General features: G+C 64.7%; 106 protein-coding genes, 1 tRNA gene and 1 pseudogene (1 of these 108 only partly in view). 50 read left to right on the top strand and 58 right to left on the bottom strand.

What is annotated here, in order from left to right:
• The 3 genes from gyrB to dnaA all read right to left on the bottom strand — a co-directional run.
• On the bottom strand, positions 1-1,123 hold the beginning of the coding sequence (gene gyrB / locus ACS13N_RS08340) for a DNA topoisomerase (ATP-hydrolyzing) subunit B (protein ID WP_438931218.1). Its footprint begins 1,406 nt before the window's first position; 1,123 of the gene's 2,529 nt are visible here — the first part of the coding sequence; the start codon lies at positions 1,121-1,123; its stop codon lies beyond the left edge, outside the window.
• 140 nt (positions 1,124-1,263) lie between these two features.
• The gene (dnaN, locus tag ACS13N_RS08335) at positions 1,264-2,379 is read right to left on the bottom strand and encodes a DNA polymerase III subunit beta (RefSeq protein WP_438931217.1); all 1,116 of its coding nucleotides are present in this window, start codon (positions 2,377-2,379) and stop codon (positions 1,264-1,266) included.
• Between the two features lie 288 nt (positions 2,380-2,667).
• The gene (dnaA, locus tag ACS13N_RS08330) at positions 2,668-4,269 is read right to left on the bottom strand and encodes a chromosomal replication initiator protein DnaA (protein ID WP_438931216.1); all 1,602 of its coding nucleotides are present in this window, start codon (positions 4,267-4,269) and stop codon (positions 2,668-2,670) included.
• Positions 4,270-4,879: 610 nt separating this feature from the next.
• On the opposite strand from dnaA, the gene rpmH reads away from it, so the two are divergent.
• The 4 genes from rpmH (at position 4,880) to yidC (ending at position 7,498) form a co-directional block, all read left to right on the top strand.
• The gene (gene rpmH, locus ACS13N_RS08325; RefSeq protein ID WP_003262958.1) at positions 4,880-5,014 is read left to right on the top strand and encodes a 50S ribosomal protein L34; all 135 of its coding nucleotides are present in this window, start codon (positions 4,880-4,882) and stop codon (positions 5,012-5,014) included.
• Between the two features lie 73 nt (positions 5,015-5,087).
• The gene (gene rnpA / locus ACS13N_RS08320; RefSeq protein WP_438931215.1) at positions 5,088-5,513 is read left to right on the top strand and encodes a ribonuclease P protein component; all 426 of its coding nucleotides are present in this window, start codon (positions 5,088-5,090) and stop codon (positions 5,511-5,513) included.
• Positions 5,510-5,824, top strand: coding sequence for a membrane protein insertion efficiency factor YidD (yidD, locus tag ACS13N_RS08315; RefSeq protein WP_438931214.1), 315 nt, complete (start codon positions 5,510-5,512; stop codon positions 5,822-5,824). The genes rnpA and yidD overlap by 4 nt, the downstream gene beginning before the upstream one ends.
• 6 nt (positions 5,825-5,830) lie before the next feature.
• The gene (yidC, locus tag ACS13N_RS08310; RefSeq protein ID WP_438931213.1) at positions 5,831-7,498 is read left to right on the top strand and encodes a membrane protein insertase YidC; all 1,668 of its coding nucleotides are present in this window, start codon (positions 5,831-5,833) and stop codon (positions 7,496-7,498) included.
• A 67-nt stretch (positions 7,499-7,565) separates the two neighbouring features.
• Here the strand turns inward: yidC and ACS13N_RS08305 are convergent, their stop codons facing one another.
• Positions 7,566-7,964: a VOC family protein gene (locus ACS13N_RS08305; protein WP_438931212.1), complete on the bottom strand. Its 399-nt coding sequence runs from the start codon at positions 7,962-7,964 to the stop codon at positions 7,566-7,568.
• 59 nt (positions 7,965-8,023) lie between these two features.
• On the opposite strand from ACS13N_RS08305, the gene mnmE reads away from it, so the two are divergent.
• Positions 8,024-9,469, top strand: a complete 1,446-nt coding sequence (gene mnmE / locus ACS13N_RS08300) for a tRNA uridine-5-carboxymethylaminomethyl(34) synthesis GTPase MnmE (protein ID WP_438931211.1) — start codon at positions 8,024-8,026, stop codon at positions 9,467-9,469.
• 127 nt (positions 9,470-9,596) lie between these two features.
• Here mnmE and ACS13N_RS08295 read toward each other — a convergent pair whose 3' ends face one another.
• Together ACS13N_RS08295 and ACS13N_RS08290 are read right to left on the bottom strand one after the other, a co-directional pair.
• On the bottom strand, positions 9,597-9,848 hold the full coding sequence (locus tag ACS13N_RS08295; protein ID WP_438931210.1) for a hypothetical protein: 252 nt from the start codon (positions 9,846-9,848) through the stop codon (positions 9,597-9,599).
• 130 nt (positions 9,849-9,978) lie between these two features.
• The gene (locus ACS13N_RS08290) at positions 9,979-10,443 is read right to left on the bottom strand and encodes a hypothetical protein (RefSeq protein WP_438931209.1); all 465 of its coding nucleotides are present in this window, start codon (positions 10,441-10,443) and stop codon (positions 9,979-9,981) included.
• Positions 10,444-10,571: 128 nt separating this feature from the next.
• Here ACS13N_RS08290 and ACS13N_RS08285 point away from each other — a divergent pair.
• Positions 10,572-10,775: pseudogene (locus tag ACS13N_RS08285) on the top strand (transposase domain-containing protein); the annotation flags it as partial.
• Between the two features lie 88 nt (positions 10,776-10,863).
• Here the strand turns inward: ACS13N_RS08285 and ACS13N_RS08280 are convergent.
• Complete coding sequence (locus tag ACS13N_RS08280; protein ID WP_438931208.1) at positions 10,864-11,487, bottom strand: hypothetical protein; 624 nt, start codon at positions 11,485-11,487, stop codon at positions 10,864-10,866.
• 107 nt (positions 11,488-11,594) lie between these two features.
• Between ACS13N_RS08280 and ACS13N_RS08275 the strand changes: the two genes are divergently transcribed.
• Positions 11,595-12,905: a hypothetical protein gene (locus tag ACS13N_RS08275; RefSeq protein ID WP_438931207.1), complete on the top strand. Its 1,311-nt coding sequence runs from the start codon at positions 11,595-11,597 to the stop codon at positions 12,903-12,905.
• Between the two features lie 84 nt (positions 12,906-12,989).
• The gene (locus ACS13N_RS08270) at positions 12,990-13,448 is read left to right on the top strand and encodes a hypothetical protein (RefSeq protein WP_438931206.1); all 459 of its coding nucleotides are present in this window, start codon (positions 12,990-12,992) and stop codon (positions 13,446-13,448) included.
• Between the two features lie 267 nt (positions 13,449-13,715).
• On the opposite strand, the gene ACS13N_RS08265 is transcribed toward ACS13N_RS08270, so the two are convergent.
• On the bottom strand, positions 13,716-14,735 hold the full coding sequence (locus ACS13N_RS08265) for a zinc-dependent alcohol dehydrogenase family protein (protein WP_438931205.1): 1,020 nt from the start codon (positions 14,733-14,735) through the stop codon (positions 13,716-13,718).
• 125 nt (positions 14,736-14,860) lie between these two features.
• Here ACS13N_RS08265 and ACS13N_RS08260 point away from each other — a divergent pair, with 125 nt between their 5' ends.
• Genes ACS13N_RS08260 through ACS13N_RS08245 form a run of 4 tightly spaced genes read left to right on the top strand, consistent with a single transcriptional unit; the run spans position 14,861 to position 17,714 of the window.
• A complete protein-coding gene (locus ACS13N_RS08260; protein ID WP_438931204.1) occupies positions 14,861-15,769 on the top strand; it encodes a LysR family transcriptional regulator in 909 nt (302 codons plus the stop codon).
• A 35-nt stretch (positions 15,770-15,804) separates the two neighbouring features.
• Entirely contained in the window at positions 15,805-16,428 is a 624-nt protein-coding gene (locus tag ACS13N_RS08255; RefSeq protein ID WP_438931203.1) for a hypothetical protein, read from the top strand.
• A 27-nt stretch (positions 16,429-16,455) separates the two neighbouring features.
• Positions 16,456-16,854: an NUDIX hydrolase gene (locus ACS13N_RS08250; RefSeq protein ID WP_438931202.1), complete on the top strand. Its 399-nt coding sequence runs from the start codon at positions 16,456-16,458 to the stop codon at positions 16,852-16,854.
• 5 nt (positions 16,855-16,859) lie between these two features.
• Positions 16,860-17,714, top strand: coding sequence for a metallophosphoesterase (locus ACS13N_RS08245; RefSeq protein ID WP_438931201.1), 855 nt, complete (start codon positions 16,860-16,862; stop codon positions 17,712-17,714).
• A gap of 19 nt (positions 17,715-17,733) precedes the next feature.
• On the opposite strand, the gene ACS13N_RS08240 is transcribed toward ACS13N_RS08245, so the two are convergent.
• The 6 genes from ACS13N_RS08240 to ACS13N_RS08215 all read right to left on the bottom strand — a co-directional run bounded on the left by ACS13N_RS08240 (position 17,734) and on the right by ACS13N_RS08215 (position 24,967).
• Positions 17,734-17,985: a hypothetical protein gene (locus tag ACS13N_RS08240; RefSeq protein WP_438931200.1), complete on the bottom strand. Its 252-nt coding sequence runs from the start codon at positions 17,983-17,985 to the stop codon at positions 17,734-17,736.
• A gap of 21 nt (positions 17,986-18,006) precedes the next feature.
• Positions 18,007-18,183, bottom strand: coding sequence for a hypothetical protein (locus ACS13N_RS08235; RefSeq protein WP_438931199.1), 177 nt, complete (start codon positions 18,181-18,183; stop codon positions 18,007-18,009).
• A 406-nt stretch (positions 18,184-18,589) separates the two neighbouring features.
• Positions 18,590-18,802, bottom strand: coding sequence for a 30S ribosomal protein S21 (rpsU, locus tag ACS13N_RS08230; RefSeq protein ID WP_003262970.1), 213 nt, complete (start codon positions 18,800-18,802; stop codon positions 18,590-18,592).
• Positions 18,803-18,992: 190 nt separating this feature from the next.
• Complete coding sequence (locus ACS13N_RS08225; protein ID WP_438931198.1) at positions 18,993-20,543, bottom strand: efflux transporter outer membrane subunit; 1,551 nt, start codon at positions 20,541-20,543, stop codon at positions 18,993-18,995.
• A gap of 2 nt (positions 20,544-20,545) precedes the next feature.
• A complete protein-coding gene (locus ACS13N_RS08220) occupies positions 20,546-23,698 on the bottom strand; it encodes an efflux RND transporter permease subunit (RefSeq protein WP_438931197.1) in 3,153 nt (1,050 codons plus the stop codon).
• Positions 23,699-23,713: 15 nt separating this feature from the next.
• Complete coding sequence (locus ACS13N_RS08215) at positions 23,714-24,967, bottom strand: efflux RND transporter periplasmic adaptor subunit (protein WP_438931196.1); 1,254 nt, start codon at positions 24,965-24,967, stop codon at positions 23,714-23,716.
• A 574-nt stretch (positions 24,968-25,541) separates the two neighbouring features.
• Between ACS13N_RS08215 and ACS13N_RS08210 the strand changes: the two genes are divergently transcribed.
• The 4 genes from ACS13N_RS08210 (at position 25,542) to ACS13N_RS08195 (ending at position 29,675) form a co-directional block, all read left to right on the top strand.
• A complete protein-coding gene (locus ACS13N_RS08210; RefSeq protein ID WP_438931195.1) occupies positions 25,542-26,213 on the top strand; it encodes a TetR family transcriptional regulator in 672 nt (223 codons plus the stop codon).
• The gene (locus ACS13N_RS08205; RefSeq protein WP_438931194.1) at positions 26,210-27,103 is read left to right on the top strand and encodes a patatin-like phospholipase family protein; all 894 of its coding nucleotides are present in this window, start codon (positions 26,210-26,212) and stop codon (positions 27,101-27,103) included. Before ACS13N_RS08210 ends, ACS13N_RS08205 begins: the two co-directional genes overlap by 4 nt.
• 105 nt (positions 27,104-27,208) lie before the next feature.
• A complete protein-coding gene (locus ACS13N_RS08200) occupies positions 27,209-28,639 on the top strand; it encodes a dihydrolipoyl dehydrogenase family protein (protein ID WP_438931193.1) in 1,431 nt (476 codons plus the stop codon).
• A 133-nt stretch (positions 28,640-28,772) separates the two neighbouring features.
• Positions 28,773-29,675 (top strand): DODA-type extradiol aromatic ring-opening family dioxygenase, encoded by a 903-nt coding sequence (locus tag ACS13N_RS08195; protein ID WP_438931192.1) that lies wholly within the window; start codon positions 28,773-28,775, stop codon positions 29,673-29,675.
• Between the two features lie 19 nt (positions 29,676-29,694).
• On the opposite strand, the gene ACS13N_RS08190 is transcribed toward ACS13N_RS08195, so the two are convergent.
• Positions 29,695-30,723 carry a D-2-hydroxyacid dehydrogenase family protein gene (locus ACS13N_RS08190; RefSeq protein WP_438931191.1) on the bottom strand — a complete coding sequence of 343 codons (1,029 nt, stop codon included), beginning with the start codon at positions 30,721-30,723 and terminating at the stop codon, positions 29,695-29,697.
• Between the two features lie 448 nt (positions 30,724-31,171).
• Between ACS13N_RS08190 and ACS13N_RS08185 the strand changes: the two genes are divergently transcribed.
• Complete coding sequence (locus ACS13N_RS08185; RefSeq protein ID WP_438931190.1) at positions 31,172-33,040, top strand: phosphoenolpyruvate carboxykinase (GTP); 1,869 nt, start codon at positions 31,172-31,174, stop codon at positions 33,038-33,040.
• An 864-nt stretch (positions 33,041-33,904) separates the two neighbouring features.
• The gene (locus ACS13N_RS08180) at positions 33,905-34,735 is read left to right on the top strand and encodes a winged helix-turn-helix domain-containing protein (protein WP_438931189.1); all 831 of its coding nucleotides are present in this window, start codon (positions 33,905-33,907) and stop codon (positions 34,733-34,735) included.
• 85 nt (positions 34,736-34,820) lie between these two features.
• Here ACS13N_RS08180 and ACS13N_RS08175 read toward each other — a convergent pair whose 3' ends face one another.
• The gene (locus tag ACS13N_RS08175; RefSeq protein WP_438931188.1) at positions 34,821-35,174 is read right to left on the bottom strand and encodes a hypothetical protein; all 354 of its coding nucleotides are present in this window, start codon (positions 35,172-35,174) and stop codon (positions 34,821-34,823) included.
• A 179-nt stretch (positions 35,175-35,353) separates the two neighbouring features.
• Here ACS13N_RS08175 and ACS13N_RS08170 point away from each other — a divergent pair, with 179 nt between their 5' ends.
• Positions 35,354-35,818: a DUF3617 domain-containing protein gene (locus ACS13N_RS08170; RefSeq protein WP_438931187.1), complete on the top strand. Its 465-nt coding sequence runs from the start codon at positions 35,354-35,356 to the stop codon at positions 35,816-35,818.
• Between the two features lie 72 nt (positions 35,819-35,890).
• Here the strand turns inward: ACS13N_RS08170 and otnI are convergent, their stop codons facing one another.
• From otnI to ACS13N_RS08140, 6 genes are all read right to left on the bottom strand, one after another.
• Positions 35,891-36,679 carry a 2-oxo-tetronate isomerase gene (gene otnI / locus ACS13N_RS08165; protein ID WP_438931186.1) on the bottom strand — a complete coding sequence of 263 codons (789 nt, stop codon included), beginning with the start codon at positions 36,677-36,679 and terminating at the stop codon, positions 35,891-35,893.
• 23 nt (positions 36,680-36,702) lie between these two features.
• A complete protein-coding gene (locus ACS13N_RS08160) occupies positions 36,703-38,019 on the bottom strand; it encodes an MFS transporter (protein WP_438931185.1) in 1,317 nt (438 codons plus the stop codon).
• A gap of 162 nt (positions 38,020-38,181) precedes the next feature.
• Positions 38,182-38,826, bottom strand: coding sequence for a 3-oxo-tetronate 4-phosphate decarboxylase (otnC, locus tag ACS13N_RS08155; RefSeq protein ID WP_438931184.1), 645 nt, complete (start codon positions 38,824-38,826; stop codon positions 38,182-38,184).
• The gene (gene otnK, locus ACS13N_RS08150; RefSeq protein ID WP_438931183.1) at positions 38,823-40,136 is read right to left on the bottom strand and encodes a 3-oxo-tetronate kinase; all 1,314 of its coding nucleotides are present in this window, start codon (positions 40,134-40,136) and stop codon (positions 38,823-38,825) included. The genes otnC and otnK overlap by 4 nt, the downstream gene beginning before the upstream one ends.
• Complete coding sequence (ltnD, locus tag ACS13N_RS08145; RefSeq protein WP_438931182.1) at positions 40,133-41,044, bottom strand: L-threonate dehydrogenase; 912 nt, start codon at positions 41,042-41,044, stop codon at positions 40,133-40,135. The genes otnK and ltnD overlap by 4 nt, the downstream gene beginning before the upstream one ends.
• Before the next feature lie 14 nt (positions 41,045-41,058).
• Entirely contained in the window at positions 41,059-41,775 is a 717-nt protein-coding gene (locus ACS13N_RS08140; protein ID WP_438931181.1) for a FadR/GntR family transcriptional regulator, read from the bottom strand.
• Between the two features lie 133 nt (positions 41,776-41,908).
• Between ACS13N_RS08140 and denD the strand changes: the two genes are divergently transcribed.
• Entirely contained in the window at positions 41,909-42,889 is a 981-nt protein-coding gene (denD, locus tag ACS13N_RS08135; protein ID WP_438931180.1) for a D-erythronate dehydrogenase, read from the top strand.
• On the opposite strand, the gene ACS13N_RS08130 is transcribed toward denD, so the two are convergent.
• Positions 42,886-43,518, bottom strand: a complete 633-nt coding sequence (locus ACS13N_RS08130; RefSeq protein WP_438931179.1) for a response regulator — start codon at positions 43,516-43,518, stop codon at positions 42,886-42,888. The two genes, denD and ACS13N_RS08130, sit on opposite strands and share 4 nt — an antisense overlap.
• Positions 43,515-44,957, bottom strand: a complete 1,443-nt coding sequence (locus ACS13N_RS08125) for a cache domain-containing protein (protein WP_438931178.1) — start codon at positions 44,955-44,957, stop codon at positions 43,515-43,517. Before ACS13N_RS08125 ends, ACS13N_RS08130 begins: the two co-directional genes overlap by 4 nt.
• A gap of 280 nt (positions 44,958-45,237) precedes the next feature.
• Between ACS13N_RS08125 and ACS13N_RS08120 the strand changes: the two genes are divergently transcribed.
• Positions 45,238-47,295 (top strand): carbon starvation CstA family protein, encoded by a 2,058-nt coding sequence (locus tag ACS13N_RS08120; RefSeq protein ID WP_438931177.1) that lies wholly within the window; start codon positions 45,238-45,240, stop codon positions 47,293-47,295.
• 67 nt (positions 47,296-47,362) lie between these two features.
• A complete protein-coding gene (locus ACS13N_RS08115; RefSeq protein ID WP_438931176.1) occupies positions 47,363-47,557 on the top strand; it encodes a YbdD/YjiX family protein in 195 nt (64 codons plus the stop codon).
• A 74-nt stretch (positions 47,558-47,631) separates the two neighbouring features.
• Here the strand turns inward: ACS13N_RS08115 and ACS13N_RS08110 are convergent, their stop codons facing one another.
• The 4 genes from ACS13N_RS08110 to ACS13N_RS08095 all read right to left on the bottom strand — a co-directional run bounded on the left by ACS13N_RS08110 (position 47,632) and on the right by ACS13N_RS08095 (position 50,944).
• Positions 47,632-48,378 (bottom strand): tetratricopeptide repeat protein, encoded by a 747-nt coding sequence (locus ACS13N_RS08110; RefSeq protein ID WP_438931175.1) that lies wholly within the window; start codon positions 48,376-48,378, stop codon positions 47,632-47,634.
• A gap of 103 nt (positions 48,379-48,481) precedes the next feature.
• Positions 48,482-49,120 carry a methionine biosynthesis protein MetW gene (gene metW / locus ACS13N_RS08105; protein ID WP_438931174.1) on the bottom strand — a complete coding sequence of 213 codons (639 nt, stop codon included), beginning with the start codon at positions 49,118-49,120 and terminating at the stop codon, positions 48,482-48,484.
• Positions 49,117-50,322 (bottom strand): homoserine O-succinyltransferase MetX, encoded by a 1,206-nt coding sequence (gene metX / locus ACS13N_RS08100; protein WP_438931173.1) that lies wholly within the window; start codon positions 50,320-50,322, stop codon positions 49,117-49,119. Before metX ends, metW begins: the two co-directional genes overlap by 4 nt.
• Positions 50,323-50,605: 283 nt before the next feature.
• Positions 50,606-50,944, bottom strand: a complete 339-nt coding sequence (locus ACS13N_RS08095; protein ID WP_438931172.1) for a winged helix-turn-helix transcriptional regulator — start codon at positions 50,942-50,944, stop codon at positions 50,606-50,608.
• A gap of 61 nt (positions 50,945-51,005) precedes the next feature.
• On the opposite strand from ACS13N_RS08095, the gene ACS13N_RS08090 reads away from it, so the two are divergent.
• The gene (locus ACS13N_RS08090; RefSeq protein WP_438931171.1) at positions 51,006-51,569 is read left to right on the top strand and encodes a carboxymuconolactone decarboxylase family protein; all 564 of its coding nucleotides are present in this window, start codon (positions 51,006-51,008) and stop codon (positions 51,567-51,569) included.
• 59 nt (positions 51,570-51,628) lie between these two features.
• Here ACS13N_RS08090 and ACS13N_RS08085 read toward each other — a convergent pair whose 3' ends face one another.
• Positions 51,629-53,128: an NAD-dependent succinate-semialdehyde dehydrogenase gene (locus ACS13N_RS08085; protein WP_438931170.1), complete on the bottom strand. Its 1,500-nt coding sequence runs from the start codon at positions 53,126-53,128 to the stop codon at positions 51,629-51,631.
• A 4-nt stretch (positions 53,129-53,132) separates the two neighbouring features.
• Complete coding sequence (gabT, locus tag ACS13N_RS08080; protein ID WP_438931169.1) at positions 53,133-54,425, bottom strand: 4-aminobutyrate--2-oxoglutarate transaminase; 1,293 nt, start codon at positions 54,423-54,425, stop codon at positions 53,133-53,135.
• Positions 54,426-54,579: 154 nt separating this feature from the next.
• Between gabT and ACS13N_RS08075 the strand changes: the two genes are divergently transcribed.
• Positions 54,580-56,079 (top strand): PLP-dependent aminotransferase family protein, encoded by a 1,500-nt coding sequence (locus ACS13N_RS08075; RefSeq protein WP_438932813.1) that lies wholly within the window; start codon positions 54,580-54,582, stop codon positions 56,077-56,079.
• A 48-nt stretch (positions 56,080-56,127) separates the two neighbouring features.
• On the opposite strand, the gene slmA is transcribed toward ACS13N_RS08075, so the two are convergent.
• Genes slmA through argB form a run of 3 tightly spaced genes read right to left on the bottom strand, consistent with a single transcriptional unit; the run spans position 56,128 to position 58,631 of the window.
• A complete protein-coding gene (gene slmA, locus ACS13N_RS08070; RefSeq protein ID WP_438931168.1) occupies positions 56,128-56,778 on the bottom strand; it encodes a nucleoid occlusion factor SlmA in 651 nt (216 codons plus the stop codon).
• A 48-nt stretch (positions 56,779-56,826) separates the two neighbouring features.
• A complete protein-coding gene (locus tag ACS13N_RS08065) occupies positions 56,827-57,702 on the bottom strand; it encodes a pyrimidine 5'-nucleotidase (protein ID WP_438931167.1) in 876 nt (291 codons plus the stop codon).
• Positions 57,702-58,631: an acetylglutamate kinase gene (gene argB / locus ACS13N_RS08060; RefSeq protein WP_438931166.1), complete on the bottom strand. Its 930-nt coding sequence runs from the start codon at positions 58,629-58,631 to the stop codon at positions 57,702-57,704. The genes ACS13N_RS08065 and argB overlap by 1 nt, the downstream gene beginning before the upstream one ends.
• A 198-nt stretch (positions 58,632-58,829) precedes the next feature.
• Between argB and ACS13N_RS08055 the strand changes: the two genes are divergently transcribed.
• From ACS13N_RS08055 to ACS13N_RS08045, 3 genes are read left to right on the top strand one after another with little or no spacing between them, the layout of a single operon-like run.
• Positions 58,830-59,423: a sigma-70 family RNA polymerase sigma factor gene (locus tag ACS13N_RS08055; protein ID WP_438931165.1), complete on the top strand. Its 594-nt coding sequence runs from the start codon at positions 58,830-58,832 to the stop codon at positions 59,421-59,423.
• A 27-nt stretch (positions 59,424-59,450) separates the two neighbouring features.
• The gene (locus ACS13N_RS08050) at positions 59,451-59,663 is read left to right on the top strand and encodes a zf-HC2 domain-containing protein (RefSeq protein ID WP_438931164.1); all 213 of its coding nucleotides are present in this window, start codon (positions 59,451-59,453) and stop codon (positions 59,661-59,663) included.
• Positions 59,660-59,875: a cysteine-rich CWC family protein gene (locus tag ACS13N_RS08045; RefSeq protein ID WP_438931163.1), complete on the top strand. Its 216-nt coding sequence runs from the start codon at positions 59,660-59,662 to the stop codon at positions 59,873-59,875. Before ACS13N_RS08050 ends, ACS13N_RS08045 begins: the two co-directional genes overlap by 4 nt.
• Here ACS13N_RS08045 and ACS13N_RS08040 read toward each other — a convergent pair.
• Positions 59,872-60,090, bottom strand: coding sequence for a hypothetical protein (locus ACS13N_RS08040; protein ID WP_438931162.1), 219 nt, complete (start codon positions 60,088-60,090; stop codon positions 59,872-59,874). The two genes, ACS13N_RS08045 and ACS13N_RS08040, sit on opposite strands and share 4 nt — an antisense overlap.
• Positions 60,091-60,138: 48 nt before the next feature.
• Positions 60,139-60,633, bottom strand: a complete 495-nt coding sequence (locus ACS13N_RS08035; RefSeq protein WP_438932812.1) for a copper chaperone PCu(A)C — start codon at positions 60,631-60,633, stop codon at positions 60,139-60,141.
• Positions 60,634-60,777: 144 nt separating this feature from the next.
• On the opposite strand from ACS13N_RS08035, the gene ACS13N_RS08030 reads away from it, so the two are divergent.
• From ACS13N_RS08030 to ACS13N_RS08020, 3 genes are all read left to right on the top strand, one after another.
• Entirely contained in the window at positions 60,778-62,124 is a 1,347-nt protein-coding gene (locus ACS13N_RS08030; RefSeq protein ID WP_438931161.1) for an ATP-binding protein, read from the top strand.
• A gap of 42 nt (positions 62,125-62,166) precedes the next feature.
• Positions 62,167-62,745 carry a response regulator transcription factor gene (locus ACS13N_RS08025; RefSeq protein WP_048934372.1) on the top strand — a complete coding sequence of 193 codons (579 nt, stop codon included), beginning with the start codon at positions 62,167-62,169 and terminating at the stop codon, positions 62,743-62,745.
• A 173-nt stretch (positions 62,746-62,918) separates the two neighbouring features.
• Complete coding sequence (locus ACS13N_RS08020; protein WP_438931160.1) at positions 62,919-63,065, top strand: hypothetical protein; 147 nt, start codon at positions 62,919-62,921, stop codon at positions 63,063-63,065.
• Between the two features lie 243 nt (positions 63,066-63,308).
• Here ACS13N_RS08020 and hslU read toward each other — a convergent pair whose 3' ends face one another.
• The 18 genes from hslU to gatC form a co-directional block, all read right to left on the bottom strand.
• Positions 63,309-64,640 carry an ATP-dependent protease ATPase subunit HslU gene (gene hslU / locus ACS13N_RS08015; RefSeq protein WP_438931159.1) on the bottom strand — a complete coding sequence of 444 codons (1,332 nt, stop codon included), beginning with the start codon at positions 64,638-64,640 and terminating at the stop codon, positions 63,309-63,311.
• Between the two features lie 26 nt (positions 64,641-64,666).
• Positions 64,667-65,203, bottom strand: a complete 537-nt coding sequence (hslV, locus tag ACS13N_RS08010; RefSeq protein WP_064806025.1) for an ATP-dependent protease subunit HslV — start codon at positions 65,201-65,203, stop codon at positions 64,667-64,669.
• Between the two features lie 145 nt (positions 65,204-65,348).
• Positions 65,349-66,938 carry an ABC transporter substrate-binding protein gene (locus tag ACS13N_RS08005; protein WP_438931158.1) on the bottom strand — a complete coding sequence of 530 codons (1,590 nt, stop codon included), beginning with the start codon at positions 66,936-66,938 and terminating at the stop codon, positions 65,349-65,351.
• Between the two features lie 100 nt (positions 66,939-67,038).
• A complete protein-coding gene (gene zigA, locus ACS13N_RS08000) occupies positions 67,039-68,346 on the bottom strand; it encodes a zinc metallochaperone GTPase ZigA (protein WP_438931157.1) in 1,308 nt (435 codons plus the stop codon).
• An 86-nt stretch (positions 68,347-68,432) separates the two neighbouring features.
• Positions 68,433-69,104: an RNA polymerase-binding protein DksA gene (gene dksA, locus ACS13N_RS07995; RefSeq protein ID WP_438931156.1), complete on the bottom strand. Its 672-nt coding sequence runs from the start codon at positions 69,102-69,104 to the stop codon at positions 68,433-68,435.
• 177 nt (positions 69,105-69,281) lie between these two features.
• Positions 69,282-70,352, bottom strand: coding sequence for a CobW family GTP-binding protein (locus tag ACS13N_RS07990; protein WP_438931155.1), 1,071 nt, complete (start codon positions 70,350-70,352; stop codon positions 69,282-69,284).
• Between the two features lie 17 nt (positions 70,353-70,369).
• Positions 70,370-70,873, bottom strand: a complete 504-nt coding sequence (locus ACS13N_RS07985) for a Fur family transcriptional regulator (RefSeq protein WP_438931154.1) — start codon at positions 70,871-70,873, stop codon at positions 70,370-70,372.
• 84 nt (positions 70,874-70,957) lie between these two features.
• Positions 70,958-72,214 carry a lactonase family protein gene (locus tag ACS13N_RS07980; protein ID WP_438931153.1) on the bottom strand — a complete coding sequence of 419 codons (1,257 nt, stop codon included), beginning with the start codon at positions 72,212-72,214 and terminating at the stop codon, positions 70,958-70,960.
• Positions 72,215-72,228: 14 nt separating this feature from the next.
• Positions 72,229-73,755: an FAD-dependent oxidoreductase gene (locus tag ACS13N_RS07975; RefSeq protein ID WP_438931152.1), complete on the bottom strand. Its 1,527-nt coding sequence runs from the start codon at positions 73,753-73,755 to the stop codon at positions 72,229-72,231.
• A 155-nt stretch (positions 73,756-73,910) separates the two neighbouring features.
• On the bottom strand, positions 73,911-74,429 hold the full coding sequence (locus tag ACS13N_RS07970) for a metal-dependent hydrolase (protein ID WP_438932811.1): 519 nt from the start codon (positions 74,427-74,429) through the stop codon (positions 73,911-73,913).
• Positions 74,430-74,507: 78 nt separating this feature from the next.
• Positions 74,508-75,704, bottom strand: a complete 1,197-nt coding sequence (locus tag ACS13N_RS07965; RefSeq protein ID WP_438931151.1) for a class I SAM-dependent rRNA methyltransferase — start codon at positions 75,702-75,704, stop codon at positions 74,508-74,510.
• Positions 75,705-75,751: 47 nt separating this feature from the next.
• Complete coding sequence (gene xerC, locus ACS13N_RS07960) at positions 75,752-76,741, bottom strand: tyrosine recombinase XerC (RefSeq protein ID WP_438931150.1); 990 nt, start codon at positions 76,739-76,741, stop codon at positions 75,752-75,754.
• A gap of 11 nt (positions 76,742-76,752) precedes the next feature.
• A complete protein-coding gene (locus tag ACS13N_RS07955; protein WP_438931149.1) occupies positions 76,753-77,451 on the bottom strand; it encodes a DUF484 family protein in 699 nt (232 codons plus the stop codon).
• Entirely contained in the window at positions 77,451-78,917 is a 1,467-nt protein-coding gene (gatB, locus tag ACS13N_RS07950; protein WP_438931148.1) for an Asp-tRNA(Asn)/Glu-tRNA(Gln) amidotransferase subunit GatB, read from the bottom strand. Before gatB ends, ACS13N_RS07955 begins: the two co-directional genes overlap by 1 nt.
• Before the next feature lie 71 nt (positions 78,918-78,988).
• A complete protein-coding gene (locus tag ACS13N_RS07945) occupies positions 78,989-79,954 on the bottom strand; it encodes a dienelactone hydrolase family protein (RefSeq protein ID WP_438931147.1) in 966 nt (321 codons plus the stop codon).
• Positions 79,954-80,445, bottom strand: a complete 492-nt coding sequence (locus tag ACS13N_RS07940) for a hypothetical protein (RefSeq protein ID WP_438931146.1) — start codon at positions 80,443-80,445, stop codon at positions 79,954-79,956. Before ACS13N_RS07940 ends, ACS13N_RS07945 begins: the two co-directional genes overlap by 1 nt.
• Before the next feature lie 47 nt (positions 80,446-80,492).
• Entirely contained in the window at positions 80,493-81,980 is a 1,488-nt protein-coding gene (gene gatA / locus ACS13N_RS07935) for an Asp-tRNA(Asn)/Glu-tRNA(Gln) amidotransferase subunit GatA (protein WP_438931145.1), read from the bottom strand.
• 79 nt (positions 81,981-82,059) lie between these two features.
• The gene (gene gatC / locus ACS13N_RS07930; RefSeq protein ID WP_438931144.1) at positions 82,060-82,359 is read right to left on the bottom strand and encodes an Asp-tRNA(Asn)/Glu-tRNA(Gln) amidotransferase subunit GatC; all 300 of its coding nucleotides are present in this window, start codon (positions 82,357-82,359) and stop codon (positions 82,060-82,062) included.
• Between the two features lie 485 nt (positions 82,360-82,844).
• On the opposite strand from gatC, the gene ACS13N_RS07925 reads away from it, so the two are divergent.
• The 5 genes from ACS13N_RS07925 (at position 82,845) to rodA (ending at position 89,310) form a co-directional block, all read left to right on the top strand.
• Positions 82,845-83,888, top strand: a complete 1,044-nt coding sequence (locus ACS13N_RS07925) for a rod shape-determining protein (protein WP_004628293.1) — start codon at positions 82,845-82,847, stop codon at positions 83,886-83,888.
• A 209-nt stretch (positions 83,889-84,097) separates the two neighbouring features.
• Entirely contained in the window at positions 84,098-85,141 is a 1,044-nt protein-coding gene (gene mreC / locus ACS13N_RS07920; RefSeq protein ID WP_438931143.1) for a rod shape-determining protein MreC, read from the top strand.
• A 12-nt stretch (positions 85,142-85,153) separates the two neighbouring features.
• Positions 85,154-85,666 carry a rod shape-determining protein MreD gene (mreD, locus tag ACS13N_RS07915; RefSeq protein WP_438931142.1) on the top strand — a complete coding sequence of 171 codons (513 nt, stop codon included), beginning with the start codon at positions 85,154-85,156 and terminating at the stop codon, positions 85,664-85,666.
• Between the two features lie 42 nt (positions 85,667-85,708).
• Positions 85,709-88,135 (top strand): penicillin-binding protein 2, encoded by a 2,427-nt coding sequence (gene mrdA, locus ACS13N_RS07910; RefSeq protein WP_438931141.1) that lies wholly within the window; start codon positions 85,709-85,711, stop codon positions 88,133-88,135.
• Positions 88,136-88,158: 23 nt separating this feature from the next.
• Positions 88,159-89,310, top strand: coding sequence for a rod shape-determining protein RodA (gene rodA / locus ACS13N_RS07905; RefSeq protein ID WP_438931140.1), 1,152 nt, complete (start codon positions 88,159-88,161; stop codon positions 89,308-89,310).
• Positions 89,311-89,360: 50 nt separating this feature from the next.
• On the opposite strand, the gene ACS13N_RS07900 is transcribed toward rodA, so the two are convergent.
• Positions 89,361-91,049 carry an AMP-binding protein gene (locus ACS13N_RS07900; protein WP_438931139.1) on the bottom strand — a complete coding sequence of 563 codons (1,689 nt, stop codon included), beginning with the start codon at positions 91,047-91,049 and terminating at the stop codon, positions 89,361-89,363.
• Between the two features lie 451 nt (positions 91,050-91,500).
• On the opposite strand from ACS13N_RS07900, the gene ACS13N_RS07895 reads away from it, so the two are divergent.
• A complete protein-coding gene (locus ACS13N_RS07895; protein ID WP_438931138.1) occupies positions 91,501-92,439 on the top strand; it encodes a LysR family transcriptional regulator in 939 nt (312 codons plus the stop codon).
• Between the two features lie 74 nt (positions 92,440-92,513).
• Here the strand turns inward: ACS13N_RS07895 and ACS13N_RS07890 are convergent, their stop codons facing one another.
• The 4 genes from ACS13N_RS07890 to ACS13N_RS07875 all read right to left on the bottom strand — a co-directional run bounded on the left by ACS13N_RS07890 (position 92,514) and on the right by ACS13N_RS07875 (position 98,286).
• Entirely contained in the window at positions 92,514-95,156 is a 2,643-nt protein-coding gene (locus ACS13N_RS07890) for a DNA topoisomerase III (protein ID WP_438931137.1), read from the bottom strand.
• A gap of 248 nt (positions 95,157-95,404) precedes the next feature.
• Complete coding sequence (locus tag ACS13N_RS07885) at positions 95,405-95,794, bottom strand: thioredoxin family protein (RefSeq protein ID WP_438931136.1); 390 nt, start codon at positions 95,792-95,794, stop codon at positions 95,405-95,407.
• Between the two features lie 63 nt (positions 95,795-95,857).
• Positions 95,858-97,066: a DNA-processing protein DprA gene (gene dprA / locus ACS13N_RS07880; RefSeq protein ID WP_438931135.1), complete on the bottom strand. Its 1,209-nt coding sequence runs from the start codon at positions 97,064-97,066 to the stop codon at positions 95,858-95,860.
• Between the two features lie 35 nt (positions 97,067-97,101).
• Positions 97,102-98,286, bottom strand: a complete 1,185-nt coding sequence (locus ACS13N_RS07875; protein WP_438931134.1) for a LysM peptidoglycan-binding domain-containing protein — start codon at positions 98,284-98,286, stop codon at positions 97,102-97,104.
• A 252-nt stretch (positions 98,287-98,538) separates the two neighbouring features.
• Between ACS13N_RS07875 and def the strand changes: the two genes are divergently transcribed.
• From def to ACS13N_RS07805, 14 genes are all read left to right on the top strand, one after another.
• Positions 98,539-99,054, top strand: coding sequence for a peptide deformylase (gene def, locus ACS13N_RS07870; RefSeq protein ID WP_438931133.1), 516 nt, complete (start codon positions 98,539-98,541; stop codon positions 99,052-99,054).
• A gap of 10 nt (positions 99,055-99,064) precedes the next feature.
• Positions 99,065-101,086 (top strand): ArnT family glycosyltransferase, encoded by a 2,022-nt coding sequence (locus ACS13N_RS07865; protein WP_438931132.1) that lies wholly within the window; start codon positions 99,065-99,067, stop codon positions 101,084-101,086.
• A gap of 61 nt (positions 101,087-101,147) precedes the next feature.
• The gene (gene fmt / locus ACS13N_RS07860) at positions 101,148-102,134 is read left to right on the top strand and encodes a methionyl-tRNA formyltransferase (RefSeq protein ID WP_438931131.1); all 987 of its coding nucleotides are present in this window, start codon (positions 101,148-101,150) and stop codon (positions 102,132-102,134) included.
• Positions 102,135-102,178: 44 nt separating this feature from the next.
• On the top strand, positions 102,179-102,841 hold the full coding sequence (locus tag ACS13N_RS07855) for a LysE family translocator (protein ID WP_438931130.1): 663 nt from the start codon (positions 102,179-102,181) through the stop codon (positions 102,839-102,841).
• A gap of 133 nt (positions 102,842-102,974) precedes the next feature.
• The gene (gene htpX, locus ACS13N_RS07850; RefSeq protein WP_438931129.1) at positions 102,975-103,835 is read left to right on the top strand and encodes a zinc metalloprotease HtpX; all 861 of its coding nucleotides are present in this window, start codon (positions 102,975-102,977) and stop codon (positions 103,833-103,835) included.
• Between the two features lie 90 nt (positions 103,836-103,925).
• Positions 103,926-105,266 carry a 16S rRNA (cytosine(967)-C(5))-methyltransferase RsmB gene (gene rsmB, locus ACS13N_RS07845; protein ID WP_438931128.1) on the top strand — a complete coding sequence of 447 codons (1,341 nt, stop codon included), beginning with the start codon at positions 103,926-103,928 and terminating at the stop codon, positions 105,264-105,266.
• A 13-nt stretch (positions 105,267-105,279) separates the two neighbouring features.
• A complete protein-coding gene (locus ACS13N_RS07840) occupies positions 105,280-106,062 on the top strand; it encodes a DUF4390 domain-containing protein (RefSeq protein ID WP_438931127.1) in 783 nt (260 codons plus the stop codon).
• On the top strand, positions 106,059-108,506 hold the full coding sequence (locus ACS13N_RS07835; RefSeq protein WP_438931126.1) for a sensor histidine kinase: 2,448 nt from the start codon (positions 106,059-106,061) through the stop codon (positions 108,504-108,506). The genes ACS13N_RS07840 and ACS13N_RS07835 overlap by 4 nt, the downstream gene beginning before the upstream one ends.
• A gap of 36 nt (positions 108,507-108,542) precedes the next feature.
• Positions 108,543-109,256, top strand: a complete 714-nt coding sequence (locus ACS13N_RS07830) for a response regulator (protein ID WP_438931125.1) — start codon at positions 108,543-108,545, stop codon at positions 109,254-109,256.
• A 66-nt stretch (positions 109,257-109,322) separates the two neighbouring features.
• Positions 109,323-109,398 (top strand) — tRNA-Phe (locus ACS13N_RS07825).
• A gap of 285 nt (positions 109,399-109,683) precedes the next feature.
• On the top strand, positions 109,684-109,989 hold the full coding sequence (locus ACS13N_RS07820) for a hypothetical protein (protein WP_438931124.1): 306 nt from the start codon (positions 109,684-109,686) through the stop codon (positions 109,987-109,989).
• A 182-nt stretch (positions 109,990-110,171) separates the two neighbouring features.
• Positions 110,172-111,092: a MurR/RpiR family transcriptional regulator gene (locus ACS13N_RS07815; protein WP_438931123.1), complete on the top strand. Its 921-nt coding sequence runs from the start codon at positions 110,172-110,174 to the stop codon at positions 111,090-111,092.
• A 17-nt stretch (positions 111,093-111,109) separates the two neighbouring features.
• The gene (locus ACS13N_RS07810; RefSeq protein WP_438931122.1) at positions 111,110-112,465 is read left to right on the top strand and encodes an aspartate aminotransferase family protein; all 1,356 of its coding nucleotides are present in this window, start codon (positions 111,110-111,112) and stop codon (positions 112,463-112,465) included.
• The coding region (locus ACS13N_RS07805; protein WP_438932810.1) for a 3-keto-5-aminohexanoate cleavage protein at positions 112,462-112,565 on the top strand (104 nt) is incomplete at its 3' end. The genes ACS13N_RS07810 and ACS13N_RS07805, both read left to right, overlap by 4 nt.

The raw sequence follows: 112,565 nt of genomic DNA, 5'->3' as shown, positions 1-112,565 counted from the left end.
AGGACACGAGCTTGTCCTTGGTCTGCGAGCTGAACTTGGGCTCCGGCACCTTGACCGACAGCACACAGGCCAGGCCTTCGCGCATGTCGTCGCCCGAGGTTTCCACCTTGGCCTTCTTGGCGATCTCGTTGTCGGCGATGTACTTGTTGATGACGCGCGTCATGGCGGCGCGCAGGCCCGTGAGGTGGGTGCCGCCGTCGCGCTGCGGGATGTTGTTGGTGAAGCAAAGCACCTGCTCGTTGTAGGCGTCGTTCCACTGCATCGACACTTCCACGGCCACGCCGTCTTTCTCACCGCTGGCGGTGAACACGGTCGGGTGCAGCACGGTCTTGTTCTTGTTGATGTACTCAACAAAGCCCTTCACGCCGCCCGAGAAGGCGAAGTCTTCTTCCTTGCCGGTGCGCTGATCGGTCAGCTTGATGTGCACGCCGTTGTTCAGGAACGAGAGCTCGCGAATGCGCTTGGAGAGGATCTCGTAGTGGTACTCGACGTTGGTGAAGATCTCTTCGTCGGCCAGGAAGTGCACTTCGGTACCGCGCTTGTCGGTGGTGCCCGACACGTGCAGCGGGGAGACCTCCACCATCGTGCCGTCCGGCGCTTTCACCGTTTCGATCAGGCGGTTTTGCGGAATGCCCTGCGCAAACTCGATGTAATGCACCTTGCCGCCCTGGCGGACGGTCACCTTCATCCACTTCGACAGACCGTTCACGCACGACACACCCACGCCGTGCAGGCCGCCCGACACCTTGTAGCTGTTCTGGTTGAACTTGCCACCGGCGTGCAGCTCGGTCATGGCGATCTCGGTCGCGCTGCGCTTGGGCTCGTGCTTGTCGTCAAACTTGATGCCGGTCGGAATGCCACGGCCGTTGTCGATCACGGAGATGGAGTTGTCCGTGTGGATGGTGACCTGGATCTCAGTGCAATGCCCGGCCAGCGCCTCATCGATGGAGTTGTCCAGCACCTCGAACACGAGGTGGTGCAGGCCGGTGCCGTCCGACGTATCGCCGATGTACATGCCCGGCCGCTTGCGTACCGCCTCCAGGCCTTCCAGGATCTGGATCGAGGCGGCGTCATAGCTGTTGGCCTCGGCGGGGGTGGATTGCGGTTTCTGCTCTTCGGTCATGTCGTTCTGCTCGCTGCCATGGACACGGAAATGGTGGCTTCAGTGCACACAGCGGGGTTGCTTAAAAACGGCGAAGGGGCGGATCTCTCCGATCCAGCCCCTCGTCTTGCTTTCGATGGTGCTTATCTGGCAAATGCGTGTCAGATGCGCATCGGCATGACGACGTACTTGAAGGTGTCGTCGTCGGGCAGGGTGATGAGCGCGCTCGAGTTGGAGTCGCCCAGGCTCACCTGCACCTTTTCGGCCTTGAGGTTGGCCAGCACGTCCAGCAGGTAAGTCACGTTGAAACCGATATCCAGCGCATCGCCCTGGTAGTCGATTTCGAGTTCTTCCTGCGCTTCTTCCTGGTCAGCGTTGGTGGAGCTGATCTTCAGGACGTTGGTGTCGAGCATGCAGCGCACGCCCTTGAACTTGTCGGTCGTCAGGATGGCCGTACGTTGCAGTGCGCTTTGCAGGAACGTACGTTCGATCGTGAAGCTGTTGCGGTAACCCTTGGGGATCACGCGCTGGAAATCCGGGAACTTGCCTTCGACCAGCTTGGAGATCAGCTCGATGTTGCCGAAGGTGAACTTGACCTGGTTCGACGCCAGTTGCACCGAGACGGGATCGTCCACGTCTTCCAGCAGGCGTTGCAGCTCAAGAATGGTCTTGCGCGGGATGATGACTTCGTGGCGGCCGCCGGCGCCTGCCGGTTGCTCGCCCGTTTCCACGCCGCAGTAGGCGAGGCGGTGGCCGTCGGTGGCGACTGCCATGACTTGCTTGCCGTCCACCACCAGCAACATGCCGTTGAGGTAGTAGCGGATGTCCTGCTGGGCCATGGAGAAGTGCACCATCGCCAGCAGGTGCTTGAGCGTCTTCTGCGGCACGGTGATGCGCGCGCCAAAGTCGGTTGCCTCGGCCACGGTCGGGAATTCTTCGGCAGCCAGCGTCTGCAGCGCAAAGCGGCTCTTGCCGGATTGCACCGTCATGCGCTTGTCGTTGAGCGTGAGCGCGACTTCGCCATCAGGCATCGCACGCAGGATGTCGACCAGCTTGCGGGCAGCCACGGTGGTGGCGATGTCGCCGGCGCCGGCACCGCAATCGGCGTGCGTGGTGATCTGGATTTCGATGTCGGTGGACAGGAAGGAAACCCGTTCACCCTTCTTCGTGATGAGCAGATTGGCCAGGATGGGCAGCGTGTGACGGCGTTCCACGATGCCGCTCACGATTTGCAGCGGACGCAGCAGGTTGTCTCGCGAGGTTTTGACCAATTGCATGAAGGCGATCCTTGCAGTTTGAGGTGACACCGCGCGCGCCCCAGCATCAGCCCAGTGGGCATGTGCCTGCAGGAGCATTCGCGATTAACCCCAAAATCGTTGCAAATCAAGGGGTTAATCACAAATTATACCGCAAAGAAGGGGGCGCTGGATAGCGTCGCGCGCGCGGCAAATACGTCTATTGTGCATGAAAAGACGCCCGCGTTCGAGCGGGCGTTTGCATGCGGCAAATTCTGGGCAGATGGCGCTGCCATGCGCTTTGGTGGCACACGGCGACACATCGACACATCAACCCTTGAGCGTTTGCTCCAGCACGTGCAGCTCGTGGTTGAGCTGGGCGTCCTTGGTGCGCTCGTCAGCGATCTTGCGCACGGCGTGCAGCACGGTGGTGTGGTCCCGCCCACCAAACAATTCGCCAATCTCGGGCAGGCTCTTCTGCGTCAGCTCCTTGGCCAGATACATGGCGATCTGGCGCGGGCGCGCGATGTTGGCCGGCCGCTTCTTGGAGTACATATCCGCGACTTTGATGTTGTAAAAATCCGCGCAGGTCTTCTGGATGTTCTCCACCGAGATCTGGCGGTTCTGCACCGTCAACAAGTCCTTGAGCGCCTCGCGCGTAACCTCGATCGTGATCTCTTTGCCGTGGAAGTTCGAGTACGCCAGGATCTTGCGCAGCGCGCCTTCCAGCTCACGCACGTTCGAGCGCAGGTGCTTGGCCACGAAGAAGGCGACCTCTTCGGGCACGGTCACGTTCTCGGCCTGCGCCTTCTTCATCAGAATCGCGACGCGCATTTCCAACTCGGGCGGCTCGATGGCCACCGTCAACCCGGAGTCGAAGCGCGAGATCAGGCGGTCATCAATGCCGGTGATCTCTTTCGGATACGTATCGCTGGTGATGATGACCTGCGCGCGGTTGGCGATCAGCGCCTCGAACGCGTAGAAGAATTCTTCCTGCGTGCGGTTCTTGCCCGAGAAGAACTGGATGTCATCGATCAGCAGCAGATCGAGCGAGTGGTAGTAGCGTTTGAAGTCATCAAACGCCTTGCGCTGGTAAGCCTTCACTACGTCAGAAACGTACTGTTCTGCGTGAATGTAGCGAATGCGTGCGCGCGGGTTCTCCATCAGCATGAAGTTGCCGATGGCATGGATCAAGTGCGTCTTACCCAGGCCCACGCCGCCGTACAGGTACAGCGGGTTGTACGACTTGCCCGGGTTGTTGGCGACCTGGATGGCCGCGGCGCGCGCCAACTGGTTGGCCTTACCGGTGACGAAGTTGTCGAACGTGAGGATCTGGTTCAGGCGCGAGCGCTCGTGCACGGTGTCATCGACCGGTGCCTGCGGCGGCACAGCCAGCGTCGCGACCACCGCGGGTGCGGCCGGCGGCATGCGGTACGACTGCGCGCTGACTTCGGCGGCGTCCATCACGGGCACGTCGATATCGGCCGCCGCGCGACCCACCCCATGGCTGGCCGTGGCGAGCGCGGTTTCGCGGTACATCGCTGGCGCCGGGCGCACAGCGGCCGGGTTGTGCGCGATGCCGCTTGCCACCGGCATCGCTTGCACGGGCTGCGCCGCCTGGCCAGCCATCGACGGCATCGGTGCAGGCGCAAATGCCGGCTGCTGGAGTGCCTGGCGCTGGCCGGCGGTCGGGTCGAGCACGAACTGCACGTCGACCTGCATCTCCCAGTAGTCACACGCGAGCGACTGGATGCGGCCCGAGAACTGGCTCTTGACCCAGTCGAGCTTGAAACGGTTGGGCGCGGCAATCCGCAGCGTGCACGCCTGCTCGTCAAACGACAGCGGCGTGAGCGGCTTGATCCACGTCTTGAATTGTTGCGGCGTCAGCTCACTCTCGAGTTGAGCGGATGCCGCATGCCAGAAATCCTGCATCGTTATCGTTTGGTGTTTGACCGGCGCCACACACACGTCATCGACGACGTCCCCGGGTGGGCCGGCCGCCGGGCCTCTGGCGCGGGCCAGAAACCGGGTGGCATTCGTTATTGGAACGGGATTGTACCCCCGGCCGAAAGTTATCCACAAAGGATAAGTCTGTGGATAACCTGTGGACCTGCTGTGAGTAGCAGTGGACAACCCATTTTGCTACCCTCCCACAAACCCAATACTGGCAAGGGTTTCATCGAAATGCCCCAAGCCGCACAAGGCGCTGGGGACAACTCACAAGGGGGTGGATTTCTGACGCCGGACGCACGTTATCCCCAATCCGTCAGGCTTGACAGATTCGGCAAACATCGTTTAAATGGCGGGTTCTGCGATGCGCGGCAGGGGAGCGCACGCTTGTTCGTGTCAGACGCGGCGCCGGATTCGTCCAGCGCGCCTGATCCGGCTAAGGCCCGATACCGTCGGCGCCCATGAACAACACAGCGCACGGCGGTCTGCGTGGGCGATTTCTCCTAATGAATCGACACCAGGCTTTGCGGGGCGACCCTAGGCCCGGCGCGTGCGGCAGCGTCCGCACCACCAATTAACAAGAGAGTGCATCATGAAGCGTACCTACCAACCTTCCGTTACCCGTCGCAAGCGCACCCACGGTTTCCGTGTCCGCATGAAGACCCGTGGTGGCCGTGCCGTGCTGAACGCACGCCGCGCCAAGGGCCGTAAGCGCCTGGCCATCTAAGACTGCCGCGCCCCGGGTGGCGGCTCCTGGCCGTTGCCCATGGCTTTTGCCGCAGTCTTACCCCCAGCCGGCGATGGGCCTGCACGCCTACCCCAAAGCCGCAAGGCTGACGAAAACGGATGAGTTCTCATCCGTTTTTGCTTTGCGGCCCGTCCGGCGTAGTCGTCACTTTGTGCTGTATGTGCGCGCCAACGGACACCCGCAGGCGCGCCTGGGCGTGGTGATCGGCAAGAAATTTGCCAAGCGCGCCGTCGAGCGCAATCTCATCAAGCGCCAATGCCGCGAGTTGTTCCGCCTGCGGCAACCGTCTCTGGGCGGCCGCGACGTGCTGATCCGCCTGCACGCCAAGTTTCCGCGGCAGGACGTGCCCACCGTGGCCGCCTTCAAGCGCATCTGCCGCGAAGAGCTGTCGCATCTCTTTGAGATTGCGACACGGCCGCTGCCTGCACCGCCCGCCCCACCCGCTGCCTCCCAGCCTGCCGCCGGGAGCACGTCATGACGCGCGTGCTGTTGTTTCTGCTGCGCATCTATAAAGTGGCGTTCAGCCCCTTCGTGGGTGCGCAATGCCGCTTCCTGCCGACCTGTTCCGACTACGCGCGCGATGCCGTCATCACGCATGGGCCGGGCTACGGCAGTTATCTTGCGGCAAAACGCCTATGCCGCTGCCATCCGTTCGCACAAGGCGGGTATGATCCTGTGCCGCCCGCCGCTGGCGACGCTGTGCCCCGCTCCACCGATTCCGCATCGACCGACGCGACCGCAGCCGACTCTCAGGCTGCGCGGCCGTCGATTCACCTTCCCAGACCGTAATCCGACATGGATATCAAACGCACCATTCTCTGGGTGATCTTCTCGCTGGCGGTTGTCCTGCTGTTTGACAACTGGCAACGCGCGAATGGCCACCAGTCGATGTTCTTCCCGACGCCGCAGACGGCGACGACTGCCGCGCCGGGCAGCACGCCCGCAGGCGACGTGCCGAAGAGCACCGCCGCAACGGCAGCCGCAGGTTCGCAGGCCGTTCCCGCAACGGGCGCCCCCGCGACCAACGCACAGACACCGGCTTCGGAAAAGATCGTCATCACGACCGATGTGGTGCGTGCCACCATCGATACGGCTGGCGCCATCGTGACCAAGCTTGAGGTCCTGGACCAGAAGGATCACGACGGCAACCCGATGGTGCTGTTCGACCGCAGCATTGAGCGCACCTACCTGGCGCGCTCGGGCATCATCGGCGGCGACTTCCCGAACCACACGACGGTGTTTGCGGCATCGGCCGGCCCGCGTGAGCTGGGCACGGGCAACGATGTCTCCATCACGCTGACGGCCGACAAGGGCGGCGCCAAGCTGGTCAAGACGTACGTCTTCAAGCGCGGCAGCTACGTGATCGACACGCGTTTCGACGTGACCAACGACGGCACCGCGCCGATCAACCCGACGCTGTATCTGGAACTGGCCCGCGACGGCGGCGCGATTGAGCAATCGCGCTTCTACAGCACGTTCACCGGCCCGGCGGTCTACACCGACGGCGACAAGTTCCACAAGATCACCTTCTCCGACATCGACAAGGGCAAGGCACACGTGCCGGCCCCGACCGATAGCGGCTGGGTGGCGATGGTGCAGCACTACTTTGCCTCGGCCTGGATTCCGGCTGACAACGTCAAGCGTGAGTACTACGTCGACCGCGTCGATACCAACTTCTACCGCATCGGCATTCAGGAGCCGCTGGGCACGGTGGCGCCGGGCGCCAGCGTGTCGGCCACGGCACGCCTGTTCGCCGGCCCGCAAGAAGCGCGCATGCTCGAAGCCATCACCCCGGGCCTGGATCTGGTCAAGGACTATGGCTGGCTGACCATCGTCGCCAAGCCGCTGTTCTGGCTGCTCGAGAAGATTCACGCGCTGCTGGGCAACTGGGGCTGGTCGATCATCGCGCTCACGGTGCTGATCAAGCTGGTGTTCTTCCCGCTGTCGGCCACGAGCTACCGTTCGATGGCCAAGATGAAGGACCTGCAGCCGCGCATGACAGCCATCCGCGAACGCCACAAGGGCGATCCGCAAAAGATGAACCAGGAGATGATGACGCTGTACCGCACCGAGAAGGTCAATCCGCTCGGCGGCTGCCTGCCGATCGTGATCCAGATTCCGGTGTTCATGGCGCTGTACTGGGCGCTGCTGTCGTCGGTGGAAATGCGCGGCGCGCCGTGGCTCGGCTGGGTGCACGATCTGTCGGCACCGGACCCGTTCTACATCCTGCCAGTGCTGATGGCCGTGTCGATGTTCGTGCAGACCAAGCTGAACCCGACCCCGCCGGACCCGGTGCAGGCCAAGGTGATGATGTTCATGCCGATCGCGTTCTCGGTGATGTTCTTCTTCTTCCCGGCGGGCCTGGTGCTGTACTGGGTGGTGAACAACTGCCTGTCGATCGCGCAGCAATGGTCGATCAACCGCATGCTGGGCACCAACAAGGGCGCCGCGCCTGCCAAGTAAGGCGAACGCGCTTCAGCAAAAAGGGCACCTTCGGGTGCCCTTTTTTCATGCTGCTCAATTGCGAACCCTATGCGGGCGCGTGGCAGACCGCCTCGATGTTGTGGCCGTCCGGGTCGCGTACGAACGCACCGTAGTAGTTCGGGTGATAGTGCGCACGCACGCCGGGGCCGCCATTGTCGGTGCCGCCGGCAGCCATCGCCGCAGCGTAGAACGCCTCCACCTCGGCACGCGACTCCACGCGGAACGCCACATGCAGCGGCGGGTTGTTCGGCCCCTGTCCAGCCATCGCCGCAGAGATCCAGAACTCCGCCTTGCCCGGCGGGCCGAAGCCAGCCACATCGGTGTGCCCCGTCACGGCGGCAGGAAACTCCAGCAGCTTGGCAAAGCCGATGGCACCCAGTGCTTGCTCGTAGAACCGCTTGCTGGCCTCGAAGTCGCTAACGACGACGCCGGTGTGATCGATCATCCGAATCTCCCTGGTTGGAAACTGGCGCGCAACTGCGCGGCTGCCGCACAATACCGCCCATGACTGCTGCTGACCATCCCACGACCTTGCCAAACGCTTCCAACGCGCCGCGTGCGCCCATCCGTACGATCCCCATCGCGGCGATTGCCACTGCGCCCGGGCGGGGCGGCATCGGCGTGGTGCGTGTGTCGGGGCCGGACGTGCGCGCCGTCATGCAGGCCGTCTGCGGCCGGCTGCTGACACCGCGCCAGGCAACCTACCTGCCGTTCCTCGACACCGACGGCAGCGCCATCGACCGTGGCATCGCGCTGTGGTTTCCGGCGCCGCACTCGTATACGGGCGAAGACGTGCTCGAACTGCAAGGCCATGGCGGCCCGGTCGTGATGCAACTGCTGCTGCAGCGCTGCTTGGCGGCGGGCCGCGAGATTGGCCTGCGCGTGGCGGAGCCTGGCGAGTTCACGCGCCGCGCCTTCCTCAACGACAAGATGGACCTGGCGCAGGCCGAGGCGGTGGCCGATCTGATCGAAGCGAGCACCGAAGCCGCTGCACGCTCAGCCGCGCGTTCGCTCGATGGCGCGTTCTCGCAGGCGGTGCATGCGCTGGTCGAGCGCGTGATCCATCTGCGCATGCTGGTGGAAGCGACGCTGGATTTTCCCGAAGAAGAAATCGACTTTCTCGAAGCCTCGGACGCGCGTGGCCAGCTTGCCGGCATTCGCGCGGCGCTTGACGGTGTTCTGGCGCAAGCGCGTCAGGGTGCGCTGCTGCGCGAAGGCCTGCACGTCGTACTGGCTGGGCAGCCGAATGTCGGTAAATCGTCGCTGCTCAATGCGCTGGCCGGTGCGGAACTGGCCATCGTCACGCCCATCGCCGGCACCACGCGCGACAAGGTGCAGCAGACCATCCAGATTGAAGGCATCCCGCTCAACATCGTCGACACGGCGGGCCTGCGCGATACGGAAGACGAGGTCGAGCGCATCGGTATCGAACGCACCTGGGCGGCCATCGCACGAGCGGATGTGGTGCTGCACCTGCTGGACGCGGCGGACTATCGCGCCAACGGTCTCTCCGCTGAAGACGCCGCGATCGACACCCGCATCGCCGAGCACGTACCGGCCGGCGTGCCGACACTGCGCGTGATCAACAAGATCGACCTGACGGGCGTGGCCGTTGCTGGCCGCGTGGATGCCGAGCCGCCGGAGGTCTGGCTGTCTGCACGTGATGGCGTGGGCGTTGAACTGCTGCGCACGGCGCTACTGGAGATTGCCGGCTGGCAGGGCGGCGGCGAGGGACTGTACCTGGCGCGTGAACGCCATCTCGCCGCCTTGCGCACCGCCCGGGAAAACCTGGCCCTGGCGGCCGAGCATGCCGATCAGCAAGCGCAATCGCTCGATCTGTTTGCCGAAGAGTTGCGGCTCGCGCAGGAGGCGTTGAACAGCATCACGGGGGCGTTCTCCAGTGATGATCTACTGGGGGTGATCTTCAGTCGGTTCTGTATCGGAAAATAGTGGACCGCCCTGGGATGCCTGAGGTTGCCGAGACTTCCAAATCAAGTTGTTGTTTTACGAGGAATACCTGGCCTCGCACCTCAACGGCACGCTATCGAGCAGCGGAACCAGGCAGTCAAGCTGGACGTCAGCCGTTGCCTACTTCGGTTCCCTCGGCAATGACAATGAACTCGCTAGCGGCTTCACGTTGAATGGCGGCCATGATTGCGAACTCAGGCCCGCTGTGAGGCTCGCTGGCGACAATGCCGGTGGCATGCTTAGCCTTCGCGCCTAAGGGGTAGAAGACGAACAGAACGCCGGATGAGACATCCGGCTCGGCACGCAGGCGCTTGTTGAGGATCTTCAGGTATTTCTTCTTGGTGACCTTCTTTGCAGCCATATCGCCCTCCAACTGGTAATGGTGTGGGCCAGCATACCAGCCTGATCTCATGGAGAGCGATCAATGATTGGCTTGGGGGGGAAGAAGCGGTGAGGTTTGGCGCCAGCGAGCTAGCGTGAAACCTAGCAATTCAGCGCCGTTCCGGGACGTGGAATCCCTGTTCATTTTGCGGATAGGGACACGGCATTTGATAGCTACCTCCCACGGCTTCGACCTCCACGATCCCAGACCAAGGTAGCGATCTAGAGACCTGCGTGCCAGACTCCGAGTAGACGAGCGCAGAAGGCACTCCTAGCGCAATCAGTTCTTTGACAACTTCGTCTGCTCGCTTCTTAGCGAGAGCGGCCCCTACAGTTGAATCCGTCGCTTCTGAGGCATCAAAATGAGCGGACGCCACCATGACCTCCAGCGGACACCAATGCGCTTTGATTTTCTCGAGCAGGCGGACAAGCTCCACGCGCTCAGCCGTCGCAAGTTGTGCAGACCCTGGCGCGAATTTCAGGTCGACCCAGTTGGTGGGCTTCTCGAAGGCGAGCACGCTCGTGGGTACGCTCAACGTCGCAATCAGCAGCAGCGATGACAGGTTCTTTTTCATTGTGGTCGATGCTCATGTGCCGAGCAGTGCGCGTGGTGGGGCTGCAGTGTGTCGTTCTGGAGCGCGTTGAGTGCCCCCACGTTGCGGGGCTCTGCATTGAGTGAACACGTGAACACCATCGAAGAGAGCGCGCCGGTCAACGCGCGGTTGCCGTCATGAGCCTGGTCCAATCGGCCAAGCTCAACGGGCACGATCCCCACGGCTATCCGAAAGACGTACTTACCCGACAGCCGACCCACAAAGCGTCCGACATTGCCGAACGACTCCACCGCGTATTGCTTGCGTTTCATCGCCAACCTCCCGTTCTTGGGAAGATTGCTCCGAAACACTAGCACGCATTTTCATCCAGAATTTCTATAGGAGATCAAGCTTATTGGATGGTGCCTGGTTACTGGGCGACCGATCGCATAGCGGGCCACCTTAGGCGCCTTGTAGGACAAACCCCGGCGCCACGACCCCTGGCCAGATTTCGTACAGGCATTCATGTGCGTCCATCCCTCCGTTGCGGGGGCTCGGGTTAATTCCAAGGGCACGGGCTGCGGCGATACTGAGTTCGCCTATTCGGTGTGATGACCCTTTGTCAGCCACGACACAGTCAACAGTGTTGCCGTTGTATGTAACCCTAGCCTTGCAGCCACGCACCACGCCGACGGTTTCATGGACGATCAGGGGATTCACAACGACGTAGGGCACCGTTTCGGCGTCGACATAGGCTGCGGGATTGTCCGGGTCTGTGTCTGGGTACTGGTACCACGTTTTCGAAGCGATTACGCCGTCTTGGAAAACCTGCGGTTCGCCGTCAGCCCCAAGAATAACGATGTCACGTGCATCACTGCTGGCACAGACAACTTTGCCGTCTTGGATTTTCATAGCCGCATTGGCTAGATAGTCACTACCCGAATCGTCAGCCTTATATGCAGCGGGCTTGCCGTATTGTCCATTGGCGCCATCCGCATCTATTGCAGCACCGGCGACGTAGTAGACCCGCCCGTCGTCGTCCTCACTGACCTTCACCCCGGCCACAGTCCCGAGAGTAGATGTCATTTCGAGCCCCCTCGTTTGGGTTAAATACCGACTTCCAGTCTATTGACGCTCCCCTGGACCAACCACACCATTGAGAGCACAAATCAAAATAGACCACGGGAGGAGGTATGCACAGCGCGCCTGAGAGTATCTTCACCGGGCATTGCGGCAGGCTGCTTCTCGTGTCGCTTACTTGCGCCTTGACGGCATGTTCGCCCTACGTCCTCCCAACCATTGATGCGTACTGCCAGGACGGCACACAGGGGAAAGCGCAACATGCCGACAGCAAGGCATGCAAAGAACTGCCAACTATCGCAAAGTCAGTTTCTGATCTGCAAATCTCATCAGACCTTGTTCGGGGCAAGATAGAAGACAGAGTGCGAGCCAGCCAGGCGATCGATCTTGCTACGTTTGCATTTGCCACGGGATTTGCCGCCAAAGCGCTTCATGGAAGTTCACTAGGAACAAACGGGGCCAAGAACCTTGCGCTTGGTGCCGGCGCTTCCTATACCGCGGGAACACTGTTCTTCCCACGGACCACAGAGTCGCTATACCTGAGTGCCGATGCGGCGCTGGTATGCGTAGGCAATCGAGGCAACGGGATGTTGGCCGCGTATGATCAGGCAGCCACGCAGCAGTCGACGGTCGATGCGTCCGTCAAAGGAAGCTTGGTCGCCTGCCAAGTGAAGTTCCAGGATGAAAGAGATGCGATGGCCCAGGCTAGAGCCAAAGCGCGTGCAACGATCGACAAAGCGCGCTCGTCGGATGGTGCCTTGGGCGTTCGACTTAGTACCGCGGGCGCGAATGTTCTGGTCACGCTGAACCAGCAGTTGCTGGCGCAAAGCCCCAGCCCTGAAGCGATCCTCAACGCGGGGAAAAGCGCGACAGCAATCGCTATAGGACTAATCCCAACGGGTAGCGAGTTGCCTGCGGCAACTGGGGGAGCCTCGGGCGCGGGCGTCGGAGCGTTGACGACAAGGAAAAGGCACCGAAAGCCTGAAGAGGACCTCAATTGTGCCCAACCCGATCAACAGCGATTCGTGGCAGCGACGGAAGCCTATGCAGCAATCAGTACGGCGTTGGAGCAACAACTGAATGCGATTGGTGATCTTGAAACCGGATGTGTAGCGACAGCAGCCGTATCGCCCCAACCACTGAGCGTAAGTCAGCAGCAGGTAACCCTGGTCCCAGGGGGCTACGTCAACGTGACGGTCAGTGGCGGAAGGCCACCAATGAGGGCGTATTGGGTTGGCACGGGGCCTGATGAAGCCCGGGTGGGATATACGTGGTTGGTCGCTGATCGCCTGTTGCATCTCAATGAGCCTCACGACACGGGAGCAAAGTCGGCGGCTCCTTACAAGCTGCGCATCGTCGATAGTGCTGTCGCGCAGAGTAGTGTCGAGATCTCGGTAACAACGACAGGTTCCGCCCCCGAATAGATGGCGTCATAGGAGCAGGCGTTGCGTAAGGGACCGATCGCGGTGCGCTATGCTGGGCGCTACATCAACTAGGTCGATGTACATATGCGCACAGCCGTGCCACTCGCACTTCTCGCTTTGCTTGCCGGCTGTCACCAGCCCCAGGAGATCTCGCCTCCAGCGGAGCCGCTGCAATATGGCTATCGGATTTGCGACGATGACTGCGAGCGTTGCACGGGAGATGTTGCGCCCGCAACGGTCCATTTCACACCGAACGGCGTCGGCACGCTTGCCTTCGCGGATCGATTTTCTATGGGCCAGACCGATACATTCTCCCTGAGCGAATGCCGGTTTCTCAGCAATGGGGATTGGGATTGCACGGCCAAAGCCGACATGAACCTTACGGCCGATCCCAAGAATGCGCTGGCTCATTTGCTATACAAGCGCAGAATTGGCTTCAAAGATGGTCAATACTTCATCGAGAATGGGGAGAACATTCCGCAATGGGGACAGCGCACGAGTATTGGGATGCTTCAGACCGCGGTTTGCCTCACTCGCAAGTAGCCTCTATTGACAAAGAACCTTCGCCGATGCTGCAGAGAATGGCACCCGCTTGCGCGAGTCATAAATTGCTCCACCTGACTTAATTGCCGTCGCAGCAGCCGCAAGCATGAAGATAAGCGAGTAAGCCGCCAGCGAAATGCCAATGCCCTGCAGCTCAGGAGCAGGTTGAAGAGACATAGCGTCGCTATTGAAATCATCAATTACCGACCGCGTCTCATCTGAGGATGACGATTTCAAAATCGTGCGCGTCGGCTGACGTAATCCCCCTCACGCTCCAACCCGAATCACCACCTTGCCGAAGTGCCGCCCCGACTGCAGGTAGTCGTACGCAGCCGGCACCTCATCAAAGCTGAAGACACGATCGACCACCGGGCGAATCTGCTGCACGTCGACCAGCCGGGCCACCTCATCGAGCACCGTCCGGCTGCCGACAATCACGCCGTGCAGATGCTTGGCCACATCGAACAAGCTGCGCAGCCCGAAATCCACGCCTGCGAAACCGCTCAGCAAGCCTGTGATGGAGACAACACCACCCAGCCGGGTAGCCGCAATCGAGCGTGCCATCGTGTCGTATCCACCCACCTCGACCACCACGTCAGCGCCGGCTCCGCCGGTCAGCCGCAATACCTCGTGCTGCCACTCGGGCACGGTGCGGTAGTTGATGGTTGCATCCGCGCCGAGTTGCCGCGCACGCGCAAGTTTGTCGTCGCTCGATGAGGTGATGATGGCGCGCAGCCCCGCAGCCTTTGCCAATTGCAGTGCCCAGATCGAGACCCCGCCTGTGCCCAGCAGCAGCGCGGTCGCGCCCGGCTTGACTACGGCATTTGCAAACAGCGCGTTCCAGGCCGTGATGCCTGCGCAGGAGATCGTGGACGCCTCCTCGAAAGTCAGGTGCGCCGGGATTGCCGTCAGCGTGGATTCCTCGGCGACAAACTGCTCGGCCAGCACACCATCGAACGTCGCGCCGGGCGATTCGGCAATCTTCCCATGAGAGATCTCGCCGTCGATCCAGTTCGGGAAATAGGTGTTGATCACACGATCCCCCGGCTGGAATCGCGTGACGCGCTGCCCCACCGCGATCACCTCGCCCGCACCGTCGCTCAGCGGAACGCGCGGTGTGCCATCGATGCCTGGGTAGTCGCCACGCGCGGCCATCCAGTCACGGTAGTTCAACGACGCTGCCCGCATGCGCACGAGCACCTCGGTGGGCCCCGGTTCGCGCGTATCCAGGTTGATTTGCTGCAGCCCTTCAATGCCGTGTCCCGGCCTGACTTGCCATGCTTTCATGTGAATTCCCCGTTGCAATGAAGCACCGATCTTATTGTTTCCACGTAAGACACATTGACTCCATTTGGTAGACTCACCGTCTCCCATCAGGCGACATTTGATCAACCGAAACGGAGCAGGTTTGGATGGACGATCGGCTCAGCGGCGTGGCTGAATTTGTGAACGTGGTCGAGTCGGGCAGCTTTGCGGCGGCGGCGGCGCAGTTGGGCGTCACGCGCTCGGCGGTGGCCAAGGTCATCGCGCGACTGGAGCAGCGCCTGAACACGCGACTGCTGCAGCGGACGACCCGCAGCCTGAACCTGACCGGCGAAGGCACGCTCTACTACGAGCAATGCAAACGCGTGCTGACCGAGTTGAGTGAAACCGAAGCTGCCTTGCTCGCCAGCCGGCGTGAGCCGACCGGACGGCTGCGGATGACCGTGCCGGTGCTGTTCGGCAGGCACTGCGTTGCGCCAGTCATGCGCCGTTTGATCGAGCGCTACCCGCTGCTGGAAGTCGAGATCGCGTTCACCGACCGCATGGCGGATCTGGTGGACGAGCGCTTTGACATCGCCGTGCGCATGGGCCAACCGCCGAACCATGCCACGCTGGTCAGTCGCCCGTTGGGCTTCAATCGGATGGCGCTCTGCGCGTCGCCCGCCTATCTCGAAAAACATGGCCACCCGGCAACGCTGCGCGATCTGGACACACATACGTGCATCGTCTACGCCCGCGGTGCGTACCACACGCCGTGGCGCCTGACCGGGCCGGATGGCGAGATGCAAATCTATCAGCCCGCATCGCGCCTGCGCCTGGACGACCTGCTCTCCATCGCGGACGCAGCAGCAGCCGGTACCGGCCTGGCATGGCTGCCCAGCTGGCTCATTCCGTCATACTTGAACACTGGCCTCCTCACGATGATCAAGGGCCACGAGAGCGTGCTCGACGCAGAGATCAACGTGCTGTGGCTGAAGACCCGGCACATGCCGCTCAAAGTGCGCGTGGCCATCGACGCCCTCGTCGATGAGGTGCCTGGCCTGCTAGCGCAGGCCTGAAAAAAAAAGCGACCCACTCATCAACGGAGAAACCGGTGCGCAAGGTCCGCCACTACCTGAACAACAGCGTCGTCCTGGGCCTGATGCTGCTCGGCCTCTCGGGCCTTGCCGCTGCCCAAGCGGGCTACACGCTGATACCCATACACAATGGCGTCAACGCGCTCAAGCTGCGCGGCTACGACGCGATCGCGGTGCGCGCGTGGCGCGAGAACTTCAACGCGCATAGCTTCGATGTGGTGACCTTCTTTGTGCGCGATGGCGCGGCAGGCCGCGCGCAACCCTGGAGCCTCGTACCGGTATTCCGTCGTAGCGGCGGCGGTGGCAACGAGCAGGAGCAACTGCACGTGACGACCAGCGGCGGGGCAGACTGCCTGCTTCATGACTTCCGGCTCCTGCTCACGCAGGACGGCAAGCCCGCCGTGCTCATCCTCGCCAACCGCGAAGCCGGCGCCAGCTACGCGGCCGATGCCAACGTGCGCTTCGACTACTACGTGCTGACCGAGAACCTCGACAGCACACCGGGCTATCCAAAGCTCTCGTTCCGCTGGCAGAAGTCTCAGCCCGCACGCGCGCAATACTGCGACGTGAACCGCGCCTTCGATCAGGAACTGCATCTGGGCACATCGAGCGGCACCGCCAACGTGGCGGATGGGCCGTAACCGACACAGCCAACCACCATGCGCGCCATGTCCACCTATCCCATCTCCGTCAAAGGCGTGCTGCGCGCGCCCACCGGTGAGGTCGTCCTGTTGCTCAATGAGCGCGAAGCGTGGGAGTTGCCGGGCGGCCGTATCGAGCTGGGCGAATCATCCACCGAATGCTTGGCACGTGAGATTGCGGAAGAGTTGAACCTGCGCGTGGAAGTCGGCGCGCCGATCGATACGTATCTGTTCGAGGTCGTACCAGGCAAGCATGTGTTCATTGCTACGTATGACTGCACGCTGGTCGGCGCGTTTGCGCCGATGGTGAGCCACGAACACAAGCGGCTTGGGCTGTTTGCGCCGGATGCGTTGCCGGTGAATTTGCCGGATGGGTATCGCGCATCGATTGCGGCAGCGTGCCGCGCGTCGGCACAACCGGGTTAGCGAGCATGGGCCGTGGCCGGTACTACACCTGGTGGCGACGCGCGGGCGAGAGAGCCGAAGCGCTCTTCTACGCCAATGGCTGGGCGGCTCGCACCGCCCACGCTCTCGGCCTTCAAGGCCAGCTGCACGTGGATCGCCGTGATGTAACGATGCCGTTGAATGCACCGCTGGCCGAGCCGCTCAGAGTGGCCTTCGCTTCAGACTTCCATGCGGGGCCGCTGACCGATCCACGTCTGCTGGATGCCATGCAGCAGACGATCGCAGCGTTCACCCCGCATGTGATCCTGCTGGGCGGTGATTTCGTTTCGTTGCATCACCAGCATGTCACCGGGCTAGCCGCGCGCCTGCGCGAACTACCCGCGCCGGCGGGCAAATTCGGTGTGTTCGGCAATCACGATCTTTGGGTGGATGACACGTTCATCCGCGCGCAACTCGAAGCGGCGGACGTGCGGATGCTCGTCAATGAAGCCGCGCGGCTGCCATCGCCCTACGACGAACTCTACGTGTGTGGGCTGGATGAACCCGGCGTCGGACACCCGGACCCGGCCCGCACATTCGCCGGTGCCGGTGCGCGCAGGCTATTGCTGATGCACTCGCCGCTGGGCCTGCGGCACGTGCGCGCCTATCCGTTCGATCTTGCATTCTGCGGCCATACCCACGGTGGTCAAATTGCGCGCCCAGATGGGCGTCCGATCGTCCTGCCTTCAGGCTCCGGTGACCGGCGCTTTGCCAGCGGTTATTTTCAATTGGCCGAAGGTGGGCAGTTGGTGACCAGTCGCGGCATCGGCATGAGTGATGTGCCAATCCGGCTGTTCTCTCCCTCTGAGGTGCATCTCTATACCATTCACGCAGCGGCTTGAACGCTGTCGATCGCGACAATCAATCACCACCCCAACGCCAGCGCGGCGGCTCGCCCTTCCACCAGCACACCAGCAGAAGCAGCAGCGTCACGCCCAGCACGTACAACATGAAGAGGGCCTGCGAGCGGGCAGGCGGCAGCCCGACGATGCCCCCCGCCAGCAGGACGGCGTAGATGGCAAACACCACCCAGCCCTGCCAGCGAGAAGGCAGTCCCCAACCCCAGCCATAACGCTTGGCGGGAAACCAGTAGTCGTTGGAGTCGGTTGGCATCGTTACCTCGAGACATGGTGTTCAGAGAACGGTCGCATCTTTACTCGGGGGCTTGGGCAGGTGTGCTTCGGCCTCGGCGTTGCGGCGCGCCGCGCGTTCCACTCCAATGTACTCGATGGCAAACAGGGCGAGGATGGCCAGCAGGGCGCCCGCGCCGAGCAGCCAATGGCTCATCAGGTTCATGATTGGAAGACGCATTGCGTCTGCAGTCTGGGATACCTGTAGCGTATGGCTGCACCCGTCAAAAAGTCGTAAAGAGGCGAGGGCGCCGCGCAAAATTCGCATCTATGGCGATGCGTGGGATGGGCAAGGCAAATTCGACACGACAAACGCCAACAGCCAGCCGGTCAATCACCGCTGGCGGAGGTCGTTTGCAACAGAGAGGGCGCACATGGGCACGCCGAAGCGGCGGAGAACGGCACGTAGGCCATCAACCGCATCTTGCTAACTTCTGTATCGAGGAGCGGAGCGTTGGCTGCATCCGGAAAGGGCTTCCGGGGTGCGCACGAGGCGCGACAAACCAAGCTCGGCGGAACGGAGGTCGATTGACTTCACACCGCCAACGGCAGCACCCAGTTGGTGCTACCGGCACAACTACGCGATCTTAGTAGAGCTTCTTCGGCAGCATTTGCGAGCGCAGGCGTTTACGCGTACGCGACACAGCAGCAGCCTTCTTGCGCTTGCGCTCGGTCGTCGGCTTTTCGTAAGCGGTGCGGGCGCGCAGTTCCTTGATCAGGCCAGTGCGCTCGATTTCACGGCGGAAGCGGCGCAGTGCAACTTCGACCGGCTCGTTTTCTTTCAGACGGATGGTGGTCATCGGGTCCCTTGCTCAGTATTCGGGTGGACGGCGAAACAGCGGATTATATACCGCCCAGAGGGCGTGCAGTGTAGTTGAATTGGTTTACCGATGCAAGCACAGGTTTCAGGTGCCGCTTAGGTGTCGAATCAACCACTTTCAGGCCGTCCACCGTCGCGTGGAGACGACGGCGGACGGTGTGCGCTATGGATCAGCGGGCCGGCGTCATGTCCGGCGTGGCGGGCGCAACACCCGGCGCCGCCGTCGGCTGCGCCTGCTTTGCAGCCGCAACGGTGCTGCTTTCCTGCAAGCCGCCGCCCAGCGCCGTGTACAGATCAATGGCGTTGGTCAGGCGGGCCAGGCGCGTCTGCACCAGGGTCTGGTCGGCACTGAACAGGTCGCGTTGCGCATCGAGCACATCGAGGAAGCTCGACACGCCGTTGCGGTAGCGCTGATCCGACAGAGTCAGGCGATCGGCCGTCGCATCGCGGAAGCGCTTCTGCGCGGCCACCTGCTCTTCCAGCGTGCCGCGCGCCACGAGGGCGTCGGACACTTCGCGGAACGCGGTCTGGATCGTCTTCTCGTAGTTGGCGACGGCGATCTGCTGGTTGGCCTTGGTGGAGTCCAATTGGAAGACGCGCGTGCCCCAGTCGAAGATCGGCAGCGTGAGGTTCGGCACGAACGACCACAGTCCGGTTCCGGCCTTGAACAGGTTATGCAGCGCGCCGCTGGCCGTGCCCACGTTGGACGTCAACCCGATGCTCGGGAAGAACGCCGCACGCGCGATGCCGATGTTGGCATTGGCGGCAATCAGCTTCTGCTCGGCCTGGCGGATGTCCGGACGTTGCTCCAGCAGCTCCGACGGCAGGCCCGGCGGAATATCGGCCACGATCTTCTCCGACGACACGGTGGTCGGCGGCGGCAGATCGGCCGGCAGCGGCGCACCCACCAGCAGCACCAAGGCGTTGGTCGCCTGGGCGTACTGGCGCGTGAGCTGGGCCACCGACACGCGAGCCGATTCCACCAGCGTCTCGGTCTGGCGCAGGTCCAGCAAGGACGAGGCGCCCACGTCAAAGCGCTGCTTGGCGAGCTTGTAGTAGTCCTCGCGGCCCTTCAGGGTCTGCTGGGCCAGCTCAAGCTGCTCGGCATAGGCACGCTCGTTCAGGTAGGCCTTCGCCACTTGCGAGATCAGGCTGATCTGCACGGCGCGCTGGCCCTCTGCGGTTGCCAGGTAGCTGGCGCGCGCGGAGCGCGTCACGTCGCCCACGCTGAACAGGTTGACCTGGTAGTTGCTGATACCGACACCAAGCTGATACTGCTTGGTGATGATGTCCTGCCCAGTCTGCGAGATCGACTGCGGCGTCAGGCTGCGCGTGTACACCGCAGAGGCATTGACCGGCGGCAGCAGTTCAGCGACTTGCAGACGGTACTGCGCGCGCGCCGCTTCGATGTTGAGCACGGCGATGCGCAAGTCGCGGTTGTTCTCCAGCGACATGCCGATCAGCTTCTGCAGACGCGGATCGGGGAAGAACTCGCGCCAGCCGAGATCGGTGGCGCGCGGAGCGTTTTCACCCGGCTTGGCGCTGTCAGCCGGCACGGCATAGCCGGCCGGCGCCTGCGGATACGCGCTCGTGACCGGCGCATCCGGACGCTCGTAGGTCGGCGCCAGCGAGCAGCCGGACAGCACGCCGGCGGCAAGCAGGAGCGCCGGCAACAGCGCAGGAGCACGTTTCGACAAAGAGAAAGTCATCGTTTTCTGCATGTTCAGATTTCCTCGTCCAACGGACGGTGCGCGGCATCCAGGCGGCGTTGACGCTCGCTGCCCTTGAAGATGCGGCGGACGACCACGAAGAACACGGGCACCAGCACCACGGCCAGCACCGTCGCAGTAATCATCCCGCCCATCACGCCGGTACCGATGGCGCGCTGGCTGGCGGAGCTGGCGCCGGTAGCAATCGCCAGCGGCAGCACGCCCAGGATGAACGCGAACGACGTCATGATGATCGGGCGGAACCGCAGGTGCACGGCTTCGAGCGTGGCCTCGATGAGGCCCTTGCCTTGCGCCTGCAAGTCCTTCGCGAATTCGATGATCAGAATCGCGTTCTTGGCGGACAAGCCCACCACCGCGATCAGGCCGACCTTGAAGTACACGTCATCGGGCATCGCGCGCAGCGTCACGCCCAGCAGTGCGCCGAGCACACCCAGCGGCACCACCAGAATCACCGCCGCCGGGATCGACCAGCTTTCATACAGCGCAGCCAGCACCAAGAACACCGCCAGCAGCGACAGCGCGTACAGCGCAGGCGCTTGCGAGCCCGAAGCCTTTTCCTGCAGCGACTGGCCCGTCCACTCGTAGCCGATACCTGCCGGCAGCTTGGCGGCCAGGCGTTCCATCTCGGCCATGGCGTCACCCGAGCTGGCACCCGGCGCGGCCGCACCCGAAAGGCGAACCGCCGGATAGCCGTTGTAGCGCACGAGCTGCACCGGGCCGACGATCCAGTGGCCCTTGGCGAACGTCGACATCGGCACCATGTTGCCCTGCCCGTTGCGCACGTACAGGTTCATGATGTCTTCGGGCTGCATGCGGTTGATCTTGTCCGCTTGCACGATCACACGCTGCTGACGGCCGTAGTTCGGGAAGTCGTTCGCATACGCCGAACCCAGCGCCGTCGACAGCACGGCGTTGATGTCGGTGAACGACACACCCAGCGCATTGGCCTTCTCGCGGTCGATATCCACCTGGTACTGCGGCGAATCTTCCAGACCTTCCGGGCGCATGCCTGTGATGACCTTGCTCTTCGCCGCCATCCCCATCAGTTGATTGCGGGCTGCCATCAGGGCGTCATGCCCCAGGCCAGCACGATCCTGCAGGCGGAAGGTGAAGCCAGTGGCGTTGCCCAGTTCCGGGATCGGCGGCGGGTTCAGCGGGAACACGATCGCATCGCGAATACCACCGAACAGCGCACCGAAGGCACGGCCGGCCACGGCATCGGCGGTTTGATCCTTGCCCTTACGCTCGCTCCAGTCCTTGAACGGGGTGAACACGATACCGGCGTTCGGCCCGTTGCCCGAGAAGCTGAAGCCCTGCACGGCCACGATGTTCTCGACCGCCTTTTCCTGCTTGTAGTAGTTCTCGACCTGCTTGATCACTTCCAACGTACGGTTGGCCGATGCACCCGGCGGCAACTGGATGTTGGTCACGATGTAGCCCTGGTCTTCGGTCGGCAGGAACGAAGACGGCAGGCGCAGGAACAGGAACACCACCGCAGCGATCAGCACGCCGTAGATGACCATGTAGCGGAAGGTCTTCTTCAGCATGCGCTCCACGAAGCTCTGGTAGCGGTTCGTGGTGCTCGAGAACATGCGGTTGAACCAGCCGAAGAAGCCCTTCTTCTCGTGGTGCGAGCCCTTCTCGATCGGCTTGAGCAGCGTCGAGCACAGTGCCGGCGTGAGCGTCAGCGCCATGAGTGCCGAGAAGAAGATCGACGACACCATCGACAGCGAGAACTGGCGATAGATCGCGCCCACCGAGCCCGAGAAGAACGCCATCGGGATGAACACGGCCATCAGCACCAGCGTAATACCGATGATGGCGCCCGTGATCTGGCCCATGGCCTTGCGGGTGGCTTCGCGCGGGGGCAGGCCTTCTTCGGCCATGATCCGCTCGACGTTTTCCACCACCACGATGGCATCGTCAACGAGAATACCGATCGCCAGCACGAGGCCGAACATCGTCAGCACGTTGATCGAGAAGCCCATCGCGTTCATGACGGCAAACGCGCCCAACAGCGAGATCGGCACCACGATCGACGGCACCAGCGTGTAGCGGATGTTCTGCAGGAACAGCAGCATCACCAGGAACACCAGCACCATGGCCTCGAACAGCGTCTTGACCACTTCTTCGATCGAGATCTGAACGAACTTCGAGGTGTCGTACGGCACCTTGTATTCCACACCGGCCGGGAAGTACTTCGACAACTCTTCCAGCTTGGCCTTCACGGCCTTGGCCGTACCCAGCGCGTTACCGGTGGGCGAGAGCTGCACACCAATGGCCGAGATCGGCTGGCCGTTGATCCGCGCAGACGTCGAGTAGGTCTGGCCGCCGAGCTCCAGGCGCGCCACATCCTTCACGCGGACCAGCGAACCGTCCGGCTTGGCCACCAGCACGATGTTGCCGAATTGCTCAGTGGTCGTGAGCTGGCCCTCCACCACGACCGTTGCCGCGAGCGGCTGGTCGGAGACGGACGGCAGATCGCCGATCGTACCGGCCGAGACCAGCGCGTTCTGGTTGCGAATGGCGTTGTAGACGTCCGTCGGGGTCAGCTTGTAGCCGACCAGCTTGGCCGGGTCGATCCAGACGCGCATGGCGCGTTCCGTACCGAACAGGATGGCCTGACCGACACCCGGCACGCGCTTGATTTCATTAAGCACGTTGCGCGAGATGTAGTCACCTAGCGCCACCGGATCCATCTTGCCGTCGGTGGATGCCAGCGTCGCGAACAGCAGGAAGTTCGAGCGGGCCTTGTCGACCTGCACGCCTTGCTGCGTCACCGCAGACGGCAAACGCGCTTCCACGCGCTTGAGGCGGTTCTGCACGTCCACCTGCGCGAGCGCCGGGTCGGTACCGGCCTTGAACGTCACGGTGATCTGCGCCTGGCCGTTACCGCCCTGGCTGACCGACTCCATATAGAGCAGGCCGTCCGCACCGTTCATTTCCTGCTCGATGATGCTGGTGACGGATTCGTCCAGCGTCTTCGCGTTCGCACCCGGATACGTTGCCGTAATGATGACGGACGGCGGTGCGATGGTCGGGTACTGCGAGATCGGTAGCTGGGTGATCGAGATCGCCCCAGCCAGGATGATGAACAGCGCGAGCACCCAGGCAAAGACTGGGCGATCGATAAAAAACTTTGCCATGCGATGGCTCCTTGTTTACTGCTTGGCTGCCGGTGCGCTGGCAGCGGGAGTGCTTGCAGCAGGGGCGCTGGCCGCGGGTGCTGCGCCTGCCGGAGCGCCCTGACCGGGCTTCTGGCCTGCCGGCGTGGGCTGCCACGGCACGGCCTTGACCGGCGCACCCGGGTGGGCCTTCTGCAGACCATCGACGATCACCTTGTCACCAGCCTTCAGGCCGCTGGAGACGATCCATTCCGTACCGGTCGAGCGATCGGCCTGGACTTGGCGCACGGCTGCCATGCCCTTCTCGTCAACAACCATCACGGAGGCGCCATCCGGGCTGCGCGTCACGGCCTGTTGTGGCACCGTGATGGCCTGCTCGTCCACGGCCTGCTCCAGGCGTGCGCGTACGTACATGCCGGGCAACAGCGTGCGGTCGGCGTTCGGAACGATCGCGCGCAGCGTGATCGTGCCCGTGGCCGGGTCCACCGTCAGATCCGAGAAATACAGCTTGCCGGGTTGCGCATAGGCGCGACCATCTTCCGTGACGAGCGTGACCTTGGCAGCGTTGTCGCCCGACTTGGCCAGCTTGCCGGCCTTGAGCGCTTCCTGCAGGCGCAGCACTTCGGTGCTCGACTGCGTGAAGGTCAGGTAGATCGGGTCGATCTGCTGCACGGTGGCAAGCAGCGTCGCTTCACCCTGGCCCACCAGTGCACCTTCAGTGATCTGCGCCAGACCGGCACGACCGGCGATCGGGGAAGTGACGCTGGCGTAACCGAGGTTCAGCTTGGCGGTTTCCACGGCAGCGCGCGCGGCGGCAACGTCAGCGGTGGCCTGCTTGGCAGCGGCCGTCGCGTCGTCGTAGTCCTGCTTGCTGATGGCGTTGGTGGCGACCAGCGGCTTGTAGCGCTCAGCCTTGTTCTGCGCCTGCGTTTGCGTGGCTTCGGAGCGTGCCAGTTGCGCTTTCGCGCTGTCGAGCGAGGCCTGGTACTGCGCCGGATCGATCTGGAACAGCTGCTGGCCAGCCTTGACGTCGCTGCCTTCAGCGTACGAACGCTTGAGCACGATGCCCGCGACCCGTGCGCGCACCTGGGCCACACGCGTGGCTTCCAGACGGCCCGGCAACTCGCTGGTCAGGCCAACGGTATGCGGCTGCACGATCACAATGCCGACTTCGGTCGGAGGCATGCCGGCGCCGCCCGGCCCTTGTGCCTGCTTGTTGCCGCAGGCTGCAAGCGCCACCACCATGAATGCGGCAGCAGCGAGTTGGTGATAACGGCGGGTGTTCGTCATAGATGACCCCATGTGGCGATAAGCGGAATGCCGGGCGCCGCGCCGCCACCACGCAAACGAATGCGAGTGCAGCGCCAGCAAACCGTCAGCGAAACCAAAAAACACAATTGAAACGCACGATCCTAGCCGTATCCGATGGCACGCGATACGGCTTTTGCGACGAAGTCGCAACAAAACGGACTCAATGACGTGAGAACGAGCGCGATTTGCTGCAGTGCTTCACCCAGTCACGAGACACCGGGGCTGTGGAACTGACCAAGCCGATGTGGCGAATGCTGCGATGTGCAAGAGGCGAAGTGCGCGCTATTATAGATACGTTCACGCATGTATGTAAGCAGGACCCATCGGCAAAACAGGGCTATTGTTGCAACTTTTGCTGAACTCGTTGCAATGGCGGAACAGCGCGGGATCGCGGCAGCACACAGCCCACCAAGGCCCATCGCAGATCATGTCACCCGAAGTGCAGGGTGCAGCGTTGTGCAGTATGAAATAATGCGTTGTGGAATTTTGTGCGGCGCACAAAAGCGAATCGAAAGAACGTTGGCAGGGTGAGCCGGCGTTCCTCTGGAAGATCATGGTCAGACGAACCAAGGAAGAAGCACTGGAAACACGCAACCGCATCCTGGATGCGGCAGAAGACGTGTTTTATGCACGTGGCGTGGCGCGCACGTCGCTATCGGACATCGCACAGGCCGCGGGCGTGACGCGCGGCGCCATCTACTGGCATTTTCGCAACAAGGCCGATGTGTTCGCCGCCATGTGCGAGCGCGTGAAACTGCCCATGGAAACGATGTGCTCGCCGCCGGGCGTGGAGGCCGACGACCCGCTGGGCGAGTTACGTACGGTGGGCAACTTCCTGCTGCGCCAACTGGTGGAAGACGCCCACTGGCGCAAGGTCTTCGAGATCATGTTCAACAAGTGCGAGTTTGTGGAAGACACGAGCCCGATCCTCAAGCGCCAGCAGGAATCCTTTGAGGAAGGCATGGCGCGGCTGTCCAGCATCATCGAGCAGGCAACGCGGCGCGGGCAGCTGCCGGCCGACCTCGACATCCCCCTGGCAGTGGCGCAGTTCCATGCGTCGTTCAACGGGATCATGGGCGACTTCCTGTTCTACCCGGATGCCTCCGCCCTCGCCAGCAAGCGCGAGCGCCTCATGGACGCCTGCATCGACACCCTGAAATACTCGCCCGCGCTGCGCCTGACGCGGCCGGCCGCTGCCTCTGCCCGTACCGAGGCCCCCGCATGAGCACGCCCGCCTTCGACCAAATGGTGTTTGCCGGCGGCGGCAACCGCTGCTGGTGGCAAGCTGGCTGGTGGGATGCCGTCCAGCCCGAGCTGGGCCTGGCGCCACGCGTGATCACCGGCATCTCGGCCGGCGCATCGACGGCATGCATGCTGCACGCCTGGAATTCCGCCGAGCTGATGGATTACTACGGCGAAGCCCTGCGCCACAACAAGCGCAACGCCCACTGGGGCAACCTGCTGCGCGGCGAGCGCGTATTCCCGCACTACGGCATGTACCGCACAGCGCTGCTGACGGTGTTCGGCGAAGGCCGTTTCGCGCGGCTCGCGCAGGCGCCCGAGATCCGCATCGGCGTGGCACATATCCCACGCTGGATGGGCGCACGCACCGCCGTGGCAGCGGGGCTGATCGCCTACAACATCGAAAAGCACGTCCGCAAGACGCTGCATCCGACGCTGGGCCGGCGCCTGGGCTTCACCCCCGAATTCGTGCGCGCGCAGGATTGCGCCTCGCCAGAAGAGCTGGCTGACCTGCTGCTGCAGTCGGCGTCGACCCCGCCGTTCACGCCCGTGTTGCGGCGCGCGGGGCGGCCGGTGCTCGACGGCGGCATGGTCGACAACGTGCCGGTGCACGCGCTGGACCCAACGCCGGGCGATGCACTGGTGCTGGTCACGCGCCTGTACCCGCGCCCGACGTTTTTCCGCATGGATATGCCGGTGGCCGGCGGCGTGCAGCGCCGCTTCTACGTGCAGCCCTCGCGCAAGGTGCCGATCTCGAGCTGGGACTACACCCGCCCGGGCGCCATGCGCGACGCCTATGCGCTCGGCCGTCATGACGGCGAAACCTTCCTGCGCGAACTTCCACGCGGGTTCGCCGAACCGGTGGCTGCGTAGCCATCGCCCTCCGGCAAACGGCGGGCGCGCCGTTTGCTGCACACGGTGCGCCCGCCGGCGTGCCGCCATGGCTGTCCGGCCGATGCTTTTTCGACGGACACCGCCATGCCCGCAAAATCCGCAGCTTCCTTTGACTTGATCGTGATCGGCGCCGGCTCAGCCGGGCTGGCGACCGCGCGCCGTGCCGCGCAGCTGGGTGCACGCACGCTGATCATCGACCGCGCGCAGGTGGGCGGCACCTGCGTCAACCGCGGCTGCGTGCCCAAGAAGCTGCTCGGCTACGGCGCCGCATGGTCGCAGACCGTGGCGCGTTGCCTGCGCGCGACGCATGCCGCCGACGCTTGGGCCCAAGCCATCGCCCGCACCCGCGCCGAAGTGGCACGCCTGAACGAGGTCTACCACGCGCACCTGCTCGACGCCGGTGTGCAGTGGCTGACCGGCGTCGCCTCGCTGCGCGGACGCGGCATCGTCCGGCTGCACAGCGACACCGGCAGGACCACGCTGCGCGCGCGGCAAGTCGTACTGGCCACCGGCGCGCAGCCCGTGCCGCTGCCGGTGCCTGGCGCTGAACTTGCCTGTAGCTCCGACGACGTTTTCGGCTGGGATACGCTGCCCGCCTCGCTCATCATCGTGGGCGGCGGTGTCGTGGCGGTGGAGCTGGCATCGATGCTCGCGCGCTTTGGCGTGCGCGTGACGCTGCTGGTGCGCGAGGCGCGCGTGCTCGCTGAGTTCGATGTCGCCGTGTCGGAAGCCACGGCACAGGCCCTGGCCCGCTGCGGCGTCGACCTGGTGCAGAACGTCGATGTCGTGCGCGTGGAGCGCGATGCCGTCAATGGCGGCGGTGTGGCCGTCTACGTGAGCGGCGCCGCCGGCGACATCCCGCGCGTGCTGCGCGCCCAGCGCGTGCTGGCCGCCATCGGCCGCGCGGCAACCACTGCGGGGCTGGGGCTCGACGCAGCGGGCGTCTCGCTGGATGCGCGCGGAGGCATCGCCGTCGACCGCCACTTCCGCACCCGCGCACGCGGCGTGCATGCCGTGGGCGATGTCAGCGGCGCGCAGCAGCTCACGCCCGTGGCCACGGCACAAGGCCACTATGTAGCCGAGCGGCTGTTCGGCAAGGGCACCAAGCTACCTGACATGACTGCAGTGCCAACGGCGGTGTTCTGCGACCCGGCCATCGCCACCGTGGGCCTGACCGAAGCCGATGCGCGCACGCGCTGGCCCGATTTGGGCAAACGCGGAGCCAAACCCGAAACGGACGGCGACAAACGCGCCGCCGCCGAGCGCATCGACGTGGTCGTGCGCCGCTTCGTTTCGCTCGAACAGCGCTTTGCCGGCACGGGCATGGAATCGCTGATCAAGCTGGTGTGCAACGCGCGCAGCGGGCGTGTGCTTGGCGCGCACATCGTCGACAACGCGGCGCCCGAAATCATCCAGGCGCTGGCCGTGGCGGTACGCATGGGCGTGCGACTCAAGCATCTGCGCACCACGGTGGGCCTGCACCCGACCGTGGCGGAGGAACTGCTGCATTTCTGAGCACATGCGTGGTCGATCGGTTGAGCCGTCAAACGCACTTGTTCAACTTTCCTGACCCCCGTCTCCAAATCCATGCACGTTGCGTGCGTGAGGGAGGCGCAGAATGGTTGTCATATTCTTCAGGAAATTTGACATGCTTCCCGTGCTCTATCTGTCTCATGGGTCGCCGATGCTGGCGGCCGATCCGGGCCCTGTCGGCCAATCCCTGGCTGCGCTAGGGCAAGAGATGGCCGCGCTTGCGCCCCGCGCCATCGTTGTGGTTTCGCCGCACTGGATGACGCGCCGCCCGGCCGTGACCGCCCGCGCCCAGCAAGAGGCGTGGCATGACTTCGGCGGCTTTCCGCCGCAGCTCTATGCGCTGGAATATGCGCCGCCGGGCGCACCCGACCTGGCTGAGCGCATCCGCGCGCTGATCGACGGCAACGTCGTCCCGGGCTTGGAAGAACAGGCGTCAACCGTGCTCGACCCGCGCCAGCCGCTGGACCACGGGGCCTGGGTGCCGCTGATGCTGATGTTTCCCGAGGCGAAAATCCCCGTGGTGCAGGTGTCGTTAATGCCAGGCCTGTCGCCCGCCTGCCAGATGGCGATGGGGCGCACGCTCGCGCCGCTGCGCGACGAGGGCGTGCTGATCGTCGGCTCCGGCAGCTTCACGCACAACCTGCGCGCGCTGATGCGCGGCCCCGGCACGGCACAACATGGCGTGCCGGTGGAACCGTGGGTGAACGCATTCCGCGAGTGGATGATGGAGGCCATGACCGAAGGTATCCGCAGTGGCGACTTCGCCACCTTCTGCGACTACCGCGCGCAAGCCCCGCAAGCCGCCCACGCGCACCCGACCGACGAGCACCTGATGCCGCTGTATGTGGCACTGGGCGCAGCGATGGGCCAACCGGCGCAGGCCACGGCTGGCGGCGTGCAGGCTCAGCACGTCATCGATACCGTGACCTACGGCTCGCTGGCGATGGACAGCTTCCGCTTTGATGGCGCAGGCGCGAACGTGGGCAACCTCGAGCCGCAGCTACGCGCTGCGGCTTGATTGACGGAAACGGCTGGCGTTACGCGCGGATCAACGCCGGCGCCAGCGCCGTCGGGTTGACGACGCTGTCGACGTTGCCCTGCAAAACATCGAGGATGTTCTGGAACGCGACGCGGAAGTACATCTCGTAGCTGTCGCGCTCCACATAGCCGATGTGCGGCGTGCAGATGCAGTTCTCCATGCGCAGCAGGGTGTGGCCCTGCAGGATGGGTTCCGTTTCAAACACGTCGATGGCAGCCATGCCCGGACGCCCGCGATTGAGCGAGGTCACCAAGCCGTTCTCTTCCACCAGCTCGGCACGGCTCGTATTGACGAAGAGGGCGGTTGGCTTCATGCGCGTGAGGTCGGCCACCGTCACGATGCCGCGCGTCTCGTCGTTCAGGCGCAGGTGGACTGACAGCACATCGGACTGTTCGAAGAACGCCTCTTTCGATTCCGCCACGCCAAAGCCGTCGGCACGGGCGCGCTCCTGCGAGCCTTCACGGCCCCACACCAGCACGTTCATGCCGAAGGCGCGGCCATAGCCGGCCACAAGCTGGCCGATCTTGCCGTAACCAAAAATCCCCAGCGTCTGGCCCTTGAGCACGCGGCCGATGCCGAAGTTGGGCGGCATCGTCGTCGACTTGAGTCCCGACTGCTGCCACGCGCCGTGCTTGAGGCTCGCCACATACTGTGGAATGCGCCGCTGCGCGGCCATCACCAGCGCCCAGGTCAGCTCGGCCGGCGCCACCGGCGAGCCCTTGCCCTCAAGCACGACCACGCCCTTGTCGGTACAGGCATCCAGGTCGATATGGCTGCCGGCATCGCGCGACACGCGGCCGGTCTGGCTGATGATCTTGAGTTTGGGCAGGCGGTCGAGCAGCTGACGCGTCACGCGCGTACGCTCCCGGATCAACACGATGGCTTCAACGTCCGCCACGCGTGCGGCCAATTGCCCCACGCCTTTGACGGTGTTGTTGAACACTTTGACTTCGTGGTCCTGCATCAGGCTGAAGCAATCCAGCTTGCGAACAGCGTCTTGGTAGTCGTCCAGTACGGCAATCTTCATCGACATCTCACTTCGAACAATGGTGCGCAGCAAAAAACAGCGATCCCTCGCGGTGGTATTCTTCCCATCCCTCGTCGCACGACCGCTGTTGCCAACAATCCGTGTCGACGTTTGGAATTGCCCGCCGCGGGCACGCAATTTGCGCTGCCCCGCTGGTGACGAGTCCTTGTTCTAGGGTCTGTTGACCTTGGTCCCGCCACTTTAGCGCACGCGGCCCCCGCCGCCCGGAAAAACCCACGTTCCGGCAGCGAACCGCTTTGTAACTGAATGTGAAATCAGCACGGCTCCTGTCCCTCCGCCTGCGTTGCCCCTCCCTCTGGAAATCGCTGATCCGGCCCGCTCACGGTGCGCCGTCGATCGCTTTCCACCCCGCCGCTGGGCGCCTCGACCGGGACTGCCGCGCTGATCTACCGCCGCTTTCTTTTTCACTTCCATTGGAGTTTTGGTCATGAATCAACCCGTGATGCAGGGCGTGCCCGCATTGAACGTGCCTGACTACGTCAAACACGCACGACTGATCGCGTGGGTGGGCGAAATCGCCGCGCTCACCAAACCGGAGCGCATCGTCTGGTGCGATGGTTCGCAAGAAGAGTACGACCGCCTGTGCGCCGAGATGGTGGCCGCCGGCACGATGAAGCAGCTCAACCCGGCCAAGCGCAAGAACTCGTTCCTGGCACTGTCGGACCCGTCGGACGTGGCGCGCGTGGAAGACCGCACCTTCATCTGCTCGCAGAAAAAGGAAGACGCCGGCCCCACCAACAACTGGACGGCCCCGGCCGAGATGCGTCAGACGCTGAACGGCCTGTTTGACGGCAGCATGCGTGGCCGCACGCTGTACGTGGTGCCGTTCTCGATGGGCCCGCTGGGCTCGCCGATCGCACACATTGGTGTGGAGCTGTCGGACAGCCCGTACGTGGCCGTCAACATGCGCATCATGACCCGCATGGGCCGCGCGGTGTATGACGTGCTGGGCACCGACGGTGATTTCGTGCCGTGCGTACACACCGTTGGCAAGCCGCTCGCTGCCGGCGAGAAAGACGTGCCGTGGCCGTGCAACCCGACCAAGTACATCGTGCACTTCCCGGAAACGCGTGAAATCTGGTCGTTTGGCTCCGGCTACGGCGGCAACGCGCTGCTGGGCAAGAAGTGCTTCGCACTGCGGATCGCCTCCACCATGGGCCGTGACCAAGGCTGGCTGGCCGAGCACATGCTGATCCTGGGCGTGACCTCGCCGGAAGGTAAGACGTACCACGTGGCCGCCGCCTTCCCGTCGGCCTGCGGCAAGACCAACTTTGCGATGCTGATTCCGCCGGCCGGCTTCAACGGCTGGAAAGTGACCACCATCGGCGACGACATCGCCTGGATCAAGCCGCGCAAGGACGCCGACGGCCAGACCCGCCTGTACGCCATCAATCCGGAATCGGGCTTCTTTGGCGTGGCACCGGGCACGGGCGAGAAGACCAACCCCAACGCGATGGCGACGCTGAAGGAAAACGTCATCTTCACCAACGTGGCGCTGACGGACGACGGCGACGTGTGGTGGGAAGGCATGACCGACGCCGTGCCCGCGCACCTGACCGACTGGCAGGGCCAAAGCTGGACGCCGGAGATTGGCAAGGAAACCGGCCGCAAGGCCGCGCATCCGAACGCGCGTTTCACAGCCCCGGCCTCGCAGTGCCCGTCGATCGATCCGCAATGGGACAACCCGGCCGGCGTACCCATTGATGCGTTCATCTTCGGCGGTCGCCGCTCGACCACCGTGCCGCTCGTCACCGAAGCGCGCGATTGGACTGAAGGCGTGTACATGGCCGCCACGATGGGCTCGGAAACCACTGCCGCCGCTGCCGGCCAGCAAGGCGTGGTGCGCCGTGACCCGTTCGCCATGCTGCCGTTCTGCGGCTACAACATGGCCGACTACTTCGCGCACTGGCTCAAGCTGGGCGACCAGCTTGCCAACAGCGGCGCCACGCTGCCGAAGATCTTCTGCGTGAACTGGTTCCGCAAGGACGAGGCCGGCAAGTTCGTGTGGCCGGGCTTCGGCGAGAACATGCGCGTGCTGAAGTGGATGATTGATCGCCTCGAAGGCCAGGCGCAGGGCGATGCGCATGCCTTTGGCGTGTCGCCGCGCTATGAAGAACTGCGCTGGGATGGGCTGAACTTCACGGCTGAGCAGTTCGCCAAGGTGATCTCCGTCGACGCTGCCGCGTGGCAGCAGGAACTGGCGCTGCACGATCAGCTGTTCACGCAGTTGGCGCATGGCCTGCCGCAGGCGCTGCCGGAGGCGAAGGCGCGCCTGGAGGGTCGCCTGCAAGGCTGACGCTCGCTCCCGCTCCATAGGAAGCCCGCCTCGCGCGGGCTTTTTTTTCGCCCACCGCCGACACTTGCTCAAGCAGCGAGCAGTAATCCTAAAGGTTTAAATTGCGCGATTTACCCCTTTCGATAAAACAGACCACTTGATTTAAATTTAATTAAATCCTGTTGTAAAAAATACCATCAAGCACAGGTCAATGCGCATTATGCCAATCAAAACATAACCACCATGTATTTATGCTAACCGTGAATCGTCGCAAGCATGATGCGCCCCAAGACCCTTACCCCGCATAGCTTTGTGAAGCGCGCATGTCAATCAACCCTGCACGAAATGTACCGCCCCTAAAAAATTACCGACTTTTAAAAATGGTGCGTGACGAATTCGCACGAGATTCTTATAATCCGGCAAAACGGGAGCCTTTCTCACTGAGTCGGAGGGGGTATCCAAACAAAAGGAATCGGAAAAGGAAGGCAGGTCAATGCCATGTGCGGATGGGCTTACCCCCATCCTCCCGGCGCTCGGGGGGGCGCCGGTTCGGTTCTCGCGTGAGCGATGACGCACGCTGTGCAAACGATTGCACTGTGCGGCGCGCAGCGCGGGGGCCGATGGACTTGTGAATCCTTTCCAAACCACCCTGGAACATCCAGGAGGCTCCGCCACCGATCGTCACCGGGATAGCAGCACACGACGATCGCGCGCCAGGCCCACACACCTAGTGGCCCCCGGCAAATGGTGCCCGACAAGAACGACCTGCAGGCAGACGCGCAACGCATGCATGGGTTTGATAACAACGCGCACCGCAGACAGCAGAGCGCAGCCGCAAGGCTGCTCGCCGGAGTGTGTCGGCTGGTTAGACGGGAGGTTTTACAAGTGGGTACTCAGATCGTGCTGGTCGAACAGGACCAGGCAGAGGGCGAACGTTTGTCATTTTCCCTGCGCGACGGCGGACATCATGTCCTGCGCGTCGACAGCCCGGCGCAGGCGCAAGCCGCAATCCAGGCGTCCACGCCGGATTTGCTCGTGATGGAGTGGGCATGGCCCGAGCGTGAGTCGATCGACATGCTGCTGGCGCTGCGCGCCAACACGCAAACGCGCGGCCTGCCAGTCATCGTGTTGTCGCGTCATGGCGACGCACGCGCCAAGATCGCAGCGCTGGATGCCGGCGCAGACGACTACGTCGTCAAGCCGTGCGACACCGGCGAGCTGCATGCCCGCATCCGTGCCGTGCTACGCCGACGCGCACCGCAGCAAGGCGACGAGATCCTGCAGGTCAACGGCCTGCGCCTCGACCCGCTCACGCTGGGCGTGACGGCACAGACCGAAACCGGACCGCGCGCCATCGCACTCAGCCCGCTGGAATTCCGCTTACTGCACTTCCTGGTCGCGCATCCGCAGCGCGTGCACTCGCGCACGCAACTGCTTGACCGCGTGTGGGGCAACCATGTCTTCGTGGGTGAACGTACCGTCGACGTGCACGTGCGCAAGCTGCGCGTGGCGCTGGCCGGCACGCCTTGCGATGGCCTGATCCAGACCGTGCGTGGCGGCGGGTACCGCCTGGTGGTGGGCGGTGGTGCCGCTCAGGCTGCCGAGTCGATTGGCGATCGCCTGAACATGACGACCTCGCGCAAGCCCGAACCGCTCGTCGAGACACCGTTTGCACGCTCGCCGCTGCGTCCTGCGGCGATGCAGATGACGGCCTGACGAAGGCTGGAACAAAACGGCGCCTCTCGGGGCGCCGTTTTTGTCTCTGCCAAAGCCGGGAGCGGAGTCACGCGTTGGCGCAATCTCATCCGTTTTGAACTTCGCCACTCACCGTCAGCACGCGATACTTACCGCCATCGGTACAACGCACATCGATCCGCTCACCGCCAGCGTCAATCGCGCGCGCCTCCGACACATTGGCACATGCCTTGCCGCGAATCCGGATCGCCGCAGCTACACCGCCATACAAGTCCGCCGTGGTGAAGGTGCGACCGTGCGGATACTTCGGCATCTGATCTGTCTTGTTGACGGCAGCAAAGGCGGTGTAGACAAAGGCGCGCAGACCCAGGTGGGTCGCGTCATTCGGCACATCTTCCTTGGCCTGCGCAATCAACGCTGTGCCCAGCAGGGCCAGCAGAATAACGAGGGGACGCTTCATGCAAGGCCTCCGTTGGGTTACACAAATGCCGCACGGGCCAGCGCCCTGGGGCGCGCGGAGTCTAGCAACTGTTTGTTAAACCAGCATAAAAGCAGGGACACGCTTTCCGAGCGATTGCGAGGCATCACGATTGCCCCTACGATGCCCGCCGACATTCCAACATCGTGGGGAGAACACGCATGAAATCGTGGTTGAGTGGAGCATTGCTGGCCGGCCTGGCCGTCTGCGTCCATGCACAAGAGGTGAAACCGGGGCTGTGGGAAGACAAGGCCAGCTATACCGTCAACGGCAAGCCGGTTGTGCTCCCGGATGAGCATGGCCGCCAGATCTCCACCATCGTCAGCAAGGGGTGTCTGGCGAGCAAGGACGCTGGCGACGTTCGCGCCAAGATGGAGCGCAACATGCTCAAGGAGATGCCCGGCTGCCAGCTGAGCCGCTGGGACTACGCGGGCGGCACGCTCAAGGTCACCGTGTCGTGCAGTGACAGCGCACGCGGCGGCGCAGGTACGCTGGAAGGCAGTGGCCCGCTCACCGCTGAGCGCTATGACATCTCAGGTACGGGGCACGCCCAGCATCCGCAGTACGGGCCAATGACCCTCGGCTTCCGTTATCAGGGACGCTACGTGGGCGCGTGCAAGTCGTAAGCCGACGCGCCAACCAGACAACGGCCGGAGCGCTTGCGCACATCCGGCCGTTTTTCTTTGCAGCGAAACCGATCAGCGCTGGCGCTCGCGCCAACGCTTGAGCCAGCCCAGCCCCTCGCTGGTGCCGGCGCGCGGCCGGTACTCGCAGCCGACCCAACCGTCGTAGCCGAGCGTATCCATCAAGGCGAAGAGGTGCGGGTAGTTCAGCTCACCCTCGTCCGGCTCGTGGCGATCGGGCACGCCAGCAATCTGCACGTGGCCGACATCGGCCACGTACTGCTTGAGCTTGACCGACAGATCGCCTTCCATGATCTGCGCGTGGTACAGGTCGAACTGCACCTTCAGGTTGGGCGCGCCAACCTCCTTGCACACCGCATGCGCCTGCGCCTGGTGCGTCAGGAAAAAGCCGGGCATATCGCGCGTGTTGATCGGCTCCAGCACGATGGTGATGCCCGCGCCTTCGGCCTCGCGCGCGGCATAGGCGACGTTGCTCACGTAGGTGGCTTGATGGCGTGCGCGATCGGCACCAGCAGGCAGCAGACCGGCCATCACGTGCAGGCGCTTGTTGCCGAGCACCTGCGCATACTCCAGCGCCGTCGCAATGCCGCGCTTGAATTCGTCTTCGCGCCCAGGCAGCGAGGCGATGCCGCGTTCGCCGCCCGCCCAGTCGCCCGGGGGCGCATTGAACAGCGCCTGCTGGAGGCCCGCGTCGTGAAGACGGGTGCTGATCTCCGTCTTGTCGAAGTCATAGGGGAAGAGAAACTCCGCACCCTCGAAGCCGTCCTTTGCCGCGGCGGCAAAGCGGTCAAGGAACGCGTGCTCCTGGTACATCATGGACAGGTTGGCGGCAAAGCGTGGCATGACAAACCTCTGAAGACGATTGCTTATTTGTTGACCAACTTGGCTGGCGTACGCAGCACGGCGATACAACCGAGCACCAGCACGCCGGCCAGTGCATACATGCCCGCAGACGTGCTGCCGGTCATGTCCTTGAGGGCACCGATCATATAGGGGCTCACGAAGCCGGCCAAGTTGCCCACCGAGTTGATGGCGGCAATGCCAGCAGCAGCGGCCGTGCCTTGCAGGAAGGCTGTCGGCAGCGACCAGAACAGTGGCGCGCAGGTCAGCACACCGGCTGCTGCCAGCGACAGGAACACGATCGACAGGGCCACGTTGTTGCCTGCCGTCGCCACCACTGCAAAACCGACAGCACCCATCAGCGCAGGCACGACCAGATGCCAGCGGCGCTCGCGGCGCGCATCGGCGCTGCGGCCGATCAGCACCATGGTGATCGCCGCGCAGACGTACGGAATGGCGGAGAGCACGCCCACCATGAAGGTGTCCTTCACACCGGCATTCTTCACCAGTGTCGGCATCCAGAACGTCAGCCCGTACTGGCCCATCACGAAGGCGAAGTAGATCAGGCTCATGCCCCACACGCGCGGGTCGGAGAACACCTTGCCAATGCCGGGGTGTTCCGTCTTGCCCTTGTTGTCGGCGGCGATGTTGGCTTCGAGGATCTGCTTCTCGTCTTCGCTCAGCCACTTGGCTTTGCGGATGCTGTCATCAAACTTCCACAGCACCAGCAGGCCGATCAGCACAGCGGGGATGGCTTCGATCACGAACATCCACTGCCAGCCCTGCCAGCCGCCGTTGTCGTGGAACGCGCTCATGATCCAGCCCGACAGCGGATTGCCGAAGATGCCCGAGATGGGAATGGCCGCCATGAACATCGCCACGATGCGCGCACGGCGGTGCGACGGGTACCAGTACGTCAGGTACAGGATGATGCCGGGGTAGAAGCCGGCTTCCGCCAGGCCCAGCAGGAAACGCATCACGTAGAACTGCGTGGGCGTCTGCACGAAGGCGAATGCGCCCGAGATCAGCCCCCACGTAATCATGATCCGCGCGATCCAGATGCGCGCGCCGATCTTGTTCATCAGCAGGTTGCTCGGTACCTCGAAGAGGAAGTAGCCGAGGAAGAAGATACCGGCACCCAACCCATACACCGTCTCGGAAAAATTCAGCGCCTGCGACATCTGCAGCTTCGCAAAGCCGACGTTCACGCGGTCGAGATACGCGACCACGTAGCACAGCATGATGAGCGGAACGATGCGGCGCGACACGCGTGCGTACACGCTGTCTTCTTTTGAAACGGCGTGCGCAGGCAACGCCGCCGTGGTGGCGGTGGAGGTGTTCATGTGGTCTCCAATCTAGGTTTTATGTGGGCCCGTGGTGCTTAGAACCTGTTCACGATCCGTAGCGAACGGCCCGAGGTTGGCCCGAGAAGCGCAGCCGTACACGGGTACGGCGAGCATCGCAGGGGCAAGATCGGGTCGCGCAGTAGGATCGTGGGCAGGTTCCTACCAGCGGGCCCCGAACGTCTGACGCAGCTCGTCGATCTGCGCATCTGACAGCGGTGCGGGCTTTGGCTCCGTCATCAGCCAAAGCTTGGCGGTTTCTTCCAGTTCTTCCAGCGCATAGGCCGCGTTCGATGCCGAGCTGTGCCACACCACGGGGCCCAGGCGATCGAGCAGCACGGCGCGCACCTCAGTAGCCAGCGCGGCAATCTGCGCGGCCACATCCGGATGCCCGGGGCGTTGGTACGCGATGAGCGGCACGTGGCCAACCTTCATCACGTAGTACGGCGTGATGGGCGGCAGCACGTCGGCCTCGCGCCAGACGCCGGCCAGCGTGAGCGCCACCAGGTGCGTCGAATGCGTGTGCACCACGGCGTGCGCGTCGGTATTGCGGTCGTAGATGCCGCGATGCAGGGCGAGCGTCTTGGAGGGCTTGTCGCCGCTGACCCACTCGCCCGCCGTGCTGACCTTGGCGATGCGCGCCGGGTCCAGCGTGCCGAGGCAGGCGTCGGTGGGCGTGATGAGCCAGCCGTCGGGCAAGCGCGCGCTGATGTTGCCCGCCGTGCCGACGGTGTAGCCGCGCGCATACAGGCTCTGGCCCACGCGCGCGATTTCTTCGCGCAGCGCGCTTTCGTTGGCGGTGCTCACGCTGTCGTCTCCACCGTGACCTGTGCAAGTTGCGCGAGCGCCTTCTCGAAGAAATCGACGGTGCCGAAGTTGCCAGATTTCAACGCCAGCGCGATCGGATCGCTGTCAATGGTGGCAGTCCAGGGCACGCCCGGATCGATCTGCGGGCCGATGCGCAGCGCCCGCACATCCAGCGCCTGCACGACCGCGCCCGAGGTCTCACCGCCGGCCACCACGAAGCGGCGCACGCCATCGGCATGCAGCGCACGGGCGATACGGCCAAGCGCGTCTTCGACCAGCTTGCCGGCGCGCTCCACGCCCAGCGTCTGCTGCACGCGGGCCACTTGCTCCGGGGCACTGGTGGCGTACACCAACACCGTCTGGCCTGCGTGGCGGTGCACAAAGTCGAGCGCCTCGACCACCACCGGCTGACCTTCGGCCAACGCCAGCGGATCGATCTGGAACGCGGGGCGCGCGGCGCGCCAGTGCGCCACCTGCGCGTTCGTCGCACGCGAGCAGCTGCCTGACAGCACGATGGCCGAGTCGACCACGGACGGCAGTTGCGCAGCGTCACCGTGCTCGGTAATGAGGCCGGTGCGGCGGTACTGCGCGGGCAGGCCAAGCGCCAACCCCGAGCCCCCCGTCAGCAGCGGCAGATCGGCAAACGCTTCGCCCAGCACGATCAGGTCGTCATTGGAGATCGCATCGGCAATTGCCAGCTTCACACCGTCGGCGCGCAGTTGTTTGGCCTGGTCGCGCGCCGCTTGGGCACCGCGCATGACCGCGTCGTAACGCAGCAGGCCGACCTTGCCCGCACTCTGGCGCGCGAGCACCGGCACGAGGTTCGGATCGCGCATCGGCGTGAGCGGGTGGTGCTCCATGCCCGACGCGTTGAGCAGCACGTCGCCCACAAACAGATGGCCACGGAAGATCGTGCGGCCGTTCTCCGGAAACGCCGGGCAGGCCAGCGTGAAGTCCGTCCCCAGTTCAGCCATCAACGCCTCGGCCACAGGGCCGATGTTGCCGTCGTCGGTGGAATCGAAGGTCGAGCAGTATTTGAAGAAGAAACGCGAGCAGCCTTGCACACGCAGCCAGCGCAGCGCGGCGAGCGACTGCTGCACGGCATCGGCCGCCGGAATCGTGCGCGACTTGAGCGCGACGACGATGGCATCCGCATCGGCGGCGATGGCCTCATCGCCAGCCTGTGGCACACCAATGGTCTGTACGGTCCGCATGCCCGCGCGCACGAGCATGTTGGCCAGATCGGTCGCACCGGTGAAGTCATCGGCGATGCAACCGAGCACGGGGCGGGAAATCTGCGCAGCGCTCATGCCGACTTGCCCTCCGGCAGCGTGATACCCGGGAAGATCTTGATGACAGCGGAGTCGTCTTCCCGGGCGTAACCGGCGGTAGACGCCTGCATGAACATCTGGTGCGCGGTGGCGGCCAGCGGCAGCGGGAATTTGGTCGCCCGCGCCGTATCGAGTACGAGCCCCAAGTCCTTGACGAAGATGTCGACGGCGGACAGCGGCGTGTAGTCACCGGCCAGCACGTGGGCCATGCGGTTTTCGAACATCCAGCTGTTGCCCGCGCTGTGGGTGATGACCTCGTACAGCGCGTCGGCTTCCACGCCTTCGCGCAGGCCCAGGGCCATCGCTTCGGCAGCTGCGGCAATGTGCACACCGGCAAGGAGTTGATTGATGATCTTGACCTTGCTGCCCGCGCCCGCCTTGTCGCCCAGGCGGTAGACCTTGCCGGCCATGGCGTCGAGCACATGGCCTGCGGCGGCATAGGCGGCGGGCGTGGCCGAGGTCATCATCGTCATCTGGCCCGAGGCGGCCTTGGCGGCACCGCCGGAGATGGGGCCGTCCACGTACAGGATGCCGCCTTGCGCCAAGCGCGCTTCCAGCGCGATCGACCAGTTCGGGTCCACCGTGGAGCACATCACGAACGTGCTGCCCGGCTGCATGGCGGCGGCCGCGCCGTTCTCGCCAAACAGCACCGTTTCGGTTTGCGCAGCATTGACCACCACTGAGACGACCACGTCCACGCTGCCCGCCACCTCGACAGGCGTTGCGCAGGCCACGCCGCCTTCCTTGGCGAACTCGGCTGCGGCGCCGGGGCGCGCGTCGCAGGCATGCACGGTGTAGCCGTTGTGGCGCAGGGTCTTGGCAATGCCCAAGCCCATGGCGCCGAGTCCGATCACGCCGACCGTCCGGTCAGCCGTCGATTGCGTCATGCAGTGCTCCTGAATCAGTCTTGCGCAGCGTCCCGGCCCTCGGCCAGGCGACGTGCGGCGTTGAACATGTGGGTCTGCGCGGCGTTGCGTGCAGCCAGCGCATCTCGGGCGCGGATGGCCTCAACCATCGCGCGGTGCTCGTCGCGCACCTGGCGGGCGAAGTCTTCGCGGCGCGCTTCGTTGCTGCGCGTCACGCCAATCGCTTCTTCCAGGTACTGGCTGAAGAAGCCGAGTGCCTGCACGAGGAATGGATTGCCGCTGGCCGCCGCAATGGCGCGGTGAAAGCGCAGGTCTTCGGCCACGCCATCACCGCCGGTGGCGACGGCGGCGTCGATGCTGTCGAGTGCTGCATCGATCTCGATCATCTGCGCGTCGGTGCGGCGCTGGGCGGCCAGTGCGGCGCCTTCGGCCTCCAGCGCGCGACGCAGTTCGATGATGTGCAGCACGGCGTCGATCGACCCGGCCTGCGCCGCGTCGATGCGCAGCGGCTTGAGCCCGGCCTGCTGTGTGACGTACACGCCACTACCTTGGCGCGCCTCGACCACGCCTTCGTGACGCAGGCGCGAGATCGCCTCGCGGATCACCGTGCGGCTCACGCCGAATTCCTGGCCGAGCACGGTCTCAGACGGCATGCGTTCGCCGCGGCGCAGTTCGCCGGCGTCGATCTTGTCCATCAGGGTCTGGGCCACGCGGTCGGACAGGGATGGCGCGGCGTCAAGTCGTTCAAACATAGGGATCGGGATGGCTTGGCAAGCGTAAATTCGTCGTGTCATCATACAAGTTGAGCCGCAGAGCTTCATCCCTGTTTACCCTAGGCATCGATCAAAACGCCGGGCGATCCACGTTCGGCAACAAGGAGACACCATGAACATCGTCATCACCGGCGGCGCCGGTTTCCTGGGCCAGCGCGTGCTGGCGGCACTGCTTGCGGCACCCGGCCTGCCCGGTCCGGACGGCACGCCGCAACCGGTCGATACCTTCATCGTGCTGGACCAGGTGGCCGGTCAGATTGCTGACCCGCGTGTGCGCTACGTGGCCGGCGATGCGTCGGACCCCGCCCTCATCGCCCAGGTGATCGATGAAAACGTGGGCGGCGTGTTCCATCTGGCCGCCGTGGTGAGCGGCACGGCGGAAGCGGATTTCGACCTCGGCATGCGTGTGAACCTGGATGGCACGCGCGCGCTGCTCGACGCGTTGCGTGCGCAGCAGGCCAAGACGGGTCGCGCGCCCCGGGTGCTGTTCGCCAGCTCGGTGGCGGTGTTCGGCGGCCAACTGCCGGCAATCGTGACCGACGACACAGCGGCTACGCCACAAGCCTCGTACGGCGTGCAGAAGCTGATGGGCGAATTCCTGGTGGGCGAGTACTCGCGCAAGGGCTACATCGATGGCCGCGCCGTGCGCATCCCGACGGTCTCGGTGCGCCCGGGCAAGCCGAATGGCGCGGCGTCGAGCTTTGCCAGCGGCATCATCCGCGAGCCGCTGGCAGGCGTTGACGCCATCTGCCCGGTGGAGGCCGAGACCGAACTGTGGCTCGCCTCGCCGCGTCAAGTGGTGGCCTCACTGCTGCACGCCTACACGCTGCCAGCATCGACGTGGGGCAATCGCCGTTCGCTCAATCTGCCGGGCATCACCGTGCGGGTCGGTGAGATGGTCGAGGCGCTGCGCAAGGTGGCGGGCGACGCGCCGGTCTCCCGCATCCGCTGGGAGCCTGACGCGCGCATCAAGGCCATCGTGCAGAGCTGGCCGGCGCGCTTCGATACCGCCCGCGCCGACGCGATGGGCTTCGGCCGCGACACCTCGTTCGAGGCGATGGTGCGCGACTACGTGGATGCCGTGGCGCGCTAACGCCCCTTCCCCAGCTCCACCGCAAACTTCACCAGTTCCGCCTGGCCCTCGATGCCGAGCTTGCGCTTGAGGTTCAGGCGATGCGACTCCACCGTGCGCACCGACAGGCCTAACTCGTCAGCAATGCGCTTGTTGGCGTAACCCTTGGCGATGCCATCGAGGATGTCGCGCTCGCGCGGTGTGAGCGCCTCAACGGGCGTGGGCATGACGGCCTGCTCGGCCATGCGCATCGCGAGTTGTGCACTGTAGAAGGCACGGCCAGCCAACACCGCATCGATGGCCTCGACCAGTTCACTGGCGGGCGCATCCTTGAGCACGTAACCGCGCGCACCGGCACGGATCACCTGGCGCACGTACTCCAGGTTGTCGTGCATCGACAGCACCAGCACGGCGATCTCCGGAAACTGCTCGGCAAACTTTTCGGTGAGCGCGATACCGTTCATGCCGCGCATGCCGATGTCCATCAGCGCCAGGTCCGGCGACAGCGTGCGCGCGGCTTCGAGCGCGCCCTGCGCATCGCCGGCTTCGCCCACCACTTCGAAATGCGGCACGGCCTCCAGCCGCACGCGCACACCATCGCGCACCAGCGGGTGATCGTCGACGAGAAGCAATTTGACAGGCGTGTTCATGCGGATGCGGACAGAGCGGTGGAGGCGGCCGAAGTAACAGCGGCCAGTTGAGCGATGACGATGTGCGGCAGCACGGCACAGACTTCCGTGCCGTGCACGTCGGAAACAATGGTACAGGTGCCGCCCAGCGCAGCCATGCGCTCACGCATATTGCGCAGGCCGATGCCATGCTCAGGGTCCACCTGCACGGACTCGACATCGAAGCCCGAACCGTTGTCGCGAATGGACAAGCGCACGGCATCGATGTCGTTCTCCAGCAGCACGCCGATGCGCGTGGCATGCGTGGCGTGGCGCTCGACGTTGGAGATGGCTTCCTGTGCGATGCGGAACAGCGCCGTGTTGCAGGCATCCGGCAACTGCACGGCCGGCCCGACAAGTTCCAGCACGATGGCGAAGCCCGGTTGGCGGTCTTCATGCGCTTCGCGTGTTTCGCGCACGAGCAACTCCAGCGCAGCAGCCAAACCCAAATCATCCAGCAGCGCAGGGCGCAGGTTGTGCGACACGCGCCGCACTTCGCCCAGTGCGCCATTCAGGCGATCGAGCGCGCGGCGCAGCATGCCGGTGGCCTTGTCAGTGGCAGCCGTTTTCGCGGGCTGCGCCTCCAGATGACCGTGCGCCGTTTCGAGCAGCAGCTTGGTCGACACCAACACCTGGCTGATGCCGTCGTGCAGCTCACGCGAGACACGCGCGCGCTCGTCTTCCTGAGAGCGCACCACCTGCTGCGCGAGCTGGCGCAACTTGGCGTCCGCCTCGCGATGGTCGCTCACGTTGAGCGCCAAACCGCTGCCCGCCACCAGCAGGATGCTGATGGCTGCGATGGCCACCACCCATGCGAGCGTCTGGTCGATATTGGTCTGCGCACGTTGATCGATCTGGCGCAGCGTCTGCTCGATGTCATCCAGATAGAGGCCGGTGCCGACCATCCAGCCCCACTTCGGAATCGGCTCCACATAGCCGAGCTTGGGCACGCTCTGGTGCGTGGAGGGCTTGTCCCACATGTAGCGCACGAAGCCGCCGCCGTTCTGCGCGGCCGCGACCAGCTTCTGGATCGTGGGCTGCCCGCCAGCGTCAGTCAGGTCCCACAGGTCACGGCCGACCAGCTCGGGTTGGCGCGGGTGCATCAGGTTGCGACCACGCATGTCGTAGAGGAAGAAGTAGCCGTCGGTGCCGAAGTCGAGGCGGGCGAGGGTGCGCATGGCTTCGTCGCGCGTGGCCTCATCGTCGCGGCCCGAGGCGACGAGCGGGGCGATGGCGCTCTGCGCGAGCTTCACATAGGCGCGCAGCTCGGTCTCCTTGGCCTGCAGGTAGGCGGACTCCACCAGTTGCCGCTCATGCTGCGCCAGCGCGATCGACTGATGCCGCACGGTCAGCATGATCGCCAACATGGCGATGGTCAGCGGCGCAACGGCGAGGAGCAGGATCTTCTGGCGGAGCTTCATGGCAGGGCGCGGCACCTTGCATCGCAACATCGTAAGGTTCGGGCGCGTATTCGATTGGGAATCACATGGCCTGCGTAGTACTACGGACATACGCTGCGTAGTCCTCCGCTTGTGGCGGGCACTGAGGCTGGCAAATACTACACGGCCTCGCTGTCCGGCCAACTCAGGCCAACGGACTGCGTGCAAACCTTGCCGACAACGCGAGAGCGACAGGATCGGCAGGATCAACCCGCAGGGATGAGCCCACATCCCGCTTCGACCAAGGTTCGAGGAGACCGACATGAGCTTCGTCAGGCAACACCTGATCTGGCTGGTCGTCGCCATTCTTGGCGCGTCTGCCTTTGCCACCGTTGCGCTTGCGCGCGGCGAGGCAGTCAGCGCGCTCTGGGTGGTGGTGGCCGCCGTGTGCATCTATCTGATCGCATATCGCTACTACAGCCGCTTCATTGCCGACAAGGTGCTCGGCCTGGACGGCACCCGCAAGACGCCCGCCTGGCGTCATAACGACGGGCTCGATTACGTCCCCACCAACAAGTACGTGCTGTTCGGCCACCACTTCGCGGCCATTGCCGGTGCCGGCCCCCTGGTGGGCCCTGTGCTGGCCGCGCAGATGGGCTATCTGCCGGGCATGCTGTGGATTCTGGCCGGCGTGGTGTTTGCCGGCGCGGTGCAGGACTTCATCGTGCTGTTCATCTCCAGCCGCCGCGATGGGCGCTCGCTGGGCGACCTCGTGAAGAGCGAGATGGGCACGGTGCCCGGCGTGATCGCGCTGTTTGGCGCGTTCCTCATCATGATCATCATCCTGGCCGTGCTGGCGCTGATCGTGGTGAAGGCGCTGGTCGGCTCGCCGTGGGGCACGTTCACCGTGGCCGCGACGATTCCCATCGCGCTGTTCATGGGCGTGTACGTGCGCTACATCCGCCCGGGCCGCATCGGCGAGGTGTCGATCATCGGCTTCGTGCTGCTGATGCTGGCCATCATCGGCGGTCAGGCGGTGCATGAGAATGCCGCGCTCGCGCCGCTGTTCACGTTCGACGGCAAGGCGCTGACGTGGATGCTGATCGGTTACGGCTTTGTCGCCTCGGTGCTGCCGGTGTGGCTGCTGCTGGCGCCGCGTGATTACCTGTCGACGTTCCTGAAGATCGGCACGATCATCGCGCTGGCCATCGGCATCCTGATCGTGGCGCCGAAGATGCAGATGCCGCAGCTCACGCAGTTCGCGGCCGGCGGTGGCCCGGTGTGGTCGGGCAACCTGTTCCCGTTCCTGTTCATCACCATTGCATGCGGCGCGGTGTCGGGCTTCCACTCGCTCATCTCGTCGGGCACCACGCCCAAGCTGCTGGAGAACGAAACACAGGCGCGCTTCATCGGCTACGGCGCGATGCTGATGGAATCGTTCGTCGCCATCATGGCGCTGGTGGCCGCTTCGGTCATCAACCCGGGCGTGTATTTCGCGATGAATAGCCCAGCGGCACTCGTGGGTGCCACGCCGGATGCGGTGGCACAGACGCTGTCCACCTGGGGCTTCGTCATCACCCCGGATGTGCTGATCCAGACCGCCAAGGATGTAGGTGAAAACACCATCCTCGCCCGTGCAGGCGGCGCACCGACGCTGGCCGTTGGCATGGCGCACATCCTGCACCAGGTGGTGGGCGGTCAGACCATGATGGCCTTCTGGTACCACTTCGCGATCCTGTTCGAGGCGCTGTTCATCCTGACCGCCGTGGACGCGGGCACACGTGCTGGCCGCTTCATGCTGCAGGATTTGCTGGGCACGTTTGTGCCGGCCTTGAAGCGCACGGATTCGCTGGTCGCCAACCTGATCGCCACGGCCGCGACCGTCGCGCTGTGGGGCTACTTCCTGTACCAGGGCGTGGTCGATCCGCTGGGCGGCATCAACACGCTGTGGCCGCTGTTCGGCATCTCCAACCAGATGCTGGCCGCGATTGCGCTCACGCTCGGCACCTGCGTGCTGGTCAAGATGAAGCGTGACCGCTACGTGTGGGTGACGCTGCTGCCGACCGCGTGGCTGCTGATCTGCACGCTCACCGCCGGTTGGCAAAAGCTGTTCGATCCGGACCCGAAGATCGGCTTCCTGGCGCACGCCAACAAGTACGCTGGCGCGATTGCCGAGGGCAAGCTGTTGGCTCCGGCCAAGTCGGTGGCGCAGATGCAGCAGATCGTGCTGAACGATCGCATCGACGCCTTCCTGTGCGGCCTGTTCGTCCTGGTGGTGGTCAGCATCGGTTGGTACGGCGTGCGCACGGTGCTCAAAGCGCGCGCGGCGAACCGCCCGACCGTCAACGAAACGCCGTACGAAGTGCTGGGCGCCAACTAAAACTGAAGCTCAACACTGGTGAAGCGGCACGCCATGTACGTGCCGCTGTCTTGCAAGGAGCGCCCGCATGCGCGAACAAATCGAAACCCTCGGCCGCTACCTCGGCCAGGCGATGCGCCTGATGGTGGGGGTGCCGGACTACGACACCTACGTACGCCACATGCAGGAGACCCATCCCGGCCAGCCCGTCATGACGTACGAGGCGTTCTTTCGCGAACGCCAGGACGCGCGCTACAAGGGCCGCGTAGGCCGCTGTTGTTGACCACGGCAGATCGAACGCTGCAAAAACAAACCGCCGGTGCATGGAGCCATCCCGGCGGTTTTTTCATGCCTGCGCTACATGGATGGGCGCGCGGCCGTGGGCGGATCGCCATGCTTGGCCCGATAGGTCTTCTCCACCAGTTCGCGCAACTTGGCCAACGCGCCAATGTCGCCCTGTGCGGCGGCCTTGCCATACCAGTTCTTGGCTTGCTCGATATCCTGCGGCACCACGCCGGGTTCACCGCGCTCGTAGTAGCTGCCCACGATGTACTGTGAGGGCGCATCACCACCCTCCGCGGCCTTCCTGTACCAAGCGAAGGCGCGCCCGTAGTCGCGCAGCACGCCACGGCCGGTGAAGTAGTTGGTGGCCAGCGCACGCTGCGCTTCGACGTGTCCGCCAGTGGCAGCACGCTCATACCACTTGTTGGCTTCCTCCAGGGAGCGCGGTACCAGCTCGCCGCGCTCGTACAACTCACCGTAGGCAAACTGCGCGTGGGTCATCTGGTTATCGGCGGCGCGGCGCAGCCATTTGACGGCTTCTTCGGGGCGGGCGACGGTACCTTCGCCGCGCATCAGCATCATTGCGTAGTTGAATTGCGCAAGGCGGTTGCCGCGTTGCGCTGCCTCGGCAAATTCGTCGAAGGCGTGGCCGAATTCATTCTGCTCGTAGTGTGCGATGGCGATCTGGGTGAGGGCGGCGGCATCGCCCTGCGCATCTTTTGGCGAGGTCGCGGCAAGCGCGACCGGCATGGCCGCGCTCATCGCCAACACCAATACTGCCTGCAGCATGCGCGGGACTCTGCGCTGGGTCTGTCTGCTCATCGCGCGCTCCTCACCGGAAGATAACCCAGTGTAGCGCGCCAACCTGCTGCGCGCGGGTGCGCTCAAACTGCCACACCCAAACCCCACATGCATGCCAAGGCAATCAGGCTGCGCGCACCCGGTACACCGCCACGCTGCCGCGCCAGTTGGCGCCCCAGCGCACCACGCTGCCCTCGTGCAGCACAACACGATCGAGAATCAACAGCCCTACCTTGGACGCCAGCGCCTCAAAGTCACGGATGGTCAGCACGCGCACGTTAGGCGTGTCGTACCACTCGTACGGCAGCGATTCCGATACCGGCATGCGCCCGCGGAAGATCGACAGCCGGTGCGGCCAGTACCCGAAGTTCGGAAACGACACGATGCACTCACGGCCCACACGCAGCATCTCGCGCAGCACCTGTGCGGTGTTGTGGATGGTCTGCAGCGTCTGCGAGAGGATGACGGCGTCGAAACTATTGTCCTCGAACAGTGCCAGACCACCCTCAAGGTTCTGCTGGATCACCTGCACGCCCTTCTTGGCGGTGGCCAGCACACCGGCGTCGTCAATCTCGATGCCGTAGGCCTGCACGTCCAGCTCGTCCTGCAGCACGCGCAGCAGGCTGCCGTCGGCGCAACCCAGGTCGAGCACCGTGGAGTTCGGTTCGATCCAGCGGGCGATTGCGCGGAAATCCGCACGGTCAGCCAGGATGTTCGGCACCGCCGAGGGGGCACCAGCAGGGGGCAGCGTTTGCGTAGTCATGCGCCGATCTCCTGGGCGATGCGTTCGTAGTAGGCGCGTACCAGGGCGTGGTAACGCGCGTCCTCCAAGAGGAAGGCGTCGTGGCCATGCGGGGCCTCGATCTCGCCGTAGGTCACGCGGTGCTTGTTGTCGAGCAGCGCTTTGACCAACTCGCGGCTGCGCGCGGGGGCGAAGCGCCAATCGGTCGTGAAGCTGACGACGAGGTAGCTGGCCTGCGTGTGCGCGACAGCCTTGGTCAGGTTGCCGCCGTAGGCCAGCGCAGGGTCGAAGTAATCCAGCGCGCGCGTGATCAGCAGGTACGTGTTGGCGTCGAAGTACTCGGCAAACTTGTCGCCCTGATAGCGCAGGTAGCTTTCCACCTGAAACTCGACGTCGAACGAGAAGCGGATGTCTTCGGCCTTCAGTTCGCGGCCGAACTTGGACGCCATGTCCTCATCCGACAGATACGTGATGTGGCCGATCATGCGCGCCACGCGCAGGCCGCGCTTGGGCTTGACGTTGTGCGCGTAGTAATCGCCCCCGTGGAAGTCGGGGTCGGACAGGATCGCGCTGCGCGCCACCTCGTTGAAGGCGATGTTCTGCGCCGACAGCTTGGGCGTGGACGCCACCACGACGCAATGCCGCACGCGCTCCGGATACATCAGGCTCCACGCCAGCGCCTGCATGCCACCGAGGCTGCCGCCCATCACCGCCGCGAACTGCTTGATGCCAAAGCGATCGGCCACGCGCGCCTGGGCGTTCACCCAGTCTTCCACCGTCACCACGGGGAAGCGTGCGCCGTACGGGGCACCCGTCTCCGGATGCGGGCTCATCGGGCCGGTCGAACCGAAGCACGAACCGAGGTTGTTCACCCCGATGACGAAGAAGCGATTGGTATCCACCGGCTTGCCGGGGCCGACCATGTTGTCCCACCAGCCGACTTCGCCTTCCGCATGCACACCCGCCACGTGGTGCGAAGCATTGAGCGCGTGGCAGATGAGCACGGCGTTGGAGCGGTCGGCGTTGAGCGTGCCATAGGTCTCGACCATCAGGTCGTAGCCGGTGATCTGCGAGCCGTTGCGCAGCGGCAGCGGCTCGGCAAAGTGCATGCGCTCGGGCACAACCAGGCCGATGGCGTTGGCTGGTTTGCCCTTGTGTGCCGCTGGAGGAGGTGTCTCGGTCACTGCCGCAGCATCTGCGGAGGCCGCCTGAAGTTCTGTCATGGCACCAAAGAAAAAACCCGACCGGCAACGCTGATATCGCAACCAATCGGGTTCTCATGTGGCGCACGTGGGGCGCTTACCTTCACTACCCACGTTCTGACCGAACCTCTTTAGCCGCATTTGTAATGAGAGCCCGAACCACATTCGTGCAGCCAGGACTCCCGCGCGCCCGCAAGCCAGTCGTCAAATCGGCGCGTCAGGAAGTGGTGATTATAGAGCAAGCGCCGAACAATGCGGCCGTGCCGTTGTGTCGTCTCGTTATGCTCTGTCGAAAGCGCGGCGATCAATCAGCTGCGTCATGACCCAGCGTTGACGCCCAGCGCTCGGCCCAGGCATGGAGCGGCATGAGCAGTGCCTGCAGCTCCACGCATGCGTCGGTGAGGCGGTATCCGCCCTCGTCGTGATCGACCAGCCTCGCCGCACGCAACTCCTTGAGGCGCGTGTTGAGCACCGCCGGGTTGGTATCCGCCGCATCCTGCAACGCCCGGAAGTTCAGCGGGCCGGCGCGCAATTCCCAGATGATGCGCAGCGTGCCGCGACGGCCGAACAGGTCCAGCGCCGCCATGATCGGGCGGCCGGAATCCGAGCCGCGCACGGCCTGACCGGGAAGTGGCGTCTTCATGCTTTACTTTCCATAGCAAATTTTCTACGTTTACTATGAAAATCATAGCGCAGGAGACTGCATGGAAACCGCCCGTATTGCCCCGGCAACGCCGCCATTCGCTGCGTCGACCCAGAAAACCATCGACCAAGTCATGCGCGGACAACCGCCGCTGACGCTATTCACAACGCTGGCCCGCGACGAGCGACTGGCCGGCAAATTCTTCGCGGGCGGCCTGCTGGACAAAGGACACCTCAGCCTGCGGGACCGCGAACTCGTGATCGACCGTACCACCGCGCGCTGCGGCTCCGAGTACGAATGGGGTGTGCATGTCGCCATCTTTGGCGATGCCGCCGGCCTGACTGAAGCGCAGATCCGCTCACTGGTGCACGGCGATCCGACCGACGCCTGCTGGCAACCGCACGAGGCCACGCTGCTGCAACTCTGCGATGCCCTGCACGATGCCTGCGATATCGACGACGCGCTGTGGGCGCGCATGAAAGCCCACTACAGCGACGACGCTGTGCTCGAACTGCTGATGCTCGCGGGTTTCTACCGCACGGTGAGCTATCTCACCAACGTCCTGCGGCTGCCGCTGGAAGACTTCGCACGGCGCTTTCCATCAACGGAAAACGCCCCGGCCTGACCTTCGCCGCAAAGGCGAAGATCAAGCGCGGGGCGCACGTGCTGCTGTTCTGTGCCTGCTTACAGGCCGGCCATGTTGATGTACTTGATCTCTAGGTACTCGTCGATGCCGTACTTGGAACCTTCGCGGCCCAGGCCCGATTGCTTGACGCCGCCAAACGGCGCTTCCGCCGTCGAGATCAACCCCGTGTTGACGCCGACCATGCCTGACTCCAGCGCCTCCGACACGCGCCACGCACGGCCCAGGTCACGCGTGTAGAAATACGCGGCCAGGCCGAACTCGGTGTCGTTGGCAGCGGCCACTGCTTCATCCTCGGCGTCGAAGGGGATGAGCGCCGCCAGCGGGCCGAAGGTCTCTTCATGCGCGACCAGCATGCCGGGCTTGGCATCGACCACCACGGTCGGCTCGAAGAACGCGCCGCCCTGTGCGGACAGCGCATGCGGCTTGCCACCCACCAGCACGCGCGCACCTTGCGACACGGCATCGTCCAGATGCTGACGCACCTTGTCCATCGCACGCATGTGGATCAGCGGGCCCTGCTGCACGCCCGGCTCGGTGCCGTTGCCCACGCGCAATGCGCGCACGGCGTCGGCCAGCTTGGCGGCAAACGTGTCGTAGATGCCGCGCTGCACGTAGAAGCGGTTGGCGCACACACAGGTCTGGCCGGCATTACGATACTTGGCGATCATCGCGCCTTCCACGGCAGCATCGACATCCGCATCGTCAAACACGATGAAGGGCGCGTTACCGCCCAGTTCGAGCGAGAGCTTCTTGATGTCTTCCGCGCATTGGCGCATCAACAACTTGCCGACACCCGTGGAGCCCGTGAAGCTCAGCTTGCGCACGATGGTGTTGGAGGTCAGCTCACCGCCAATCGCCTGCGAGTCGCCGGTGACGACGGAGAGCAAACCCGCCGGCACACCCGCACGCACAGCCAGCTCGGCAAAGGCCAGCGCGGAATAGGGTGTCTCAAGCGCGGGCTTGACCACCATCGAGCAACCCGCCGCCAGCGCCGGGCCCACCTTGCGCGTCATCATCGCGATCGGGAAATTCCACGGCGTGATGGCGGCCGTCACGCCGATCGGCTCCTTGGTCACGACGATGCGGCGATCGCTCTGCGGCGCGGGAATCGTGTCGCCGTACACGCGGCGTGCCTCTTCGGCAAACCACTCGATGAACGATGCGGCGTAGGCGATCTCGCCCGCGGCTTCGGGCAGCGGCTTGCCTTGCTCGGCCGTGAGGATGGCAGCGAGATCCTGCTGGTGGTCCATCATCAGGTCGGCGAGCTTGCGCAAGATCTTCGAACGCTCGCGCGCCGGCACCTTGCGCCAGGCGCGCTGTGCAACCTGTGCGGCGTCGATGGCGCGGCGCGTTTCGGCCGCGCCCATGCCAGGTACGGTGCCGATCTTGCGACCGGTGGCGGGGTCGGTCACATCGCGCGTGGCGCCATCATCGGCATCGGCCCACGTGCCGGCGAGAAACGCCTGCGTGCGCCACAAGCCCGGGTCTTTGAGCGCGATCGGTGCAGCGGGTGCGCTCGACACATCAGTGCGGGTCATGCTGTCAGCCCTCCAGTGCGCGTTGCAAGATGACAAGGCCCTCTTCGAACACCGCATCTTCAATCGTGAGCGGGAACAGGAAGCGGATCACGTTGCCGTACACGCCGCACGACAGCAGCAGCAGGCCGGCGTCGAGCGCACGTTGCTGCACGAGCTTGGTGAAGTCGGCGTCGGGCTTGCCATCCGGCGTATTGAACTCCACAGCAACCATCGCGCCCACACCACGTACTTCGGCAATGCGCGGTTGCTTGGGCTTCATGGCGTTGAGTGCATCGACCAGACGTGCACCCAACGCGGCAGAGCGTTCGCACAGCTTCTCATCGGCAATGATGTCGAGCACCGCATGGGCTGCGGCCACGGCCAGCGGGTTACCCGCGTACGTACCACCCAGGCCACCCGGCGCCGGTGCGTCCATGATTTCCGCACGGCCAGTGACGGCCGACAGCGGCAGACCGCCGGCCAGCCCCTTGGCCATCGTCATCAGGTCCGGCAGCACGCCGGTGTGCTCCATGGCAAACAGCCTGCCAGTGCGGGCAAAGCCGGTCTGCACTTCATCGGCAATCATCACGATGCCGTGCTCATCGCACAGCGCACGCACGGCGCGCACGAAGTCGGCGGGCATCTGGTAGAAACCGCCCTCGCCCTGCACCGGCTCGAAGATGATGGCTGCGACTTGGCGCGGGTCGATGTCGGCCTTGAACAGGCGGCCGATGGCATCGAGCGAATCCTGTGTGCTCACGCCATGCAGCGCGACCGGCGCCGGCACGTGATAGATGCTGCCCGGGAACGGACCAAATCCCGTCTTGTACGGCACGACCTTGCCCGTAAGCGACATGCCCATGAACGTGCGGCCATGGAAGGCGCCCGTGAGCGCAATCACGCCCGGACGGCCCGTGTGCGCACGGGCGATCTTGATGGCGTTCTCAACAGCCTCGGCGCCCGTGGTGAAGAACGCGGTCTTCTTGGCGTGCGTGCCGGGCGTGACCGCATTCAGGCGCTCAGCCAACTCGACGGACGAGCCGTACGGCACGATCTGATACGCCGTATGCGTGAAGTGGTCGAGCTGCTCACGCACAGCCTGCACCAGGCGCGGATGACGGTGCCCCGTGTTGACCACGGCAATGCCGGCCGCGAAGTCGATGTAGCGGCGGCCTTCCACGTCCCAGAACAGGGCGTTCTCGGCACGTTCGGCATAGCGGTCGGTCATCACACCCACGCCGCGCGGGGTGGCAGCGAGGCGGCGGGCATTCCATTGGGCGTTCTGTTGCGGCGCTTGTTGCGGATCTCGGGCGTTCATGGCGTTGGGGTGTGTTGGGTCAAAAAAGATGCGATGGAGGCCAGTGTGGCAGTCATTGGCCCCGTACAATGAGACCCAATCGCGTTTTTCTGATGGAACCACTTCGGCTCCACAACCCGCCATGGCCGACCATTCCCCCGCTCACCGCGCCAGCATGCTGGTCGACTACCTGCAGCGCCGCTTCGACCGCGCCGACGCCAGCGGCGAGCCCGACCACCGCCGCCTATACCGCGCGCTGCAGGAGGGCATCCTGCGCGACGAACTGCAACCGGGCACGCGCCTGCCATCGTCACGCCAGTTGGCGACCGAGCTGGGCATCGCGCGCAACACGGTCATCCACGTGTACGAGCAGTTGGGCGTGGAGGGCTACGTGTCGGCAGGCGTTGGCAGCGGCACCTTCGTCGCCGATACCGCACCAGACCGGCTGGATGCCGCGCCTGTGCCAACGGCCCCCATCGCTGAGGTTGCGGAAGCCACTGAACCCATCGCACCGATGCTCTCCACGCGGGGCCGCGCACTGGTGCGCGATGCGGGTGCCAGCTCACGCCAATGGGGTGCCTTCATGCCGGGCGTGCCGGAAGTGCGGATGTTTCCCGCGCGCATCTGGTCGCGGCTGCACAACCGGCTGCTGCGCAAACCCTCGCCCGCGTTGCTGACGTATCCGGTGGGCGCCGGTTATCTGCCGCTGCGCACCGCGCTCGCCGACTACCTGCGCACTGCACGCGGTGTGCGTTGCGAGCCCGAGCAGATCATCATCACCGCGGGCATCCACCCGTCGCTCCAGCTCATCGCGCAACTGCTGTGCGATGCCGGTGACAGCGCCTGGATCGAAGATCCCGGCTACTGGGGCGTGCGCAGCGTACTCACCGCTGCGGGCATCCGCACCGTGCCGCTGCCGGTGGACGATGAAGGCATGCGCTTTGACGTGCCCGCACGCACGCGCCAGCGCGGCAAGCCGCCCAAGCTGATGGTGGTCTCGCCCTCGCACCAATACCCACTCGGTTCGGTGATGAGCCTGGCGCGCCGCCGCGCGCTGCTCGCAACCGCACACGCCACCGACGCGTGGATCGTTGAAGACGACTACGACAGCGAATTCCGCTACGGCAGCCGCCCATTGCCCTCCCTGCAAGGCCTGGATGAAGGTGGGCGCGTGCTCTACATGGGCACGTTCTCGAAGGTGCTGTTCCCGAGTCTGCGGATCGGCTATCTGGTGGTGCCGCCAGCGCTGGCCGATGCCTTTGCGACGGGGCTCTCAGAGATGTTCCGCGGCGGCCAGATCCTCACGCAGGCGGTGCTGGCGGACTTCATTGCGGAGGGCCATTTCGTCTCGCACATCCGGCGCATGCGCGGTGTGTATGCGGAGCGGCGCGAAACGCTGCTTGCCTCGATCGCCAACGAGTTCGGCGAGTCGCTGCCCGTGCATGACGGCGCATCGGGCCTGCACCTCGTGCTCGGGCTGCCGGCCGGCACCAACGACGTGGCCGTTGCGGACATGGCGCTCGCCAATGATGTCGTCACGCGCCCGCTCTCGCGTTACTACCAGGACGATGCACGTCGCCAGCCCGGACTTCTGCTCGGCTACGGTCACGTGGAGACCGAGCACATTGCTGCGCGTTTTCACACGCTGGCGGAGGCGGTGCGAACGATCGGTTGAGCGCAAAAAAACCCCGCAGATGCGGGGCTTTTTTCTTGAGCGATCCGGTCAGGCCAACAGCACGCGCAACTGCGCCTCAACACCCTCCATCGGCGACTTGCGGAAGCCGCTCTTGGCGTACCGGTGCCAACGCCCCACCACCACGCAGACGATCAGGTTGGCACGCGACGCGATATCGGTATCGGCCGGCCATGCACCCTGGGTGACGGCCACGCGCAGGCTCTGCTTGAACGAGGCTTCGATGCGGTCCAGACACTGCGCCATGCGCTCGGGCAGACGCTCATCCTCACCGACCAGCGCCTCGCCCACCAGCACGCGCGTCATGCCCGGGTTCTTGTCGGCGAAGGACAGCAGCATGTGCGCAATGGCATGCGCCTGGCGCAGGCCGTGCTCTTCGCGCAGGGTGATCTGGTTGATAAGGCCAAAGACGGTCTGTTCGATGAATTCGATCAGACCTTCGTACATCTGCGCCTTGCTGGCGAAATGTCTGTACAACGCCGCTTCGGAGACGTCCAGTTTGGCAGCCAGGCCCGCCGTGGTGATCTTCTCGCCACGCGGTTGTTCGAGCATGCCTGCCAGCGTCTGCAGGATCTGCACGCGGCGCTCGCCCGGGCGGGGGCGCTTGCGTACGGGTGTGGCTTCAATAGGCGCTTCCGTAGCCAGCTCGGCCGTCGGAAACCCCGTTTGCGCGTTGCTCATGACTTCCTGGCCCCTCTCCCGTTCTGCACACGGAAGCTAAGTAACCGCCTAGCCGCGTCGAACAAGCCTTCGTTTTAGTTGAAGCACCGATTTTACTTTCACGCTGACATAGCCGGGCCGGTTGGCGAACAAAATCGGTGCGGCGGCCGGCTGATGTGGCGAATTTGCACGCGCGCCCATCGCCGCCACTTGCATTGGATGCAAAGCCTCGGCAGCCGATTGTGAAGACAACGATGCCGCACCGGGCGCCACCCGGCGCAGGTAGCCCGTCACCCACACGGTGCCAATGCCAAGCCGGCGATATCGCTTGAGGTGCGAAAGCGTGTCCTCCACCAGGATCGCACGCGACGGCGCAATGCGTTCGCGCGCCAGCAGCCGGCGCAGCATCAGCGGATCGGGTTTCGGGCGCAGGCGCCGGTGCACCCACATGTGCTCGACGGCAATCTCACGGGCAAACGCGCGCTTCAGGCCGATCAGGCGCACCACCTCACGCGCATAGGCGACGGGGGCGTTGGTCAGCAGGATCTTGCGCCCGGGCAGTGCGCGCAACAGTTGGGCTAGGCCGCGCTCGGCACGCACCATGGCGCGCAGATCGTCAAAGTGATGCGCCTGGGCAAGGAAGTCATCGGGGTCGACGCCATGGTGGCGGACCATGCCGAGAATGGTGGCACCGTAGCGGCGCCAATAGTCCATGCGCACCTGGCTAGCGGTGGCGTCGTCCGTGCCGAGCACGCGCGCCACGTAGGCCGTCATCAGCCGGTTGATCTGCGGAAAGATCGCGTGCGAGGCGTGGTGGAGGGTGTTGTCGAGGTCGAACAGCCATACCGGCTGTTGCTTGGGTGGCTTGGGCGCCACCACCTCGCGGGGCCAAGCGCGCGTCGACAGTCTGGTTCGGCGCGCCCGGGCCCCTCGGGTGATATGCATCAATGCGAGCGGATCATCGTGCCGAACGCCTGTTCGGTCAGGATTTCCAGCAACAGCGAGTGCTCGATGCGGCCATCAACGATGTGCACCGAGTTCACGCCGCTCTTGGCTGCATCCAGCGCCGACGAGATCTTCGGCAGCATGCCGCCCGAGATCGTGCCGTCGGCAAACAGCTCGTCGATCTCGCGCGCCGACAGGTCGGTCAGCAGGTTGCCCTGCTTGTCCATCACGCCGGGGATGTTGGTCATCATGACCAGCTTCTCGGCCTTCAGGATCTCGGCCATCTTGCCGGCCACCACATCCGCGTTGATGTTGTAGGCCTGGCCCTCGTCAGAGAAGCCGATGGGCGAGATGACCGGGATGAACGCGTCATCCTGCAGCGCCTTCACCACGGCCGGGTTGATCGTCTCGATGTCGCCCACGTAGCCGATGTCGATGAACTGCCCGGGGTTCTCGCGATCCGGCATCTTCAACTTCTTGGCGCGGATCAGGCCGCCGTCCTTGCCGGTCAGGCCGACCGCCTGGCCACCGTACTGGTTGATCAGCATGACGATGTCCTGCTGGACTTCGCCGCCGAGCACCCATTCGACCACTTCCATGGTCTCCTCATCCGTCACGCGCATGCCCTGGATGAAGGTGCCTTGCTTGCCAACCTTCTTCAGCGCTTCGTCGATCTGCGGACCGCCGCCGTGCACCACCACCGGGTTCATGCCGACCAGCTTGAGCAGGATCACGTCGCGCGCGAAACCGTGCTTGAGCTTCTCTTCCGTCATGGCGTTGCCGCCGTACTTGATGACGATGGTCTTGCCGTGGAACTTGCGAATGTAAGGCAGAGCCTGCGCGAGAATTTCAGCCTTCAGCGCCGGCGCAATGTGCGCGAGTTCGGGGTCGAGGCCAGCAGGGTCGGGGGCAGCAACAGAAGCGTTCATGTCGGAGACATCCGGGATTGAGCGGACGGATTAGACGAATTGGGCGGGTATGATGGAGCGCCGAATGTCGCGTGCTACACAAAAGCGTTGCAGCCCATTTTCGGCAGGCGGGATTTTACAAGAAAAGCCGGCGCAGTCTGATGGCGCACCTTGCGTACCGGCCATACCGTTGCAGACACAAAACACCATTCACCCGACATGGCCATCGCCCCCGATCAACTCAATGCCCTGCGCCCGCACCTGCTGCGCTTTGCGCAACTGCAGTTGCGCGATACCGCGCTGGCCGAAGACGTGGTCGCCGACACCATCCTGGCCGTGCTAGAACACCCCGAGCGCTTTGCCGGCAACGCGTCACTCAAGACGTACGTGATCGGCATCCTCAAGCACAAGATCATCGACGAGATCCGCTCGGGCCGGCGCGAAGTGCGCGTCTCGCTGCTCGCCGGTGGCGGGTCGGATGACGCCGAGCAGCGCTCCGACGAAGCCGTCTTCGACAGCCTGTTTGCCGCCGACGGCCATTACGTGAGCCCGCCCACCGACTGGGGCAACCCGGATGCTGCGCTGTCGCGGCGCGAGTTCTTCGACATCCTGCAGATGTGTGTCGACCGCCTGCCGCCACGCGTGGGGCGCGTGTTCATGATGCGCGAGTGGCTGGAGCTGGAGACCGACGAAATCTGTCAGGAACTGGAGATCACCGCGACCAATGCCTGGGCGCTGCTCTATCGCGCCCGCATGCGCCTGCGCGAGTGCCTGGATCTGCACTGGTTCGGTAACCAGCCTGCAGCCGCATAAACCGCGCAGAAGAGGAACAGGAACACTATGCCGAACCGTTGGGGAATGCTCACCTGCAAGGAAGCGCACCGCGTACTGGTGTCGAAGATGGACCGTGACCTGTCTACAGGGGAGCGCCTGCGCCTGCGCGTGCATCTGTTTGCGTGTGATGCATGCACGCGGTTCTCGCACCAGATGGGCTTTCTGCGTCAGGCCATGCACAAGCTCGGGCAAGACGACGAGGGGAGCGGTCGCTCGTGAACCCGTTGGCCGCCAACACTGTGTGCGCCATCTGCGGGGCGGCACTGCGCTGCGGGGTGATCGGCAACGGCACACAGCCTGACGCAACCTGCTGGTGCATGACGGAAGAGAAGCTGCCAGCCAGCGCGCGGCGCCCGGGACAGGGTTGCCGCTGCCAGCACTGCCTGCGCCAGGCGATTACGCAGGCGCACGCCGCGTCGGAATCGAACTAGCTGTCTTTGTTGTCGTCGCCCAGCGTGCGCAGTGCGCGGCGGACGTCGGCCCGGCCGCGCTGACGTTCAGCGTGACTGCCCTCAACGTGGGCGCCGGCCTTGCGGCCACGGGCGAGTGGCACCAGGAAGTTGCGCGGGCGCGCGGTGCCAGCCTTGGTGGAAGGCTCGATACGGAAGGTGAATTTCTGGCGAGTGCTCAGCGTCTTGTTAGCCATACCGGATCTCTGTCTCGGTCGGCCCGCAGCAACACCCGCCGCAAGCCATCAATGTTTGTGTTCGCCGCCGTGGTTCATGGCGGGCATGTTGCCGGCGGTGAAGTCGCGCACCTTGGCCTCGACCTTTTGCTCAACGACGCGCTTGTCGGCCAGCTCCACCTTGAGCGTGATGGGCACGATGGCGTCCTTGACCAGCGGCTGCTTCACGTCCATCAGCATCACGTGGTAGCCGCCCGGCTTCAACTGCACGGCTTGGCCCTTGGGCAGGTCCAGCGACGGCAGGGCGCGCATGCGCATCACGTCGCCGTCCATCTTCATTTCGTGAATCTCGGCCGTGCCCGCCACCGGGGTGGACACGCCCACCACCTTGGCGCCATCAGCAGATTGCAGCGTCATGAACGCGCCACTGGAGGTCTGGCCCGGCACCGTGCCGCGCACCCAGGCGTCCTGCACCGTGACCTGTGCAAAGGCGGCGGCGCTGACCAGCAGGCCTGCGGCCATCGCGGCCAGACGGGCGGAAGTACGGATCGATCGGGACGTCATCATGAAAGGCTCCTGTCGGGACAAACGTGCTGCGCATTAAAGCACAGCACCTGCGGGGAGATAACTTGGGTGCACAATTGTGCGGCCGATTGACGCATCGCCGCACAGAGAACCGCGGGGTGCGCACGTTTACACTTCTCCACCATGCTTTCCACCCTGTCTCTTGCCGCGCCGCTGCTGGATACGTCCAGTCTACGCCGCCTGTTCTGGCTGCGATGGAGCCTGCTCGCCACCCAGTTGATCCTGATGCTGCTGGCGCCGCAGGTTTTCGGCGTGCAGTTGCCGGTGGTGCCGCTGCTCATGGTGATGGGCCTGCACGCGCTGTTCAACCTGGCCACTGGCCTGCGCATGCGCAGCGAGCGGCCGGTGCGCCATATCGAGATCACCGTCCAACTGCTGGTGGACCTCACAGCGCTCTCCGCGTTGCTGTACTTCACCGGCGGCGCGACCAACCCGTTTGTCTCGTTCTACCTGCCTGCGCTGGCGATTGCCGCAGCCCTGCTGCCGATCGCCCACGTGGTCGGCCTGACGCTATATGCGCTGGCGGCCTACAGCATGATGCTCGGCAACTACATCCCGCTGAATCTGCTGAACCAAGCCGACGCGGTGCCGTATCACCTGGCCGGCATGTGGATCGACTTCGTGGCCAGCAGCGCGATGATTGCCGGCTTCACGGCGCGCCTGTCGGCCGCACTGCGCGAGAGCGACGCACAACTCACCGAGGCGCGCGAACGCCTGCTGCGCGATCAGCGCGTCGAAGCGCTCATGTCGCAAGGCGCCAGCGTGGCGCACGAGATGGGTACGCCACTGTCCACCGTGGCCGTCATCACGGGGGAGCTGCAGCACGATGCAAAGCAGCCCGATTCACCGCTCGCGCCGTACCGCGAGGACCTGCGCGCCATCGAGCAGCAGCTTGAGCTGTGCCGCGCCGCGCTCGCCCGGTTGCAGCGCAAGCCCAACGATGGCGCGCCCGAGCCGCTCGGCCAATGGCTGCCGGAGTTCACCCAGACCTGGCAATTGCGCCACCCGGATATCCGCCTGCACACGGAAAGCTCACCGGCAGCGCAAGCGGTGGAGTTGGACCCCGTGTACGTCGGCCAGATTCTCACCATCCTGCTCGACAACGCCGCGCGCAGCCAGCAACAAGCCAAGCGAGACCAGGTGCCGCTGCTGCTCACCGTCAAGATCGATGCCACCCCCGATGTGCTGCGCGATGCCCCGCCGCAGATCGTGCTGTCCATCGTCGATACGGGCCTTGGTTTGCCCGAAGACCTGCGCACATCGCTGGGCCGTACGCCGGTGCGCAGCAAGCACGGCGGTCACGGCATCGGTGTCTATCTGGCCGCGACTACGGCCCGTCGCCTGGGCGGCACCGTGGTGCTGCGCCCCAACCCGCCGCAGGGTGCGATTGCCGAACTCCGGCTGCCGGTTGGCGGTCCGAAGGAAGAATCCGCCGCACCCATCATCGGCGCGCCCACCCTGTTCACATAAGAGCGACCGCTCAAGCGTGGCCCTCGCGGCCCGGAGATCCACATGCAACAACCCGCCCCCTTCCTGATCCTCGACGACGACGACGTCTTTGCGCAGACCCTGGCGCGCGCCCTCACGCGCCGCGGCTTCGCTCCGCAGATCGCACATACCGGCGGCGAGGCGCTGTCGCTGGCACGCCAGACGCGCTTTGCGTACGTGACCGTTGACTTGCACCTGGCTACCAGCGACAAGGGCCTGATGCCCCACGGCGGCACGGATTCGGGCCTGCACTGGATCGCCCCGCTGCGCCAGGCACTGCCCGACGCGCGCATGCTGATCCTGACCGGCTACGCGAGCATCGCCACCGCTGTGCAGGCCGTGAAGCTCGGTGCGGACGAGTACCTCGCCAAGCCGGCGAACGTCGATTCGATCCTGCTGGCGCTGCAGGTGGGCGTATCGGAAGCCGTGGCCGAGCAGACCATGGAGAACCCCGCGCCGCTGTCGGTCGCGCGGCTGGAGTGGGAGCACATCCAGCGTGTGCTGGCCGAGCACGGCGGCAATATCTCCGCCACTGCGCGGGCGCTGAACATGCATCGGCGCACGCTGCAGCGCAAGCTGGGCAAGCGACCTGTTGCCAAGTAAGAACGCTGGCAAGCGATATCGCAATCGTTTCGGAAAGACTGACGCCCCTGCTTCCATCGCCCCAACGCCAATGGCCGAGGGTGTAAAGATGGAAACAGGGGCGTTTTCAAGCATCCGCACCAAATTCAATCAGTGCGCTTGCAGATGCTGCGCTATTACCTGCAGCACCACGCTTGGCAGTAGCTGCCGTAGCAGCCTGCGTGCGCAACCTGCGCGCCGAGCATGAGCGTAGCCAGCATGAGACCGGTGAAGACTTTTTTCATGAAAATACTCCGTCAACTATCATGAAAGAAATGGACGGCGCTTTAAAGAAGGGCTGATCGCCCTTTCAAACTCCGCCCTCGATTGCACAAACTGTGCATCTCGATTGTTTTTCGATGCTTCACACCAATCAATCGTGAGGCACAAAAAGCGATAAAGCATTGCTGCCCGGCCTATAGGCATCGCTCACTATCGGAAAAATCTGACAAGCCCCCCCACGAGAGCGCGTCAATGTCGCAATGGAAAACGGGCCGCATCGTTTGCCGATGCGGCCCGTTTTTCTTTTCTCGCTCGACTACGCTTTACAGCACGTAGCGCGACAGATCTTCGTTGCCCGACAGCTCGCTCAAGCGCTCATCGACATACGCAGCATCGATGGTCACCGTTTCGCCCGAGGACTTGTGCGCGTGGAACGACAGATCTTCCAGCAGGCGCTCCATCACCGTGTACAGGCGGCGCGCACCGATGTTCTCGACCTTCTCGTTCACCGCGCAGGCGATCTCGGCCAGGCGGCGAATGCCGTCGTCCGCGAACACGAGGTCCACGCCTTCGGTCTTCATCAGCGCCTGATACTGCTTGGTCAGGCTCGCATCCGTCTGCGTGAGAATCGCGCGGAAGTCATCCACCGACAGCGAATCCAGTTCCACGCGAATCGGGAAGCGCCCCTGCAGCTCCGGAATCAGATCACTCGGCTTGGACAGATGGAACGCGCCCGACGCGATGAACAGGATGTGGTCCGTCTTGATCATCCCGTACTTCGTGTTGACGGTCGTGCCTTCCACCAGCGGCAGCAGATCGCGCTGCACGCCCTGACGCGACACCTCGCCGCCGCCGTACTCGCTGCGGCTGGCGATCTTGTCGATCTCGTCCAGGAACACGATGCCGTTCTGCTCGACGTTGGCCACCGCCTTCTGCTTGAGCTCATCTTCGTTCAGCAGCTTGGCGGCCTCTTCGTCGATCAGCAGCTTGAACGCCTCGGCCACCTTCATCTTGCGGCGGTTCTTTTTGCCCTGGCCCAGGCCCGCGAACATCGAGCGGATCTGCTCGGTCATGTCTTCCATGCCGGGCGGGCCCATGATGTCCATGCTGGGGGTACCGGCCGACACTTCGAGCTCGATCTCCTTGTCGTCGAGCTGGCCCTCGCGCAGCTTCTTGCGAAACGCCTGGCGCGCGTTGGAATCCTTCTCTTCCGGCTGCGAGAAACCGATGTCGCGCGGCGGCGGAATCAGCACGTCGAGGATGCGATCCTCGGCCGCGTCTTCCGCCTTGGCGCGCACCTTCTTCATCTCGGATTCGCGCGTCTGCTTGACAGCCATCTCGGCCAGATCGCGCACGATGGTGTCGACGTCGCGGCCGACGTAACCGACTTCAGTGAACTTGGTCGCTTCGATCTTGATGAAGGGCGCATCCGCCAGCTTGGCCAGGCGGCGGGCGATCTCGGTCTTGCCCACGCCGGTCGGCCCGATCATCAGAATGTTCTTGGGCGTGATTTCCTGGCGCAGCGGGTCACCCACCTGCTGACGGCGCCAGCGGTTGCGCAGCGCCACGGCCACGGCCTTCTTGGCCTTCTGCTGGCCGATGATGTGCTTGTCGAGTTCGGAGACGATTTCCGACGGCGTCATGGTTTCAGACATGGGAATCCTGTGCAGAGCGAGACCGCTTACTCGAGTGTCTCGATCACGAAATTGGTGTTGGTGTAGATGCAGAGTTCGCCGGCGATCTTGAGCGATTTTTCCACCACGTCGCGGGGGCTGAGGTCGGTGTTCTCCACCAGCGCCTTGGCCGCCGATTGCGCGTACGAACCGCCCGAGCCAATCGCAGCGATACCACCTTCCGGGTCCAGCACGTCGCCGTTACCAGTGATGATCAGGGTCGTTTCGCGATCTGCGACGATCAACATGGCTTCCAGATGGCGCAGCGCGCGGTCGGTACGCCAGTCCTTGGCGAGATCGACAGCGGAGCGCAGTAGGTTGCCCTGGTGCTTCTGCAGCTTGGCCTCGAAGCGGTCGAGCAGCGAGAACGCATCGGCGGTGGCGCCGGCAAAACCGACCAGCACCTTGCCATCATAGATGGCGCGCACCTTGCGAGCCGTGCCCTTCATCACGATGTTGCCCAGCGTGACCTGGCCGTCGCCGCCGAGCGCGACTTGGTTGCCGCGCCGCACGCTGACGATGGTGGTGCCGTGATACTGTTCCATGCGCTTGTTCCTTGGGGTCCGGCCTGAGCCGGCCCACTGCGGGCCGGTCAAAGAGTTCCATACTTGACGCCAGCCCCCAGGATTTCAAGCCTGATTTGCGCAGCTGCGCACAATTTTTGTGCGCGCCGCATCGCTTCTCGGATCGTCAGTGCGTGACGTCGAACGCGTAGGTGCGCTCATCCAGACGCGGCACCACGGTGTAGCCCTTGCGCGCGGCCCACACGTTGATGTTGAAGTACAGCGGAATCACCCCGTTGTCGCGCATGCCGATTTCCGTAGCCTCCTGCAGCAGCTTCTCGCGCTTGGGGTCGTCGATGGTCTGCAGCGCTTCGGCAAGCTTGGCGTCCAGCGCTGGATTGGAATAGCGTCCGCGGTTGGAGGCGCCCCAGCCACGCGCCGGGTCATAGGTCGCCAGCAGTGCCTTCAGGCTGGAACTGGCTTCGCCCGTATCGGCGCCCCAACCTGCCTGCAGGAACGAAAAGTCCAGCTTGTTGGCGCGCGTAAAGAACGTCGCCGACGGCATCGCCTCCACCTTGGTCGCAATGCCCACGCGCGACAGCATCGAAGCGATCACCTGGGCGACACGGTCGTCGTTCACGTAGCGGTTGTTGGTGGCGTGCAGCGTGATAGCAAAGCCATCGGGATAGCCCGCCTGGGCAAGCAGTTTCTTCGCGGCGGCCGGGTCTGCCACCGGCGCCTTCAGGCCCGGCACATGGCCGAACAGGGCGCTGTTGACAAGTTGCCCGGTCGGCTCGGCTGCGCCTTCCATCACACGGTCGACGATGGCCTGGCGCGAGATCGCCAGCGAAATCGCCTGACGCACGCGCGGGTCCTTGAGCGGGTTCTTCGCCAGCGGCTTGCCGGCCCTATCGGTCACGAACGGCGACACATCGCGGTTCGAATCCAGGTGCAGATACATCATGCGGAACACCGGCATCTTGAACACCGATACCGCCGGATCGCTCGATAGCTTCTTGATGTCCGACGTCGGCACGTTCTCGATGACCTGCACGTCGCCGGCCAGCAGCGCCGCCACGCGTGACGGATCGGCCGTCATGATCCGCAGCGTCACGCGCTCCCATTGCGGTTTCTTGCCCCAGTAGCCGTCAAAGCGCGTCAGCTCCAGGCGATCGCCCTTGGCGAACGAGACAAACTTGTACGGCCCCGTACCGATCAGCGCGCGGCCGTTGTTGAAATCTTCCGGCCCTGCCTTCTCGGCCGCCTTCTTCGACACGATGTAGATGGTCGACAGATCGTTCGGCACCAGCGGATACGGCCCGTTGGTGGTGATGCGCACGGTCAGCTTATCGACCGCCGTCACCTCCTTGAAGCCGCGCGTGTAGATCGTGAACGGCGACGGGCTGTTCTTGATGGTGGCCGGACGCGCCAGCGAGTAGAGGACGTCAGCCGAGGTGAATTCGCTGCCGTCATGGAAATGCACACCGGGGCGCAGCTTGACCTCCCACACCGTGTCGCTCACGGCCTTCCACGAAGTGGCCAGGCCGGGCTTCATGCGCATCTTCTCGTCCTTGGCGATCAACGTCTCGAACATGTGTTCGGCGACGTTATCGTTGGGCGTGACGTTGTGGAAGTGCGGATCGAGTGAGGTGATGTCGCCGGACAGACCGACCACCAGCGTGGTGGGTGGCGCAGCCTGCGCGGCAAGCGGTGCGGCGGTAACGAGAGACAGTGCAGCGACCAAACTCGCGGCGCGCAACAGACGCAGAACCGGCATGACGACTCCCCGATGGTTCGTTATGAAAACAAAACGTTCGGGGATTGTCAGGACCGGATGACACCGGTGTCAATGTCGATGTAGCAGGGGGTCTGCGTGCTCAGTGATGGTGCCCGCAATCGCAGTCGTCACCATGCTGGTGATCGTGGCCTTCGTCATCGTCAAACACGTCGTGATCGTCGAAGGCCCAGGCGGGGAAGGGATCGGACAGCGCGGCCCAGGCTTCGGAACCAGCGGCCATTTCTGTGGCGCTCAACAGGCACGTATCGAGCTGCGCGATGAGCGCGGCTTCGTCCAGATCGGTGCCGATGAAGACGAGTTCCTGACGGCGGTCGCCCCACGGCGCGGGCGCACCGTTGTCGTGCAGCTTGTCGATGATGTCGGCACGGGCTTCTTCCTCATCGGGCCACTCAGCCTCATCCACCGCGGCCCACCATGCGCCGGCACCGCCGTGGCGCATCACGCCGCCGGCCTGGCCCCAGCTGCCGGCCGTGTCCATGCGCGACGCCAACCAGAAATAGCCCTTCGAGCGCAGCACGCGGCCGTGTTCGCGCAGCCATTCGGTGTGCATCAGGTCCCACAGGCGCTGCGGGTGGAACGGCACGCGACGGCGATAGACGAAGCTGCGGATGCCGAGCGCATCCGTCTCGGGCACGTGCTCACCGCGCAGCTCTGCCAGCCATGCGGGGGCGGCGGATGCAGCATCGAAATCGAAGCGGTGCGTGTTGAGAATCTCGTCCAGCGGCACCTTGCCAAACGATGCCGGCACGATGCGCGCACGCGGGTTCAGCGAATGCAGAATGCCCGCCAGACGCGCACGCTCAGCTTCGCTCACGAGGTCGATCTTGTTGAGCACGATCACATCGCAGAACTCGACCTGTTCGATCAGCAGGTCGACTACGGTACGGTCGTCGTCTTCATCGCGTGCCTGGCCACGGTCGGAGAGGAAATCCGCCGCATCGTAGTCGGCCAGGAAGTGCTGGGCATCGACCACCGTGACCATGGTGTCCAGGCGTGCGAGGTCGGACAGCACGTCGCCCTCGGCGTCTTCAAACGTGAAGGTCTCGGCAATCGGCAGCGGCTCGGCCACGCCGGTCGATTCGATCAGCAGGTAGTCGAAGCGGTCTTCGCGAGCCAGCCGCGCGATCTCATCCAGCAGGTCTTCGCGCAGCGTGCAGCAAATGCAGCCGTTGGACAGTTCGACCATGCGCTCGTCAGTGCGCGAGAGCTGGGCGCTGGTGGCGGTGCCGTCGCCGACGAGCTGCGCGTCGATGTTGACGTCCGACAGGTCGTTGACGATCACGGCCACGCGTTTGCCCTCGCGGTTAGCGAGCACGTGGTTGAGCAGCGTGGTCTTGCCGGCGCCCAGGAAGCCGGACAACACGGTAACGGGAAGCGGACGGGACATGGTCGGTGGCCTTAGTTGGTGGCCTAACAAAGCAAACAGCCCGGTGGATGACCGGGCTGCGGATTCAGACGAATGCGACGCGCGCGTCAATCACCCATCAACTTCTGGCGCTTTTCGCGGCGCTCTTGCGCCTCCAGCGTCAAGGTGGCTGTCGGGCGGGCGATCAGGCGCGGCACGCCGATCGGCTCGCCGGTTTCGTCGCAGTAGCCGTAGTCGTTGGCATCGATGCGGGCGATCGACTGCTCAACCTTCTTGAGCAGCTTGCGCTCGCGATCTCGCGTACGCAGCTCCAGCGCGTGCTCTTCCTCAATGGTGGCACGGTCAGCCGGGTCCGGCACGATCACCGTCTCGCGCAGGTGCTCAGTGGTCTGGTTGGCATTCGCGAGAATTTCGTCGCGCATTTTTACAAGCCGGTCCTTGAAGAAGGCGAGTTGCGCCTCGTTCATGTAATCCTTTTCGCCCATCTTCAGGATTTCGGCTTCGGTGAGTAGTTTCTTGCTGCTCATGGTTGCTGCGGATGATCCTGGTAAATCGCGCGCCGTGTCGGCTGTCGCGTCGTCCTCGCGCGGGGATGCGCCGGACTCGTTCTGGCTGGCGGCGGACTTGCCGCCCCGCGCGCCTCCTGTTGCCTTGCCCGCAGCGGCACCCCCTGCCGCTTTTTTTCGGGTGGCTGGCGCAGCCTGGGCTGCAGCCGACTCCGTATTGGACCGCAAGGCGCCGCCGTTGGCGCCGCGTCCGTCCTTGTTCTTTGTCACCATCGCCTGCTCCTCCTATCGGACGTGCTTCGGACGACGTGCCTCGAAATCGACCTATTGTAGCTGAACGATCTTACCCGAACTATCGGATAAACACGGACAGGAAAATCGGCCCGAAAATACCGAATCCGCTCACTGGATCGATAAAAACGGGCGGAATACTACCGGATATGGGCGCACTCAGGCCAGGCAGTTCTCCAATCCTTTCAAAATTGTTTCGCGCGGCAGATCCACCCCGATGAAAACCATGCGGTTGCTGGGTTTTTCGCCATCCCACTTGCCGCCCACGTCGCTGCCCATGAGCTGGTGCACGCCCTGGAACACGACCTTGCGGTCGACGCCTTCCATATAGAGCACGCCCTTGTAGCGCAGCAGCTTTTCGCCATAGATGTTCAGCACGCCGGAGAGGAATTCCTCCAGCTTGGTGTAGTTGAACGGGCGGTCGCTGCGGAAGACGAACGAGGCGATGCGGTCGGTATGGTGCGCGTGACCATGATGGTGGTGATGGCCGTGACCATGGTCGTGGTCGTGATCGTGATCACAGTCGGCCGAGCAGGCGTGGTCATGATCGTGGTTGTGATCATGATCGTCTTCGCGCAGGAAGTCGGGGTCGATCTCCAGCTTGGCGTTCAGGTTGAAGCCGCGCAGGTCGAAGATGGTGTCGATCGGCGTTTCGCCAAAGTTGGCGGCGCGGATCGGCGCGCGCGGGTTCATGTGCAGCAGGCGGTGGCGCAGGGCGTTCACATCGTCGGCCGAGACCAGATCGCTCTTGGTGATGAAGATGGCGTCGGCAAAACCCACCTGGCGCTGCGCCTCTTCCTGCTTGTCGAGCTGCATGTTGCCGTGCTTGGCGTCGACCAGCGTGATGACGGCGTCCAGCAGGTAGCGGCTGGCGATCTCGTCGTCCATGAAGAAGGTCTGCGCGACGGGGCCCGGGTTGGCCACGCCGGTGGTCTCGATGACCACGCGATCGAACTGGATCTGGCCGTTGTCGCGGCGCGTGAGCAGGTCGGACAGGCCGGCCACGAGGTCGCCGCGGATGGTGCAGCAGATGCAGCCGTTGCTCATCTGCACGATCTGCTCGCTGCCGTCCTGCACGAGGATGTCGTTGTCGATGTTCTCTTCGCCGAACTCGTTTTCGATCACGGCGATCTTCATGCCGTGCTGTTCGGTCAGGATGCGCTTGAGCAGCGTGGTCTTACCGCTGCCGAGAAAGCCCGTCAGGATGGTGACCGGGATCATTTTGGACATGAGGCGTTTCCTAGTTGTTACCTGGAGCCAGCGGCGCAATCGGCGCAGCAGCCCTTGATGGTGAGTTCAGCGTGGTCGGCCGCGAAGCCCGCGGGCAGGGCGGCATCCAGCATGGCGGGCATGACAGGCGCTGGGGCCGTCTCCAGGCAGAAATCCCGCCCGCATTGCGTGCAGTGAAAGTGACTGTGTGAGCGATGCGCCGCTTCGCGCGCGGCATCGTGCTCGGCCAGGCTGAAGCGGAAGACGCGGTCCGCGCCGGCCGTCTTGTGGACGATGCCACCGGCCGCCAGCCAATCGAGCACACGGTAGACCGTGACGCGGTCGATGCCTGAGTCGTCCGGCAACGCGTCGCACACGGCTTGGTGCGAAAGCGGCTCAGCCCCCTGCATCAGTGCGGCCAGTACGCGCACGCGCGGCTCGGTCACACGGCTGCCCAGGCTGCGCAGGCGGGTGCGTGCGGCCGCATCGGGCGAATCGGGTTGCTGAGTGGCGAGATCGTCTCGCGAGGCCTGGGTGCGCATGCGCGGGATTGTCCCACGGCCGGAGGGGTGCTGCAATTGAGTTGCAACTGGGCGGCCTTGCACCGCCCAGGGTTTTTCAACGCGTTAGGTGGCAAACACCAGGCACACCGGCGTCGGCACCTTGGCCACCACCACGGGCTGATCCAGCTTGCCGGTCTGCGGGTCAATGCGCAGCCGCAGGATCGTGTCGCCCTTCTGGCTGAGCGCGTAGAGATGGTTGCCGTCGGCAGCCATCGTCATTGCACGCGGGAAACGCAAACCCTCGCCCCAGTATTGGATGGCGGTGAGCTTGCCCGAGGCGTCGATGCTGAAGGCGGCCACGCTGTCGGCCAGCGGGTGATCCGACTTCAGCTTGCGATTACTGGCGTACAAGAAGCGCCCGGACGGGTGCATCAGCAACTCCGCACCGCTCTTCTGGCCGGTGTAGTCGGCGGGGGTGGCGGAGATGCGCTGGCGCTCTTCCAGCACGCGACCGGTGTCCGCGTCATAACCGTGGCACGCCACGGTGCCGTCGAGTTCATTAATGACATAGAGCAGCTTGCCCTGCGGATGCAGCGCCAGATGGCGTGGCCCGCTGCCGGGCTGGAGTTGCGCCCGGTCACGCGGGGCCAGCTTGCCCCGCTCGATGGCGAACACGTTGATGCGGTCGGTGCCCAGGTCGGTGCCGATCACGTGCTTGCCCGCCGGGTCGAACAGCATCATGTGCGCATGTGGCGCCTCCTGCTCGGGGCGTGGGCCGGCACCGGTGTCCTTGAAGATGCCGGATACGTCGCCCAGCTTGCCGTCCGCGCCGATCGGCAAGAGGTTGTACGCACCGCCGCTATAGATTGAAACCGCTAGGTAACGCCCATTCGGCGACACCACCACGTGCGCCGGATTCGTGCCCGACAGCGACAGCGGCTGCCGGTTGAGCAGCGTCAGCTTGCCATCGTGCGGGTCGATGGCGTAGGCCTCGGCACTGCCGTTGGGGCGACCCTCGTAGACCTCGAGCTCGTTGATGGCGTATAGGAAGCGCTGATTCGGGTGCACCGCCAGGAACGACGGATTGGCGCTTTCGACCACCTGCACCTGCGTCCACGCATCGCCACGCGGGGCGAGCACGTAGATGCCGCGAGCGGGCGGGCCGCCAGCAGTACCGCCCGGCGCGTTGAACGTATAGGTGCCGACGTAGGCAAAGCGCGGCGAGCGCGCAGCGCCGGCAGGTTGTGTACCGGAGGCGGCGGGCTGCTCGCCCGCCTGGGCCATCACGGTTTTGGGGAGAGCGCCCAGCAAGGGCAGGCTACCGGTCCACTGCATGAAGGTTCGACGATTTGGCGAATTGCGGTTAGGGCGATTGGTCATGGATAGGCTCCTCCTCACACACGCACAGACATCGCGTGGTGGAAGATGTTGTTCGGATCATAACGGCGCTTGACGCGTTGCAGGAACGTGTAGAGATCGCCATCGCCGTAATAGAGCTGCGGCCAGAACGGGTAGGCCAGCATGTCGACGTCGGGGTAATTGATGTAGCAGCCCTCGTAGCGGTCGCCGGGGTAGGGCGTGCCGCTGTGCGGCGCGGGCACGTCGGGGGTGCCGTAGACGTCACGGTAGAAATCGCTGATCCAGCGCAGGTGGCCGGCGTCATCGGCAGCGGATGTCCAGTAGGTCTGGTACTGCAGCTTCATGATGGACGCGCGCTGCGGCACGGCCGTGTCGGCAATGCGTTCGGTCTTGTTGACTGCGCCGCCGTAGGAATCGACCTGCAGCAGCGACTGGCTCAAATCCACGCCCGGCATCGTGCGCGTGAGGTGCACGTAGATGCGCTGTGCCTCGCGCGCCGTGAAGCCGCGCTTCATGTAGGCAGATTTGTACTTGCCACGCTGGTTGGCGCCCGAGCCGTTCAGGTACTGCGTGGCTGTCAGCCAGTCGTACTGCACGATGGTGTGCGGCTTGGAGCAGAGCAGCTGCCCCGTGCCCTGCTTGTGCGCCGGGCCGTAACCAGGTGGGCGGCCCTTGACTGCCGTCGGTGCGCAGGCCTGGAAGCGGTCGAGAAAGTCGTTGAGCACGGAAAGATCGCGGCACGTGCCATCGGGGTTGCAGAACTGCGTGAGCAGCACGATCTGCCCGGCCGATTTGTGCGTGAGCTTGAGCAGCGAGAACATGCCCCAGGTGTCCGGGTCCTTGCCACGCGTTTCCCAGTATTCACCGTAGATGCGCAGCAATTCTGCAAAGCGTTCGGGCGTCATGCTGGCCCAATCGAAGGCCACGGTAGCGAGCGCCACTTCGCGCGGTGCCTCGGGCAGCTTGGCGAACGTGTAGCCGGTAATGACACCGAAGGTACCGCCGCCCGCGCCGCGGCATGCACGAAAGAGCTCCGGATCGCGCGTGGCATCGACGGTGCGGGCGGCCGCCTTGCCATCCTTGTCCACGGTGACGATGTCCACGGCGGACAACCAGTCCACCGTCAGCCCCTGCAGCCGCGACAGCAGCCCATAGCCACCGCCGCAGATGTGCCCACCCGCACCCACCGAATAGCATGAGCCACCGGGCAGCGTCACGTTGTGGCGCTTGTAGAGCTCGAGGTAGCCGTTCCAGTTCTGCGTGCCGGCGGGAATGTGCACCGAGCCATCGGCACGCACCTCGGGCGAGTCGAGCAGGCTCAGGTCGACGATCGTGCCGTCGGGGTTGTTGGAGACGAAGTCTTCATAGCAATGGCCACCGCTGCGCACGGTCGGGCGCTGGCCTGCATTGACGATGCGTTGAATGGCGGGCGCCACATCGTCGGGCTTTTCAACGAGGGCAATGCGGCCGGCGGCCTGCGCATCGGTCGCGGGCCAGCGCAGGTTGAAGCCATGCTTGAGCGTGTTGTAGCGAGGGTCCTGGCGGGTTACATCCAGTGTCATCGACGACTCCCGGTGAGGGCGTTTGCGCAAGGGTTGCGCAAACGGAGTTGGGTTCGGACGCGATACGTCCGGCGGTTCCAACTTAGTCGTTCGTGCGTCCGGCTTCCATCAGACATTGCCGGCACAACGTGTGCGCCCTGTCGGCCTGGGCCACCTCAGCGCACCAGATGGGCAAACCCGGCAAGCACCCGTGATGCCGTCGTCGCCCACAGCGGCCGCACCAGCCAGTACGCCGCCGCCCATGCCAGGATCACCACGATCAGGTCGCAGCGCCCGCTCTTCCACAGGTTCAGGGAATGGCGCCCCCAGATCCAAGGCACGCCCAGCGGATTGGGCCAATCGGCCAGCAAGTGCATCAGCCCGCCGCAGGCAAAGCCGAACAGCAGCGGCGCCCACAGGTGATCATGGCTCAGCGCTTGGTAAGACAGAACCAGCGCCGCCACCCAGCCGATGCCCCAGTGCGTGGCGGTACGGTGCGTAATCCAGAGGCGTCGTGCGCGGGTCCACCACGCGACCTCCATCCAGTCAGGCGCCGTGCTGCCGGCAACGGCAGCGCAAAACGCCAGGATGCTTGCGAGGTGTTCGAGAGAGGTGTGGGAAGCCTGTGCGACAAAGCTGGCAGCGATCAAACCTGCCGCCCAACCCGTCGCATGATGTGCTGCGTTGGATGCCATCAACGTGATGCGGAAAACGAAGGGCCGCATCTTCGCAATGGAGGCTTGCGGGAACAAGCCAAAAATTGCGACAAATTGCTAGCCGATCTGCAGCAGCAAACCCTTGAGGTATTCGCCTTCCGGAAAGCTCGTCAGCAGCGGGTGGTCCACACCGCCTGCCAGGCGGCGCTGGATGCGCGCTGTCACCTTGGCATCGGCGGCCGCGCCCGCGACGATCTTCTGGAACAGGTCCGCATCGATTGCGCCCGAGCACGAGTACGTGAACAGCAGACCGCCCGGCCGCAGCAGTTGCATGCCGACAAGGTTGATCTCCTTGTACGCCCGCGCCGCACGATCCACCTGCTGGGCCGACGCCGCAAACTTGGGCGGGTCCAGCACGATCAGGTCGAACTGGCGCCCTTCCGCGCGGAAGTTGCGCAACGACTTGAAGACGTCCGCATCGAGCCACTCCGCGCGTGCCGGATCGAAGCCATTCAGCGCGACATTGCGCTCGGCCACCGCCAGCGCTTCGCCCGACGAGTCGATCGACACGACGGACTTCGCGCCACCCTTGAGCGCTGCCAGCGAGAAACCACCGGTGTAGCAGAAGCAGTTGAGCACGTCGCGGTCCTTGGCCAGCGCGCCGACGAGTGCACGATTGTCACGCTGGTCGACGTAGAAGCCAGTCTTGTGGCCTTCGCGCACGTCCACGTAGTAGCGCACGCCGTGCTCGGTGGCGGAGAGGTCTTCTGGCGGTTCGGCGCCGGCCAGCACGCCGGTCACCTGCGCCAGGCCTTCGCGCTCGCGCACGCTCACATCGGAGCGCTCATACACGTTCGGGCAGCCGGTCTCCTTGATGAGCGCGGCGACGATGGCGTCCTTCCAGTGCTCGACACCGGTGGCGCTGAACTGGCAGACCAACTGGCCCGTTTCACCCGTGCCGTACTGGTCGACGATCAGGCCGGGCAGGCCGTCGGCCTCGCCCATGATGAGGCGCACGGCATCGGTGTCGTGCACCCACGCGCGGCGGTATGCCACGGCGGCGGCAATGCGGCGCTTAAAGAAGGCGTGGTCGATGGGCTCGGCCTCATCGAACGACCACACGCGGGCGCGGATCTGCGAGACCGGACTGAACGCGGCGCGCGCCAGGAACTGGCCGTTGGCGGCACGCACGACCACCGTTGCACCGGAGGCCGGCGGGCGGCCTTCCATGCGGTCGATGGCGTTGGCGAAAATCCACGGGTGCCGGCGCAGCAGCGAGCGCTCCTTGCCGGGCTTGAGAATCAGGGTTTGCATACGACTGGGAGATGAATGCGCCCCGATACAGGGATCAGGGCAGCGCGTTACTTCTTCTTCGCGCGGGGATGCGCCTGATCGTAGATCTTGGCCAGGTGCTGAAAATCGAGCGAAGTATAAACCTGCGTGCTGGCGATGCTGGCGTGTCCGAGCAGTTCCTGCACGGCACGCAAATCGCCGGACGACTGCAGCATGTGCGTCGCAAACGAGTGCCGTAGCACGTGCGGATGCACATCCACTGGCACACCCGCCGCGATGGCGTTGCGCTTCATGTGCAGATGAATCTGCCTGCGCCCAAGCCGTTTGCCGCGCGACGAGAGAAACAGCGCGTGCGCATCTTCCGGCGCGGCATCCGGCTTGGCCAGTTGCTCGCGCACCGCCAGCCACGCGGCCAGCGCCTCGACGGCCTTTGCGCCAACCGGTACAGTGCGCCGCTTGCTGCCCTTGCCGAGCACCATCACCTCGCGTGCGTCCAGGTCCAGCCAGCTTGCTGACTCGTACTCGCCAGCTTTTACATGGCGCACGTCCAAACCAACCAACTCCGAGACGCGCAGCCCACACGAGTAAAGCAGTTCATTGACGGCGCGGTCACCAAGGGTCTGCGCATCATCGCCGGGCACATGCTCCATGAGCGCGACAGCCTGTTCGACGGACAGCGCCTTGGGCAGTCGCTTCGGGCTCTTGGGTGCACGCACGCCGTCGACCGGATTGGCGGTCACCGCCGCGTCACGCAGTGCCATCCACTTGTACCAGCCGCGCCATGCCGATAACGCGCGTGCAATGCTGCGGCCCGACAGGCCGTCGCCGTGCAGTTGCGCCATCATGCGGCGGATGTGGTGGGACTGGAGCTGCGTGAGATCGATGCCGGCTGCGAGCTGCGCGCCCAATCGCTGCAATACGGCCAACTCATGGCCATAGCTTGCCAGCGTGTGCGGCGAGAGTTGCCGCTCGAACTTCAGCGCATCGAGGTAGGCCGCAATCTGCGGATGCGGCGGCGCGGGTGCGTCGCGATCCTCGTTGGAAGCAGATTGCGGCATGTGGCGCGCGCTCAGTCGCGCAGGCGGTTGAGCGTGGCAGCAGCGAGTTCGCCGATCTGCGCGAGGTAGGTCGTGCCCATGCCGTCGTGAAAGCGCCGCGCATCGGGGGAGCCGAGCACCAGCAGGCCGAAGGCCGGCGCGGCAGTCTGGTCCGCATCGCCACGCACAGGCACACGCAGCGTGACGATGGCGACCGACTGGGTCGCCTCGCCACCGGTTTCCGATGCGTCCAGCCAGCCGGCAGCTTCAAAGCCCGCGTTCTCGCCGCAATACGGCGCACGCAGGCCCGTGGCGAACAGGCGCACCTCTTCGCTCACGCCTTGCGCGACTTCCAGGTGCGCAAACTCTTCGTTCACCTGCCACACGCGCAGCGCCACGGCGGGCACTTCAAAAATCTCGCGCAGGCCATCCTGCACGGCATACGGCAGCGCGTGCGTGTCGGCCTCGCCCAGCAGACGCGTCGTCCAGGCGTGCACGCGCTGCTGCGTGCGGTCGTTCTCGTTGCCGTGGCGCATCAGGTCCGACAGCTTGAGTTCGAGGTGCTTGTTCTTGTCGCGCAGGATTTCCATCTGGCGCTCCTGCAGCGACACGGCACGGTGGCTGTGCGGGCTGGTCAGCTGGATGGCGGCCAGCAGCTCGGCGTGCTCTTCAAAGAAGGCCGGATGCGCTTGCAGGTAGTTGGCGACGTCTTGTGCGTTCATGGTGCTCATCAGGCTGCGCCCAGTTTCTTCTTCAGCAATTCGTTGACTTGTGCGGGGTTGCCCTTGCCGCGCGTGGCCTTCATGGCCTGGCCGACCAGCGCGTTGAACGCCTTCTCCTTGCCCGCGCGGAACTCCTCGACCGACTTGGCGTTGGCCGCCAGCACATCGTCGATGATCTTCTCCAGCTCGCCGGAATCCGACATCTGCTTCAGGCCCTTCTCGGCGATGATCGCGTCGGCATCGGCGCCATGTTCGCCGGCCCACATGGCGGGGAAGACGTCCTTCTTGGCGGTGTTGTTCGAGATCGTGCCGTCGGCAATGCGCGCGAGCAGCTTGGCGAGTTGTGCAGGCTTGACCGGCGCTGCGTCGATTTCCAGATCCGCGCGGTTCAGGTTCGAGGCCAGCTCACCCATAATCCAGTTTGCGGCAGCCTTGGCATTGGCGGCGCCGGCATCGGCCACCACGGCTTCAAAGTACGCAGCCGTTGCCTTGGTGGCAGTCAGGATGCTCGCGTCGTACTTCGGCAGACCATAGGCCGATTCAAAGCGCGCAGCCATCGCGGCCGGCAGCTCGGGCAGCTTGGCGCGCACGGCGTCGACCCAGTCCGCGCCGATCACCAACGGCAGCAGGTCCGGATCGGGGAAGTAGCGGTAATCCTGCGCGTCTTCCTTGCTGCGCATCGGCCGCGTTGCCTTGCGGTCCGGGTCGTACAGGCGGGTTTCCTGCACCACGGTGCCACCGTCTTCGATCAGCTCGATCTGGCGGCGCACTTCGCAGTTGATGGCATCTTCGATGAAGCGGAACGAGTTCAGGTTCTTGATCTCGCAGCGCGTGCCGTACGGCGCGTCAGGGCCCGGGCGCACGGAGACGTTCACATCGCAGCGGAAGCTGCCTTCCTGCATGTTGCCGTCGCAAATGCTCAGCCACATCACCAGTGCGTGCAGTGCCTTGGCGTAGGCCACAGCTTCCGCCGCACTGCGCATGTCGGGCTCGGTCACGATTTCCAGCAGCGGCGTACCGGCGCGGTTCAGGTCGATGCCGGTCATGCCCGCAAAGTCTTCGTGCAGCGATTTGCCGGCATCCTCTTCCAGGTGGGCACGCGTCAGTTGCACGACCTTCTCGTAACCAGGCTGGCCGTTCTTGCCTTCCACCTGGATGGTGAGCGTGCCGCCCTGCACCACCGGGATCTCATACTGGCTGATCTGATAGCCCTTGGGCAGATCCGGGTAGAAGTAATTCTTGCGCGCGAAGATGCTCTTGGGCGCGATCTTGGCGCCGATGGCCAGGCCGAACACGATGGCGCGCTCGACGGCGCCCTTGTTGAGCACCGGCAGCACGCCTGGCAGCGCCAGATCCACCGGCGCGGCCTGCGTGTTGGGCTCAGCACCGAATGCGGTGGAGGCGCCGGAGAAAATCTTCGAGACCGTCGAGAGCTGCGTATGCGTCTCGAGGCCGATCACCACTTCCCATTGCATGTTGCGTGTGTCCTGTCGATTGTTGTGGTGTGAATGTCTAGGTGTTCGTGGTTTCGTGTACTGCTGTGCGATCAGGGGCGCGGCGCGTCAAGCCAGGCCGCAAGCTTCGCGAAGGCGGCCTCGCGTGCCGCCGGATCGCCACCCACGGTGACCGTTCCGTGACGACGCCCATTCGGGACGCCGCTGCGCTCCGTAACCGGTGCCGTGCCATCGAAGCCATGATAGGCCCCGCCGAACGTCTCCAGCTCAAAGCGCGCCTGCGGCTGACGGGCCAGCACCGCGGTCTGCAGGGCCTGGCATCGGTCGGCGGGCGTCCAATCGTCATTGCCGCCCGCCAGCAGCAGCAACGGCGCATTCAACTGATACTTCGCACGCTGCAGTGCAGCGGCACAGCCCGGGTAGAACGCCACCGCGCGCTCCACAGCCGGCGTGTCGGCGGGCCAGGCCAGGCTCGCGTCCACGGTTTCCAGCACGGCCTGCGCGCCGTTGGACCAGCCCAGCAGCACGATGCGACGGGCATCCACGCCCGGCTGCGCAGCCACCCAGCGCATCGTCGCCAGAACGTCTGCGCGGCGCACGGCACCGTTGATATCACGTGCCGCAAACCGCTCGGTGCAGATGCCATGCGGTTTGCCGCGCGGGCCAAAGCTGTCGGGCAGCACCACCGCGTAACCACGCGCGGCCAGCCACTGCGCATAACCGCGATAGCGCGTGCCCAGCGCTTTCGCATCGGCGCCAGCCTGCGTGTACAAACCGCTGCAGCCATGCAGCGCGATCACCACCGGCAAACCGGCGGCCGGTGCCTTGCCTGCGGGAACAACCCAGTACGCGGTCAACGTCTGCGGCGCGTCTTCGGCGTCTCTCATGACCGCGCGCGGAATTTCCACCGTCTGCACACCCAGCTCTGCTGCCGACGGCGCCCGCGCGGCCGGCATATCCGGCAGGGCGCCTTCCGCGTCGGGCGTCGGCTGGGCGAACGCGTGCAGCGCCAGCAGGGCGCTCATCAACACCGCCACCATCCGAAGCGATGCACGCATCACCGGGCATTCCGGGCGCACTGGCCCGTTTGCGGATCGAACATCACGGGCCAAGCTTCTTCGTAGATGCCGGGCGTGCAATGCGCCTCACAGTTGGCGTGCGCCAGCGTCACGCGGCGCGGGTCCTGCCAGACCATCAGCGTGCAGCTGCCGGTGCGCTCACGCAGCTCGATGCTCGGGCGGCGCTTGGTCTGCTGGAACGTCGACAGGTCAAACTGGCACGAACCGCGACGGCCGACCCACAACTGCCACTGCAACGCGCTGACGTTGTTGTTGGCCACGGTGAGCGTCGCCTGCTCGCGGAAGCCGTCCTCCTCGGTCTGGCTGCAGTAGCCGTTGACGCTGATGGTGCGATCGGCAATCGGCGGCGGCCCCGATGGACGCCCAAAGCCAGGAATACCCGGTAACGATGGCAGCGGGATGGGCACGCAGGCCGCCAGCAGGACGGCGACAAGCGCCAGCCCGAGTACGTTGCGGATGCGGGGGTTCATGCGTGCCTCCTGCGGTGCAGCGATGGTCCGAGCGCCTGAGATTGCCGTCAGGCTGCCGGTTGGCGCGTGTGCCAGTCGGTCGCCTGCTGGAACGCATGCGCGATCTGCAGCATGCGTGCCTCTTCAAAATAGTTGCCAATGATCTGCAAGCCAACCGGGAGACCGTTTGCGCCAAAACCGGCCGGCACGCTCATGCCCGGCAGGCCCGCCAAGCTGGTCGACAGCGTGAAGATGTCCTCCAGGTACATCTGCACCGGATCGTCGCTCTTCTCACCCAATTTCCACGCAACGGTCGGCGCCACGGGGCCCATGATCACGTCGCATTGACCAAACGCGTTCTGGAAATCCTGCGCGATGATGCGGCGGATCTTCTGCGCCTGCAGGTAGTACGCGTCGTAATAACCGTGCGACAGCACATAGGCGCCGACCAGGATGCGGCGCTTGACCTCCCAGCCGAAACCTTCGGCACGGGACTTGCGGTACATGTCGGCCAGGTCGCGGTATTCCGCTGCGCGGTGGCCATAGCGCACGCCGTCAAAGCGCGACAGGTTGGATGAGGCCTCGGCCGGGGCGATCACGTAATACGTCGGGATCGACAGTTCGGTCTTGGGCAGGCTGATGTCGACCAGCGTGGCGCCGAGCTTTTCCAGCTCCGCCAGCGAGGCGCGCACGGTGGCACGCACGTCGTCGGCCAGGCCTTCACCGAAATACTCCTTGGGCAGGCCGATGCGCAGGCCGGCCAGAGGGCGCGCAGCATCGGCGCCTTGCAGCGGTTGGCCAAGCAGGCGGGTGAAGTCTTCCGTATCACCACCGCGGCCCGGTTCCAGGCTGGTGGAATCGCGCGGGTCAAAGCCGGCCATGGCAGAGAGCAGCAGCGCGCAATCCTCGGCGGTGCGCGCCATCGGGCCGCCCTGGTCCAGCGACGAGGCGAAGGCAATCATGCCGTAGCGCGACACGCGCCCATACGTCGGCTTGATGCCGGTGATGCCCGAGAACGATGCCGGCTGGCGGATGGAGCCGCCCGTGTCCGTACCCGTTGCAGCGGGGGCCAGATCGGCCGCCACCGCCGCCGCCGAGCCACCCGACGAGCCGCCCGGCACGTACTCGACGTTCCACGGGTTCTTGACCGGGCCGAAGGCCGAGTTCTCGTTGGACGAGCCCATGGCGAACTCGTCCATGTTGGTCTTGCCTAGCGTCACCATGCCGGCGGCGCCCAGGCGCTCGACCACGGTGGCGTCAAACGGGCTGACGTAGTCGGCGAGCATCTTGGAGCCCGCCGTGGCGCGCCAGCCACGGGTGACGAACACGTCCTTGTGCGCGATCGGCACGCCGGTCAGCGGCGCTGCATTGCCTGCCGCAATGCGCGCGTCGGCGGCCTGCGCCTGCGCGAGCGTGGCCTCGGCATCGACATGGGTGAAGGCGTTCAGGTGTGCCCCGGCATCAATGCGCGACAGGTAGTGGCGCGCCAGTTCCACCGCCGAAACCTCCTTGGCGGCGAGTTGGGCAGACAGGGCTTTGATCGTGGATGCGGTCATCGAAGTCGTTCGGATGGGCTGCCGGCTGCGGCCGGCGACAGCAAATAGGGGAGGCTCAAGTCGCGCGCTTGGGCGCCGATTACTCGATCACTTTTGGCACGAGGTACAAACCAGCCTCAGTGGCCGGGGCGCATTGCTGGTAGTCGGTGCGGCGGTCGCCTTCCGTGACGGCGTCGTCGCGCAGGCGCTGGGCCGGCACCTGGACCAGCTCGATCGGGTGGGCCATCGGCTCGATGCCGGTGGTGTCCACGGCCTGCATCTGTTCGACCAGCGTGAAGAACTGGTTGAGCTGGGTGAGGGTCTGCGCGGCCTCGCCATCGGAGACTTTGATGCGGGCGAGGTTGGCGATGCGTTTGACGTCGGAGAGTTCGAGTGCCATCGGAGTAGGTCAGTAGGTGCAGCGGCGGGCCAGGCCATTTGCGCAACCTGCGGCAAGCGACGGCTACTGCGCGCAAGGCGCGCTCAGGTTGGGCCGATCTGCAGCAAATTTGGAGGCAAACGCCCGCGAAACGCCAGAATTATAAGGTATGATTGCCGACTAAATTTCTAAGTCAGCAGGCGACTTCGTGCAGCCACGGACCCTCTGATTAAGTGGCCGGGAACCTCCCGGCGACGCCGCCGTCAGCATCTGGCGACACTTAATCAAAGGTTCCTTGGGGCCGCCCCCTCCGGGCGGCTCACCCTCGGCAGGATGGCCAGTGCCACGGCACCCCACCGCCGACCACCACGGAGCCCGCGACATTCCCGGGAGCGCAGTAGCAGGATCGGACCGTATGGTAGCCATGCGACGTCCGCGTATCGGTGTAGCCATTGACCGTGATCCTGCTGCTGGGCCGCCCATGACTCGAAAACAGGATTCATTCGATGTTCGGCTTTTTGCGTAGCTATTTCTCCAACGATCTCGCGATCGACCTCGGCACCGCCAACACCCTGATCTACGTCCGCGACAAAGGCATCGTCCTCGACGAGCCGTCAGTGGTGGCCATTCGCCAGGAAGGCGGCCCGAACGCCAAGAAGACCATCCAGGCGGTCGGCAAGGAAGCCAAGCAGATGCTGGGCAAGGTGCCGGGCAATATTGAAGCCATCCGCCCGATGAAGGACGGCGTGATCGCCGACTTCACCGTCACCGAGCAGATGCTCAAGCAGTTCATCAAGATGGTGCACGACACCAAGCTGCTGCGCCCGAGCCCGCGCATCATCATCTGCGTGCCGTGCGGTTCGACCCAGGTCGAGCGCCGCGCCATCCGTGAATCGGCGCTGGGCGCCGGTGCTTCGCAGGTGTACCTGATTGAAGAGCCGATGGCCGCTGCCATTGGCGCCGGCCTGCCGGTGTCGGAGCCGTCGGGCTCGATGGTGGTAGACATTGGCGGCGGCACCACCGAGGTGGGCATCATCTCGCTGGGCGGCATGGTCTACAAGGGTTCGGTCCGCGTGGGCGGCGACAAGTTCGATGAGGCCATCGTCAACTACATCCGCCGCAACTACGGCATGCTGATCGGCGAACAGACCGCCGAGGCCATCAAGAAGGAAATCGGCTCGGCCTTCCCGGGCTCCGAAGTGCGCGAGATGGAAGTGAAGGGCCGCAACCTGTCGGAAGGCATTCCGCGCGCCTTCACGGTGTCGTCCAACGAAATCCTGGAAGCGCTGACGGATCCGCTGAACCAGATCGTGTCGTCGGTGAAGATCGCGCTGGAACAAACCCCGCCGGAACTGGGCGCCGACATTGCCGAGCGCGGCATGATGCTCACCGGCGGCGGCGCGCTGCTGCGCGACCTGGACCGCCTGCTGGCCGAAGAAACCGGCCTGCCGGTGCTGGTGGCCGAAGACCCGCTGACCTGCGTGGTGCGCGGCTCGGGCATGGCGCTGGAGCGCATGGACAAGCTCGGCAGCATCTTCTCGTACGAATAACGGGATCATGCGCCACGCTCTTCCGCGCTCCGTTCTGATGGCCGCGCCAGCGGCCTTTGCGGACCGCTGAGATGCGTCCCGCGCCGGTGCGCCGTGCTCCGCCCGCCCCGGGTCCAGGCACCGCACCGACGCCACACCTAATCCGTTACCGGCAAGCCGCTGACGTTGATCGTCCAGCGCCTGCCGTGTGCATCTGAAGCGTCCGGGTCATGGATTACTCCCCGCCGCCCCTCTTCAAGCAGGGCCCGTCTGCCACCGCGCGGCTGGTCGCCCTGCTCGCGCTCGCGCTCGCGCTGCTGGTGATCGATGCTCGCATGTCTGTGCTGGGTGTGGTCCGGCAGGTCGTGTCGGTGGTGCTGTACCCCGTCGAGCGCCTGGTGTTGATCCCGCGCGACACGGTGCGTGCTGCACTGGATTACACACAATCGTCCACCTCGCTCGCCGCCGACAACCGCAACCTGCGTGAGTCGGCCGTGGCACAGGCCCAGCAATCGTTGCGCGCCTCGCAACTCGAAGCCGAAAACCGCAACCTGCGCACGCTGCTCAACCTGAAGCAGCACGCCGCCGTACCCACCGTGGCGGCGGAAGTCCTGTACGAAGCGCGCGATCCGTACACCCAGCGCATCGTCATTGACCGTGGTTCGAAGGATGGCGTGCGCGCTGGCTACCCGGTCATCGATGATCGCGGCGTGGTCGGCCAGGTGACGCGCGTGTCGATGTTCGAATCGCAGGTGACGCTGTTGACCGACAAGGACCAGGCGATTCCTGTGGAAGTCGTGCGCAACGGCCTGCGCAGCGTGGCCTTTGGCGGTGCCCGCCCGGGTGCGCTGGACTTGCGCTTCATGGCCGCCTCGGCCGATCTGCAGCAAGGCGACCTGCTGGTGACCTCGGGACTGGACGGCGTGTACCCGGCGGGCCTGCCGGTCGCGCGCATCGCCCAGATCGAGCGCAAGGCCGACACCGCGTTCTCACGCGTGATCTGCGAGCCGGTGGCCGGCATCCGCAGCAACCGGCACCTGCTGATCGTGAAATACGAATCGGGCTTCCCGCCACCGACGGATCTGGCGCCGCCAGCCACCCCCAAGGGCAAGAACGCCGCCCGCGATGCGCGCGAAGAGAAGGACCGCGCCGCACGTGCCGCCGCCGAGGCCGCCGTGCCTGGGCCCGCCGCTGAAGAAAACACCACGCCGCCGCGCCCGACCGACGCTGACGGCAATCCGCTGGATACCGCTGATCCAGCGGTCAAACGCTAAGAGGCGACACGCATGAACTCGCCCCAATACCTGCTACGCCCGGTCAACCCCGGCTTCATCGCCTTCAGCTTTGTGCTGGCGTTCCTGTTCAACCTGATGCCCTGGGGCCACATGCAGTGGATTCCCGATCTGGTGGCGCTGGTGCTGGTGTTCTGGAACATCCACCAGCCGCGCCGCGTGGGCATGGTGGTGGCCTTCCTGCTGGGCCTGCTGATGGACGTGCACGAGGCGCGCCTGCTGGGCGAGCACGCGATGGCCTACACGCTGCTGTCGTACTTTGCGATCACGATCCACCGGCGCGTGCTGTGGTTCTCGGTGCTGTCGCAGGCGCTGCACGTGCTGCCACTGCTGGTGCTCGCGCATGCGGTGCCGATCGTCATCCGCCTGCTGATGGGTGCGCGCCTGCCCGACTGGCAGGTCATCCTGCCGCCACTGATCGAAGCGGCGCTCTGGCCGTTCGCCAATGCCATCCTGCTGGCGCCGCAGCGCCGGCCGGAGAGCGTCGACGAAACTCGGCCAATCTAAGGCGTCCGATCTGATGTCCTTCGCTGTTAGCGCTCACCTGGCATGACCGAGATCCGCAACGTCGAACAGGAGCTGTCGCGCTTCCGCCTGCGGCTGGCGGCGGCCGCCCTGTTCGTGGTGATCTGCTTCGGGCTGCTGCTGGCGCGCTTCTTCTGGCTGCAGGAGGTCAAGCACGAGCAGTACTCGGCCAAGGCAGAAGACAACCGCATCTCGGTGGCGCCGATCGAGCCCAACCGCGGCATCATCATGGACCGCAACGGCGTGGTGCTGGCGCGCAACTACTCGGCGTACACGCTGGAGATCACGCCGTCCAAGCTACAGGACACGCTGGACAACACCATCGACCAGCTTGCGCAGGTGGTCGACATCCAGCAGCGCGATCGTCGCCGCTTCAAGCGCTTGATGGAAGACGCGCGCAGCTTTGAGAGCCTGCCGATCCGCAGCCAGCTCACCGATCAGGAAGTCGCGCGGTTCTCGGCGCAGCGCTTCCGCTTTCCGGGCGTGGATGTGCACGCGCGGTTGTTCCGCCAGTACCCGCTGGGCGAGTCGGCATCGCACGTGATCGGCTACATCGGCCGCATCTCCGAGCGTGACCTGGACCGCATCGACAACATGAGCGATGCCAACAGCCAGCCCAACGTCACATACGACCCGCGCAAGGACGCCAACAACTACAGCGGCACCGAATACATCGGCAAGGTCGGCATCGAGCAGAGCTACGAGACCGAGCTGCATGGCCTGACCGGCTACGAAGAGGTGGAAGTGAGCGCGGGCGGGCGACCGATCCGTACGCTCTCGACCTCGCAGGCGACGCCGGGCAACAACCTGATCCTGTCGCTCGACATCAACCTGCAGCGCCTGGCCGAACAACTCTTCGGCAACCGCCGCGGGGCGCTGGTGGCGATCGAACCGGAGACGGGCGACATCCTGGCCTTCGTCTCCAAGCCGACGTTTGACCCGAACCTGTTCATCGAAGGCATCGACAGCGCGACCTGGAACGAGCTGAACAACTCGCCCGACAAGCCGCTGCTGAACCGTCCGCTGCGCGGCACGTATCCGCCGGGCTCGACGTACAAGCCGTTCATGGCACTGGGCGCGCTCGAGCTGGGCAAGCGCACGCCGCAATGGGGCATGGCCGATCCGGGCTCGTTCACGCTGGGCAACCACACCTTCCGCGACGACGTACCGGGCGGGCACGGTTGGGTCGACATGTACCGCTCCATCGTGGCGTCGTGCGACACGTACTACTACCGCCTCGCCAACGACATGGGCGTCAATGCCATCCACGACTTCATGAAGCCGTTCGGCTTCGGGCAGGTCACAGGCATCGACATTGAAGGCGAGCGCACCGGCATCCTGCCGTCCACCGACTGGAAGCGCAAAGCCTACAAGCGCCCCGAGCAGCAAAAGTGGTACGACGGTGAAACGATCTCGCTGGGCATCGGCCAGGGCTACAACAACTTCACCATCCTGCAGCTCGCGCACGCGGTGTCGACGCTGGCCAACAACGGTGTGGTGATGAAGCCCCACCTGGTGAAGGCCGTTGAAGATTCGCTGTCCAAGTCGCGCACGCTGACGGTACCGACCGAGAGCTACCGGATTGCGCTCAAGCAAGCCAACATCGACGTGATCAAGCGCGCCATGGTGGGCGTGAACCAGGCAGGTACGGCAGCCAAGGCATTCATCGGCGCGCAGTACGTGTCGGCGGGCAAGACCGGTACGGCGCAGGTGTATTCGCTGGGCAAGAACGAGAAGTACAACCACCACGCGATTCCCGAGAACAAGCGCGACCACGCGCTGTTCGAAGCCTTTGCCCCCGCAGACCATCCGAAGATCGCGCTGGCGCTGATCGTGGAAAACGCCGGCTTTGGCGCAGCCTCGGCGGCGCCGATTGCACGAGCGGTCATGGACTACTACCTGACCGGCAAGTGGCCCACCGAGCTGGTCGCCACCGCGCCGAAGGCGCAACCGCAACCGCCAGTGGATACGCCCAGCGTGTTCTCGACTGGCAAGACCGCCACCATCGCCAGCGCCACGGCCACGCCGCAAGTGGCGGCAGAGGTGGTGGCGCAAACGGCATCGGGGGTCGCAGCCGTTTCCGCCGTGGCAGCGCCGGCCGCCAGTGGCGTGGCCGCCGCTTCGATACCGGCTGCGTCGTCCGTGGCCGCCGGCACCGCGCGCAGCACGCCGCCGATGTCACCGGATCTGGTGTCGCCCGCCCTGCGCGAGGCCGGCACCAGCGCCGACGCCGTCGCCCCGGCCACGCTGGACGCCCAGGTACTGCAAGCGCTGTCGCATGCACAGCCTGCCCCCGAACTGCCCCCGCGCGGACGCGGCAATGCTGCAGCCGCCCCGGCCTCGGCGCCAGCCACGAGCCCCAAGGGCGGGAAAGAGGCGAAGCCGGGCAACAAGCCGGTATCGAAGCCCGCGTCCAAGCCGACGCCCAAACCCGCGCCGGCCGCGCCCTGACATTCGCGCTTGAGGATCACGCCATGGACAAACTGGACAAGCGCCGCATATTCAACGTCATCAAGTCGCTCTTCACGGGCTTCGACGTGCCGCTGGCACTGATCGTCTTTCTGCTGCTGGGCACGGGATTGGTCGCACTGTATTCGGCCGCCATCGACATGCCGGGCCGGGTAGAAGACCAGGTTCGCAACATCATGCTGTCGTTCGTGCTGATGTGGATCATCGCCAACCTGCCGCAGCAGACGCTGATGCGCTTTGCGGTGCCGCTGTACACCGTTGGCGTGGCGCTCTTGATCGGGGTGGCGGCGTTCGGGCTGATCCGCAAGGGCGCACGGCGATGGCTGAACATTGGCGTGGTGGTGCAGCCCTCCGAGATCATGAAGATCGCCATGCCGCTGATGCTGGCGTGGTACTTCCAGAAACGCGAGGGCGTGGTCCACTGGTACGACTACCTGGCCGCGGCCCTGCTGTTGCTGATTCCGGTCGGCCTGATCGCCAAACAGCCCGACCTGGGCACAGCGCTGCTGGTGCTGGCTGCCGGCATCTACGTGATCTACTTTGCCGGCCTGTCGTGGCGGCTGATCGTGCCGGTGCTGGTGATTGCCGTCACGGCGATCACGCTGGTGGTGTCGTTCGAATCGCGCATCTGCGCGCCTGGGGTGAACTGGCCGATCCTGCACGACTACCAGCAGCACCGCGTGTGCACACTGCTGGACCCGACCACCGACCCGCTGGGCAAGGGCTTCCACACCATCCAGTCGATCATCGCCATCGGCTCGGGCGGGGTGACGGGCAAGGGGTGGCTCAAGGGCACGCAAACCCACTTGGAGTTCATTCCCGAGAAGCACACCGACTTCATCTTCGCGGTCTACTCCGAAGAATTCGGGCTGGTGGGCAACGGCTTCCTGCTGTTCCTGTACCTGCTGCTGATCATCCGCGGGCTGTTCATCGCGGCCAATGCGGGCACGCTGTTCGGGCGATTGCTGGCGGGGTCGATCACGCTGATCTTCTTCACCTACGCCTTCGTCAACATGGGCATGGTGAGCGGCATCCTGCCCGTGGTAGGCGTGCCGCTGCCCCTCATCAGTTACGGAGGGACGGCGCTCGTCACACTGGGGATGGGCATCGGCATTCTGATGAGCATCGCCCGACAGAAACGCTTCGTGCAGACCTAGCAAAAACGGCCGCCAGGAATGGGCGGCCGTTGTGCTTTCAGGCGGTGGTTTCAGACGGCGAGCGCCTCTTCGCGCAGCAGACGCCGCAGCACCTTGCCAGTGGACGTGGCCGGCAGCGCATCGTGGAACTTCACCCGGCGCGGCACCTTGTACGGCGCCATGTTGTCGCGCGACCAGGCAATCAGCTCCGCCTCGGTAAGCGTGACGCCATGCATCGGCACCACGTGCGCGCAAACAACCTCGCCCTTGTCCGGATCGGGGATGGGCGTGACGGCCACCTGGCGGATGCCCGGGTGGCGAGAGAGCAGCGCTTCCACCTCTTCCGGAAACACGCTGTAGCCCGACACCTTGATCATCTCCTTGATGCGGCCCTGCCACTGCAGATACCCATCGGGCGAGAGTTGCCCAATGTCACCGGTGCGCAGGAAGCCGTTCTGCAACGCGGCGCGCGTGGCTTCGTCGCGCTGCCAGTAGCCACGGAACACGCCAGGACTGCGGATGGTGATCTCGCCGGCCTGACCGGGGGGCAGTTCGGCGCCGGTGTGCGGATCAACGATGCGTACCTCGGTCTGCGGGACGATCTTGCCGTGCCAGCCCCAGCGCGGCGCGTCGGGCGGGGTGATGGCATCACAGGTGTGGGTTTCCGACAGGCCGTAGGCGGCCTCGTAGATGCTGCACTGCCGGCCGGCAAAAGCGCGCCACTGCTCGGCAATCGCCTCGGTGAGCGTCACACCAAAGCTCGTGCACGGGTTGGCCACCAGCGATTCCATGCGGTACTGCGTGGCGTCCGGGTGCGCCATCACCGCCAGGTTCATCGGCGTCATGCTGTACCAGCGCGTGACGCGGTAGCGGTCAACCGCCTGCAGTACGGCCAGCGGGTCGAAGCGATAGAGCAGGATGGTGGTTGCGCCGGAATACAGCATCACGTTCATGCCCATCAGCATGCCGGCAATGTGCGACAGCGGCGCCACCGCCAGCATCACATCGGATGCATGCACGCCGCTCACCTGCGCCGTGACGGCCGTCTTGTATAGCGCATTGCGGTGCGTGAGCATCGCCCCCTTTGGGCGGCCGGTGGTGCCCGACGTGTAGATCATCAGCGCCACCTCATCCAGGTCGACCTGGATGGCGGTGACCGCATTGCGCTCAGCCACGTCCACGGGCTCGGCCAACAGTTGCATCAGGTCGAGCTGCGACGCGCCAGGCTTGTTCTTGAGCGGCGGCGCGGATGACGCATCGGCCGCAATCAACTCCGGCGGCACCGCCAGCGCCTTGCGGCATGCGGGCTGCGAGGGCTGCAGATCGGCATAGCGCGTGGTGATGACGGTAGAAACCGACGTGCCCGGCCGCGCGGCCTCGACGATCGGCATCAGGTCCGCCGCCGCCACCAGGATCTTCGCGCCGGAATCGGCCAGTTGATCGCGCAACTCATGCTGACGCGACAGCGGCCCGCACGGTACGACGATACCGCCCAGCTTGGCCGTGGCCAGATGCGCCAGGATGGCCTGTGGACAGTTCTGCAGGAACAGCGCCACGCGGTCGCCGCGCGCCACGCCCAACCGTTGCAACTGCACCGCCAGCCGTGTCGAGAGCTGATCCAGCTCGCGCCAGCAGATCGTGCGGCCGTACCAGAGCAGGGCAATGCGCTCAGGCGTCTGCTGCGCATGGTGGGCGCAATACCGGTGCAGCGGCATTTCGCCTGCCAGGTAATGGACCGGTTCGCGATTCTGGATCGTCATATGGTGTCTCCTCGGCGGTTGGCATCGCAGGGCAATGCCTGGGCCGTGATGGCTGCCCTCGTCTCGGGGCGCTCATGCGGGGCAGGTTTCGTGGCATCCATCTTTCGAGTATGACGAGCCCGCCTTGCGGCTGCCGCATCGATTTGCGCAAGACGCTGTTCCACCCGCAATCGCAGCGAAACGTGATCTCACGCAGGACAGATTCCGAGAAAATCTACCGTTCGGTATAGAGTCTCGGCGCAAACCTGCTGCGACGTCAATCAGGGAGAAGGCGGATACGCAGCCTCAGCAGCAATGTCCATGAAGTGTAAATAGCACAGTCACTTATGAATGAGCGTGCACTCACATTCCATGATTCGACTCGGACAGTGAATTGCGCAGACAACATTAAAAATTTGCCGCCACGACAGATTTGTTCTATTTTTGACAACAAATCATGTGAGAGGCTGGAATGGATCGTTTGCAGTCGATGCGGGTGTTTTCCAAGGTGGTGGAGCTGGGCAGCTTCGCCCGGGCGGCCCAGCATCTGTCGATGAGCAATGCCGTGGTCACGCGCTACGTGGCCGACCTGGAGGCGCACCTCGGCACGCGCCTGCTCAACCGCACCACGCGCAGCCTGTCGCTGACGGACGTGGGCGAAACCTACCTGCAGCGCTGTCAGCAGATCCTGCTCGACATTGACGAGGCGGAATCGCTGGCCACGTCGCGCAGCCAGGCGCTGGTGGGGGGATTGCGTATCGTCGCCCCGGTGATGTTCGGGCTGCACGTGCTGCCCATGCTGCTGGCGCGCTTCCAGCAGCTCTACCCGGAAGTGACGTTTGACGTGGCGCTGTCCGATCGTCCAATCGACATCGTCGAAGACGGCCGCGACGTCGGCATCATGGTCTCGGAACTCGGCCTGGGCTCGCACCTGGTGGCGCGCCGCATGATCTCGGCCGAAATGGTGATGGCCGCCACGCCCGCCTACCTGCGCCAGCACTCCACGCCGCAGCGTGCGGAAGACATTGCCGAACACCGTGTGATTGCCATGTGGCACCCGCAACTGCGCCACGAGTGGGAGATGAGCACGCCCGACGGTCAGTCGATCTCGGTGCCGGTGCAGCCATCGCTGGTCACCAGCAACGCGGAGCTGATGCACCGCGCCGTGCTGGCCGACATGGGCATCGCCATTCTGTCGTCGTACATGGCGCGGCCGGATCTGGAATCGGGCAAGCTGGTGCGCGTGCTGCCGCAATACAAGCTGCCGCACCGGTCGTTGTCGCTGGTGTACCCGAGCCGCAAGTTCCTGCCGACCAAGGTGCGCACCTTCATCGACTACATGCTCGCCCAGGCGATGGAGGTCAAGCACAGCGAGGCACGTGCCGGCCGGGGCTTGAGCGAAGCCGCGTAAGTCGCAACCGCATCGCCAAAACAAAACGGGAGGACAGTGTCCTCCCGTTTGCGTTGGTGCCGGTGAAACCGTGATCAGGTTTCGCTGGTGCTTTCTTCGTCAGTCTCGGCCTCGGCGGCTTTCTTGCGTGCCGGGGCTTTCTTGGCAGCTGTCTTCGTGGCCGTTTTGGTCGCCGTCTTTGCCGGGGCCTTCTTGGCAGCCGGTGTCTTGGCCGCTGCGGTCGTCTTCTTCGCAGCAGTCTTGGCGCCGGGCTTGCCCTTGCCTTCACCTCGCGGCTCGAACTCGAAGCCGATCTTGCCGTCCGGCTGCTTGACCAGGAACGCCTTGAAGTTGCGGCCCGTGCGTGCGGACTTGAAGCCGGTCAGCAGATCGGTCTTGCCTTCGGTCAGCAGTTTGCCCAGTTGCTCGCGGCTGATCTCCTGCTGCAGGATGATCTTGCCGGTGGTGAAATCGCAGGTCTTGGGCTGCGCCACGGCGTTTTCGCACACGTACTTCAAGCCGTGTTCGTAGACGTTCCCGTTGCACTTCGGGCAATGGCCGACGCTTTCCTGGCCGGAGAAGTCGACCGGCTCGCCGTCGTCTTCATCGTTCTGGCCGAAGTCGAACTCCATCTTCCAGTGGCCATCTTCCTGCGCCAGCTTGAGGATGGCCGCAAACGGCCGGCCCATCTTGCTGCGGAAGCCCTGCAGCGGGCCGATGGTCTTGTTGATCAGCAGCTCTTCCACCTCGTCCAGCTCGAACTGGCGGCCGCCCGGGATCTTGCTGATCGAGAAGTCGCAGTGGCTGCAGGCGAAGCGGCGGTAGTTCTCCTTGACCACGTGGCCGCACTGCGGGCACGGCGTGGCCAGCGTCGCGTAGTCGCCGGGGATGGTGTCGCTGTCGTATTCCTTGGCGCGCTTGACGATCTGCTGCGTCATCTGCGCGATCTCGCGCATGAATTCATCGCGCTCCAACTGGCCGCGCTCGATGAGCGAGAGCTTGTGCTCCCAGCCACCGGTCAGTTCGGCTTGCGTGAGTTCTTCCACGCCCAGGCCGCGCAGCAGCGTCATCAGCTGGAACGCCTTGGCGGTCGGGATCAGCTCGCGGCCTTCGCGCACGAGGTATTTCTCGCCCAGCAGACCTTCGATGATGGCCGCGCGCGTGGCTGGCGTGCCCAGGCCCTTGCCGGCCATGGCTTCACGCAGCGCATCGTCGTCAACCAGCTTGCCGGCACCTTCCATGGCCGAGAGCAGCGTCGCTTCGTTGTAGCGTGCGGGCGGCTTGGTGGTCAGGCCCACCGGTTCGACCTTGTCGGTCTTGACCTTCTCGTCCTTGGCGACTGGTACGAGGTTCGCATCCTCGCCCTGCGCTTCACGGCCGTAGACGACCAGCCAGCCCGGGTTCACCAGCACCTTGCCTTCGGTCTTGAAGTGATGCCCGGCCACCTCGGTCACGCGCGTGGTGACTTGGTATTCCGCCGCCGGGAAGAACACCGCCAGGAAGCGGCGCACCACCAGGTCGTACAGCTTCTGTTCCGGCTCCGACAGGTTCTTCGGTGCCTGCAGCGTCGGGATGATGGCGAAGTGATCGCTGATCTTGCTGTTGTCGAAGATCCGCTTGTTGGGCTTGACCCACTGGTTGGCGAGGATCTTCTTCGCGTGCGTCAGATAGTTGGGCGAGCTCTCGCCCAGCATGTCCAGCGTCTGCTTGACCGTGCCCATGTAGTCTTCGGGCAGCGCGCGCGAATCGGTACGCGGGTAGGTCAGCACCTTGTGCTTTTCATACAGCGCCTGCGCCAGGCCCAGCGTGTTCTTGGCCGAGAAGCCAAAGCGGCCGTTGGCCTCGCGCTGCAGGCTGGTCAGGTCAAACAGCGCCGGCGACATCTGCGTCGACGGCTTCGATTCTTCCGTCACCGTGCCAGTCTTGTCGCGGCATGCGGCGACGATGCTCTTGGCCTCGGCCTCGCTCCACAGACGCGAGTCGCGTCGTTCGGGGTCGAACTCGTCCTTCTTGAACTTGGGGTCGAACCAGCGGCCTTCGTACAGGCCGGCTGCGGCGATGAATTCGGCGCGCACTTCCCAGTAATCGCGCGGCACGAAGCGTTTGATCTTCTCTTCGCGCTCCACCACGATCGACAGCGTCGGCGTTTGCACGCGGCCCACGGTGGTCAGGAAGAAGCCGCCGCCCTTGCTGTTGAAGGCGGTCATCGCACGCGTGCCGTTGATGCCAACCAGCCAGTCGGCCTCGGAGCGGCAACGGGCGGCATCGGCCAGCGGCATCATGTCTTCGTTGCTGCGCAGCTTGGTAAAGCCGTCGCGGATGGACTGCGGCGTCATCGACTGCAGCCACAGGCGCTGCACCGGCAGCTTGGTGTTCGCATGCTGCGCGATCAGGCGGAAGATCAATTCACCTTCGCGCCCCGCGTCACAGGCGTTGATCAGGCCGGTCACGTCTTTACGCTTGATCAGGCGCGTCAGCACCTTCAGGCGGGATTCCGATTTGGCGATCGGGCGCAGGTCGAAGTGCGGCGGGATCACGGGCAGATGGTTGAAGCTCCATTTGCCGCGCTTGACCTCGTATTCGTCGGGGGCAGCGATTTCGACCAGGTGGCCAACCGCCGAGGAGAGGACGTAGTCGTCGCTCTCAAAGTACTCGTCGTGCTTGGTGAAGCCACCCAGCGCGCGCGCGATATCAGCGGCGACCGACGGTTTTTCGGCAATGATGAGGGCCTTGGACATGTGAGCGGATCCTGGCGATCGCAAGCAATCAGGTAAACAAGAGCAAGAGGTCGCTTTCTATTAGCGGCCGTTCGCGTGGGTTTTGTAGAGTCTTATGGCAACGCGTGCCGACTTCAAGTGCTGCCGGCGCCTATCAAAGCGCACATTCAGGCAGTCTGCCCCAAATTTGGCCGCCAATCATAAGCGCGGTTCCTTTTCAGGTGCAATAGAGTGACGCAGACTTCGCCTTGCATTGTCAAGGCTCGCAATCAGGCCGATTGCAGCAGCCAGCCACGCAAGTCGGGTGCCGCCGTCACGGTTGGTGCGACGCGCAAATCACGCGAAAGCATGCCTTCCACCACACCGGCATGCGGCAAGACGGGGCCGAAAAACAACACATCGCCGGCGTCATCCATGCGTTGAATCAGCAGGGTGGGGAAGTTTTCGACATCGAAATCGCCCAGGGCGTCGGCATGGTCTTCCACGTCCACCCAGACGAAGCAGCATTCCGGATGCCGCGCCGCCAGCTCGGTAAACGTCGTGCGGTAGCTGCGGCAGGTGCCGCACCACTCGGCGCACAGGCACGCGACCAGCAACTGCCCCGCGCGCATGCGCGTGTGCAGGGTGGCGGCATCAGTGTCAGGCGAGAGCAATGGCATAAACAACGGCTGCTGGCGACAAGCAAGTGACGAATTCGGGTCGCGCCTATTGTAGGCACGCTTTCACGGAAGCCGCAGGAAGCGACCGCCGGGCTGGCGCTCCACGCGCCCCTCCAGTTCCAGCGCCAGCAACTGCGCCGACAACGCGGCAGCGGCTTGGCCTGTGCGCTCGCACAAGGTATCCAGATCGACGGGGTCGAAGCCGAGCGCATCCAGCAGCAGCGTTTCAGCGGCAGTGGGCGCGGGGCGCGCGACCGGTGCCGGCGCAATCGCAGCATCCTCGGCCGGTACAGCGCGCGAGGCACGCTTGACCGGTGCGGTGGCACGCCCCCAGCCCAGCTCATCGAGGATGTCGGCGGCGGTTTCTACCAGCTTGGCGCCCTGCTTGATCAGCAGATGGCAGCCCTTGGCCAGCGGCGAGTGGATCGAACCCGGGATCGCAAACACATCGCGCCCCTGATCGGCGGCCAACCGTGCGGTGATCAGCGAACCGGACTGCGCCGCCGCTTCCACCACCAGCAGCCCGCGTGCGAGACCAGCGATCAGGCGATTACGGCGCGGGAAGTTCTCAGCCCGCGCACCCATGCCCAGTGGGTATTCGGAGATGATGACCCCAGCCTCGGCAATGCGGTGCGCCAGCGCCCGGTTGCGCGCCGGGTAAACAATATCGAGGCCCGTACCCACCACTGCGATGGTGCTGCCGGCCCCGTTCAGCGCGCCCTCGTGTGCCGCCGCATCAATGCCGAGCGCGAGGCCGGAGACCACCGTCACGCTCGCGGCAGACAGTGCCTGCGCAAACGCGCGGGCGTTGTCGATACCAGCCGCCGTAGCGCTGCGCGCGCCCACCACGCCTACTGCTGCCGCACGCAGCAGCGACACATCGCCTTTGGCGTACAACACGGTCGGCGGGTCAGTCAGTTCCAGCAAGCGGGGCGGATAGCCGCGATCAGCCAACGTAAAGACGGCGTTGCCCGGCTCGTTCGCCCATGCCACGGTACGTTCAATGAGGGCTGTCAGCGCTTCGTCCGGCGCAGCCAATAGCGCGCGCGCCTGCCGCTCAGGCAGCACCTTGGCGAGCGCGGAATACGGCTGGGCGAAGATGTCTTGCGGCAACCCGAAGGCCGCCAGCAACTGACGCGCAGCAACGGGGCCAATACCGGAGGTTTCTGTCAGACGCAGCCACGCGGCCAGCTCGGCCGGATCGCGTGTGCAGGAGAGGGAATCTGTGGCGTCGGTCGCGGCACACGCCGCGACCTGTGAGGCATCGGTCAAATCAGGACTGGGGTCAGAGCGATCAAGGTTGCCGTTCAGGGCTGTGTGAGCGGGTTATCGACCGCATCGCCCACCTCGACGGTGTTCGACGAGTCCGTCACCAGCGCGTAGGCCACATGCGGGAACACGCGGAACACGAACGCCAGACCGTAACGCTCCTCCGGCAGTTGCACGGCTTCGCCGCCAGCGGTCCGATCCTTGACGACCGAACCTGCGCGCGACAGCGCCAGCACGTGGCCAGCTTCCAGCCCCTGCTGAGTGCCGATGTTCAGCACGACCACCTGATCTTTACCGCCAAAACGCACGCCGCCCGTCACCTTGGCAACCACGCCATGCACATCGCCTTCCGGCGCATGCGGCACATACCGCACCGGCACGCGCGGCGGCACCGGCATCAGCTGCGTGCCCACGCCCATTTCCTCCTTGGACGACAGCACTTCCATCTTGGTCACGGCCTGCGGACCAGCCGCCGCGCGCACCACGCGCAGCGTGCCGAGGAAGTCGGCCTCGTAGCCGAGCACGTTGCCGGTGACCGGGTCCTTGAGCGGCTTGACCGGGCGATAGGCTTGCCACTCGGTGCCAGCTTGGCCGGCAACGCCGTCCGGCAGGCCACGAGCGTAGGCGCTCTCGCCCTTGCCCAGATAAACGCGGCCTTCCGGCAGTTCGAAGACGCGTGCCGGCGTGGCGAGCGTTTCCTCATCCACGACGATCGGCTGCGTCAGAAACGGCTCGATGACCGAGGCGGGAATGCTGGAGATGGCGTCGCCGTCCTGACCCGTCACACGGGTGTGTGGCGACAGGCGCACCGTGCTGCCGTCCGCCGAAGCCGGCGAGCTCGACAGCCAGGCGCGGCCGTTGGCGTGATTCAGATACAGCACCTGGCCCGGATAGATCAGGTGCGGGTTGCGAATCTGCTCACGGTTCATGCCCCACAGCTCGGGCCAGCGGTACGGCCGCTTGAGGAACTTGCCGGAGATCGCCCACAGCGTATCGCCACGGCGCACGGTGTACTGCGTGGGCGCATTTGCAGCGAGTTCGGATTCCGGGATACCGGCTTGCGCGGCCGCTGTGGCCTGTGCCTGTTGCGCCTGCGAGACAGTTCGCTCGGCGGCATGTGCAGCGCCGACACAAAACAGCGTTGCCGCGGCAACCGCAGACAGGGCGCAAACGTAAGACTGGCGCGCTTTCGTGGCAGATTGCGTAGCGGGCTTGATAAGCATCGGTGTGTTACGATGGCGCATTATTCTATGAAGAATCGGCGAGTGGTCCGCGTGCCTGTCCGACGCCTGGCCGCCGCCGCTGCACGCTTCGGTGCGTTGCAGCTAGAGGGGTATGACATCGAACATTCGTCAGGCTTTTTCCTAAGCCATGTGGCGGATAGCGCCCCCGATTCTGCATGACATTCCAAGCGATCGCAATTGAAGGCAACCCCTCGTTAGCGTGGCCTTCCGCAACCGTTGTTGCCAAGCATCATGGCCCTACTGAATATCCTGCAATACCCTGATCCGCGGCTGCACAAGGTCGCGAAACCTGTCGCCGAAGTGGACGATCGCGTCCGCAAACTGGTCGCCGACATGGCCGAGACCATGTACGAAGCACCTGGCGTGGGCCTGGCTGCCACACAGGTCGACGTGCATGAGCGCGTGATTACCATCGACGTGTCGGAGTCGCGCGACGAACTGCGCGTGTTCATCAACCCCGAGATTGTCTGGGCAAGCGATGAGCACAAGGTCTGGGACGAAGGCTGCCTGTCCGTGCCCGATATCTACGATAAGGTCGAACGCCCCGATCGCGTGCGCGTGCGTGCACTGAACGAGCGCGGCGAGACCTTCGAGCTGGAGGCCGATGGCCTGCTGGCCGTGTGCATCCAGCACGAAATGGATCACCTGATGGGCAAGGTGTTCGTCGAATACCTGTCGCCGCTCAAGCAGACGCGCATCCGCTCCAAGCTCAAGAAGCATCAGCGCGATCTGGAGCACCAGCGCTGATCCCACGTTCATGCCACCTGACGCAGACGCGCGCGCTCACCCCCTCCCGCTGATGTCGACCGCACCCGCCGACGCCGGCCCGGACACGCGCACACGCAGCCTCACCGCCGTGCTGGTGCGGCACTGGCGCGTGATCGTCGTGCTGATGGTCTGCGCGTACTTTGTTGCGGGCACGTTCTGGCGCGCGCCGTGGAAAGCCGACGAACCGTACTCGTTTGGCGTGGTGCTCAACATCATCGAGCGCGGCGACTGGGTGATCCCCAACGTCGCCTTTGAGCCGTTCGTCGAGAAACCCCCGCTGATGTACTGGACCGGCGCGCTGGCCGCGCTGGCCGTGCCGGATCTGCCGCCGCACGAAGCCGTACGCCTGGCCGTGCTGTTCTGGATGGCGCTAACGTGCCTGGCGGTCTGGCGCGCAGCGCGCCTGCTGCGCGGCGAGGCCCGCGACTGGCGCATGCGCGTCGGAGCGCAACTGGCGCGCGGACGCCCCGGCCTGACGCTAGCCGAACGCCGTACTGCCGGGCTGGATGCCGGCGGCGCGGCATTGCGTGACTACGCGCTGGGTGCGCTGCTACTGTTCGCCGGCTGCATCGGGCTGGCCGAGCACGTCCACAAGTTCATTGCCGACGTGCCGCAACTGGCCGGCACCGCCATCGCGCTGTATGGCCTAGTGCGCTATGTCAAGGCAAGCGAGGCGGGCGGCGTGCACGGCGTCGATGTGCTTCGCCCGGCGCTGTGGTTCGGCACGGGTGTCGGCGTGGCGTTCCTGGGCAAGGGCGTACTCGTGCCGGGCCTGTTCGCGCTGACCGTGTTGGCCGCCATGGCGCTGCTGCCGGACTTCCGCAATCGCCAGGCGTGGCGCTTCTACGGGTTGTCGCTGCTGGCGGCGCTGCCTTGGCTGGTGATCTGGCCGGCCATTTTCTGGCATGAATCGCCGGATCTGTTCATCGAGTGGTTCTGGGTCAACAACCTTGGCCGCTTCTTCGGGTTCTCGCACCTGGGCGGTGAGAACGGATCGATCATCACCACCGTCCGCTCGATCCTGCTGACCGGCACGCCGGCCGTGTGGCCGGCGCTGGCGGTGCTCGGCATCTCGCTCTACAAGCTGGTGCGCCAGCGCGGACGCGGCGCGCGGGCAGCCTGGCTGCTGCCGTATCAGGGACACCTGGTGGTGGCGCTGTTCGTGCTCGTGACGATTGCTGTGGTGCTGCGCTCGGCCGTGCTGCGCGATGTGTACCTGATGCCGCTGCAACCGGCGCTGGTTCTGATGGGTGCGCCGATGCTGCTGCTGATCCCGCCGGCGTGGCGTGCGCGTGCCTGGGCGCTGTCGGTGGCGTTGTTTGGCGCGCTGGGGCTGGTGGTCTGGAGTGTGTGGGCCACACTCGTCACCAACGGTGGGCAGTCGCTGCCGGGCTGGTTGGCCAAAATGCTGGGCCGCGTGCTGCCGCTACCGTACGACATGCTGCTGCATCCGATCGCCGTACTGGCGGCAGCAGGCATCACCGTGCTGTGGGCCATCTGCGTGTGGCTGCGGCCAGCGCGTTCGGGTGTGGTGGCGTGGGCCGCCGGTCTTGGCATGGTGTGGGGCCTGCTCGGCACGCTGCTGATGCCCTGGGTGGACGATGCCCGCAGCTACCGCCCCTTGTTCCAGGCGATCAAGCCGGTACTCGAATCCGCGCAGATCTGCGTGGCCACGCGCGGCATGGGCGAAAGCGAGCGCGCGCTGATGCACTACGAAACCGGCGTGCGCCCGGTCAAGTGGCTGCTCGGACACAGCGGCGCGGGCGACGATCACCGCCCTAACCCGACCGCGCGTACCTGCGACCTGATGCTGGTGCTCGAAAAACGCCCAGAGCACAGCCGACGCCGTCCGCACGGCGACAACTGGGAGATGGTGTGGCGCGGCAGCCGCCCCGGCGACACCAACGAAACCTTCTCGCTGTTCCAGCGGCGCAGCAACGGCGTATCCGAGACGCTGCCCGCTCCCGAGCCCATCGTCCCGCTGACCGACACGCCGCATCGCGGCCGTTGAGTCCAATGCGCTACGCTGTCGTGTAGCGCGTTTTCCTTTTCCGCTTCCCGCTCTCTGCTCCATGACGTCCACCCTTCGCGTAGCGTTTGCCGGCACGCCTGAATTTGCGCAGATCGCCCTGGCGGCGATCCACCAGGCCGGTTTCCCAATCGTTGCCGTGCTGAGCCAACCGGACCGGCCGGCCGGCCGCGGTATGCAGTTGCAGGCGAGTCCCGTCAAGCAATACGCGGTGTCGCATGGGTTCGCGCCGATCCTGCAGCCGCCCTCGCTACGCCGCACGGGCAAGTATCCGCAGGAAGCCGCCGACGCCATCGACGCACTGGCCGCGCAGCGCCCCGACGTAATGGTGGTGGCAGCCTACGGCCTGATCCTGCCGCAGGAGGTGCTGGACCTGCCGCGCTTCGGCTGCATCAACATCCACGCATCGCTGCTGCCGCGCTGGCGTGGTGCAGCGCCCATCCACCGTGCCATCGAGGCCGGAGATGCCGAATCGGGCATCACGCTCATGCAGATGGATGCAGGCCTCGACACCGGCGACATGATCAGCATGGAGCGCGCGCCCATCGGCCTGACCGACACCACGGGCACGCTGCACGACACGCTGGCCGCGCTTGGTGGGCGCATGGTGGTGGAGGCGCTGTCCAGGCTCGCGCAGAACGGCACCAAGCTGCCCGCCACACCGCAACCGACCGAGGGCGTGACTTACGCCGAGAAAATCGCCAAGGACGAAGCGGCGCTTGATTGGTCGCGCCAGTCCGCCGCGCTGCTGCGCCAGGTGCACGCGTTCAACCCGTTCCCGGGGGCGTCAGCCACGCTCGATGGCGTGGCGATCAAGTTCTGGCAGGCCGCGGCGCTGGCCGACAAGCCAGCCGATGCCGAACCCGGCACCGTACTCGCTGCCAATGCCGACGGCGTGACGATTGCCTGTGGCGCCGGCGCGCTGCGCGTGACACAGTTGCAGAAGCCGGGTGGCAAGCGTCTGCCCGCGCGCGAATTCCTGCAAGGCCTGGCGATCCAGCCGGGCCAGCGCTTCGCCTCGCGCACCTGAACCGCCACCATATCCCTATCTATATAGAGAGGAAGGACCTCGCCATGACCACGCTGGGCATCGTCAACCTGCCGCTCTTCATGCTGGCCGTGTTCCTGCTGAACGTCACGCCCGGGCCGGACACCGCCTATATCGTTGGGCGCAGCGTGTCGCAGGGGCGGGTGGCCGGGCTGATGTCGGCCCTGGGCGTGTCAGCCGGCTGCTGCGTGCACGTGCTGGCGGTGGCGTTCGGGCTGACGGCGCTGCTGGCGGCCTCCACCGTGGCCTTCACCGTCATCAAGGTGGTGGGCGCGTGCTACCTGATCTACCTCGGCGGCCGCATGCTGCTGGCGCCGCCCCAGCGTGACGATGCCCCCGCCGAAAGCGGCGCCGAACAGGCCGCCGCGGCCAAGCGCCCGCGCCCACTCAAGGCGTTGTTCATGCAGGGCTTTCTCACCAATGTGCTGAACCCCAAAGTCGTGCTGTTCTTCCTGTCGTTTTTCCCGCAGTTCGTCGATCCGCATGCCAGCCACAAGGCGGCAGCGTTCCTGGCGCTGGGCGTGGTGTTCATCGCCATGTCGACGATGTGGAACAGCATGGTGGCGTGGGTGGCGGCCAGCGTCACCCGCCGCGTGGCGGGCAAGCCGGGCATCAAGCGCTGGCTCGATCGCGTGGTCGGTACGGCGTTCATCGGGCTGGGCGCACGGCTGGCCTTCACCACCCGTTGATGCGTCAAGCGTCATCTGCGGCGAAATATCGCGCAAATCCTTGAATTTTCAGAGATTATCGCGATCTAAGAGACTCGAAAAACGGTTCTGCGCCCTCGCCGGAACCCCCTAGACCCACAGGAGCCACGCCCCCATGTTCAACTGGATCAAGACCTTCATGCTGATGGCAGCGATCACCGCGCTGTTCATCGTCATCGGCGGCATGATCGGCGGACGCAGCGGGATGATGCTGGCGCTGCTGTTCGCGCTGGGCATGAATTTCTTCTCGTACTGGTTCTCCGACAAGATGGTCCTGCGCATGTACAACGCACAGGAAGTCAACGAGACCAGCGCGCCGCAGTTCTTTCGGCTGGTGCAGGAGTTGGCGGGCCGCGCCGGCCTGCCGATGCCGCGCGTCTACCTGATCCAAGAGGATCAGCCCAACGCCTTCGCCACCGGCCGCAACCCCGAGCACGCCGCAGTGGCAGCCACCACCGGCATCCTCAACATTCTGAGCGAGCGTGAACTGCGCGGCGTGATGGCGCACGAGTTGGCCCACGTGCAGCACCGCGACATCCTGATCTCGACCGTCTCGGCCACCATGGCCGGCGCGATCTCTGCGTTGGCCAACTTTGCGGTGTTCTTCGGCGGGCGCGACAGCGAAGGCCGTCCGGCCAACCCGATCGCCGGGATTGCGGTGGCGATCCTCGCCCCGCTGGCGGCAGCGATGATCCAGATGGCGATCTCCCGCGCGCGTGAATTTGAAGCCGACCGTGGCGGCGCCACCATCAGCGGCGATCCGCAGGCCCTGGCCTCGGCGCTGGACAAGATCCACCGCTATGCCGCTGGCATCCCGTTCGCTGCCGCAGAGGCACACCCGGCCACCGCGCAGATGATGATCATGAACCCGCTGCACGGCGGCGGCCTGGCCAACCTGTTCAGCACGCACCCGGCCACGGAAGAGCGCATCGCGCGCCTGATGCAGATGGCGCAGACCGGTCAGTATCCGAGTTAAGCGAGCGCTTCCTTTATACTTCTGCAGTCCGCACGAGCCCGCCCATCGCGGGCTCGTTGCATTTCTCCCGCCTGATTTTCCGCTGCTCCGATGCGCCTGCCGCCCGACTCCCTCGCCCACGCTTTATCGCTTGCTGCTGTTGCGTTGGGCAAGCTGCGGCAGGGCACGGCATTGCCTCAGGCCATCGACACCGTCTGCCAAGGGCAGCCCGCCCCGGTGCGCGGCGCCGTGCAGGATCTCGCCTACCGCGCCACGCGCTGGCTCGGCAGCACCGACTGGCTGCTCCGCACGCTGATCCCGCGCCCGCCCGCCGAGGGCGCCGCCAACCTGCTGTGCGTGGCGCTGGCGCAATTGCTGGATGCACCGCCGCCGTACGCGCCGTTCACCGTGGTCGACCAGACCGTGCGCGCCGCCTCGGCCGATCCGAAGCTTGCGCACGGCAAAGGCATGGTCAACGGCGTGCTGCGGCGTTTCCTGCGCGAGCAGGGCGAACTCGTCGCGACCATGCAGGCCGACCCGGTGGCCGCCACCAACTATCCGCAATGGTGGATCGACGCCGTGCGCAGCGCCTACCCCGGCGCGTGGCAGGGCATCCTCGCCGCCGGCAACCGCCGCCCGCCGATGGTGTTGCGTGTGAACCCGCGCCGCGTCGCCATGGATGATTACCTCGCCCAATTGGCCGAGGTCGGCATCGACGCCGAACGCGTCGGCGAGCAGGCCGTACGCCTGGCGCGCGCCGTACCGGTAAGCGAGCTGCCCGGCTTTGCTGACGGCGATGTCTCGGTGCAGGACGCTGGCGCGCAACTGGCTGCAGTGCTACTCGATGTAGCGCCGGGCCAGCGCGTGCTGGATGCCTGCGCCGCGCCCGGCGGCAAGACCGGCCATCTGCTGGAACTTGCCGACAACCTAGACGTGACGGCACTCGAATCCGACGCCGCACGCGCCGTGCGCATCAACGAGAATCTCGCACGCCTATCCCAGACCGCCACCGTTTGCGTGGGCGATGCGGCCCGACCTGACACCTGGTGGGATGGCCGCCAGTTCGACCGCATCCTCGCCGATGTGCCCTGCTCGGCCGCCGGCATCGTGCGGCGCCACCCGGACATCCGCTGGCTGCGCCGCCCGGCTGACCTCAGGGCATTGGCCGCCCTGCAACGCGACATCGTGCGCGCGCTCTGGGCATGCCTCTCGCCCGGTGGCAAGTTGGTTTATGTCACGTGTTCGATTTTCCCGACGGAGGGGGAAGCGCAAGCCCGATGGTTTGAAAGCCATCTCGAAGATGCGATACGATTGCACGCGCCCGGCCAGTTGCTGCCGGCCTCGCCCCATACCGATTCGGCGGCGCCGGCTGACGGTTTCGTCCCAGGTGTCTCTCCATTGCCGCTCGACCACGACGGTTTCTTTTACGCGGTGTTCCAGAAACGGCCTTGATGCGACGACCGTTGTGACTGTCTTCCTCCGCCCATCGCTCCAGTTGCTGCCCGCCCGATTCCGGCAGATGCTGCATCAGCTTGTCGTCTTGGTCATGTTGTGCCTGCTGTGGCCGACCGCGCCGTCCGCACAAACCATCGAAGTCAACCGCACCCAGCTGGAATACGCCGACGGCGGCTGGAACCTCACTGCCGATTTCGATTTCGATCTGCCGAGCAACCTCGAAGATGCGGTCAACAAAGGCATCGCGCTGTATTTCCTTGTCGAGTTCGAGCTGATCCGCCCGCGCTGGTACTGGTTCGATGACCACGCCGTCAGCGCCACGCGCGTCGTACGCCTGTCCTACCACCCGCTCACGCGCCAGTACCGTGTCTCGACCGGTGGCTTGCAGGTGCCGTTCTCGCGCCTGAAGGACGCGGTCGACTTCATGCAGCACGTGCGCGGCTGGCGCGTGTTCGAACGTGGCGCCGTCAAAGCCGGCGAGACCGTGCAGGCCGAAGTGCGCATGCGCCTGGACGTGACGCAGTTGCCCAAGCCGTTCCAGATCAACGCCGTCAACACGCGCGACTGGAACCTGGCTTCCGAGTGGAAGCACTTCAGCTTCCTGGTGCCGAACGAACCGGCATCGCCGCCGCCGGCACAACAACAGCCCACGCCGCCGGTTTCCGCACCTGCTGCCAGCACGCCCGCGTCTTCGGCGTCGGCACCCAGTGCGCCTGGCCTGTCGCCCAGCCCAGGCTGGGGCATGAGCGCCGGCCCGAGCAACGCTGGTTCGCTGCTGGCGCCCGCCAAATGATCTTCGACCGCAGCTACAAGCGCCTGCTGTATCAGGTGGTGGCGGGCACCATCGTCTTTCTGGCGATCGTGCTGGTGGGGCTGCTGGCCGCTGCGTCGGCCAACACCGAATTCTTCGACCGGTATTTCACGCTGCTCTACAAGGTCAACCTCGTCATTGGCGTGCTGCTGGTGGTGATCATCGGCGGGTTGATGCTGGCACTGGTCCTGCGCGCACGGCGCGGCAAGTTCGGTACGCGGCTGATGACCAAGCTGGCCGTGTTCTTTGGCGTGGTGGGCGTGCTGCCAGGCGTGCTGATCTATCTGGTGTCGCTGCAGTTCGTCTCGCGCAGCATCGAGTCGTGGTTCGACGTGAAGGTCGAGTCAGCGCTGGAGGCCGGGCTGAACCTCGGCCGCACGACCATGGACAGCGCACTGGCCGACCTGCAGAACAAGGGCCGCCTGATTGCCGAACAGGTGGGCGACGGTTCCGCCTCGGCCACCGCCATCACGCTCAATCGCCTGCGCGAACAGTTTGGCGTGCAGGAAGCGACCATCTTCACCGCCAACGGCCGCGTGGTCGCCACCGCATCGAGCACCTACGACACACTCGTGCCGAGCCTGCCCGACCAGGCCATCCTGGAACAGGCGCGCGCGCCCGGCGGCTACGCCAGCCTCGAAGGCGGCAGCGACAGCGAGGGCGACACCGGCCCCACGCTCTCCACGCGCAGCAACAACCGCCACAACGATCTCTACCAATTGCGCGTGGTGGTGGCATTGGGCACGACCTCGCGCGAGGAGCCCACGCTCGGGTCAAGCTCGCCGGCGCGCAAGTGGGCCGGCACGGGCCTGCTGGCCGACCGCCGCTCGGAAGACGGCAACGGGGGCGTCTCGCGTGGCTTTGGCCTGACGGGCGAAACCGGCCGCGAAGAGCGCTTCCTGCAGCTCGTGCAGCCGGTGCCGCAGGCGCTCGCCCGCAACGCAGACGCCGTGCAGCGCGCGTACCAGGAATATCAGGAAAAGGCGCTGGGCCGCACCGGCCTGCGCAAGATGTACATCGGCACGCTCACGCTCACGCTGTTCCTCGCCGTGTTCATCGCGGTGATGCTGGCGTTGCTGCTCGGCGCGCAGCTGGCACGACCGCTGCTGATGCTGTTGCAGGGCACGCGCGAGGTGGCCGAAGGCGACCTCTCGCCCAAGCGCGAGCTGCACACGCGCGACGAGCTCGGCCTGCTGACGCAGCAGTTCAACCAGATGACGCGCCAGCTGGCCGACGCACGCCGCGCGGTGGAGCAGAACCGTGCAGCACTCGAGCAATCTAAAGCCTATCTTGAGAGCGTGCTGACCAACCTGACCGCAGGCGTCTTCGTGTTCGACCATCGCTTTGTCCTGCTGACCGCCAACCCCGGTGCCGAGCGCATCTTCAAGCAACCGTTCGGCGCGTGGGTCGGGCAGGGGCTGGCCAGCATCGTGCCGCTGTCGGCTTTTGATCAAGTGGTCGAGCAGGCTTTCGCAGAACAAGACGCGAGTACCGCGGCCGGCGGTGCAGCAGCCCACTGGCAGAAGCAGGTGGAGATTCCGCTCGAAGACGAAGATGAGCCGCTCACGCTGCTGGTGCGCGGCACGCGCCTGCCGGGGCCGTCGGTGGGTGCGCACGGCACGGAGCGCGGCTACGTCGTGGTGTTCGACGACATCTCCGACGTGATCTCGGCGCAGCGTTCGGTGGCGTGGGGCGAAGTCGCGCGCCGCCTCGCGCACGAGATCAAGAACCCGCTCACGCCCATCCAGCTCTCGGCCGAGCGCCTGGAGATGAAGCTCTCGCCCAAGCTCACCGACACCGATGCCGAGGTGCTGCGCCGCGGCGCCACCACCATCGTCAACCAAGTCGCCGCGATGAAGCGCATGGTGGACGACTTCCGCGACTACGCGCGCACACCGCCCGCTGTACTACAGGAGCTGGACCTCAATGCACTCGCCTCCGAGGTGCTGCACCTGTACGGCATCGATCACCCAAGTCAGCACGATCACCCCGTCATCGAGGTCAAGTTGAGCGACGGATTGCCGTTGATCAAAGGCGACCCGACCCAGCTGCGCCAGGTCATTCACAACCTGCTGCAGAACGCGCAGGACGCCGTGGCCGAGAACGAAAGCGCCGGAAGACCTGCCGCACATGTCATGTTGCAAACTGACACGGTAGAATACGACGACGCCTCGGGCGCGCGGCGGCAGGCCGTGCGGCTTGCGATCGCGGATAACGGCGGCGGATTTTCATCCCGCATCCTCAACCGCGCCTTCGAGCCGTACGTCACGACCAAAGCCAAGGGCACAGGATTGGGCTTGGCCATGGTGAAGAAGATCATGGACGAGCACGGGGCGCGCATCGAATTGCGCAACCGCCAATCGGGTCAATCGGGCACCGACAACGTCGGCGCCCAGGTTTCCATACTGTTCGTAAAACTTGCCTGACGCGGACGGCAATCCCGCCGCACATAGAGGAAAAGCATGGCCACCATCCTCGTTGTCGACGACGAAATGGGTATCCGGGAGTTGCTCTCCGAAATTCTCGGAGACGAAGGGCACGTTGTCGAAGTCGCCGAGAACGCGCAGCGCGCGCGTGAACACCGCGCGAACGCAACGCCCGACCTCGTCCTGCTCGATATCTGGATGCCGGATACCGACGGCGTCACGCTGCTCAAGGAGTGGGCATCGCAGGGCCTGCTGACCATGCCCGTCATCATGATGTCGGGCCACGCGACCATCGACACCGCCGTAGAAGCGACCAAGATCGGCGCGCTGAATTTCCTGGAGAAGCCCATCGCGCTGCAGAAGCTGCTGACCGCGGTGGAGCAGGGGCTGTCGCGCAGCAAGGAGAAGCCGCGCGCGGCTGCACCGCTGGCCGCACCGACTACAGGCATGGCAGGTGCCGCACCGAATGCCACCATTGCGGGTGCGCCGGCCACGGTCGATCGCACCGACATCAATGGCGCACCGGTCCGCGCGGCCGAGGGTGGCGGCATGCAGTTCTCGTTCGACATGCCGCTGCGCGAAGCACGCGACCTGTTCGAGCGCGCCTACTTCGAATATCACTTGCAGCGCGAGGGCGGCAGCATGACCCGCGTGGCCGAGAAAACCGGCCTGGAGCGCACGCACTTGTATCGCAAGCTCAAGCAATTGGGCGTCGAGCTGTCGCGCAACAAGGGCGAGCCAACCACCTGATCAGATCTCTTTTCAACAGGGCTTGACGGAAGGGGGCAAACCCTGCCATACTTACTTTTCTGTGCTGGCCCGGTAGCTCAGTTGGTAGAGCAGCGGATTGAAAATCCGCGTGTCGGTGGTTCGATTCCGCCCCAGGCCACCAAAATTCTTTGCTCCGCAAGATGCATCGATTTTGCAGGGCAACAAAAAAGACCTCCTCGCGAGGTCTTTTTTCATTTCTGCGCTACGTTCCCGCGCACCCGCCATCTCTCCATTTTCCGCATCAGCCGTCGATCTGCGGCGCAGTGTCGCAGTCACAAAAATATACCTAAGCATCTTGACGCAGCGCAGCTCAGGGTATACCTAGCGTCGCAAACTGCGCCAAACTGTCGCAGGTCTCGGTATAGTGACTCAACGCTATCAAGCGGCAAGCACAAGGAGATTCTCCATGGCACTCGTCGGCACCGGTCACCACCACTTTCATTTCCACGCTTTCGACGGCATCAGCCGCAAGACGCGGTTGACGTGGTTGCGCAATGCCGCGGCGCTAACGTGCTTGATGGCGCTGATCGCGACCATGTGGGTGGGCGGCAATCTGTCGGCCCTGATGCACACGCCGATCGTGAATGGCGTGACCCCGCTGGTCGCAGTCATGACGCTGGCCTGCTCATTCATGGCCGTGAGCCTGCTGGGTCTCATCGCTGCCGGGTTCTTCCAGTTCCGCATGGAGCAACTCGACGCTCCGGTAACCTGAGGCGCACGCGTCACCCCCACACAACGGAGGCTTCGGCCTCCGTTTTTGTTTGCCCGCCACGGCCGCACTCCTCCCGGATGCGGCCGTTTTGTTACGTGTACCGCCCGGGGTGAACCCGATATTGACTCAATTGTTTCAGCTATGTAGTTTACGAAACAGTTGAATCAAATATCGCGATCTCGATGACTTTCGAAGGGCTCATGCAGACGTTGCGCGACCGCGCCGGCGATCTGTCACCGCAATTGCAGCGCGCCGCCATGCTGCTGGAAACGCACCAGCACGATATCGCCCTGCTCTCGATGCGGGATCTGGCGCGGCGCTGCGACCTGCCGCCGGCTACGTTCTCGCGCCTTGCACGGGCGCTGGGTTTTGACGACTTTGCCGCGCTGCGCGACATCTGCGTGAACCACCTGCGTCAGCAGGCGGACGGCTTTGCCGGTCGGGCCAGCGCGCTGCAGGGTACCGATGCGGCTGGTGCGTCGGATGCCGAGCGCATCGGCACCGCCATCGGTGCGCACGTGCAATCGGCGTTCTCTTCGACCAATCTGGCTGCGCTGGAAGCTACCGCTGACGCGTTGTGTTCCGCACGCCGCGTCTATCTGCTCGGCGCGCGCAGTTGCCTCGCGCTCACGCACGCGTTCGGCTATGCCGCGCAGCTGTTCAACGACAAGGTCACGCTGTGCAGCGGGGCCGGCAACACGCTGGCTGACCCGCTGCGCTTCTGCGCCGAGGGCGATGTCGTCATCGCCGTCACGTTTGATCCGTACACGCGTGAGGTGATCGAGGCGATGCAGTACGCGCATGCGCGCGGCGCACGCCTCGTCTATGTGACCGACAGCGCGATCGCGCCCGGCGCAGAGCTGGCGTGGCAGCAACTTGTCGCGCCGGTGGCGATCCCGTCGTTCTTCCACTCGCTGGCCGCGCCGCTGGCGCTGCTCGATGCGCTGCTGATGACGTGGTTCCGCCACGCCGGTCCGACCGCACTCGCACACCTGGCCGATAGCGACGCCCAACTCAAACAGCAACAAGCCTACGTGCGCAGCGCTCGCCGCAGTGAAGCGGCTGTCGCCCATCCCGCGCCCGTGACCCCCACCCAACGCTGAGATTCCCCCGACCGACCATGACACCGTCCACCACCGCCGTCTTCCATCGCGACCCGCGCAAGACACTGCCCACCGCCGTCGGCGGCGAAGGCATGACCCTCATTGATTCCGACGGCAAGCGCTACCTCGATGCCTGTGGCGGCGCGGCCGTCTCATGCCTGGGTCACGGGCATCCTCGCGTGGTCGAGGCCATCTGCAAGCAGGTGCGCGCGCTGGCGTATGCGCACACGTCGTTCTTCACGACGGATGTGGCCGAGGAGCTCGCCGCACGCCTGACCACCGCAGCACCGGGCGATCTCGATCACGTGTACTTCGTCTCCGGCGGCTCGGAAGCCATCGAGGCCGCACTGAAACTCGCACGCCAATACTTCGTCGAGATCGGCCAGCCGCAGCGCCAGTACTTCATCGCGCGGCGCCAGAGCTATCACGGCAACACGCTCGGCGCGCTGGCGATCGGCGGCAACGCATGGCGCCGGGAGCCCTTCCTGCCGCTGCTGGTGCCCGCGCATCACGTCTCACCGTGCTTTGCATACCGCGAACGCCTCGACGGCGAGACCGACACGCAATACGTGCAGCGTCTGGCCAATGAACTGGACGCGAAGATCGTCGAGCTGGGCTCTGAAAACGTCGCCGCGTTTGTCGCCGAGACGGTGGTCGGTGCCACGGCCGGCGCGGTGCCGCCGGTGGCTGACTACTTCCGTCGCATCCGCGCGGTGTGCGACCGCCACGGCGTGCTGTTGCTGCTGGACGAGGTGATGTCCGGCATGGGCCGCACGGGCTATCTCTTTGCCTACGAAGAAGATGGCGTGGTGCCCGACATGGTTGCCATTGCCAAGGGCCTGGGCGGCGGGTATCAGCCGATCGGCGCAACGCTGGTGAGCCGCCGCATCTATGACGCCATCACGCGCGGCAGCGGCTTCTTCCAGCACGGTCACACCTACATCGGCCACGCCACGGCATGCGCGGCAGCACTGGAAGTGCAGAAGGTGATTGCCGAAGAGAACCTGCTTACCAACGTGCAGGCGCGCGGCGAGCAACTGCGCACCGCACTGCGCGCCCGCTTTGCCGACCATGCCCGCGTGGGCGATGTGCGTGGCCGCGGGTTGTTCGTTGGCGTGGAGCTGGTCGCCGACCGCGCCACCAAGGCACCGCTGCCGCCCGCGCACAAGACACACACACGCGTGAAGGCTGAAGCCATGCAGCGCGGCCTGATGGTGTATCCGATGGGCGGCACGATCGACGGCCAACGCGGCGACCACATCCTGCTCGCGCCACCATTCATCGCCACCGCGCAGGACATCGACGCCATCGTCGAACGCCTGGGCGATGCCGTGGACGCCGCCACCGCCAACGCACCGGAGGCCGTGTGGTGAACCAAGCCAGCCAGCCCATCGCCATCGCCGTTGCACCCAACGGCGCGCGCAAGACGCACGTCGATCACCCCGCGCTGCCGATCACCCCTGCTGAATTGGC

The organism is Ralstonia sp. 24A2, assembly GCF_051783885.1.
Taxonomy (GTDB): Bacteria; Pseudomonadota; Gammaproteobacteria; order Burkholderiales; family Burkholderiaceae; genus Ralstonia.
Note: the sequence above shows the minus strand (reverse complement) of the source record. Positions and strands in the feature narration are given on the sequence as shown.

What these genes read in the sequence shown, in the direction of transcription:
- ACS13N_RS08280 (WP_438931208.1), bottom strand. Translation starts at nt 11,487, where the DNA reads ATGACATCTACTCTCGGGACTGTGGCCGGGGTGAAGGTCAGTGAGGAC.
- ACS13N_RS07875 (WP_438931134.1), bottom strand. Translation starts at nt 98,286, where the DNA reads ATGCTTATCAAGCCCGCTACGCAATCTGCCACGAAAGCGCGCCAGTCT.
- ACS13N_RS07945 (WP_438931147.1), bottom strand. Translation starts at nt 79,954, where the DNA reads ATGCGTGCATCGCTTCGGATGGTGGCGGTGTTGATGAGCGCCCTGCTG.
- metW (WP_438931174.1), bottom strand. Translation starts at nt 49,120, where the DNA reads ATGACTACGCAAACGCTGCCCCCTGCTGGTGCCCCCTCGGCGGTGCCG.
- yidC (WP_438931213.1), top strand. Translation starts at nt 5,831, where the DNA reads ATGGATATCAAACGCACCATTCTCTGGGTGATCTTCTCGCTGGCGGTT.
- ACS13N_RS08295 (WP_438931210.1), bottom strand. Translation starts at nt 9,848, where the DNA reads ATGGCTGCAAAGAAGGTCACCAAGAAGAAATACCTGAAGATCCTCAAC.
- metX (WP_438931173.1), bottom strand. Translation starts at nt 50,322, where the DNA reads ATGACAGAACTTCAGGCGGCCTCCGCAGATGCTGCGGCAGTGACCGAG.
- rnpA (WP_438931215.1), top strand. Translation starts at nt 5,088, where the DNA reads ATGGGCCTGCACGCCTACCCCAAAGCCGCAAGGCTGACGAAAACGGAT.
- ACS13N_RS08220 (WP_438931197.1), bottom strand. Translation starts at nt 23,698, where the DNA reads ATGGCAAAGTTTTTTATCGATCGCCCAGTCTTTGCCTGGGTGCTCGCG.
- ACS13N_RS08225 (WP_438931198.1), bottom strand. Translation starts at nt 20,543, where the DNA reads ATGCAGAAAACGATGACTTTCTCTTTGTCGAAACGTGCTCCTGCGCTG.
- ACS13N_RS08140 (WP_438931181.1), bottom strand. Translation starts at nt 41,775, where the DNA reads ATGTTTGAACGACTTGACGCCGCGCCATCCCTGTCCGACCGCGTGGCC.
- mreD (WP_438931142.1), top strand. Translation starts at nt 85,154, where the DNA reads ATGAACTCGCCCCAATACCTGCTACGCCCGGTCAACCCCGGCTTCATC.
- ACS13N_RS08270 (WP_438931206.1), top strand. Translation starts at nt 12,990, where the DNA reads ATGCGCACAGCCGTGCCACTCGCACTTCTCGCTTTGCTTGCCGGCTGT.
- zigA (WP_438931157.1), bottom strand. Translation starts at nt 68,346, where the DNA reads ATGTCCCGTCCGCTTCCCGTTACCGTGTTGTCCGGCTTCCTGGGCGCC.
- ACS13N_RS08185 (WP_438931190.1), top strand. Translation starts at nt 31,172, where the DNA reads ATGAATCAACCCGTGATGCAGGGCGTGCCCGCATTGAACGTGCCTGAC.
- ACS13N_RS07900 (WP_438931139.1), bottom strand. Translation starts at nt 91,049, where the DNA reads ATGACGATCCAGAATCGCGAACCGGTCCATTACCTGGCAGGCGAAATG.
- ACS13N_RS08055 (WP_438931165.1), top strand. Translation starts at nt 58,830, where the DNA reads ATGGCCATCGCCCCCGATCAACTCAATGCCCTGCGCCCGCACCTGCTG.
- ACS13N_RS08290 (WP_438931209.1), bottom strand. Translation starts at nt 10,443, where the DNA reads ATGAAAAAGAACCTGTCATCGCTGCTGCTGATTGCGACGTTGAGCGTA.
- ACS13N_RS07895 (WP_438931138.1), top strand. Translation starts at nt 91,501, where the DNA reads ATGGATCGTTTGCAGTCGATGCGGGTGTTTTCCAAGGTGGTGGAGCTG.
- ACS13N_RS07885 (WP_438931136.1), bottom strand. Translation starts at nt 95,794, where the DNA reads ATGCCATTGCTCTCGCCTGACACTGATGCCGCCACCCTGCACACGCGC.
- fmt (WP_438931131.1), top strand. Translation starts at nt 101,148, where the DNA reads ATGACGTCCACCCTTCGCGTAGCGTTTGCCGGCACGCCTGAATTTGCG.
- ACS13N_RS08240 (WP_438931200.1), bottom strand. Translation starts at nt 17,985, where the DNA reads ATGCCAACCGACTCCAACGACTACTGGTTTCCCGCCAAGCGTTATGGC.
- dnaA (WP_438931216.1), bottom strand. Translation starts at nt 4,269, where the DNA reads ATGCAGGATTTCTGGCATGCGGCATCCGCTCAACTCGAGAGTGAGCTG.
- ACS13N_RS08210 (WP_438931195.1), top strand. Translation starts at nt 25,542, where the DNA reads ATGGTCAGACGAACCAAGGAAGAAGCACTGGAAACACGCAACCGCATC.
- rpsU (WP_003262970.1), bottom strand. Translation starts at nt 18,802, where the DNA reads ATGACCACCATCCGTCTGAAAGAAAACGAGCCGGTCGAAGTTGCACTG.
- ACS13N_RS08110 (WP_438931175.1), bottom strand. Translation starts at nt 48,378, where the DNA reads ATGAGCAGACAGACCCAGCGCAGAGTCCCGCGCATGCTGCAGGCAGTA.
- ACS13N_RS08075 (WP_438932813.1), top strand. Translation starts at nt 54,580, where the DNA reads ATGCTGGTCGACTACCTGCAGCGCCGCTTCGACCGCGCCGACGCCAGC.
- ACS13N_RS08120 (WP_438931177.1), top strand. Translation starts at nt 45,238, where the DNA reads ATGAGCTTCGTCAGGCAACACCTGATCTGGCTGGTCGTCGCCATTCTT.
- gatA (WP_438931145.1), bottom strand. Translation starts at nt 81,980, where the DNA reads ATGACCGCATCCACGATCAAAGCCCTGTCTGCCCAACTCGCCGCCAAG.
- ACS13N_RS07980 (WP_438931153.1), bottom strand. Translation starts at nt 72,214, where the DNA reads ATGACCAATCGCCCTAACCGCAATTCGCCAAATCGTCGAACCTTCATG.
- ACS13N_RS08035 (WP_438932812.1), bottom strand. Translation starts at nt 60,633, where the DNA reads ATGACGTCCCGATCGATCCGTACTTCCGCCCGTCTGGCCGCGATGGCC.
- ACS13N_RS08030 (WP_438931161.1), top strand. Translation starts at nt 60,778, where the DNA reads ATGCTTTCCACCCTGTCTCTTGCCGCGCCGCTGCTGGATACGTCCAGT.
- ACS13N_RS07865 (WP_438931132.1), top strand. Translation starts at nt 99,065, where the DNA reads ATGCCACCTGACGCAGACGCGCGCGCTCACCCCCTCCCGCTGATGTCG.
- denD (WP_438931180.1), top strand. Translation starts at nt 41,909, where the DNA reads ATGAACATCGTCATCACCGGCGGCGCCGGTTTCCTGGGCCAGCGCGTG.
- ACS13N_RS08130 (WP_438931179.1), bottom strand. Translation starts at nt 43,518, where the DNA reads ATGAACACGCCTGTCAAATTGCTTCTCGTCGACGATCACCCGCTGGTG.
- ACS13N_RS07855 (WP_438931130.1), top strand. Translation starts at nt 102,179, where the DNA reads ATGACCACGCTGGGCATCGTCAACCTGCCGCTCTTCATGCTGGCCGTG.
- dksA (WP_438931156.1), bottom strand. Translation starts at nt 69,104, where the DNA reads ATGGTGACAAAGAACAAGGACGGACGCGGCGCCAACGGCGGCGCCTTG.
- ACS13N_RS07835 (WP_438931126.1), top strand. Translation starts at nt 106,059, where the DNA reads ATGATCTTCGACCGCAGCTACAAGCGCCTGCTGTATCAGGTGGTGGCG.
- ACS13N_RS07940 (WP_438931146.1), bottom strand. Translation starts at nt 80,445, where the DNA reads ATGAACCCCCGCATCCGCAACGTACTCGGGCTGGCGCTTGTCGCCGTC.
- gabT (WP_438931169.1), bottom strand. Translation starts at nt 54,425, where the DNA reads ATGAACGCCCGAGATCCGCAACAAGCGCCGCAACAGAACGCCCAATGG.
- dnaN (WP_438931217.1), bottom strand. Translation starts at nt 2,379, where the DNA reads ATGCAATTGGTCAAAACCTCGCGAGACAACCTGCTGCGTCCGCTGCAA.
- ACS13N_RS08275 (WP_438931207.1), top strand. Translation starts at nt 11,595, where the DNA reads ATGCACAGCGCGCCTGAGAGTATCTTCACCGGGCATTGCGGCAGGCTG.
- rpmH (WP_003262958.1), top strand. Translation starts at nt 4,880, where the DNA reads ATGAAGCGTACCTACCAACCTTCCGTTACCCGTCGCAAGCGCACCCAC.
- rsmB (WP_438931128.1), top strand. Translation starts at nt 103,926, where the DNA reads ATGCGCCTGCCGCCCGACTCCCTCGCCCACGCTTTATCGCTTGCTGCT.
- ACS13N_RS08265 (WP_438931205.1), bottom strand. Translation starts at nt 14,735, where the DNA reads ATGAAAGCATGGCAAGTCAGGCCGGGACACGGCATTGAAGGGCTGCAG.
- ACS13N_RS08005 (WP_438931158.1), bottom strand. Translation starts at nt 66,938, where the DNA reads ATGCCGGTTCTGCGTCTGTTGCGCGCCGCGAGTTTGGTCGCTGCACTG.
- ACS13N_RS08025 (WP_048934372.1), top strand. Translation starts at nt 62,167, where the DNA reads ATGCAACAACCCGCCCCCTTCCTGATCCTCGACGACGACGACGTCTTT.
- ACS13N_RS08205 (WP_438931194.1), top strand. Translation starts at nt 26,210, where the DNA reads ATGAGCACGCCCGCCTTCGACCAAATGGTGTTTGCCGGCGGCGGCAAC.
- slmA (WP_438931168.1), bottom strand. Translation starts at nt 56,778, where the DNA reads ATGAGCAACGCGCAAACGGGGTTTCCGACGGCCGAGCTGGCTACGGAA.
- ACS13N_RS08115 (WP_438931176.1), top strand. Translation starts at nt 47,363, where the DNA reads ATGCGCGAACAAATCGAAACCCTCGGCCGCTACCTCGGCCAGGCGATG.
- ACS13N_RS07830 (WP_438931125.1), top strand. Translation starts at nt 108,543, where the DNA reads ATGGCCACCATCCTCGTTGTCGACGACGAAATGGGTATCCGGGAGTTG.
- hslV (WP_064806025.1), bottom strand. Translation starts at nt 65,203, where the DNA reads ATGGAACAGTATCACGGCACCACCATCGTCAGCGTGCGGCGCGGCAAC.
- rodA (WP_438931140.1), top strand. Translation starts at nt 88,159, where the DNA reads ATGGACAAACTGGACAAGCGCCGCATATTCAACGTCATCAAGTCGCTC.
- ACS13N_RS08175 (WP_438931188.1), bottom strand. Translation starts at nt 35,174, where the DNA reads ATGAAGCGTCCCCTCGTTATTCTGCTGGCCCTGCTGGGCACAGCGTTG.
- gatC (WP_438931144.1), bottom strand. Translation starts at nt 82,359, where the DNA reads ATGGCACTCGAACTCTCCGACGTCAAACGCATCGCCAACCTCGCCCGC.
- ACS13N_RS08200 (WP_438931193.1), top strand. Translation starts at nt 27,209, where the DNA reads ATGCCCGCAAAATCCGCAGCTTCCTTTGACTTGATCGTGATCGGCGCC.
- mreC (WP_438931143.1), top strand. Translation starts at nt 84,098, where the DNA reads ATGGATTACTCCCCGCCGCCCCTCTTCAAGCAGGGCCCGTCTGCCACC.
- ACS13N_RS08090 (WP_438931171.1), top strand. Translation starts at nt 51,006, where the DNA reads ATGGAAACCGCCCGTATTGCCCCGGCAACGCCGCCATTCGCTGCGTCG.
- ACS13N_RS08250 (WP_438931202.1), top strand. Translation starts at nt 16,456, where the DNA reads ATGTCCACCTATCCCATCTCCGTCAAAGGCGTGCTGCGCGCGCCCACC.
- yidD (WP_438931214.1), top strand. Translation starts at nt 5,510, where the DNA reads ATGACGCGCGTGCTGTTGTTTCTGCTGCGCATCTATAAAGTGGCGTTC.
- otnK (WP_438931183.1), bottom strand. Translation starts at nt 40,136, where the DNA reads ATGAGCGCTGCGCAGATTTCCCGCCCCGTGCTCGGTTGCATCGCCGAT.
- ACS13N_RS07965 (WP_438931151.1), bottom strand. Translation starts at nt 75,704, where the DNA reads ATGCAAACCCTGATTCTCAAGCCCGGCAAGGAGCGCTCGCTGCTGCGC.
- ACS13N_RS07925 (WP_004628293.1), top strand. Translation starts at nt 82,845, where the DNA reads ATGTTCGGCTTTTTGCGTAGCTATTTCTCCAACGATCTCGCGATCGAC.
- otnI (WP_438931186.1), bottom strand. Translation starts at nt 36,679, where the DNA reads ATGCCACGCTTTGCCGCCAACCTGTCCATGATGTACCAGGAGCACGCG.
- ACS13N_RS08095 (WP_438931172.1), bottom strand. Translation starts at nt 50,944, where the DNA reads ATGAAGACGCCACTTCCCGGTCAGGCCGTGCGCGGCTCGGATTCCGGC.
- ACS13N_RS07820 (WP_438931124.1), top strand. Translation starts at nt 109,684, where the DNA reads ATGGCACTCGTCGGCACCGGTCACCACCACTTTCATTTCCACGCTTTC.
- ltnD (WP_438931182.1), bottom strand. Translation starts at nt 41,044, where the DNA reads ATGACGCAATCGACGGCTGACCGGACGGTCGGCGTGATCGGACTCGGC.
- htpX (WP_438931129.1), top strand. Translation starts at nt 102,975, where the DNA reads ATGTTCAACTGGATCAAGACCTTCATGCTGATGGCAGCGATCACCGCG.
- ACS13N_RS08215 (WP_438931196.1), bottom strand. Translation starts at nt 24,967, where the DNA reads ATGACGAACACCCGCCGTTATCACCAACTCGCTGCTGCCGCATTCATG.
- ACS13N_RS08160 (WP_438931185.1), bottom strand. Translation starts at nt 38,019, where the DNA reads ATGAACACCTCCACCGCCACCACGGCGGCGTTGCCTGCGCACGCCGTT.
- mrdA (WP_438931141.1), top strand. Translation starts at nt 85,709, where the DNA reads ATGACCGAGATCCGCAACGTCGAACAGGAGCTGTCGCGCTTCCGCCTG.
- mnmE (WP_438931211.1), top strand. Translation starts at nt 8,024, where the DNA reads ATGACTGCTGCTGACCATCCCACGACCTTGCCAAACGCTTCCAACGCG.
- ACS13N_RS07985 (WP_438931154.1), bottom strand. Translation starts at nt 70,873, where the DNA reads ATGCGCACCCAGGCCTCGCGAGACGATCTCGCCACTCAGCAACCCGAT.
- ACS13N_RS08260 (WP_438931204.1), top strand. Translation starts at nt 14,861, where the DNA reads ATGGACGATCGGCTCAGCGGCGTGGCTGAATTTGTGAACGTGGTCGAG.
- ACS13N_RS07970 (WP_438932811.1), bottom strand. Translation starts at nt 74,429, where the DNA reads ATGGCATCCAACGCAGCACATCATGCGACGGGTTGGGCGGCAGGTTTG.
- argB (WP_438931166.1), bottom strand. Translation starts at nt 58,631, where the DNA reads ATGAACGCTTCTGTTGCTGCCCCCGACCCTGCTGGCCTCGACCCCGAA.
- ACS13N_RS07815 (WP_438931123.1), top strand. Translation starts at nt 110,172, where the DNA reads ATGACTTTCGAAGGGCTCATGCAGACGTTGCGCGACCGCGCCGGCGAT.
- ACS13N_RS07810 (WP_438931122.1), top strand. Translation starts at nt 111,110, where the DNA reads ATGACACCGTCCACCACCGCCGTCTTCCATCGCGACCCGCGCAAGACA.
- ACS13N_RS08125 (WP_438931178.1), bottom strand. Translation starts at nt 44,957, where the DNA reads ATGAAGCTCCGCCAGAAGATCCTGCTCCTCGCCGTTGCGCCGCTGACC.
- ACS13N_RS08195 (WP_438931192.1), top strand. Translation starts at nt 28,773, where the DNA reads ATGCTTCCCGTGCTCTATCTGTCTCATGGGTCGCCGATGCTGGCGGCC.
- ACS13N_RS07955 (WP_438931149.1), bottom strand. Translation starts at nt 77,451, where the DNA reads ATGAGCACCATGAACGCACAAGACGTCGCCAACTACCTGCAAGCGCAT.
- ACS13N_RS08170 (WP_438931187.1), top strand. Translation starts at nt 35,354, where the DNA reads ATGAAATCGTGGTTGAGTGGAGCATTGCTGGCCGGCCTGGCCGTCTGC.
- ACS13N_RS08305 (WP_438931212.1), bottom strand. Translation starts at nt 7,964, where the DNA reads ATGATCGATCACACCGGCGTCGTCGTTAGCGACTTCGAGGCCAGCAAG.
- def (WP_438931133.1), top strand. Translation starts at nt 98,539, where the DNA reads ATGGCCCTACTGAATATCCTGCAATACCCTGATCCGCGGCTGCACAAG.
- ACS13N_RS07890 (WP_438931137.1), bottom strand. Translation starts at nt 95,156, where the DNA reads ATGTCCAAGGCCCTCATCATTGCCGAAAAACCGTCGGTCGCCGCTGAT.
- ACS13N_RS08040 (WP_438931162.1), bottom strand. Translation starts at nt 60,090, where the DNA reads ATGGCTAACAAGACGCTGAGCACTCGCCAGAAATTCACCTTCCGTATC.
- ACS13N_RS08190 (WP_438931191.1), bottom strand. Translation starts at nt 30,723, where the DNA reads ATGAAGATTGCCGTACTGGACGACTACCAAGACGCTGTTCGCAAGCTG.
- ACS13N_RS07975 (WP_438931152.1), bottom strand. Translation starts at nt 73,755, where the DNA reads ATGACACTGGATGTAACCCGCCAGGACCCTCGCTACAACACGCTCAAG.
- ACS13N_RS08065 (WP_438931167.1), bottom strand. Translation starts at nt 57,702, where the DNA reads ATGCATATCACCCGAGGGGCCCGGGCGCGCCGAACCAGACTGTCGACG.
- gatB (WP_438931148.1), bottom strand. Translation starts at nt 78,917, where the DNA reads ATGCAATGGGAAGTGGTGATCGGCCTCGAGACGCATACGCAGCTCTCG.
- hslU (WP_438931159.1), bottom strand. Translation starts at nt 64,640, where the DNA reads ATGTCTGAAACCATGACGCCGTCGGAAATCGTCTCCGAACTCGACAAG.
- ACS13N_RS08050 (WP_438931164.1), top strand. Translation starts at nt 59,451, where the DNA reads ATGCCGAACCGTTGGGGAATGCTCACCTGCAAGGAAGCGCACCGCGTA.
- xerC (WP_438931150.1), bottom strand. Translation starts at nt 76,741, where the DNA reads ATGCCGCAATCTGCTTCCAACGAGGATCGCGACGCACCCGCGCCGCCG.
- ACS13N_RS07990 (WP_438931155.1), bottom strand. Translation starts at nt 70,352, where the DNA reads ATGTCCAAAATGATCCCGGTCACCATCCTGACGGGCTTTCTCGGCAGC.
- ACS13N_RS08235 (WP_438931199.1), bottom strand. Translation starts at nt 18,183, where the DNA reads ATGCGTCTTCCAATCATGAACCTGATGAGCCATTGGCTGCTCGGCGCG.
- ACS13N_RS08245 (WP_438931201.1), top strand. Translation starts at nt 16,860, where the DNA reads ATGGGCCGTGGCCGGTACTACACCTGGTGGCGACGCGCGGGCGAGAGA.
- ACS13N_RS08085 (WP_438931170.1), bottom strand. Translation starts at nt 53,128, where the DNA reads ATGACCCGCACTGATGTGTCGAGCGCACCCGCTGCACCGATCGCGCTC.